Raw genomic sequence first — 94,299 nt, 5'->3', positions numbered from 1 at the left:
GAGGAATTTGAAGGTTCTGTCTATGCCTGGGCAGAAAGAGGAAAGAAAGTCTATGGTGAAAGACCAGGAAAACGGGGGAAAAGAGAAAATTTAGTAGCAGGAAGAAGAAAAGGAAAGAAGGACTTAATTGCACCAATGCTATTTATGGGTAGTTTGAATGCAGAAGGATTTGAAGGATGGTTATCTTTATATTTGTTACCAGATTTAACCAGTCCATCTATATTGATTATGGATAATGCACCCATTCATCGTAAGACGGTCATTAGACTATTGGTTGAGGAGGCCGGTCATCAGATAATATTTTTACCAAAATACTCTCCTGACTTAAATGATATTGAGCATGATTTTAGTGCATTAAAGAGAGCTAAAATGTATGCGTCTCCTAACACATCTCTTGATGAAGTTATTCGTGCTTATTGTGCATAAAGAGTGTCTCATACTTATTTGAAATGACTATAGTTTAAATTTTTTTTGAGGGCTATTTTTCCTTAACTTGCTGCTGGCAATTTCGCCCCTGGTAGCATACCGTTCAAACTTTCCCAGGAAACTAAAATATCTCAAAAAGCCCGATCGCTCGCTCTGAGTCGCCATAACACCTGCAACCCCGCAACAGCAAGGCTTTTGACTGGGATTTGAGTGGCATCTAACACGAAGGCGAACTGAGGGCTATCCGAATCCGGCCCGCGCGAGATTAAATTAACCAGCGGCGGCGAAGTCGTCAGAATTGCTTGTGAGGGCGATCGGCTAAACCCTGATATAGTAAAACCAAAGGTATGCCAGAGAGCGCTTGTTCCATAACACATTTTCCAAACGGACACCAACTATGCTGCATCGAGTTCTTGCCAGAAGTCGCTATCTAATGTTAATCGCTGTATTCGGTTCTTTTGCAACGTCTGTGACGCTTTTGATCTACGGTGCCCTGGAAACCCTCATTACCATCGGCCACACAGCTACAGTACCGGTTTCCAGCGAAAACTCCAAACAACTGATTCTGTCTAGCATCGAAGTTGTAGATTTGTTTCTCCTCGCCACAGTATTTTACATTACTGCACTCGGACTTTACGAGCTGTTTATAGACGAGCGCATCAAAGTACCACACTGGCTGGAAATTCACACCATCGATGACCTGAAAAGCAAACTCACCAGCGTGATTGTAGTAGTGTTGAGTGTATTGTTTCTCTCTGAAGTAGTTAGGTGGAACGGCGGGACGAACATCCTTCCCCTGGGAGCGGGTATCGCTTTAGTAATTGCTGCGCTGACGTATTTTCTAAGTTCGCAGGTGAAAAAGCCGAAGTCAGATTAAGGGCTGTTGGAGGAGGGAAATTAGCCAAATCCGGCTGAACCAGGAACGGCAATCAAGTTGTATTTCTTTTTACAAAAACTTTAATATTACATCTGTCTTCGGACTGATAAAAATGCAATCTTAAACTTGCTTTTAGAGAGAGGAAAGTAGTGGCTTCTAGTATATAACATTTAATTTGTGTTTAATAATTAGAGGTCATTATGCCAGAACAACAATTTGATACCATACCTTCAGAAGCACAAGAACTCCCCCAAGGAGCGAAACAAATTTTTCAGGCGGCTTTTAAGAGCGCCAGTGAAGATGGAATGAGCGCCGATGGTGCTACTAGCGTTGCTTGGAACAGTGTAAAATCTGAATATGTTCAAGGCGAAGGTGGCACGTGGCATCACAAGGGCGACGATACTAACCAAACCCGCAAATCTGTACAGTCTGGTGGCAATTAGTTATCAGCAATTAGTAATATCGTGTCCGCTAACATAACCCGTATCCGTTGTGTAGTGAGGGCTTCCTTGCTCAACTTTTGATGAGAACCAAGAGTCTTCACTACCAACCAATTGCAGTGACGTTATTCTAGCGGGCATGATATCCTCAGTTATTAGCAATCTACTCATCACTTGTGGTTAATGCTTTACGTTGATAGCTGTTGGAATAGCGGTGGTACAGAAGTTAATGTAGCCTGTTAATCGGGTGTCGCATATCCCATTGCAATTCGGCTAAAACGACCAAGCTAAATACCATTATGGTTCCCGTAAATAGGAAAGACCAACCGCCCGTGTAAGGCAAAATCAAAATCCCCAACAGGTGAAATAAACTTGCTGCTAAAAGCGCGCGCGATCGCACTGCCAGTCCAGTCCCCAAATACCCTATTCCGCTCATTCCCAACCAGAGGGCACAGAGATTCGCCAACACTTTTTCCCAACTGAGAAAAATTGCTAAATCGGTCAGCAGCAATCCTAATAACATTAGGATTACCCAACCGTAAAGCACCCAAATCAGGCGTTCTATTTTGACCCAAGAGTATGTCATACTTACCATTGCTGCTGTACCTACAAGGCTGAGCGCTGACCACAAACCTGCTTGCAGCATCCAACTCACAGAAAAAAATTGTGCTGTGCCGAAGATGGGTATTAACAGCAAGCTCCACAGCAAGCAAGTTCGATCGAGACAAGTATAAAATTGTGAATAAAATCGATCTTTGCCAAGGGGGAACTGAACCTGCCAAAGCCCTTCTAAATCCTGAACCTCGATGTTAAGCTGTTTCCGGCGCAGAGGCGGAACTGAATAATTAAAAAAGGTCATATCTGACACTATTAAAATTTACAATTAGTTGCTTAGGTAATATCTCATCAGCAATCGCTCTAATTGCAATCTGTCAATCGGATTAATCTAGTGAATTTGATAATCTGTCGGTAGTAATAGTTATTTTATCGCATCAGATAAAACAGGAAGAGAGAGATTGCACAACTTGATAAATAGCTCTTGCGACAGATGGCTGGAATATTAATTATTCGATACTTTGAAAATAGTCAACTTTGTTACAGAATTTATGCTCACTTCATCCCATCCTCTGAAACAGGTATTCCACTGCCCGGAAGAATCGGATTTTTACGCGCACTGCTTGGAAAGTTTAGTGTTAAATGCTAGTGACAATTCTCGACTTATCGTAGAGTTTGGTTCAGGAGAGGGAAGTCCAGTTATTAAGTCTTTGCTGAGAAGCGATTTTGATGGGGAAATACAGGGATTTGAGCTAAATAATGTAGCTTGGAAAATTGCTCAGTCTCAAATTAAGGAATATCAACTGAGCGAAAAATACACCGTCAACAATTGCTCTTTTTTTGATTCGCCTTTATACGAGTCGGCGGATTGTGTAATCTCAAATCCGCCTTACTTGCCTGCGGTGGATGATAAAATCTACCAGCCGCTGTTGCACGGCGGGAGTGATGGTTGTACAATTGCTAAGAAACTTTTATCTTTGGGCAGCGATGAAGTTTTGCTGATGGTTTCTAGCTATTCTAATCCTGTGGGTTTGATCGATTATGCCTTGGATAGAGGCTACTCGGTTGCAAATTTTGAAATTGCACCTTTAACTTTTGGCTATTATAGTTCGGAACCCAAGGTGAAAAGCGCGATCGCCACTCTCAGAGAACAGGGAATGGCTTTTTATTCGGAAAATATCTATCTGCTGGCTGGAGTTTTGTTTAAGAAGCACCAAAAGTCGCAAAGAGATTTGTCGATCGAGCTAATTCAGTTAATGACAGCATTTTAAAATACAGGCCTGGTAGGGTGCATCAGTCTTTGATACACCCTAGGATATAGCTGTTAATTGTGCTCTGTGGCTTGGATCGATCGCACTACAGCAGCAGCAGCCCGATCGCCGATCGACTTCTCCTGATCGTACCCCAACACCAGTTCCCACGCCTCCTGCGGGTATCTGTCAACCAGCGGGATCGCCACTTCATCCAACATCCAGCGGCCGTGACGCTCATCTTCTTTGATGTGCAGTTCCCAATAACCCATTGCAGCCTGCGAGAGGCCCAGACGCTGGGCGGCGGCTAGATAATTGCGGTAAGCGACGGGCCCCGCCACCTCAAAATAAGTTAATCCGCCGTTGTAGCGCAGAAAATGGCGCTTGCGTTCCGTCAGCAGAAAGTTGTGATTAATGCTTGCGAGCACTTGCCAAGGCACTAAATCGAAGTACGCTTCTGGTTCCGTACTCATATCGAATTCAGCCAGCATTTGAGCAAAAAAGGTCGAGTGCTTGCGGGGGAGGCGACCGCCGCCATATTCTTCGATCAGCACTCGCGTAAGGGTGCACTGAATTTCGTTGCCGGCACCGCCGAGGATGCGAGAAAGGCGGCTGGCTTCCACTAAACCATCGAAAGAGGCGATCGCCAGTAGGTGTTTGTATCCCTCCTCAGTCATCTGTTCCCGCTGGTAGCGATCGAGCTCAGTTAGCGGAGGATCGACATCGGCGGCGGCGCGATCGCGCAGGGCTTGCTTAACATCCGGCAATTTTTGCAGCGCTGCAACGTCGATTTGCGCGATTTCCCACTGCTGCCAAGGTTCCTCAATGCGATCGCGCACAGAACGCAAATAGTGCGATCGTTCATTGTTGTAGCGGCGCAAATCGTCGTACCAAAACAAGTTGAGGCGGTTGACGCGGTAAAGTATGCGCTGCAAGAAGCGGTGAGCGGCCTCATCGCCCGGTTCCTGTTGGTAAGCTGCTTGAATTGCATAGGCGATCACGCTTTCAAAATCGCTGACAAGTAACGGTTTTGCCGCCACCGTCTTGTCTAAATCCTCGACTTCTAGCAAATTGACAAATTGGCGATCGGCTGCTTCGTAATTTGGGGGTACGGGTTGCTTTTTGGGAAGACTCGGCGAGTCTATTTTGGGGAGTAAATCTGCCGTGTTTTGCATGGAATCAACTTATGTTATGACTTTGATTATTGTGCTGCCTGCCCAAACAGCCAACCGTTGCAGATTGCTGAGGATTCTGGCTAATTACTTTCAACATAGCGAATCTGTCAGCCCCATACACCCTTCCATTGATAGAGATTTGATAGAAATCAATTGCGCCACAACGGCCCCGATTCATTCCGAAAGCAGGGTGACTGACGGAGACTTTATCAAACTCCGCAAAGTAATTGGAGCTAATATCTGGGCATCTTTTGGAGCCGGCACTGCTTGTCGCCACGCTTTGATACCTCCTGAAAGGACAACAACATTCAGGCTAATATCCTTAATCTTATTAGTCTCATTTCCCGCAGATTCTTGGGAATGCCGAGCGACTTTTTCCAACTGTTTGTATGCTTTAACCGATCGCCCTCCTCTGGCACAATAAAGTACAATTACGGGCTGAGGTTGATCGGATTTAACCCTAGCTTTTACAATGGATTGAATCTGCTTGACACCGAACCCCATCTCAATATCAATTATGGGAACTAGCGGACTTTCACCGATGCGATCTTCTGCGTATTCTTCGGGCGATCGCACATCTATCAAAATCACTGGTTTCAACTTACCCTGCTGCAATTCGGCAACAGTTACTTGTTTCGTATTTAAACTGGCGATAAAAGTTAGGATATCCATGTGATGAAATAGGGCAACTGCACCCACAGAAGCAACACTCGTCAAGCCAAAACCCATAATTGCCAGGAAAAGGCGAGAATAGCGCTTAATACCTGGTTTTGCATTTTCATCTAGCATTTTTAATCATCCTTGAAAATGGATAGAACATTTGTCCGACATATCCAGCAGGTATAGAATCAGAGATTCCATATTGATCAGGCATTTTTTTGGTTGGCATATAGATAGTGCCAAATAGCAAATCTAACAATGGCAACTGAACAGCAAAGTTTTTGTTGTGGATTTGGGGAATTTTACTGTGATGCCAGTGATGAAATTGTGGGGTTGCTACGAACCATTTTAGGATGCCAAATTTTAATTTAATATTAGAATGAATTAAGAAAGCGATCGCCGCCGAATAAAGAGCATAAACCACCAAACTCTCCTTAGTAAATCCCAACCAGTAAAGAGGCATAATTTTGCAAATCTGAGTAAAGATTTGCTCGCAGGGATGCACCCGCACTGCGGCTAACCAGTCCATGTGTTCAATGGTGTGATGGATTGCATGAAATTGCCAAAGCCAGGGTACTTCATGCAGTAGTCTGTGAGCGATATAATATGCCATATCTGAAACGATAACTGCTTCTGCCAACTGCAACCACAAAGGTTGAGAAGCTACTTTGCTTTGCAATTCCGGGTTTAGTAAATTAGTCATCAGCGACAAAATTACAGTTACAACAATAGCGCCGGATCTACCAATAAAGTGACCTGTAAAAAAATAGGTGGCATCTGTTGCCCATCCGAGACGGAATACCTTTTGCTTGTGCAAGGATAAAATTCTTTCGAGGGGAATGAAGATGCAAGCTAAGATGATGAAGCCTTTGACAATTTCTGGCATAATTTTGGTCGCAATTTACTTATTCAATTCTACTGTCCCATCACCGCAAGCTAATTTACCGTTAATATTTATTGGCTCAGCAGGTGGAGTTGGAGTATCAGATTTGGCAATACATAATATAGTTAGCATCGTACTTGTATCGGCAGCTTTCTTAGCATTGGCAAGAGGTGTGGGTACTAAAAAAACAGCTCCGATAACGCTCTTGATATCCTTTTGTACTGTGCGGGATACGCCGTAACTAAATGCAGCTTTTTTACCAGCAATTACTGAATAATTGTAGTTGGTTGTTTGAGACTTAAGACCAAGATCGAGGGCATCAAGGGAAGTTGCAAAAACACCTTTTTCGGCAAAATAAGCTTGTTGAGCGCGGTTCATTGAGCTAACATATTGTTTAGCTTCTGACTGCTTCGCTTTATTGCCACAAGAGAGCAGATTCGGCAACGCGATCGCACCAAGTATTATGCTGCCCAGAGGAAAATAAATAAAAGTGATTTTCAGAAAAGTTCCTACCCATGATTTACGTTTTTTGTCAGGGAGAATCTTTTTTTCTGAAGATTCCACTTTTTTATCGAGTGCATCGAGTTGAGGATTTTTCTTAAGCTGCATGATTGTTCTTCAAATGTGTTAGCCGATTAGTTGTCCAGCGAGTAATTATTGGAGGAGAGGCGCGACAATATTCAGGTTTCAGGTAAATGCCTCATTGAGGTTAAACTGAATATATCACTGAGTGCGGCGGGGTATGCAAACCTCGCATATTGTGCCTTGCTTCTACTCTATCTCTATTAAATCACCAGGCTATTTGAGAACTCGACTGACTTTTCATCGACTTCTCATCGACTTTAGACATCACTGGCATTTGGCATTTAATAGGGCGTGTGACTATAATCGAAGAAATAATTAGAGGAAGGGTAAGTTATGGCAGTGCAGTTGCTCAAAAGACTTTTCACAGTAGAAGAATACCATCTGATGGGTAAAGCTGGGATTCTTTCAGAGGGCGATCGCGTAGAATTGATAGAAGGAGAACTTGTTGAAATGGCCGCTATTGGAACTCGTCATGCAGGTTGTGTTAACCGGATTACCCGACTCTTTTGCCGGCTTCCAGAAGAAAGGGCGATTGTGACGGTACAAAACCCCATTCAAGTCAGCCAGCGAACCGAACCGCAACCCGATTTAGTATTGCTGCAACCTCGCGCCGATTACTATTCAACTGCCCATCCTGTCCCATCCGAAGTTTTACTATTAATAGAAGTAGCTGACACTTCAATAGATTATGACAGAGACGTGAAACTTCCTATTTACGCTCGATCGCAAATTCAGGAAGTCTGGATAGTAAATTTACAGGAAAACTGCTTGGAAGTTTACCGCCAGCCAACGGTTAACGGTTACAGTTTAATGCTGAGGTTTTGGCGTGGCGATCGAGTTTCGCCGCTGGCATTTCCAGAATTTGAAGTTAGTGTGGATTTGGCGATCGGGTAAATAGGGATTATTTGCAGTCAAGCCGATCGCCAAAATACTCCTGATACAACCGACATCTCGGAATGCAATGATTTCCATCCAATTTCACCAACCCCATACTATTTAACTTAAACCCCAATTCTGACCTCAATCTAACTGGCTGAGAAACATTCACAACCTCTCTCATCGCCTCCATTAATTCCGAATATTTCTCTAAATTCCATAAATGTCGCCGCAAATGATCGCTGTAAATTCCCGCTTCAGTTGCAGATTCTTTCACTAACCGATCTAAAGTCACATCTTGACGCGAAATATGATACATCCCTAGCCGTACTAAATAAGGATTTCCGCCCACTAACCCCATCAATTCTGCAACTTCATTCCCACTCCAATTCAATCCGTGCCGCTTTGCCAAATCTTGCACTTGCTGGGAATTAAACTCTGGCAATTCAATCGGTAAACCCACATTAAAAGGCGATTTGTTCACATCCAGCGGGATATAGACTTCCGTCGAATGCACCACAATCAAACGAAACTTTTTCCAAATATCTCTCCGTTTTGCTTCTTCGTGCAAAGCGCGCAATAACCCAAAAAAATCATCAGCAATTTCCGGTGATTCAAACAGGCGATCGCTCTCATCCAAGCCTAACGTCAGAGGTCTTGAGGATTCTGACAGCAAATACTGTTCAAAATAAGCCTTGCAGCACTGATTACTGCCAATTAAATCGGCTAATTCCCAACACTTGGGCAACTGCTCCAACATTCCTAACTCTTGACCGATGCTAGCACAAAACCACTGCAAAAATGTATCTGAATTAGCGAATATTTTCCGATTGGCTAGCTGAAAACTCAGCGCTACCGTGCGAGAACCTTGCTGTTCTGCGTGATGCAAAATCCTCGCCATCAAGGAAGTTTTGCCCATCTGTCTGGGCGCTTTAATGCGGATCAGTGCTCCCGGTTGGGCGATCGTCTCGTAACAGCGGGATTCGATCGGAGGGCGATCGATATAAAAACAAGAAGTGAGTTCAACTTGTCCTCCCGGCAATTCTGGCGGCGCTGCTGGCAGGGGTTGAATTATTGACTGTTTTGTGCTAGTAATTGCGTGCCATTCTACAGCTAATTCATGGTCGGCAGTTAACGATGTGCGACCTTCTTTGATAATGGTTAAAATTTGTGATATTAACTTAAATGAGTCGCCAACACCGCGCCACAGCCAGGGCTGAATTCCTGCTAAATAGCTCAGTAAATCAAAAGAAAGCGGTGTATTTAATTCAAATAAAATCGGTAAAATTGCAGGTTTACGAGCAGTTAGATTGTGCAATTCCTTGGCTAGCTGCACTTGTTCCAATACCATTTCGCTAGCGGCCGATTCTTCCGAAATCAGCAACAGCAAATAATCGCAACGCTTTAAATATGAGCCTGAGTCGCTGCTGTTGTTAATAAAAAAGACTTCGTGGCCTCCCGCACTCAAAGCTTGGTGTAACTGCTGGGAAAGCGTATTGTGTGAGGTCGATCCTCTTCGAGGGCTTCGCCAACGGACGATCGCCACTGTGGCCCTCACCAGCACTACCTCCTCTGGCTCTGAATTCGCCTCAAAATCGGCTATATCGCGCCATTCCTGCCCCAATCCGCGACAAATTTCAATGAAATTGGCATAATCCACAGGTTTGCCATTCAGAAAATGGCTGACAGTAGATTGCGCCATCCCTAAATCCTCAGCCAGGATTTTTTGACTGGGGAAGCCATTTCTCAGGAGACAGGATTTAACTGCGCGAATGCACTCTTCGCGCACCCTTAGCGATCGTGGCATTGCTTATCACAATCAAAACACTGAAACCATCATAAATGCCAACCGCCCCTAAAGTCGATGAAAAGTCGATGAAAAGTCGATGATTTTTGAAATAACTCAGTCGCCAACTCAAATAGCCGCCTGATTAGATTAGAAATAACAAGGTTGAATCCCATCAAAACGAGGTAAAAGCATTGTGTATTCTATCCTAATTTGGTCGCTGGCGTCAGCCACTAATCAACCAGGTTTCGCCTTCACCCCGCCCCTATTCTGGTTGCTGATCGGAGTTGTGCTTAGTGCGATGGAGCTATTAATCATCAAAACTCAGCCCCAAAAATACAGATTTTACCTGCTAATGATGGGAGCTTCGGCTGTAATTGAATCATTTATTTTGTGGAGAGGGTCTATAGCATTTGAGTTTAGTTGGGCGAACATAATGTATGAAGATTTTGACTGGCAAATCTTCTACTGGATGGGGATAGCCCTCGCGCTGAGCATCTGGATTAGACCAATTTTTATTGTTCGCAAAAAGTTTGTGATTCCCGAAGCAACCGAAGCGACAACTATCTCCGAAATTTTCCCCGGAGAAACCGGAATGGTGATTTATGAAGGGGCTTCGTGGAAAGCTCGCAATGAAGATTCCCAAGGGGCGATCGCACCCAGACAAAAAGTTTACGTTTTGCGCCGCGAAGGAAACACGCTGATTGTTGTACCTGACAGATTAATTCACATCAACGGCTAAATCTGAGTTGACTCTTTTATGACTCGGCGAGTTAAATCGCTTCTTGCCAAACAAAGTCCCTCTAAGAGACTAAGAAATCACTATCAACTGTCAACTGTCAACTGTCAACTATTTACCAGGAGATTCACTATGTATCAGTATTTTTTGACGGTATTGTTTGCCATCACTGGAGTATCCTTAGCCAACAGCGTAAAAATTGTCCGTCAAGGAGATGAGGCATTAGTTGAAATTTTCGGAAAGTACGATCGAAAAAAACTAGAACCGGGTATAACATTTTTGATTCCCTTTGTCGAAACAGTCGCCTATAAACAAACTCTGCGCGAGCAAATTTTAAGGCTGTCACCGCAAGAATGCACGACGCGCGATCGGGTTGCCGTCACCGTTGATTTTATTGTGTACTGGCGAATCATTGACTTAGAAAAAGCTTCCTACAAAGTGCAGAATCTCAAGGAAGCGATGTTAAATATGCTGATTCTTTCAATTCGGACTCACCTTGCTAAATTATCTGTTGAGGAACTCTACACGGCTCGACATGAGATTAATAATGCTTTAGTGGAAGAGTTGGATACAACGACAGATCCTTGGGGTGTGAAGTTTACGAGAGTGGAATTGCGCGATTTTGCGATCGGCAGTAAAGTGATTCAGCCCACATCCATTGACCGGAAAGAAGTACAAAAGCTGCGAGCTTAGGGATTAGTATTCCATCGTTTTCCTCGTTACCAGGCAGAGCCTGGTAACGCAGATACAGAAGCTCTGCCTCGCCGATTTTAATTCGCATTGTATATACCATTTAAGGAGAAAACACCATGACTAACAATAAAGAATCAATAGTTCGCAATGCAGCTTCTCGCGGTTGCGGATGCTTATTACTTATAGCCGGTATTGGAGTAATGAATGGGATAGCTCTGCCATTTTATCTAAATAATACCAATAGAAGCAAGCAGTCGGAAGCAAAACAGTATGTGAACTCAATGAACAAAGCGCAGCAAGCTCACTTTGCTGAAAAAAGTGCTTTTGCCACTTCTGTTAATGCTTTGGAAATTGGGATTAAAACCGAGACAACAAATTTCCAGTATTCAGTTCGCGCCACTAAAAAAGCAGGATTTAATTATGGAGTATCCAAGGCAAAAAACTTAAAAAGTTATGTCGGCGGTGTCTTTCTAGTTCCTGCTAAAAACTTTGATCCAAATGCTGCTAAAGAGGAAATAACTACAACGTTCATATTGTGCCAAGCTGATTCTCCCGGTACAATTAAACCAGCGGAACCCACCTATGAAAATGGTAAAGTTGCTTGTGGTCAAGGCACAATACAAGTGACTAAATAATCTAACTAGACGCAAGATAATGACAGTCGATTACAATATCAAATCGGCATTCAATTGAGATTAACAGGACTAAAGTCTTTACTACAAACAGAGAGGATACAAAACTATGAGTCAACAAAATTATAAATCAGCTAGCATTGAATCTAATGGTGGTGGATGCTTAGTGCTTTTAATCATGATTGGAGTATTTGTTTTGCTGGTTAGACCATCATTTCTGAAGAAGGTTACGAACATAAAGCAATCGGAAGCCAGAGAGTATGTTAGCTCAATCAACCAAGGTCAGCAAGCCTATTTTGCCGAAAAAAATGTCTTTAGCACTTCTGTTAAGGCTTTAGGAATTGGCATTAAAACCGAGACAGAAAATTACCAATATTCCCTTGTGACCACAAAAAAAGCAACATTTAATTATGGAGTTTCAAAGCAAAAAGACCTTAAAAGCTATGTCGGTGGTGTCTTTGTAATTCCTGCTACACAAGTTGAATCAAAGGCTTCTAAAAATAAAATAACGACCACATCTATATTGTGCAAAGCTGATTCTGCGGGTACAATTAAACCACCAGAACCCACCAATCAAAATGGTAAGATTGCTTGTGCTACAGGCACCCTACAAGTGAGACACGGTTATCACTAGAGGCTAGATTATGACAGTCTATTACCAATATCAAATCGGCATTCAATTGAGATTTACCGGACTAAAGTCATTACAACAAATAGAGAGGATACAAAACAATGAGTCAACAAAATTATAAATCAGCTATCATTTCATCTAATGGTTGGGTACGCTTATTGGTTTTAATCGGGTTTGGAGTAATTGTTTCGATCGCTGTGCGAGCGTTCCTGATTAGGGTTAGCAGCGTAAAGGAATCGGAAGCCTACGATTCTGTTAGATCAATCAACCAAGGTCAGCAAGCCTATTTTGCCGAAAAAAGTGTTTTTAGCACTTCTGTTAAGACTTTAGGAATTGCCATTAAAAGGGAGACAGAAAATTACAAATATTCCCTTGTGACCACAAAAAAAGCAACATTTAATTTTGGAGTCTCAAAGCAAAAAGACCTTAAAAGCTATGTCGGTGGTGTCTTTGTAATTCCTGCTACAAAAGTTGAGTCAAATGCTTCTAAAAATAAAATAACGACCACATCTATATTTTGCCGATCAGATTCTCCTGGTACAATTAAACCACCAGAACCCACCAATCAAAATGGTAAAATTGCTTGTGCTACAGGCACAGTAGAACTGAGAAACTAATCTAACTAAAGCCTAGATAATGACAGTGGATTACCAATATCAAATCGGCGGCAGTCTCCCGCAAAATGCACCTACTTATGTAGTGCGACAAGCTGACTCAGAACTTTATCAAGCCCTGAAAGCTGGAGAGTTTTGTTACGTGCTCAATTCCCGACAAATGGGCAAATCTAGTTTGCTGGTGCGAACTGTACAAAAACTCTCGGCTGATGGCATTGCCTGTGCTACGATCGACCTTTCGGACATTGGCAACCAGCAAGTCTCTCTAGATAAGTGGTACGGTGGCGTCGCTTACAAGCTATTGTGCAGTTTCAACCTGTTTAACCCAGTCGAGTTTATGGCTTGGTGGCGGGAGAGAGAGTTGATGTCGCCCGTGCAGCGCTTAGGAGAGTTAATTGAAGAATTGCTGCTGGTCAAAATTTCTCAAAAATTGGTCATTTTTATTGATGAAATTGATAGCGTTCTGAGTTTCCAAGAACCGCTAGACGATTTTTTTGCATTAATTAGATGTTGCTACAATAAACGCGCTCACAATTCAGAATACCAGCGCATTACATTTGCTTTGCTGGGAGTAGCTACGCCATCGGATTTAATTAGCGATGCAACTCGCACGCCCTTTAATATCGGCTTCCCTATTGAATTGCACGGTTTTAACTTACAAGAAGCTCTGCCTTTAGCAAAGGGATTTGAGGGAAAAGTAGACAATCCTCAAGAGGTTTTAAAAGAGATTTTGGACTGGACTGGAGGACAGCCATTTCTGACTCAAAAGCTTTGCAAGCTGATTTTGCACCATTTAAAAAGCTTAGCGTCTGCTTCTATTATATCAAATTCAACGGATGAAAGCAAAACTGAAAAATTTACTACAAATCAATTATTAATTAGCGAGATAGTGCAATCTCATATTATTGATAATTGGGAATCATCCGATGAACCGGTACACATCAAAACAATTCGCGATCGCCTTCTCAGAAGTCCGCACCGCGCCAGTAGGTTATTAGGACTATATCAAAAAATATTGCCACTTTCAGAACCCCCCTTGTTAAGGGGGGCAGGGGGGATCGGGGCCGATGATACTCCAGAACAAACCGAACAGCAACTGAGTGGAAATCAGCAACCTTCAGAACCCCCCTTGTTAAGGGGGGCAGGGGGGATCTGCGCCGATGATACTCCAGAACAAACAGAATTGCGGCTGAGCGGATTAGTAGTAAAACGAGCCGGAAAATTAACCGTATCCAACCGCATTTACGCAGCTATATTCAACCATAACTGGGTAGAAAAAGCACTCGGCGACTTGCGCCCCTATGCTGAATCCCTAACAGCATGGATAGCTACAAATTGTCAAGACGAATCTCGCTTGTTGCGGGGTCAAGCACTGGAAGATGCCCGACAGTGGGCGACAAATAAAAGCTTGAACACCCAAGATTATCAATTTTTAGGTGCGAGTCAAGAAGCGGAATTTGCCAAATTGCGCGATCGCGAAAAACAAACTCAAACTGAAATGGAACAACTGCGCCGCGAAAAAAAGTTACTAGAGGAACTAAGCGAAGCACAAAAGCAGAAAAAAGCGATTGCAGTTAAACTTTGGCGCGAGCAACAACTGAGAGTCCAAACAGTTACAGGAGCCGCAGTCATATTAATATCAATCCTGATAGTAGCTTTTTGGGTAAAACCGTCAATCGAAGAAAGAAACAACAAAATTCTCACTCTCAGTTTGCTATCAGAAACGCTATTTGCCGCAGATAAAAAAGAAGAAGCTTTGCTAGAAAGCATTAGAGCAGTTACAGAAATGAAACGATCGCTCGGAGTGAGTTCAGATATTCAGATGCGAGTGGCGATCGCCCTCGAACAGGCAGTTTACAACTTTCGGGAACGCCGCCGCTTGCAGACTCAAGCCAGTACGCTTGCTTTCGCGATTTTCAGTCCCGACAGTCAAACAATTGTGACTGCTACCGATGATAATTATATCAAGCTTTGGCAAACTAATGGAACTTTGCAAGCAACATTAACAGGGCATACTGATAAAATTATTAGGGCAATTTTCACTCCGAGCGGTCAGATGATTGTCTCTGCCAGCCACGACAAAACTCTCAAAATTTGGCAAAAAGATGGCAAGTTAATTCATGATATAAAAGGAAACAGCGGTCAAATAACAAGCGTATGTTTGAGTCCAGATGGTAAAATTATTGCTTCAGCAAGTACCGATGGAACCGTGAAACTCTGGAAAATAAACGGTGAAGAATTGTTAACTTTCAAAGTGGAGCGAGGTTGGATAACCAGCGCAAATTTTAGCCCAGACGGTCAGATAATTGCTGCGGCTGGCACTGATGGCACTGTTAAAGTTTGGAGTTTGAGAAAGATTGTGGAAAAGTTGCAAAAACAGCAGTCAATCGAAGCAAGCAACGATATCAAATTGATCCGAACTTTACAGGTTAAAAGTGATAAAATAATGAGTGTAACCTTCAGTCCAGATGGAGCAATGCTGGCGACGGCAAGTGCTGGGGGAACTGCGAGAATTTGGAGCAAAGACGGCACACCGCTAAGTATTTTAAAGCATACAAGTGGATTGACAAATATCAGCTTTAGTCCCGACAGTCAGATGTTGCTATCTGCAAGCACAGACAAAATGGTGAGGCTATGGAACATTGACGGTACGTTGATCCAAACTTTAAAAGGTAACAAGGATGCTGTTTGGAGTGCGAGTTTTAGTCCTGACGGCAAAGCGATCGCTAGTGCTAGTGCTGACGGTACGGTGATGCTGTGGAATTTTAATCTTGACAATTTGTTGATGCAGGGTTGCGATGGAGTCCGTAATTATTTTCAGACAAATCCGATCGCCAATCAAAACAATCGCCACCTCTGCGACGGAGTTGAAACTCAGTCAGGCATTAGGCAAAAAAACCCCGGTTAAGACTCAAAGTCGTGAGTTTTGCAGCAAAGTATTTAGGCAGCAACCGGCTTTTTGAGCGCCCGCTGCGTCTAGGGCTGATATCGTTAAAATTGGTAGCAGCTAATAGGTAATAGGTCAGCCCGATCGGTGTATTCAACTCTAGAACAAAAGTACCAGCGCCTGCAAAAAGACTTAAGAAACGGAGTCATCGCCCTTGGGGGCATTGTATGCACGGGTACTCTCTGGTATTGGCAAGTGGAAAAATGGTCTTTCCTAGATGCCGCTTACATGACAGTATTTACCCTAGCAACTGTGGGCTACGGTGAACTTCAGCCCCTCGGTCAACGCGGGCGAATGTTTACTATATGCCTGATTTTGATGGGTGTGATTGTGATTGGTTTCATCGTCAACCGCTTTACAGAAGCGCTGATTGAAGGATATTTTCAAGAAGGAGCAAGAATTAGGCAGCAGCGACGATTGGTAGATTCTTTGATCGGGCATTACATTCTCTGCGGTTTTGGGCGCACTGGCCGCCAAATTGCCTTGGAATTTCAGGCCGAATATATCTCTTTTGTGGTGATAGATTCGGCGATACAGTCGGTTGAGGCAGCTTTGGCGCTGGGGTACACGGCTGTGCAAGGAGACGCGACTTTGGACGAAACTTTGGTGAATGTAGGCATCGATCGCGCAATTTGCATAGTAGCAGCTTTGCCTTCGGATGCCGAGAATTTATACACTGTCATGTCAGCGAAAACTCTGAATCCGAAGGTACGGGCGATCGCCCGCGCCACCACAGAAGAAGCCGTAAAGAAGTTGCAGCGAGGCGGCGCCGATGCCGTCGTATCCCCCTACATTACCGGGGGAAAGCGCATGGCGGCGGCGGCTTTGCGGCCTCAAGTTATGGATTTTTTAGACGGTGTTTTGACGGGTACCGACAGTTCTTTTTACATGGAAGAATTTTTGGTCGATCCCAATAGTTGTGTCTACGTTGGGGAAACTTTGAGAGATGCCAAGTTGCGATCGCAATCAGGGGCTTTGGTTTTAGCAGTGCGGCGCGCTGGCGGGACTTTGATTGTCGGGCCTACCGGAGAAACTGCGATCGAAGGAGGAGATATGCTAATTTGTTTGGGTACTGCTGAACAACTGCGAACTCTCAATCAAATCCTCAGTCCCCTGAGTTTTCGCATCCCCCGGCCCCCAAAGTAATACGATGTCATATCAATTCCGGTTGCACTCCTCTGGATTGTTGACTGTTGACTGTTGACTGTTGACTGTTGACTGTTGACTGTTGACTGTTGACTGTTGACTGTTGACTGTTGACTGTTAACTGTTGACTGTTGACTGTTGAAGGAGGGGTCGAAAAACTGAATTGTTGAGTGTTAAATGTTGACTCGATTTTATTATTCCAATGCAACCGGAAACGATAGGATATCAAATTCCTTGGCATCGGAATTATTCATCTCTCTCTTCCCTTTCTCTGTATCCTCTGTGTCAAGAGCGGTTTCATCATTCCGATACAACCGGAATTGATATGACAACTGACTGTTTGGACATTTGAACAATACCGATGCAACCGGAAACGATATGATTTCAAAAATTCACAATCTCCACCACACAAGGATTTAGGGCAAATAAAAATGCTCTCGGCTACTTTGCCGAGAGCATTTTTGAGCAGTTAAACTGCGTTTTGATACAAATTTGCTACATTCTCACAAATCCTAAAATCAAAAATCGCTGAAACCCAAAGCCGATGGTGGGATTTGAACCCACGACCGTTCGATTACGAATTTTTAGTATGCCATTAACAGAAAATGTTTCAACAATTTCCAACAATAGGGATTAATTGGTTGTGATGTAAGTTCCTCCAAGCATTATTCCTGCTGCTGTATCCATAGCTACATTGCTTTGCCCGCCTCCTCCTGCAGGAATAGAAGCTATATTAATGATAGCTGCATTATTAATGGTCAGTAAATTGGCCATAAGTACACTATTTGCAACCAGTGTTAAATTCCTGTGCCAAATGGTCGTACAACTGCTAACTGTGCTTATATAGGGTAGTCCAGCGATTCTAATAGTTCCCGTCCCCGTGTGATCTGTCCACTCAACGAACAAGTCGAAAAATATCCTTTTTCCTATTTTTGTGAAGCTTCCGGCCCTAGTTGTATAAGTTCCCAAACCATCAGTTGTTGTGCCTATCACCGTAGGGATAAAAGTTCCCTCCAAGTAGTCATCTAAAATATTGGGATTACTTGAAGGATTTTGCACACTTGGAAAAATAATTTGGCCAGCGGTAGTTACTGGACCTGTAAAGCTAGGGCTAGCAATCGGCGCTTTTAAGGCTAATTGTGTTGCTATGGTAGCCGCAAAATTGGCATCATTTGCTAATGCCGCCCCCAGTTCTGTTAAAGTATCTAGTGCTGTGGAGCTGTTGCCCACCAAAGTATTTATAGCTGTGGTAATTTGTGCTGGTGTTGCAAATTTAGTGGGGTTTTCCCAGCTTCGATCGCCCCTGAGCAAAAACTCACTACTACCAGCGGGCGGCGCCGGCACCAAACCGTTTGTACCAGGGAGGCTGGCAGACGGTGCACCGTAAACACTGAGCAAGGTTTCAAGTGCCGCAATGCGATCACTCAATTCCTCATTTCCATTATTTTTTTTTTCGGCGACTACGGAACCCCATACCAAAATTGTGTCTACTGAGGTCAGTGCATTCCCAAGTTTTACCTGAATCCCCAAGCTCAAATCTTCCGCCACGTCTATGGTGTTTGAATCGCTGAAAAATCGCATCAAGTTCACGTCATAATATGGCTCTTTGTTGAAAAGTCGAATCGGAGCTCGCTCAATCCAGTCTCCAGTGCCTTTTTTTTGATATAAAATAATTTCTCTAAATTGAGTATTTGTAGCTACATCATCAAGAATTTGCTGCAATACGTCCGGTGGCGTATCATCGGGAATATAAGGAAATTCGGCCGCATCAATACTTTTAATATTGACTGTCAATCTTAGTGTAGTAATAAATCCGCTAAACCCTGTGGCAGGCTTGTAAATCGTAGCGATAGGTGCGGTATAGTTGCTAGAGTTGATTTGAAATAAAATACTTTCAGCAATGGCCATATTTGAAGTAAGGAATAGAGCTTACTCTGATAATAGCATTTCAGAAGTAGCAGGAAAATTACTCCCACTGCATCCCACAGCTAGATATAATAGTTTTACGGATTTGTGGAAAAAAACCAGAAAAGTAGGTGGGTATATACCAAGACCTAAAACTTGTATAACCGCAGAAGACGATCTTTTTCCATGCTGCCTAAGTTGCGCCGCTATCACCGATCCTGAAAATGTTAAGGAATTATTGGCACGGCGATCGGCAAATGCTGGATGGATTACCGCAGATTGGTGGTGGGATTTTGGCTGGTTGTTGCCTGCGGGTTTTGTGAATTTGGGGATTGGGGTTACAGTTCCGAGTCCGCCTGTTGAGCGCGATCGGGTGTTTGTTCACAAACCAAATTTGTCGCGAGGGTACCTAGATTTGGATTTAGCCGCTCACGCTAAAGTCGGAGCCGATCAGCACGAAGCTAGGGCTAGAGTTTCTGCTTATGCTAATTTTGAGCAAGTGGCATTTGAGGGGCAGATGCTGGTTTCAGTGTACGGCGATATCAGTGTTGCAGTTCCCCGATCGTTGTGGTTTGGCGATGGAAAAGAGGTTTGGCAACGATTTATATTTCAAAATCCTGTCATGCCCTACGAATTATCAAATCTAGTTTTAGCTGGCAATAATATGAATGTAGAGGACGGAAAAGTTGTGTTTATGGGAGTTGAACTGTAATGCCTGATTATTTTCACTCAGCACTACGCGGAGAGCAGATTCACGAAGCCAAAATTAAAGTTTTACCAGAAGGCTCTATTTTCCCCGTGCCTGATTGGGAGGGGCAATTTCTTGTAGTTGGTTTAAAGTTATATGTCAGCATCAAGCAAAATAATGTTTTAACTTGGTTGCAGCCAAAAGCTTATAATGTACCACAATTACCTGCTAATGTAGTAGTTTTTGAACGCGGTTACGGAATGCCGGAGCCGCGCTCTATGTATGAATCAGGAGTTATTTACACTAACATTCAAAGCAATGATAATTATTATTTGAGTCAGGGGCAGTGGTTAAAACTAGGTCCTGAATTAAGCGCAAATAAATTATTGATAGAAAATAGCAACGATAATGAGGGGCATAACACCCCAACTGACGGCACTATAAACGCCGCACTGCTACGAACTTGGGAATTAAATAAAAAATATTATTTTAAATTTGAGGCGCCGTCTACAATTTCATTGAGTCAATATGCTACTAGCGACTATTTTGTTGAGTTGAGGTATTTCAATACTTTAGCTTCACAAGTTGTAGATGGCGCGCTGATCACTTTAGACACTTCTGGCTTGCAAAACGTAAATGATTTGTATAAAATAATGGTATATTTCAAACAAATTCAATACGGCAATTACGAACAGTGGTTATATTGCAATTACTTGTTCGATCTCGAATCGCGATTAATAAAAGTACAAAGTCTCGCAAGCGTTTATTACAGCGGTTAAAATAATATGGTTAGTTTTGTTGCACCAGCAGCAGGCGGTATTCAGCCAATTAACGGCAAAAACGGAACTACAATCGAAGGCTTGATTAACGCCGAAAGAGGAAAGCCAGGGCGCGATATTGTGCCAAATGTTATTAATCAGATTATTGCAGCGGCTCAAGTGTCAGTGCCTGCCAATGCTTGCGATCCACAGGCAGCTTTACAACGCGCACAGCAGCAAATTCAAGAAAAGGTACAGTTAATCTTGGTAAATTATATTCAGCAACAGGTGCAGCAGGAGGTCAGCAATTCGGCGTCTATTCAACAACTGCAAAAAGAATTACAGGCAATTCAGCAAACGCAAAATCAAACAGAATCCATACAACAGCAAGCGGAGATTATCGAAAAAGACATACAAAAACAGTTAAGTGGACTTATAGTGGGAGTCGTAGGACGAGCTTCGCAGCAGTTGCCACAAGTTGCAAAACTTGCAAATACAAATGCCGCCGGGCTTAAGACGATCGCAACCGTAGCTGAATCGCTATCAACTTTTGTACCTTCACAAGGAATCAATATGTCGGCGTATGCGAGCGCTACTCAAAAAACCGTACAAACTGTTAGTCAGGCTTGTTACATCTGAGGTATTTATGAGCGCTTGCACTGGAATTGGTAACGGAATAGGCGGAGCGATTGGCAGATGGGGGGCAGGATTAGGCAGTGCATTAGGGTTAGGTGCTGCCGTTGATTTGGGGGTTAGGGCATATACAGGTTATGGATTGCTTGAAACTTTATCAGTGCCATATATTGAATGTCCTGATGGCTCGTACTCAAGTGCAATTGAATGGTACGGAAGCGGGTTAAAGTGTCCTAAAAAGCCAGAAACCGCTGAATTGGGTCTTAAACCTCCTTCGCCTCAAAGCAGTCAAGCTCTTTCTTATAATGATGCAATTGAAGCGATGGGAGGGAGTACAACTACGTATTTTGGAAATCATGTTTTTGGTTTCAATCTCTACGGTACTATGTTGGGGAATTCTCCTTTATGGCAGCCTCGATCAGGGCATTACGATACAGGGGCGCAACAATTTCAAGACAAACTAGGGAATGTTTTTACAAGGGGAACTATAAGCGAAGCGTTGGGCGGTCCACTTACTGATGAACCAATTTCGCTACCTTACAGTGATATGGGTAGAGGCGGTTTTTTTTTAGATCCAACCTTTAATCAAACTTGGAATGGAATATCAGGCGGAAGTTATTTTTTTGTAAATAGTCAAGCACCTACACAAACTAGAACAAAATTTGCAGTTCCGTACATGAAAAGAAATGGATTTTTTCGTGGACAATCTCCCTATACTTTTCTAGGAATTCAAGCAAGCATTCCCTCTGATTACGCAAAAGCTCCGCCCGCCGCCAATATTTCATCAATACCACCTGGATTTACACCATCACCACCACCACCAAGAGAGGATTGCGAAGAAATGAACTGCCCTTGTCTGACTCCTGACATGATCGAAAAAGCGGTTAAAAAAGCTTTGGGTTTATCGCCATTTGCTCCTGAAAAGCTCATTCGAGAAATGGGAGCAAAAATATTTGCTGCTCCCGGTCCGTCTTTCGTGCCGATTGTCCCCCTAACTTTAGTGGATGCGATCGCCGCACTGGTAGCCGCTAATTACATGAGGGCTGGCTACGGCCGGTATCCTGTGCTAATGCCACAGTCACTGATCAACGACAATTCCGTTGCCGACGCCGTACCAGCGCAGCCAATTGAGAACTTCGCAGAATGGTTTGAATGGCATATAAAGCAACAGGACGCAGTACAGGGTGAGTGGCCCGTAGAGATTGCGATCGTGGATGGAGCCAAACGCCAACCGCTTAAATTCGAGAATATTTCTGAGGCTTTTGCGGAGCTTAGCGGCTTGATGATTCAAACCGCCACCGATGCCGATGCCGCTGTAGCTGTATCTTCTCACGCTGCCGTTGCTGCCACCAAGGCGCATACTGCTAGTGTGATTGCTCAGAAAAATGTGGAATGTTTGATCCGGTTTTTTGGAGTCCGGACGGGTTACGGCTCAATTTTTATTGATTCGGCTATCACTCCAATGGACTCAGACAATCCAACATTTAATCTGAAAAAATTCCTCACCCCATCAAAACAGCCGATTGCATTTTTAACAGACGTTGACCCGTTCGACTTTCAGGCAGTGTTAGACCGGATTCTTCGCAATAGCGAAATAGCAAAATCCGCAGTAGCTCTAGACGCTAAATCAGGACTGGTAGGGGATTACGCCAGAAATCAAAGAAAATACGACGCGGCCGAGACCAAACGCGAAACTGAAAAAGAGCTCGAAAAACTGCAAGCTAGTATTAACGCTGCCAATCCTGAATTCAGGGTTAAAATTCGAGTAGACACACCAGCCCCCACGGGCGATGTCACTGGAAATAATTTTGTGATTAAGAGGCCAAAAACTGCTGATGAATGATTTGACTTGGGCTGAATTACTGGCAGCGCTTCCACCTGATGCAGTTTTTGTAGATAGCGGTCGCGGTGTTTGTGTGAATGTTTCCCTAGTTTCTGGAGAATCTCCGAATCTAAATCTACTTACTCAAGTAGGGGTAATCGAATTTTGTTACAAACTTCTTGACGCCGCCAATCGAGCTCAAACCACTAAAAATGCAGCATTGCCAGCGGGTAGCAAACTAAATTCTTTTGGCGCTCCAATTTGGAGTACACCAACTGCCACTGGATCGGTAACCGCCCGCCATTCAGTAGCTGCTCAATTTACAGTTTCTACCGCAGTGGCTGTGGCGCCGTTAACCTAATGAACAACACGCCGATCGTACTTGGTGAACTTACAGAATTAAGAAGTCGCCGGACCCGGATTATTAACAGCCAGAATTTAGGCGGCGAACGGACGATCGACATTACTGCCAGCAGCGACGGTAGCAATCCCGGAATAACTAGCGGGCCCGGAACTGGCGGCGGTGGAATCCTTGGTGGCATTGTTTCTAGATTGCAACAGTTTGCTGGGTTTCTTTTCCAGCAAGCGCTCAACACTCTAACGGCAAGCATTAGCCAAATTGCCAGCACATTAGTAAGTAATTATTTGCAGCTTGAAAATTTTGACTGGAACAGCACCGACGACGAAATCAAAAAGCAAATTACCGCTAACAATGAATCGCTATTGCAAAATTCCGGCGATGCGGTCGGTCAGATGGCAGCGTGGGGATTGATCGGGTTTGCAAATTTGGCGATTGGCGCAACTTTGGGGGCTTTAGGCAAAGCTACTGGTAACAACAAATTGCGTGGAGCAACTATCGCCGGCATTGCCGTACCTGTGCTTTCTGGCAAGATTGCGCTGGCGCTTGCGGAGGAAGGTGGCGACGAAGTAGGCGATGAATTGCGATCGTTTCTGATGCAAGCTCGATCGGTTGCTGTTCGCAATGGAATTCTGGCAACTATTTTGTCAGCACGCAAAGCTGGATTTTTTGGCGGCAGTGTTACTAACGAGGCTTTACCTGTTGATTCGTTTATGAGTCGGCAGCAAGATTTTATTAAAAAGAATATTCCTGATAAGTGGCAGGATTGGGCAGAAGATGTTTTGGATAGCTTCAAGGATTCTATTTCCGAAGCTATCTATGTGGTGACAAATACGATTGACGATGCGCTGGCAGCGTCTAAATATGCTGCATATCAAAATGAGCGGCGACAACAAGTTACACTTTTATTAAACGAAGACGATGACGAAAATTAACTTTCAAGGCTCAATTGAGGATGTAAAAAAGCAAATTGAGCAAGCTATCGCTACCTATGAATTACTAGGTAATCAAACGTCTGTTAAATTTGAGACGTGGTTTGAGAAATGGGAAACGGGATTTTTAACAGCGACTGAAAATAGAGCGTTAGGCAACTATCAGCTAACGGGTGAAAACGCATGGAGAGCGGACGCGGGCAAGCGCCCCCGGTTCCGACAGTGGGAAAACGACGACGGCATCATAACAGGCGAATACTGGCGTGATCGGGATAATGATGCTACTTCATTAATTCTCAGCGGCACGCCTGAAATGCTAATCGATCAAATTATCCAAATTGAACACAGACCTAATAGTGGCGGTAAGGCTGCTGAGTCAGAATTTACTGGCGGTGGAGAAGTCAAGCGCAAAGGTAGACCGCAATTATATATTTATTTTGAAGAAGACGAAGAAGATATTGAGCCGGGATACGATCCGATCCGAAGCCGTATCTCAATGAGGCTTATGGATAAAACCGACACAAGTTTAAGCCGTGCCGATTTAAATCAATATACAACAAAGATTCAAAATATTTTCGGAACTGGCGGAGGCAAAATATGGAAACGCGGAAAAGATATGGCTAGTTATACAGACTGGGAAAATGGCTATCAATTGCAATTGTTGGTACGTTCTAAAACCGACGGAGAAGAATTGATTAAACAATTTTTATCCATTCAAAATGTGTCGTTTGCTAAGAAAAAATACTTTTATAAAGAAAATCAGGATGTAATTAACGCATACCCTACAAATCCTGGTAGCGAAATTGTTTTAGGAAAGGAAATCAAAAAAGCTCGTTACAGACCAATTGCAGAAATTAGGTTTCAGGCAGCATGGATTTCTCTTGCTTCTATCCGCAAGCCAGTTTATCTAGTAGATCAGTCTGGTGAAAACAAAATATTTTCTGATTGATCTTATTAAATCGCAAACGGTGACACCGTTTGCCCACACAGTCTACCTCAATTTACCGGGCTATGTTTGAAGCATGACATCACCCTTTAGAGGCAGATTGACCGATGGCTGATATTACTTACAGCGAATGGACGACCGCAATCGCAGATACAGCGATCAGCTCCATGATCACCAACGCATCGCTACCCAGCTCAACCTTACCGCCTGCCGAAACGCTTTGGAAAATGGTGCAGGGGTACAAAAAAGCCCAAGATGCTTACAACGCAGAAGACGAAAGCGGTACAGCTCCCAATTTGGCAACGATCGACACCATGATCTTGGGCCCTAGCGTTGAAATCATGGCAGGCGACGGTAGACCTTACGTGCGGGGACGCGCTCAAGTACAGTGCGTGTTATTCCTCGATTCTAACGACGTGCAGGGGGTCACAGTAATCTAATGGCTCAAAGATTTTCTAACATTCGCAAAGCTATAAAAGACGGATTAACTGGTACTGATTTAACTGCGTACAAAGCGTGGCGACGCGGCGATACAAAAATTGACGCGCCTAGCGTACCTCGCGGCCCCAGCGTAAGAAAGGCGTTAAGTCCGTTTTTTGAGGAAAGCTACACATCTTTTGTCACGGCCAAAATTTCTGGACGAGCTTTTGCAGCTCTCGGTACAACTGGCTTGACCGATACTAATCTAGGGCTTAATAATGTTCCGCTAACAGCAGGATCGACGTTAAGAAAATTAAAGCGCTTTTCACCTGCTAAGGCAATTTTGTTTATTCCCGCAGTAGGGGCAACGGCAACAACGCCGAAATCTACCATTACTACATTGGAGTACAAAAAAATTCCCGGCAGTAGTTACACTTTGCCCATAGGTAAGCGATCGGTAGCCGGAGGGAGAAATTGGCTTGAAGTTACTGCCACTTTAGAAGCTGAGGTTAGTCCAGGCGTGCGGGTATCTTTCCAAGTTGAAAATTTTTAAGGAGTAAGCAATGGCAACTAGGCAAAGATTTCGCGATTTACAAGACTCAATTAAAAAAGGGCAGCAAGGGGAAAAGCTTACAGCTTTTAAAACCTGGCGAGCTGAAGGGCCTGCCGCAACTTTTACGGCTCCAGCCATGCCCGCAAAGGGGGCAGCGATCAAAAAAGCGCTGCGACCTTTCTATACCGGCAGCACTGATATTACAACTTTTGCTGTTGTCAAGGTGTCGGGTAGAGCTTACGGTGGTATTGCAGCCGTTGGAATGAGTGATGTTAAACTTTCTCTTGAAGATGTTGCCGATACGCCTGCTGATGGAGTTTCTTATGAGTATGTAGATGGTTTTTCACCCGCCAAAGCCGTAATCTTTTTACCTGGTACGGGTTCAAACACTACACTTTCTCGAATTACTAACAAAAATTACAAAAAGCGCAACGGTGCAACCTATACCCTCCCTTTTGGTAAGCGCGATTTAGCAGGAGCTCGCGATCAAAAAGGAATGCGCGGCCGAATTCTTGGCGGTGTGATTACTGGCGCTTCTGTAAGTTTTAAAGAAGAAAGTTATGCCCCATAGCGTTAATACCGAAACTCTCGAAAATTGTTTTCGCTCTTACATTTGGAAACCGCCTGAAGGTTTTTCAGAGGCAGAATGCCTTGAGTTAGTCGGTGCACTTGATACCGCTAACAAGGCAACTACTCAGTTTTTGCAAGGCGAAATTGATGAAGAGACCTTCCTTGATATAAAGGAATGGGCGCATGGTTTAGGAGAAATGGATGATTTCATAGAAAGCGCAGAAGACAATATTGAGTTATTTTTGCCCGGTTTGCTATGAGTATCATTGCCGATGATTTGGGGGGTTGGTTCAACATTGGTTCTATTTCTCCAGATAACAACTGGAAAATGGCTCCTAATGGCGCAGGACTAAACGCACTTTTTCGATTAAGCTATACAACGAATTGGAATGAGTGGGAAACGACTACTAAGTTTAAATCTTACGGGTTAATTCGATTTCACTACCGACAAAATGAGCAATTTTCTTTAGTCAGCCGTGCAGTAAAAATTTACCCTAAGCGAGAAATTGAGTTAGTTCGTTTTCCGCCACCTCCCGAATTCTCCAATTTGACTAATATTGTGCGAGTGCCAGCAGTTAAACGCGTAACTTACGATCGAAGGGGGCAAGGAGGATTGAATTTGGCAAATATAATCGCTTGGTCAGTCAAGATTGAGTATTTGTTAATCACCTAATATGTTACTGCAACAACATCCGCCGTAATTGTATGCACACCAACTATTTAATCGGAATTGCGATCGGCTGCGTTGTTGTAGTAATTGGATATCGCCTGTTTCCACCTAAACGGGAAAATCAGCAAAAGAAAAAGATTGCAGAATTATCAACGGAAAACAAAGACTTAAAAAATGAATTCAAACTAGAAATTACTCGCAATCGTATTGCTATCAACAAACTCAAAGAAAGAATAGACACTTTAGAAGATAGGCAAAATAAAGCTGATGAATGGTTTGGTTCGGTAATTCGTCATAGCCGCGCGCAATTTGACAAACAGGCTATCGAAGATTTTCTAAAAGAACAAGGAATGAAAGAGGAATTGTGAACGAAAAACCTCCTCAAAGTAGAAATACAACAATTACTTTTATGACCTATTTAGCTGTCATCTGTCTGTTGTTTACCGCTTTATATATTTATTTGGTTGTTAGCGAAAAAGAAGTGCCTAACTTTGTAACTATCACCATTTCTTTTACACTAGGCCCCTTGGTGTACACCCTTACACCAAAAGGGATTGGGTAAATGGATAAAGAAGCGCTCAAGACGCATCTAGAAGGACGCAAGGAGCAATTGAACGCACTAATCAAGCATCTAGAAACCAGAGGCGACGAACATCCGCAATACGGTCAACTTGATAATTGCAAAATAGAATTTCAAACAGTAATTTCTCAGTTAGATAAACTGAAAAATAAAACGTGAACATTCATGAGGCTTATAACACTTTAATCGATGAAAGCGCTACTCTTGACGAACTTTTGGCAGCTCATAAAACTTTTGCATCTGAGCGAGGTTATTTACTCTCAGTGGCGATGAGAGAACCCCGAAATGATATGCAAATCGAACCTAAATTATGGAAGCTGCTAAGTGCCGAGGCGGCTGTCGAATTCAAAATCAAAAACTTATTCAATCAATTTTAAAATTATGCTTGACCTGACTACTAGCTCTATAATTCTTAAATACTGCCAATCAAAAGGATACCCGATCACAAATTTCAACATTATCTATATAGAAGGCTGTGACATCAATGGTCGCCTCAACAACGATGCACCGAACCAATTTAACGATGTGCGCGCAGTCTTTGATAAAAATAAATGCTTGGATTGCTGGCAAGCAACTTGCGAGCCCGGCGCTTGGTACACTCACACACCAATGAATCCCGATGGAGCATTTCGGATTGCCTTTGGCTTTCATAAAGAAGCATGGGAAATTGGGATTCATGGAAATTCAGAGCCACACGAAGCATTAATCCAGGTTGGGGAAGTGCGCGGATTTCGGGATTACAACCAAGATTTTATCCGTCCTGGCGATCGCGAAGTGTGCGGTTATTATGGGATAAATCAACACTGGGGATACGATATGCCGCCCGGTGACATTGGCCAAGCGTCGGCTGGATACTTGGTTGGGCGGAGTCGTTACGGTCATCAGCAATTTATGCAGTTTTGCCGAAACAGTAGGCGACGGTATTTTGATACGATCGTCATCCCCGGAAATGAAGTTTTTAAGTTTTAATGTCAAAAAATATCCCCCTCGGTAGTGAGGGGGAAGAATTGGATAGAAGCCCATCCCTAGTAGGGTTTTAAGAAATATGCACTTTTTACGGTTTCAATCCCTGAAAGGGGTGGATTGCATCGCCACACAATCCGCAACGCTCATCGGTTTGCTCAATTTTAACCAGTCTGAGGACTTAACTGGGAGGCTGACATCTTCTGGCTTGTGCAGCGCAGTTATTGTCAGCCACCATAATTATAGATCGCGAAATTCCGTAATTCCTGAATTCGCAAATTCGACAATCTTTGCACTTACCGCGCGTTCTACTTCTGGGCATTTTTTGAAGATTTTGCGTAACTGTTGTTGGTCGCGAAGCTCGAAAAAGTAGCTGGCCGCCGTTATGTAATCACACCACATTCGACAATGTTCGCCACGGCGATCATGTTTTTCGGCCCGCTCTACCCAATATTGAGCTTTTGCCAAAAGTATTTCAGTCATTTTTACCTCCCCTCACACTGCTGCAAAACTTCCCGCGCATCCAAGTTATAAACGTGGCAAAACAACTATCGGAAGCGTTTGATAGCTGTTTTTTGTTGTCTAATGCCATCCCGTTAGTGGTTTCCCTCCGTGTGGTTTCCACGCTGGAGCCCCTACATTCATCTTTGCTAATTTCACGGATTCTTCTTCTCGCAATTCCAGACCTACCAATGAACTTCCACACCGAGCACACCCTGAGCAGGGATAAGCCATTTTTTCATCCAAAAATCTAATTCCGCAGCAAGGGCAGGAGTAGTGAATTGCTAAAATCGGCTTGAGTTTTTTGGTTCGTCCCATCGTTTGTGTTTGAGTGCTAGCTTGCCTCGTCAGCACCGGGGTTACAACCACCCGGCAGACGCCCCGAAGGGCGTTTCGGCGTTTTAAAATGTATATCGATTGTGAGACAACCACTCTGTTAGCGCTGTTACAAAACCTCTTAAAATTCTGGCACTGCTAGTTTATTGATTATCCCTGCGTAGTTCCGGAAAATTATCTCTGCCGAGTTTCCAACCCACTTAGAAATTTGAAGTGGCGGAACTCCATTCTCTAGGCACCAAGAAATAAAAGTATGACGTGTGTTGTACTGTGGTCGGTACCCGTCGATCGCCTCGTCTGTAGCAAGTTGGCGCACAATGCCCAATACTACCCCTTTGCCATACCAGGCAGTACGCAAATCTTGGTGAGTAATTGGCGAACCGTCGGGGCGCAAAAACACCGCAGCGGTACTCACAGCTTTAAGGGGCCTGATTGACAACAGCAAGCTTTGCAATTGTTTATTACATGGAAAATCTCGCTGCGGTGACTGCTTAGTACCCTGTTTTCGCTGAGCGCCTCCCTTGCCCAAAATTACTACCTCTTCAAAACTAAGAGAACTACAGTTACTTTTGATGTTTTTCCAGCGCAGTCCGATCGCTTCAGACGTACGACAGCCAGTTAGGAAGAAAAATTCAATAAGCGGAAGTAGATAGTTAAATTTTTCTGATTTTTCAAAAGCGGCAAGAATTGCCTCTTTTTCATCCACAGAGAAAGGATGAATTTTGCATTTAGACTTTCTGGTTTTAATTTTACTTTTTCCAAAAAAAGGATTAGTTTTGAGTAAATCCCTTTCTACAGCCCAGTTGCAGGCTGCGTTGATTTGCATTAAAATGCGTTTGCAAGTGTCTAGAGTCTTATTGGCTATCATCCAATCTTTGAGATCCATGGCTTCGCCAGGAAGTTGATAAGGACAGCTATTTAAGTGATTTAGAGTGTTGGTATAGGTTCCCTTCCACGTTGTGGCAGATTTATCTTTTTTGGTATTGATATACCTTTGATATATTTCGACAAAGGTAATACTATTGTTTTGGTCTTCAATTTTGGGTTTTAAATGTTGGTAGGCAACAGGTTGATATTTTTTTAAAGTGGGGTCAAAATGTCCAGATAAAATATCTAGCTCGATTTGTCTGGCTATAATTTCCGCTTTTTTATAATTTTGTGGGTTATCAGTCAGTCCTAAAGGCAAATAAACTTGTTTTTTGCCATCCCAGAGGCCGCGCGGCAACCTCAATCGAAGATTACCGCGCACAGAATTAACTGTTACTGAACCTCTAGGACTTTTCATAAATCAACTTTCACCAAACTTTTTACGTAGATCTACGAGACGGGCTTTGCCCTCGGTAAATTTTCTACCTTTCATATTGAGGATATTTTCAATAATCCAGGTAGGACTTTTTCCCTCTACTTCCGCCGCGCTTACCTTCCACCAAAGAGCCAAATCACTAGCATCAGCTTCGGAAGCGGTAGTAGTAGTAGTTTCCTGTAAGTCGTTGCTGTATATAGCTTCCAGCGCTTGCCGTGAAGCTTCCACATCAGCGCCAGGGGAAGTCAGGATAAGTTCGGCTTCCTGCTGTCTTTGTTGCTGCGAAACGTAGACGCTTGTGCTGATTTCATCTTCTACATCAGCTTTAATCGCTCTCAGTTTCAACTCCTCAATTTCATCTTCCTCTGCCAAATTACGGGCGATATTGCCAGCGGCAACAGCACAAGCAATTGAAGCACACAGGCTAATACCTTGCACCGCTTTGTGAGTGTCTAGCTTTTTGTCTAGTGCTGCTAGTGGAACCAACCACAGCACGACAGAGGATGCACTCAACATAAACAGTTTTAGCTGCATGATTCCCCCTTAAATAACTTACTTGAATGATTGTTGATTTCGCTAGCAGCTTTTTCAAAATCAAGGTTTTCAGCTCGAATCGCTTCTTCCATAGCAGCGGAAATTCTGTCTTCAAATTCGTACTGTAAATCTGTAAAATCCCAGTTAAAAATTTCACAGTCGTCTTCCTTTCGTCGCTTAGCTCTTGCGTATTCTTTCAGATTTTCGGCTTTTATTTCTTCGACAAATTGCGAGAGAAGATTGATAAAATCTTCTGTAGTCAAAAAATCTAGCTGCATAGAAACACCCCCAAACCAATCAGCAGCATCGCCAAACCGCCGATTAAAAGCGCTTGTAAATCAGCCACTGAAATCTTGAGCAACTTGCTCAGGGAATAATCAAGTAACCAACTCAAACCCCAAGCAATCGCAATCGCTGCTAACAGGAATAAAACGGCTTTCGTAGCCATCGGATGCAAACTCGCTACCCATCCCAGAAGGGAGGAAGCGGCGCACCCGGCAGTAAAGTAGTTTGCCAAGCTTGCCGCTCTCATTAGTTTTTCCCTCCCCTGTCTTCGTGCCTGATGACTGCGTGAATAGCGTCGCTTTTAGAAATTGGAGTAGGAGAGCTAACCCGCAGAATTTTAATTACTTGCCCTGTAAGAGCATTAGTAACTGAGATGTCGCGCTGATAATTAGCCATTAGTTCGCACCCGCTGTCAGTTTTGCCTTGATAGCGTCAATCCGAGTCCGGGCATCATTCTCAGCTTTGTCAACTCCCATGCCTAATCGGGCATAACCGGGTGTGAGACCGTACAATTTCTTAGCGAGGGAAGCATTGCCGCGAACTTTCTTTAATTCGTTCTCCGCGACTGTGCCTTCGTATTTCCTGTGGGCTTTGTGTACCACGGCATCGGCTTCCTCGATCTTCCCTAAATCCTTGTAAACCCCTTTGGTGATTCGAGCCCCTTCGACTTTTTCCTTTTTCAAGTCCTTCACCGCGTCCGCTTGGTCGCGAGAAAAGTACATCGGATTAGGAACTACGGGAACCGATCGGATTGATCCAAAATTACCGGGGTTAGTGGGAGTGATGACGGCCGCGTCGGTTTGGGCAAGCACTTTTGATTTGTCGATCGCGTGGTTGCCATCGTTGCCGCTGCTGGCAAGTTTGCCAGCGGAATCTTGGCCGCCGCCAAAAAGTCGGAGTTGTAAGCTCATTATTTTGCTCCAATTTGAATGGTGATTTTGATTGGAAAAACTTTGCTGCGTAAAGGTTGCAGCAGAAAAATTAAAGCGAGCGCGCCAACCAAAAGGGCGATCGCCAATTTCCAATTAATTTGGGTATGGTCAGGCGTTTCGATCTGTCGCTCCGGCAGCGGCGTCAGTTCGCCGGCTGATTCGAGCAATTTCTCCCAGGTAGCCCGCTGCCTCCTGTCGCCATACAAACCGGCGTAAGGAGTCAGACCCAAATCCGTGGCTTTTTGCTTAAGCGTGGTGAGATTACTGCGATCGTTCATAATGAAGTTGGCTCCGATTTGAATGTGCCAGCCGGCGTTCCCAGGCGTCGGCTGGCAATAAATTACTGATTTCCTGAAATCTTTGCAGCTCGGAGGTGAGCCAGGGCGCTTTCCTTGGCCGCCTCCTCAGCAGCAAAAATTGCCAAGGCTTGCTCCATCCCCCGGTTTTCTGCTGCCAACAATTCAGCATCGTTTAGAGCTTCGTTTCGCTGCTGAGCGGTTTGATTGCAGCGGGTGATTTCGGCTAACTTCCCCCGAATTCGATCGCCATTTAATTGAGAGTTGGCGGCACCGGTCTGGCGCAAATTAGCAATTTTTCCTTCCAAAGCGGCGACGTGATCGATTACAGCCAAACCAGATGATTGGCTCGAATTTGCAGGCTTAGCAGCAAATTCCAGCAGTTGCTGCAACCGCACCTCGTCACCGGATTTATGAGCTTTGATCAATTCAATTGCCAATCCTGAATAGCGAGTATTCTTGGCATCGCCCCGGCGAATCGAATCGACCCGACAACCGCGAACCCCCAACAAATGGGAGATGGCGCGCTGAAAAGCAGACTTAGTAAGATCGGTCAGTCTTACCGCTGTTGCTGCACCTATCCATTCATCTCGAATCGATTCGCGAATCGATTCAGATTCGACCCGGTTCGATTCGCTGACAATTTCAACATCTAAGGCTTCTTGCATCAAAATTCATCCTTTATTTCGTAAGTGTCTATTTCACCACCAAAAACTAAACGGATCAGGCGCTGAGCAATTTCAAATTGAGCATCATCCAGCGCAATCATATGTGCGCGGTGTATCGGGCATCCACGATTACGATCGGCTCTGTATTGAGAGGAAAGCTTTTTCCAGAGAGATTTAGTGAATCGAGTAGGAGTGCCAACCCAACCCCATCTTGAGCCTGAGTATCGACAGATTCGATACTCACCGTCAGAGCAGAGTAAAATCTGAGGATCGGTGGCGACGACATCAAGTACGAGTCGAAAAGTTTCGTCAAAAGTCGATTGCTCAGAGATGTCTCTAGGGGAAAATAAGGGATACTGCTGTTCGAGCAATTCTTCCTTAGTGTCGGAACAATCAAAACCCCAAGAATCGTTCATGAATGGGAAAGCTTTGTGATAAAAGCACAGGTATTTGTACTTTTTATCCAAATCCCACCCTGTGAGCATTTCTTCAGTCTTTTCGGTGGTTGAATTATCCATTTTTGATTAACTCCAAAACGTAAGGAATCATTTCTAAGGCTTCGTTAACCCCCTGAATGGAATCAGTTAGGCTAAAATCTTCAACGATATACTCTGGATGTTCGATTAGGCTTTCGTAAGTACCCGAACGCCTAATATTCTCAAGCTTTTCGCGAATCTCTTCAAGAGATTGGAGAATTTGTTCGACTGTCATTGTCCCTCCTAATAGCTATTGAGTTTGTTAGCAACTTGTTGAACTTCATCCTCAGTGAGGGAGCCTCGATAGCTACCCGGAGGTGTGAATTCAACAAACCCACACTTAAACATCGTGTCTAAAATCAAGATGTGGCGCTTTTTATTGGGAATGAGAGCTTGCGCCTTTTTGGTAGCCTGAGAGCAATTGTAAGTTTTGATTTTGGGTGATTTAGGCATTGGTTTTGATAAAAACGTTTACAGCGACTAGCATTGACTCGACTTGATGAACGAGATATCCCATGTCATCGTCATCAACTAGAAAACGATTATCAGCGAGCATTTGGGTGAAAGTTTCAGAGTCGTCTATTTCGCCCAAATCATCCAAGATCTCTTTAAGCTTGGCGTGGATTTCTTGAGGGGTCATAAGCTATGCCACAGCAATGTTTGAGAGGTATTCAGATATAACTTGGGAGTAATTAACAGCCAGTCCGCGCCTTACCTGGTCGCGCCTATAGACCCCTCCCTTATCAACGACGAAAGGTGGTGGATCTCCGACAATACAGGCTTGAGAAACTTCTAAGCTTTCAGCCATCAACTTAACCACTAGCCCGCTATTAATCGCGATATCAGACAAGTGCTTCGAGGTAATCTCGGAGTAACCAGCATCACAGGAGCAGTGCCAGAACTTCTTAAGGAGATTACCCTTGCGATCGATCAAGAAGGGTGGCAGACGGTTGACACGCTCTTCGGAAAAACCGCCGTCAGCCACGATCGAGATTGTGTAAACAGGCTTTTCCTCTGGTTCCAGCACTTCAATTTCGGGGGGAGGGGAATCGGTCGCTTGGTCGGTAGCAGCGACGGGATTAATTTCACTAGCAACCACAGAGTCAGCGATGAACTCGAAGCGGATTACCCAGACTTCGAGCCGGGGGTTGCCATCAAAATATTGTTGGACAAATTCGCCGATCGTGCTGCACATTCCGCCTTCTGCCAGCAAATCTTTTTCTGGCATATCGGAAAGTTGCTCTTTGTAAGGAGCGCACGATAGGCGACACCAGCCGATTTGTTTTCCACCGTAGCGAATGTCTTTATCAAAGGCTTTGACGAGCTTATTTTGATTGAAAGCGTTGATAAATTTTTGGGCGTGCGCGTCTTTCCAGGTGCGTCGAGTTACTGACTTTTCGGGGAGATACTCTAAGATTTTACCGAAGCTAATAATCAGCCCCGAAGTTGAATCGGTTTCCGGTTTAGGGCCGCGGTAAGTACACATCGAGATTGTGTAAATAGGCTTTTCCTCTGGTTCCAGCACTTCAACTTCCGGCGATGAGGGAGGGAAAGCTATCAGAAGCTCGCGAGCCACTTCATCGGCAGTGAGGAAAAGCCCCTCTGGCGGCTCCAAATCATCATTATCTCGGTAATACTCTCGCCATTCTTGAAGGCGATCGAGTTCTTCCTCTGAAATTTCGATCACCTCACGAGCGCTCAACAAAACTTGCGCGATCCAACCAGCGAGGGAAACTTTAGAATTTCGCTTGGGAGCTGCGAGGTCTTCAATATTGAACGCAGTTGCGAGGAAATCAGTCATCGCCTTGAGTTCGCGGATCGAATAAGCTTTTGCCAGAAACTCGAAAACTGAAGTCTTCCAGTGATTGAATTTCTTTTCCATTGCATCCCAATCAAAAGAGAAATTGGTCTCAAACCGACTCAAGACATCAGAAACAGTATCGCCACTCGAAACAAGGGTAATTTGCATGGTATTTGCAGTGATTTGATTGATTGAAGCCTCGCGCACCTTCGGCAGATCGTTGATTGAGGCTGCCAACTCTCAAGGGTTTGGGGGTGTTTTGCTTGGCTTGTAAATTAATCTTATATCAATATTGTGTACACGTCAACGTGTAGATACTTATTTCTTAAATAATATTAGCCACCATTGGTTGGTGGCTAATTACATTTAGGCCGCCACGGCAGGTACAGCGAATTGAGAAGCTCTAGCCAACTCATTTAACGAACACCCCAAAATAGTGCAGACAGCAAGCGTCTCTTCAGGGGTAAAGCGTGGCTTATGCCTCCCTGTCTCCCAGTCGGAAATACTCTTCTTGGTTACTTTGCGATAGCTCCCCAAGGCCTTAAACTCCCTACTTAACTGCGCTGCCAGGTCTTCTTGTGTCAATCCGGTGCGTGAACGTAAGGTCATAAAAGTAACTTGATCTTGATCTTGATTTTGTTCCACGTCATCATTTATTGACGTGTACACATTAGCGTGTATAATCAAATAGTGACACAGCAATGTGTACACGTCAACCCACTAAACAACCAGCGATCGGGCCCTGATTGGACTCTCGGCCCTGTCGCCACCCCAATTATCTCAGTGATTCCCGCCTTCGGGAAAAATCCCCTTAACCCCCCTAACTCCCTCCCCACCGATCGTATGGAATCTCTCTTGCCACTATTTATTGCATTGGTTTTTGGTAGCGGATTTTACCACCCAGACGATCGACCGCCAGACAGAGGAGAGAGGCGACACTTTCACCAGGAGATTGAATATGTAGAAACCACCAGCTCGACATCATGACTGCTTCATGCACCCTGTTAAAGAATTTGTGAGCGGCCACAGTCACAGCCGCTCTTTACTCCCTACCCATTAGTGGCAACCTATGACCAATACCACCTCCCCTTTAGATTCGATACGGAAGGCGATCACTCCTCTCGACAACTACGACCGATTGGCGCTGGCAACTTGGCTCACCGGTACAGCTAACCCAAAACATGAATACCTCGTAGAGCTACCCGACTACGACAAACTCTCCTCCAAACTGACTGACATTTGCGAACTCTCGGAAACACTTCTGCCGCAGACCAAGATATTTCTTGCGATCGAGCTGCTGTCTGAGCCAGGACTCTTAGGCAAGTACGACGGCGATTGCGACATAGACTCCTTGCCAAACAGAGTGGGTCGGATATGAAAATCATTCATGCCGACGGCAGCATCGAGGACAAACCAGACAACTACCGCCACCAGTGGAGTCCAGCCGACATCTTGGCGATCGACATTCCCCCAGAGAATCGCCCCATAGTCGGCAGCAACCCCCATCACAGAATCAAGCGGCAGTCATCGGCCGAGCTCAGGGCCGGCGACCAGAAGAGAACGGCGATCGCTCGCCAAGCAAAGGCAGACAAACGCAAATCCAAATCAGAAAACTAAACCTATGACACCCCCCTATCACACCCCTGATTTCGACGCTCTCAGTGGATACAACCCCCCGAATCTCCCCAACTTCGATGACGACGACCTAGACCAACAAATCACAGTGATCGCCGAAGCCGACGGCAATATATTGCAGCAAATTGCCATGCTGACTCATGGAAGTAACTGGCACGAAAAGATGGCACTAGCTACTAACGCCATAGTGGCGATCGATGACACTCACACTCAGCTTTGTGTAGTGCAGCCCAAGCACGGCCGGTACAACGAAAACTTAGCAGCGGCGATTCAGTTACTGCGGTACCTCTCCCCCGGTGCTAAGGCGGAGCTCGCAGTGGACATCCTCAGTGACGATTGGGAGTTGGGAGCGACAGAAGATTCGCCTTCGACTTTGATCGAGTAATTTCGTTACTGGAAAACAGGCTTGGAATACCAAAATGAAACTTAATGAAGTGCTTACTGACATACTCTCTCTAGCGGAAGAAGAAGACAAGCTAGAACCAAACGACACGCTAGAAAAACAGTGGATCAAATCAATCGAGCAAATTGATAAATCGGTCTCTACTGGCTTTTCCCTGGTAGGCAATTTCGTTAGTGAATCCGAAGAATTAGAGCCAGGTCTGTATCTTGTTTACCAACAACTTGTCCGCCCCTTTGTCGTAGAAAAGACTATTGCTAAGTGGGAAGGCGAGAGATGGCACAGAAATATAGTCACAGATGAAAATGGAAACATCGTTTTTGAGAAGAAAAAAGTCGAAGAAACCAAAACGGTGAGAAGGGGGATTTTGTTTGATTTCTCCGATCGAATCACTTTAGTATACTGTCGGTTTTTGCCCGAAAGGTGGGCGAAGCGGCTATGGAAGCCGATAGAAGATTGGCTCGAACAGCAGCCCTTCATTGAGGCAAAAATTGAGTTTTGGGAGAAAGAAGTCGCGCTGCGTACTGACTCTCTACGCCAAGCGCAGCAACGTTTAGCCGCTTTAAAGCAACAGATAGCCACTGGCAATGAGGATTTAGATCCTCAAACCAAAGAGTGGCTGCAAACTGCCGCAGTGCTAGGCAACAAAAAAGGCGGCTCCACCGCTGAAACCAACCTCACAAAAACCTTTTATTAACTACCATGATTATATCATTGAAGCTGCCAAATCCGCAACAACACGCCCGCCTTTTTCTCAACGATGTAGTCGCAAGATACAAAGCCAAATTAATGAATGCGGCTGACTATATCCTGAATCTGGTAAATATTTACCGCGCCAAAGGACAAAAGCTCAACCTCCCTTCGGCTAAAGCTTTTTACGAACAATTCAGCATACCAAAATCTACCTTCTATCACGCCCTTCAACGCCTGAAAGACACACCCGATCTAGGTTTTCATTGGGAGCCAACTGGGGGCATTGCACTGTGGCTCGAAGCATCAGAAGATACTACGACACCTTCCGCCGTAGAAAAGAAAGAGCCAAAATATGCTAATTTCAAGCAACTCCGAGATAGCGATAAAGCACTGCTAAGTGAATTCGAGATTTTCGTAAGAAATCAATGGCGGAAAATCAAGGGTCAAGAAATCAGAAGCTTTTTCACCTTCCTAGAAAAAGCGTCAAATTTTCAATATTGGTGGTCGGAATTTCAGCAACACAAAGCGACAGCGACAGCGACAGCGACAACGACAGCGACAGCGACAGCGACAACGACAGCGACAGAAACCAAGCGCACCTTCTCTTCTATGCCTGAAAAATTCAAGGGATTGTTCGGCAAAAAACCTACCTAAAAATCAACTAAAAAATGAATAACGCATTATATGCTTCACTAGCAAGCATCGAAGCCGAAGAAGCAATTCTTGGGGGGATCTTGATTGACCCCATTGCAATTTCTAGGGTTGCCGACTTGCTCAAACCCGAGTATTTTTACATCACGGCACACCAGCGCATTTTCTCAGCAACAATGACATTGCTCACCCAAGGTCACTCTGCTGATTTGATGACCGTAACAAATTGGTTGACTGACCACGGACAACTCGATGGTATTGGCGGCCTCACCAAACTCGCTCAATTGGTCGATCGCACCGTTTCCGCAACCAACATCGATCAGTACGCGGGATTGGTTGAGGAGAAATACCGCCGCCGCAAACTGAGAGAAGCCGGCATCAATATTGCTGAATCGGCAGCACAAACAGCGCGCGATTTAGAAGAGATTATTGCCGAAGCTGAAACCGGCATCTTGAGCATCAACAACCGCACCAATTCTCAAGAATTTTCCACACTCGGGGACTGCCTCAATGAAGTCTGGGCAAGTTTGGAGGGCGGAGCGCCGCCCGGATACCTTACCGGCTTACACGATCTAGACGAACTTATCGGAGGATTACCGAGGAAGGAGCTGATCGTCGTAGCGGCCAGAGCCTCGATGGGGAAAACCTGGCTTGCGAATCACTTGACACTGCAAATAGCCCAAAAATACGGACTGCCTGTGGTGTTTTTCAGTGCGGAGATGTCACGAGAAGCTCTCACAAAACGACTTCTAGCCTCGGTTTCAGGCATTAGCTCCCAAAGGCTGATGTGGAATAAAATCTACGATGAGGAAGAATGGGAAACCTTATCAAAAGCCGTCGGCGAACTGTCGAAACTGTCGATAATAATTGACGATACACCGGGAACCTCCCTCACCCCAGCATCAATGAGAAGTGTCTTACGGCGTGTCGAACGCGAGCACGGCAGCCCTGGACTCGTCATCCTTGACTACCTGCAACTACTAGGCGAGCGAAACGCAGGCAACCGCGCCCAGGATGTCGGCGCCATCGCCGGCCACTGCAAGGCGATCGCCAAAGACTTCGACGTGCCGTTCGTAGCGCTGGCGCAAATCAATCGAGGCGTCGAGGCTCGCAATGACAAACGACCTTTAATGTCCGACCTCAAAGACTCCGGGGACATCGAGCAGGATGCGGACTTAGCTATTTGCCTCTACCGGGACGACTACTACAACCCCGATTCCACTGAGAAAGACAAAATCGAACTTATAGTCCGCAAGCAGCGCAACGGGTCACTCGGAACCGCGAAATGTTGGTTTAACCCGGAAAAAGGAACTTTCAGGAATATCTCGAAATAAGCCCTAAGCAAATCTTAGCCGCTCATCAGGGCGGTTTTTTTGTTGGCTAAGAATTTCAAGTGTCAAAAGTTCCATCACTTCAGAATTTAAAAAACTCTCTCACGAGATTGTTAATATTTGAAGAATAGATGAGAGAACGTAAAACCTTTATCTAGTATAACTTACAGCCTGCGGAAGTCTGGGAAGTTGGACGGGAAGTCCGGGAAGTCGGACAGATGGACTTTAATGCAAGACAATTTTCCCATCAGAAAATAGACAGCGGTGATTTGCGATCCATGACTGCTTATTCCCTTTAAAAAGGGGCGTTTGAGGCACTTTTGAGGTGCAGTTGAGGTGCAGCCCGTGCGCCTTGGGTTCCCATATCGCCTGAAACCCAAAGCCGATGGTGGGATTTGAACCCACGACCGTTCGATTACGAATCGAATACTCTACCCCTGAGCTACATCGGCACAGACAATTTTGGATTATAGCACAACTATAGCGAAAAAAGCAAGGAGTTGTAGAATTTAATTCAAAACTCCACAACTCGTAGCTCACCAACAGTTAAACGGTGACTTCCGCGTCAGTTGAGCCGCCTCTGGCCCCGGAATAAACTAAACCCCGCTGCATATCCAGCGTCAGCATCGTTCCGTCCCGAATTACCCGCGTGGCATTCTTCACGCCCACCATCACTGGCACGCCCAACCGCAAACCGATAATAGCGGCGTGAGAAGTCAAACTGTCCTCTTCCGTCACTACACCTGCGGCTTTCCGAATCATCTCGACAAAAGCAACACTTGTGCGTTCCACTACCAAAATTTCTCCAGCGTGGAAATTGCCTACATCCGCAGCAGTGCGAGCAACCCTGGCCATGCCACTCACCGATCCCAAACCGACACCGGTGCCTTTGCCTAAAACTGCTGTCACTACCTCAACTTTGATCAAATCCGTTGATCCGGCAACGCCTTGCAGAGTACCGGCGGTCATCACCACTAAATCTCCGTCGCACACTAACTCTTTTTCCTGGGCGACTGTCATGGCAGAGTGAAATGTCTGGCCGGTGGAGGGCAAATCCAGCACCAGCAAGGGTTTTACTCCCCATACTAATTGCAGTTGTCGGGCTACGTCTACGTGAGGAGTAACTGCCAAAATCGGAGTTTTGGGCCGAAACTTCGAGACATTTCGGGCTGTGGCGCCGGTTTTGGTCAGCGTCATGATGGCAGCGGCGTTCAACTGTTCGGAGATTTGGCTGACTGCTTGGCTGATGCCGTTGGGGATCGATCGACCAATATCTTCTACATTCCTAATATTCCGCTTAATTCCTTCCCTCTCCATCCGCACCGCAATTCTCGCCATCGTCGCCACCGCTTCGACGGGGAACTTGCCGACAGCAGTTTCATTCGAGAGCATCACTGCATCAGTTCCGTCCAGAATCGCGTTGGCCACGTCGGAAATCTCGGCGCGGGTGGGACGGGGATTACTTACCATGCTGTCGAGCATCTGGGTAGCGGTAATTACCGGAATACCCAGGCGGTTGGAGGTAGCAATCAGGCGCTTTTGCAAAATCGGCACGTCTTCGGCGGGTAGTTCCACTCCCAAATCGCCGCGGGCGACCATCACGCCGTTGCAAAGGGTGAGAATTTCCTCCATTTGTTCGATCGCCTCGTGCTTTTCGATCTTAGCAATCACCGGTACTTGCTTGCCCGCGCTGGCAATCAGCTCTTTAATTTCCAGCACATCTTGGGGATTCCGCACAAAGCTCAGGGCCACCCAATCGACACCTTGGTCGAGGCCGAACATTAAATCTTTGCGGTCTTTATCAGTCAGCGCTTTAATTGACAGGTAAACTCCCGGAAAATTGACGCCTTTGTTGTTAGAAAGAGGCCCGCCGACTACGACGCGACAGTACAATTCCCGCGCCGCGCGGTCTACTTTTTCGACCAGCATTTCCACTTTGCCGTCGTCAAGCAGAATTACTGCTCCCTCTGGAACTTCGTCTGCTAGGGGGTCGTAGGTGACGGAAGAAATGAGCTCGGTGCCGGGAACTTGGCGACTGGTGAGAATGAAAGGATCGCCGTTTTTGACAACTATAGAGCCTGTCTCAAAGCGCCCTAAACGAATTTTCGGGCCTTGGAGGTCTTGGAGGATGGCAACCGGCTGGTTGAGTTCAAAGGATGTTTGCCGGATTAAGCGAATGCTGCGCTGGTGGTCTTCTTCTGTTCCGTGGGAAAAGTTGAGTCGCAAAGTTGTGGCACCGGCTTCTATGAGCTGGCGCAGCACTTGTGGATCCGAAGTTGCTGGGCCAATGGTGGCGACGATTTTAGTCCGGCGTAGGGCTTTTGGCAATTGCATCAGCGGTGTTCTGGGGAGGCAGGTGGATTTAGTGTTTAAATTTCGGCTAACGTTTCATCAGAAAAATGGGCGGAGCGTAGCGGAGGGCTGAAACCCCGTCCTTCTAGGACGGCTTTACATTGGATTGGGGTGGAGGGGTATGGTTGCCCCTCCGTGGAGATGTGGTCTTCTCCAAAACTCCCTTACGGGTAAAGTTAGCTTCGCCAATGTTTTGAGAGCTTGTTAAACTTGCAGCACTGTTTCAGTGACCTTAAAACTGTTTAACTGCAAATGACAGGGCAGGGGACTAGCTTCGCATCCCAGGGTGTCGTGACTCAAAAAACGTAGACCTCGAAAGTCTTAGGCTGGTCAGGACGGCTCGCAAGAATCTCTTACAAGCCTCATGCCTGATAGCTGAGGTTCCTGACTACAAGCAATGACGCTACTCTCAAGTCTTAAAAATTTTGATAGTCGTCAAGAAAGCAGGTATTGAACAATATATAGAATATCTGACTTTTTACCCATCGGTAATTTTTTCTTGGGGAGCGCTCTTTTTTGCAAATTTTTCCGATCTCAGGCTTGACATAAATACAGACATACCCATTTATTTTATTTGGTCTGCTGAACTCTTTTGGCTAATTTAGGACTGGTATCCTTGTACAACAGCAATACTTTGCTGCTTGTACAGACGCTAGTTTCTGGCGATCGAACTCAGTTCTTTCATAAAACTTTACTATTGTCCGGCTTGTATCTTATACTACGCAAGTGTGAAATATTAAGGAGTCTTAACAAAGATGTCGGAGGCAGGACGGCCGCTGACAGTGCCGAAAGAGTTTCTGAGTCCTCCCGGTGACTTTAATCCGACACTGCTGCTGTTTTTGAGTGCAGTAGCGATTATCGTGATTTCTTACTTGGGTTTCTGGTATTGGGAATGGCCCCAATGGTGCTGTTTTTTATTGAACGTGTTGGCTTTGCACATGGCTGGAACTGTGATTCACGATGCGTCTCATAATGCAGCCCATCGCGATCGCACAGTTAATGCTATTTTGGGACACGGTAGCGCGCTGATGTTGGGTTTTGCTTTCCCGGTGTTTACGCGGGTACATATGCAGCATCACGCCCACGTTAATGACCCAGATAACGATCCAGACCATTATGTTTCGACCGGCGGGCCTTTGTGGTTGATTGCTGCGAGGTTTTTTTACCACGAGATTTTCTTTTTTAAGCGCAAACTGTGGCGGAAATACGAATTATTGGAATGGTTTCTCAGCCGTTTGTTTGTGATTGCGATCGTGTATATCTCGATTCAATACGACCATTTAGATTACGTCCTGAATTTTTGGTTTTCTCCGGCTTTGGTGGTGGGGTTGGCGTTGGGGTTATTTTTTGATTATTTACCGCACCGTCCTTTTCACGAGCGCGATCGTTGGAAAAATGCCAGAGTATATCCTAGTCCTATTCTAAATATCTTGATTTTGGGGCAGAATTATCATCTGATTCATCACTTGTGGCCTTCTATTCCTTGGTACAATTACAAGCCTGCTTATGAGGCTGTGAAGCCGCTGTTGGATGAGAAAGGTTCCCCTCAAAGTTTGGGAATATTGGAAGGGAAAAAGGACTTTTGGAGTTTTATATATGACATCTTTTTAGGGATTAGGCTGCATCACAAGAAAGCGTCTGATTGACAAAAAACCCGGTTTCTTTGAGAAGCCGGGTTTTTTTTATAACAAAAGCTTTTAACCATATATCCCCAGGGCAGGTTTTGTACTGTATCAATTCCCGTAAAAAATAAACCCACCTGTAATGGTGAGTTAACTTTTAAATCAAGCCCAAAGTGAATGTATTATTTTTCCCCAGCCACCGCCACCGCTAAATTCCTATCGGGGCGCAAATTTTGAGCTCCCCGCAAATAAGGATGATAAATTTCAGTATGTGCCTGCCAGTTAACGTGAATTAAAAACCGGATGCAGCGTTCCAAAGCACCCTCAACGTGCATTTGCTGCACGTCCAACAAAGGAACATTACACCAGTGAGGACGTTCGCGGGCGATCGCGGCCGGAAACACAGCATCTAAATCACGAGTTGCAGAAAACGTAGCACTAATAATTAAATCGGGATTTATATCATTTTTTGCTTCTAATTCATCTAATAATTCTCTCACCGCTTCTCGAATTGCTGCCACCGAATTCTCGCTAGCAGTTGTTGCCCCACGAATCCCCCGCACTTGCCACTCCACGCAAATTTCCTCCATATTTTTGTTATTAGTCATTAGTCATTAGTCATTAGTTATTAGTCATTAGTCATTAGTTATTAGTCATTAGTCATACTAAATTAGGCTTAAATACCCACTTTATTTCTGAGTCCCCGCTTGAGTGGACTTCGTTTGTGTAGTTTTACCTCGAACTCGTAGGCGAAGCCAGCGCAAAGCGCTTATGATGGGCGGAGCGCCACATTTGAGTTTGAGGTCAACAGATTTCAATCGCCCAATCATCCAGGGAATAACGAATGACTACTGACTCCTGACTAATGACTAATTTATTTAATCACGGGCGATACATCCACAGCGGCAAACCGCTAGTAGAAAGCTCGAATTCCAGCACATTATTGTAAGCTGAAAGCCCAGATATATCCAGACTACTCCCCAAGACGCGATTTAGGAAAGGTTTTTGTTTTTCTAGGGTGCAAGACTCGGTTTTTTCCGGGTCGAGGCCTGCGAGTTCGGCGGCAAGGCGGCGAGCGTCCTCTTCTGTTCCCAGTCGATCGACCAAACCCAATTCTAAGGCTTGCTGACCGGTAAAAACCCGACCATCGGCAAAACTTTTCACTTTCTCAACAGGCAATTTCCGGGCTTCCGCAACGGTTTCCACGAATTGCTGGTAGCTGGTGTCGATCAAATCTTGCAGAATTTGCTGTTCAGGATCGGTCAATTCGCGATCGAATGCCAAGATATCTTTATACGGCCCCGATTTAATCACCTGAAAAGAAACGCCTACTTTTTCTAACAGCCGTTCTAGATTGTTGCCCCGGATAATCACGCCAATACTGCCGGTAATTGTACCCGGATTGGCAACGATATGCTCGGCTCCCATGCCGATGTAAACTCCACCAGAAGCTGAAATATTGCCAAAACTGGCAACAATTTTGACTTTTTCGCGCAAACGCTTGAGCGCGCTGTAAATTTCCTGGGAATCGCCGACAGTGCCGCCGGGGCTGTCTATCCGCAGCAGCAAGGCGGGAAATTTGCGTTCTTCAACGGTTTTGAGAGCTTCTAGGACTCGTTTGCGGGTTTCTCCGGCAATGGCTCCGGTGATTTCGATACGGGCGATTTGTTTGCGGTAGCGGGGCTTGAATGGCCAAATCATGGGCAGTGTACAGGCAATGTTACGGATTTTTATAGCTAACTTCTTATAGTGTGCCTTATTCATCGGGGTAGATGTTGTGCCTGTGTTCGCAACAGAACGAAGAGCCCGTTCCAGATTGTTCGCAACAGGCTTTCGGGCCTGTTCCACCTTGATTTTGTGGAACAGGCATCTTGCCTATTCCTAATGGCCGATCGAGATTTGTGCGATCGCATTTAACTCAACACCAATATATAATTGTAAAAATTGCTTAACAAAACTACATCATCCCCACGAGAATCAATCTCATCAATTATTTGGAGTCTCCGCCATGCAGCTAAAACTTACCGATTCTAAACTGCCTTTCGCACCGCTGTTGCTAATTGCGCCGTTTTTCCTGTGGGGAACCGCGATGGTAGCCATGAAGGGGGTGATGCCGCACACAACGCCGCTGTTTGTGGCATTCGTGCGTTTAGTACCTGCGGGCGTGTTGGTGCTGCTGGCGGCGGCATTCATGGGAAAACCGCAGCCGCAGGGTTGGAAAGCTTGGTTGTGGATTTCGTTGTTTGCTTTGGTTGACGCTACTTTGTTTCAAGGCTTTTTAGCCGAAGGTTTGGCGAGAACCAGTGCCGGCTTGGGTTCGGTGATGATTGATTCTCAACCGCTAGCTGTGGCGATTTTGTGTTTGTGGCTGTTTCAAGAAAAAATTGGTTTTTGGGGCTGGTTGGGATTAGTTATTGGCGTTGCGGGCATTAGTTTGATCGGGTTGCCCGATGGCTGGATTTTGGGGCTTTTTCATCCTGAAAACAGGGAGGTTTCTGGGGGTATCGAACAGTTGTTTCAGGGTGGAGAATGGTTGATGCTGTTGGCTGCTTTGTCGATGGCTGTGGGTACGGTTTTGGTGCGCTGGGTTTGCCGTTATGTTGACCCGGTGGTGGCGACTGGTTGGCACATGATTTTGGGCGGTTTGCCGCTGTTGGCAATTTCGGCTGCAACTGAGTCTGAACAGTTTGTGAATATCGATTTTTCGGGCTGGATGGCGTTAGGTTATTCTACCGTGTTCGGAAGTGCGATCGCCTACGGTTTATTCTTTTATTTTGCTTCGAGTGGCAGTCTCACCAGTTTAAGTTCTCTTACCTTTCTTACGCCTGTATTTGCTTTGCTGTTCGGCAATTTGTTCTTGGGCGAAGTGCTCAATCCGCTACAATCGATGGGAGTTGGGCTGACTTTGGTGAGTATTTATTTGATTAACCAGCGGGATTCATTGGGTGAGAAATTGCGAAAAGTGCGGCACGGTGAAGCGAGTGCAGAAGTTGAAGCAACAGGATTATTAGAATCGTCAGAGTTGAATTCTGTAGAATTACCCGTGCAGTTGCGGGTTAGCGAATTGGAATCAGAAGTTTAGCGCTTTGACAAATTTAGGGAGAATTGGTTAATTCAAGAATTAACTGATTGGGAGTTACAATCCTAGGAGTAGTAACCGGAAAATCTCGCGGGTTGCGGGTGACAATGGCATCAATTCGATTAATTACAGCAGTGCTGTACTGAATCGCATCTTCAAAATCCTTGAAGTTGCAAGTTAATGCCATTGAAATAACAGAGTTATCTACTGTTGCTACTTGACAAAATGTGGCTAACTGCCGCAAAAAATCCAGCGTCCAATCGCGGCCTCTGTCTCTGCGGATAATATAGTAAAGGTCGCTAAAAGTTGAGGCTGAAATATAGCCTTGAATTTGTGCTTCTTCAACAAAAGTTAAAATGCGATCGCTCTCAGCAAAGAAAGGTTCTCGATCAATCGCAACATCTACTATTATATTGGTGTCTATCAGGATTTTCACAAGTTATGTTTCTCTTTTAAATATTCCCATTTTGCTTGTTTGTCTGGATCGTCAAAATCCAGCGGTTCCGGTACAGCATCTCGATCGAATAAACCTTGAAATGCCTTCACGTTAGTTTTAAACTTTTTTTTAGGTGCTTCAGGTTGGATCGCATTTTCTGACGTGCTGGCTTGTTTAACCGTTTCAGGTAGCTGCAAAACGATGATTTCTACATCTCCCGGCGGCATATTCACGGGTTCCACAACTACCAAGTTGCCAGTTGCATCGATTTTACCTCTAAGTTTGTATGCTTGCATGGTAATCTCCGATAACTATGTTTCTATTATATGACATAATAACTTGCTGCATTACCAATCCTCTTCAACACCAATCTTAATGTCTCTGCTTTGAATCTGTTCTATAAAGTTTTTAAACTGGGATTATCTGCATAATGCTTCATCAAAACTCTATGCTTGCGATATGGTTTTGAAATTTCTCGATAATATTCAGGATTTTTAGCATTAGCGTCGATCGTAAACTTGTGTTTTTTCGTAAGTTCCTGATTTAAAGTATCGAGACAGCTCTTAAATTTATATTTTTTATTTTTGGCGGTATAATACAGTGGAAGCAACCAACATTCAATAAAATGCACGGAGATTGCAAATATAATTTTTTCTTGATTATTGCTGTAAAAATCATCGCCGATCGCACCCCTAAACTTTTCAATAACTTTTTCAATTAACTGCTGAGGAGTAAATTCACCGTTTTCATCTTGCTTGGGGATATTATAATCGTCTGACACATCCGTATCTATTTGGATAATGATATAGTCAATAAATTGGAAGGCTTGTTTAAAATCGCTTGACTTACAATAATCAAAAACTAGAGTCCAGCCGCCGTATGTGGATTTATTCTCATTGTCTTTATCTCTTTCTGGTTGAAGTTGTCTGATATCTAAATCTGGACTATTGAAATATCCAGCTAAAATATTTTCAATCACAATCTGGTCAGTCAATCCCTCAGTAATTAATCCAAAACTAATCATATTAAAAATTCTTAGGAAGTCCTCCGATATAGCCCCTCAAAAAAGCCTCGGATAATTTTACAGGTTCTTGTCCCTCCAAAGGTTTAGGTTTGAGAATGCGTCTAGCTTTAGTATGCCCTAATTGGTTGCGGTAGATCACAAACAGCCGCTGTTCGTCATCCTCTAAATCCAAACCGTCCAAAATTGCCGGGTTGTGAGTTGTAAAAATGACTTGTTTGTCATGTTTTTTTGCGAGTTGTTCTAATTCTTGGATTAACCTGCGACATAATCGAGGATTTAGGGAAGCATCAATGTTATCTATTGCAAAAAAATTAGGTGTGATATCGCTAATAAATAAAGCGAAGTAAAAAAGCAAAAATAAAAAGCCTTCATTAGAACTTCTTTGATCGAAGTAATTTAAATCTGGGTCTAAGTATCTATCTTTAATTTGGAGAGAGTTCTGAATATTTGATAAATCTGGAGGAGCTTCAAAATCTTGAAACCAATCTATCAATTGCAGTTTTTTCTTTATTTCATTAAGCCGAGCCTGGTTATCTGAATTCAAAAATTTTAACAGTTTAAACAAACCTTCTCCATTAATCCCTAATGGTTGGATTTGTCCTTCTTTTTCAAAAGTTCGTAATGCTTGGTTTTCAGGAGAATAAATGGTGAATCTTAGAAGGTAAAATTTTAAAGAAAATATATTTTCTTGAGCTGCTATTTTTCTTCTTTCATCTAGATGGCGGAATGAATTATGCAGATATTTTAGCATTGACAATACTGTTTCATCTGGCGGTAATTTTTTTTTCAATTCATCTGATATTTCAACTTGATTTCCTAATGATGCTATTATGTTATTATTTTCTAAATATGCCATCATAGAATATACGGATTCTTTATCTATCCACTGAGAATATGGAGAGTTATCATTATCTAAAAGACAACTAAATTTTTCTTGATTATTTCCTATGATATCAATCTTGATATCTTTATCTAACTTTTCCTTTTCAAAAGCCGATCGCATTAATTGAGGTTCTGTCACTCTAATGCCGCGAGAAGCTAAAAACTCGTTATCCAGCTTGTCATCTGCGGCCGCAGAAGCAAGGGCGATCGCCTCTAGGATATTACTCTTGCCGCAGCCATTTTCACCGATCAATACAGTTACTCGTCCTAATTCTAGCTTCAGCTTTTGAATGGACTTATAATTTTCGATTCTGACTTCTCCAATCATAATTCAATCCCATATAATCTTAGTGTACTCATTGTATCTCCGATCGCATGGATCTCAAGGAACGCTTGCACAGCCATCTGATTCAAATTGTACGCGATCGCAATCCATACCTCGCATCCGAAGGGCATTTTTATGCCCAGCAATACATCCGGGAACAGTTGGCACAGTGGGGAACTGTAGAAATTGACGATTTTTCCGTGCGCGGTCGAATTCATCACAATTTTATCTTGGATTTACCCCCCTTCGATCGGGCGAGTAAGAAGCGGTTGCCGCCGATCATAATTGGTGCTCATTACGATACTGTACCCGGATCGCCTGGGGCCGATGATAATGCTACTGGTGTTGCTGTTTTGCTGGAACTCGCAAGGGATATCGCATCTGGGCCGCTCAAATATCCAGTGCAATTAGTCGCATTCGATATGGAAGAATACGGTTATTTGGGAAGCAGTCATCATGCAGCTAAATACAAGCAACAGCAAGAGTCAATCCGGTTAATGATTTCTTTGGAAATGTTGGGTTATTGCAACCATAATCCTAATTCTCAAAGCTATCCCGCTGGGTTGAAATATTTTTATCCAAATAGTGGCAATTTTATTGCTTTAATTGGCACTTTGCGGACGGTTCCCGATTTGATTAATTTGAGTGGCAAAATTCGCAAATCTGGTCAGCCCTGCGAGTGGCTGCCGGTGCCGAATCGAGGTTTAATTGTGCCGGATACTCGCCGCAGCGATCATGTTCCTTTTTGGGATAATGGTTATCGGGCTATTATGGTGACTGATACTGCTAATATGCGAAATCCGCATTATCATCGAGAAAGCGATAAGATTGAGACTTTGGATTTGGATTTTCTGGCTGGTGTTTGTCAGGGGTTAGTCAAGGGCATTCGACATCTATAATTAACACGATCGAGCGCCTGCTAGTTTGAGCAGCCAGAAATTATGACTTTTATGACCAGAAGTTATGAATTTTATGAATTGACTCGAACAGAAGTTTGTTGAATACTTATAAATTAATCAAGCAAAAATTTCAAAAAAAAGAGATATGAATCCTACTTCTCCCGATCGCACTCGCTGGCAATTTTGGATCGATCGCGGCGGTACTTTTACCGATATTGTCGCCAACAGCCCCGACGGTAAATTAGTCATTCACAAGCTGCTGTCGGAAAACCCAGAACGCTACACCGACGCCGCTGTTCAAGGAATTCGCGATATTTTGAGAATTCCCGCCGGCGCAGCTATACCTGCCGCCGAAATTGAAGCGATTAAAATGGGGACGACGGTGGCGACAAATGCTTTGCTGGAACGAAAGGGCGATCGCACAATTCTGTTAATTACTAAAGGTTTCGGCGATGCGCTGAGAATTGGCTATCAAAACCGCCCGAATATTTTCGCGCGTCACATTGTTTTGCCCCAGATGCTGTACGATCGAGTTATTGAAGTTGCGGAACGCTACAGCGCTCAAGGTGAGGAGTTAACTGCTGTCAATCCCGAGTTTATCCCGTCTTTGCAGCAAGCATACGATGAGGGAATTCGCAGTTGTGCGATCGTATTCATGCACGGCTACCGCTACTCGGAACACGAAAAACAAGTTGCTAAAATAGCGAAAGAAATTGGCTTTACTCAAATTTCAGTATCTCACGAAGTTAGCCCGCTGATGAAACTGGTTTCGCGGGGAGATACTGCGGTTGTCGATGCTTATTTATCTCCGATTTTACGGCGTTATGTCGAACAAGTAATCAGTCAGTTAATCGAGGCAGATTCCGGGAACGAGGGATTATTAATGCCCAATGCCCAATGCCCAATGCCCAATGCCCAATTCCCCAAATTAATGTTCATGCAATCAAATGGCGGCTTAGTGGACGCCGCACAATTTCAAGGAAAAAACAGTATTTTATCCGGGCCTGCTGGGGGAATTGTCGGTGCTGTTCAAACGAGCAAAAAGGCAGGTTTTGATAAAATTATTACCTTTGATATGGGCGGAACTTCGACAGATGTTGCCCATTTTAACGGCGAATACGAACGCGAATTTGAGACGGAAATTGCAGGGGTGAGATTGCGATCGCCCGTGATGGCAATTCACACTGTAGCAGCCGGCGGCGGTTCAATTGTCTTTTTTGACGGATCTCGCTACCGCGTCGGGCCGGAGTCTGCAGGGGCCAATCCTGGGCCTGCTTGCTATCGAAAAGGCGGCCCCTTGACGGTGACTGATTGCAATGTGATGTTGGGGAAAATTCAACCGGATTTTTTCCCGAAAGTATTTGGATTGAATGGAGATTTGCCGATCGCCCCTGACGTAGTAAAGCAAAAATTTGGGCAATTAGCGGGGGAAATTGGGGGCGAGAGGACGGCCGAAGAGGTGGCGGAGGGTTTTTTGGCGATCGCTGTGGAAAAGATGGCAAATGCTGTCAAAAAAATCTCGCTTCAGCGCGGTTACGATGTTTCGGAGTATACATTGTGCTGTTTCGGCGGTGCGGGCGGCCAACACGCTTGTGCGATCGCGGATGCTTTGGGGATGAAACGGGTATTTATTCACCCTTATGCGGGTGTGTTGTCGGCTTACGGTATGGGTTTGGCTGATGTGCGGGCTATTCGCGAAAGGGCGATCGAGCAACAATTAAATGCAGAATTATTACCTGATTTGCATCATATTTTAATCGAATTGGAGGCTGAAGGAAAGAGGGAATTGAACCGCAGAGGCGCAGAGAACACAGAGAATGAGTCAGAGGTTTTAGTTGTTAGCAAGCTGCGCTTAAAATATCAGGGAAGTGACTCGGTTTTGGCGGTTGATTTTGCTGACAATATTGAGGCGATGCAGGCTGAATTTGAAGCAGCCCACCGACAGCGTTACAGTTTTATTATGCCAGAAAAACCGCTGATTGTGGAAGCGGTTTCGGTGGAAGTTGTAGAAAGAATGGATGTGCCGGAAGCATCCACAATTTCCCCCTCTGGTGGGAGGCGCATCTTGCCTGTGCAACCAATTTCAACCGTGCAAACCTATGTTGCTGGCGGGTGGCGGGCAACGCCTGTTTATCAGAGAGACGATTTGCGATCGGGCGACTGCATAGAAGGCCCTGCTATGATTGTTGAAGCTACGGGAACTAATATCATAGAACCGGGCTGGGAAGGGGAAATCACCGAAAATAATGATTTAATTTTGAACCGCAGATGCACGCAGATGGATGCAGAGAATATCGGCGTTCATTCGCGTTTATCTGCGGCTAAATCAGATCCGGTTTTGCTGGAAATTTTTAATAATTTGTTTCGGGCGATCGCGGAACAAATGGGCGTCACATTGCAAAACACAAGTTCCTCGGTCAACATCAAGGAACGCCTCGACTTTTCCTGTGCAATTTTCGACAAAAACGGGCAATTAGTTGCCAACGCGCCGCACATTCCCGTACATCTGGGCTCGATGAGCGAAAGCGTTGAAGCTTTAATTTTAGCACAAGGCAATGCGATTCAATCCGGCGATGTTTATGTTTCTAACAATCCCTACAACGGCGGCACGCATTTACCAGATATCACCGTTATTACTCCAGTATTCGATCGTGATTCCTCCCTTCCTTTGTTTTATGTTGCCTCGCGGGGACACCACGCCGACATCGGCGGCCTCACTCCCGGTTCCATGCCTCCTAACAGTACAACAGTAACTGAAGAAGGTGTATTGCTTGACAATTTGCTGTTAGTAAGCAAGGGCCTTTTTAGAGAAAAAGAATTACTAGAAATTTTGACAGCGGGTAATTTTCCTGTTCGCAATTCTGCTCACAATATAGCCGATTTGCAAGCACAAATTGCTGCTAATAAGCGCGGTGTTGAAGAACTTCTCAAGATAGTAGAACATTACAGTTTAGAAATTGTGCAAGCTTATATGGGCTTCGTACAAGACAATGCGGAAGAGTCGGTACGCAGGGTAATTGATGTTTTGCAAGATGGCGAGTTTACTTATCCGATGGATAGTGGCGGACAAATTAAGGTAGCGATTACAATTGACAAATCTGCGCGCAGTGCAAAAATAGATTTTACTGGCACTTCTGCTCAACAATCCAACAATTTTAATGCTCCCGCTGCGGTGTGCAAAGCCGCTGTTTTGTATGTTTTCCGCACCTTGGTAGATGACGATATCCCTCTAAATGCGGGCTGTTTGAAACCTCTCGAAATCATCAATCCCGAAGGCTGTATGCTGAATCCTCGCTATCCGGCGGCGGTAGTTGCCGGAAATGTGGAAACATCGCAGAATATTACCGATGCTTTGTATTGTGCGTTGGGAGTGATGGCGGCTTCTCAGGGAACTATGAATAATTTTACCTTTGGAAATCAGCGCTATCAATATTATGAAACTATTTGCGGCGGTTCGGGTGCGGGTGCAAGTTTTGATGGTACGGATGCGGTACAAACTCACATGACTAATTCGCGTTTAACTGACCCAGAAGTATTAGAATGGCGCTTCCCGGTGTTGTTAGAAAGTTTTGCAATTCGGGCTAATAGTGGGGGGAATGGATCACATAGTGGCGGTAATGGAGTTGTGCGGCGAGTGCGGTTTCGGGAGGCGATGACGGCGGGAATTTTATCGGGGCGGCGGGTGATTTCTCCTTGCGGTTTGAATGGGGGGGAAGCGGGGAAAGTTGGGCAGAATTATGTTGAAAGAGTTGATGGAAAAGTTGAGGATTTGGGGAGTACGGCGACTGTGGAAATGCAGCCGGGGGATGTGTTTGTAATTGAAACTCCGGGGGGCGGAGGTTATGGTACTATTATGCAGTATCCGTAAAAGGAACTAGAGTGTAGAGGTAACAGTGATGGCTGACAGTTCTTTCTTTGATGAGTCCAGAGATAATTCTTTAGTGAAATCAGAAATAGTTGCTAAATACTTTTGGGCTTGGGCAAAGGTAATTATACCAAGAGCCAAGAAATGGAATAGTAACATTGCCTATATTGATTTGTTCTCTGGGCCCGGTCGCTATCAAGACGGTTCTAAGTCTACTCCACTACTTATATTGGAACGTGCTATTGCCGATCCAGATATGTCAGAAATGCTAGTAACACTGTTTAATGATAAAGACTCCAATAATACTCACTCTCTCCAACAGGCTATAGCAGCCATCCCCAACATAGGTAGATTACAACATGAACCAAAAGTTTTAAATAAGGAGGTTGGAGAAGAAATCGTCCAAGAAGTTCGGCAAATTAATAATGTTCCTACACTCTTTTTTATTGATCCTTGGGGTTACAAAGGCTTGTCACTTAGACTAATTGGTTCACTAATCATTAGTTGGGGATGCGATTGCATATTTTTCTTCAACTACAACCGGATTAATATGGGGTTGAATAATGCAGCAGTAGAGTCCCATATGAACGCCCTTTTTGGTAAAGAACGAGCAGATCATCTGAGAGAACACCTTGAGTCGAAGCAACCAGACGAGCGAGAGTTAATAATTGTGGAAGCTATCTGTCAGGCATTGAAAGAAATAGGTGGTTCATATGTACTACCCTTTGGGTTCAAAAATGAGAGCGGCAATAGGACTAGCCATCACCTGATTTTTGTATCAAAGAATGTATTGGGTTATTCAATTATGAAAGGTGTCATGGCTGGAGAAAGCTCTAGTTTTAAACAAGGTGTTCCGTCTTTAGAGTACAATCCAGCGCCACCCAAGTATCCTTTGTTATATGAACTTTACCGACCTCTTGATGAGCTTGAAAATATGCTTATGGATGAATTTGCAGCTCAGACATTAACTAGAGTAGACATTTATAATCGCCATCACGTTGGCAAGCGCTACATTGAGAAAAACTACAGGGAGGTTTTGCTTAAACTGGAGGCGGAGGGAAAAATTATCACCGATCCACCTGTTAATAAAAGAAGAAAAAATACACTGGCAGAGACGGTAAAAATCACATTTCCAGCAAAGCAGTAACACCTACGTTGTTGCTTTTTCGATTGGGTTCCAGTGCGTGCTGTTTGCACTTTGTTAAATGCCGCTCCAACACATCGGGCATCTCATCCCAAATTTTCCCATCCAACAGTCTCCCAGCAGCTTTAGGTGTTCTACCTCCCCATTGCTTAAAGAAAAACGCGACTCCAGCATCCTGACATTGATCCCGAATACTTTGTGCCCATTCGGCTTGCATCGGACGGTGTTTTTGCCCCGACTCTCCCCCAACTATTACCCAGTGAATTCCTGTTAAATCAAGCTGTAACGGCCCTAAAAGTGGTTCGCAGGATAAAAAGCGTACCTTTGCATTGACTTGTCGCAAATGATCCACCCGATGAACATAGTTTTGATTTTCAACAGACACCCCCATCCAAATATTATCCGACCACTCAAGTTGAGGAGCTAACTCTACTAAACGCTCATGTCGCTTCGTAAGAATTTGATAAATGTGGTGAGGAGTTTCACGCATTACATCAAAGACTTGTTTCAGAAATTCAAGAGAAACATCTTCATGGAACAAATCGCTCATTGAGTTAACAAAAATGCGACTCGGCTTTCGCCAACTCTTAGGTTCGTTCAAGCGCTTTGGGTATTCGGTTAAAGTAAATCCGTTAGGAAAATTAGTATGAAACCGTTTTGTTAATGCTTCGGCGTAACAATGTGTGCAGCCCGGACTAACTTTATCGCAGCCTGTTGTAGGATTCCATGTTCGATCGCACCATTCGATACCAGTATTAATGCTAGACATACAATAACCTTACCATTGAAACAACTAATTATCTTTTTAGGTGCGCTGGATACATAGAGTTTATATGTATTAATTTAAATTAATGCAGCATCACCAACAACTCTATTATATAATTAATTGACTTAAATATCAACAGTTTTTAAGTAGTTGCCTCAAATGTAGATCGTAGTGTAGAATCGGGCTGCACCAGCATTTATTCTCCAAGCTATTCCAGAACAATTGTGCAAACACCTAATTTTTCAGAACTCAACCATCCTGTAGTCAAATCCCTGTTCCATCACAGCGACCAGGAATTATTGACCCTGTTTCAAAACCATCCCGATCAGGGTCGCTTCTTCACGGCGATTTTTTGCCGCTATGCTCAAATTGTACACTCCCTAATTCGCCATTCCGTGCGATCGCCCGTACAAGGCGATTACCTGTTTGCCCACACTTGGCTGCACATCTATCACGAACTCCGAGGCCTCGATTTGCGTCGCGAAATCCAAGAGTCTGATGGCGAAAATCTTAGTCTCCAAAACTGGCTGATTAATGTCACAGCCGTCTGCATCAATCAAGCTGAATTGCCCCCTGTTGAGTCTATTCACTATTCTTTGCAATCGGCTCCGCCTCCCCTGTGGTGTTACGTCAAACAAGCCTTGGAGTTGTTAGCGCCCCTGCCGCGTTTAGTGGTGTTGATGGCTCAGACTTTCCGCTGGAGCGAAACTCGAATTGCAGCTTATTTGCAAGCAGAAGGCGAAGCTATTTCGCCGGCTCAGGTAAAGGCTTTGCTGCAAAAAGGATATCAAAGTTTAGAATCCAACTTGCCGGAGGATATTCGGGCTATTTATCTAGATGAAAATCTAGATTATCAAGAAGCACTTGTCTAGTATAGCGATCGAGGTTGTGGTTTCTCAAAAACCCGGTGTTTTGAAAATACTGGGTTTTTTAGCTATCATGTATAGCGGAATGTGCTTCGCCCGCACCCTACAATTTAATTTTTTCTGTAAGTTGTAATCATCTATTTTGCTTGAATACAAGCAATCCAAATATAAGAGGTGGAAATGGCAGTTTATCAAGTTCGGTTGGTGAATGAGGCTCTCGCGCTCGATCGCACGATCGCAGTACCAGACGACCAGTATATCTTAGATATGGCAGAAGATGCCGGCATTCGCTTGCCGAATGGATGCAAGCAAGGAGAGTGTTCTGCTTGCGTTGTCAAACTGCTGAGCGGTGAAATCGACCAAAGCGAACAAAAGTTTTTGAAGCCGTCTGAATTGCAAGCGGGCTATGCTGTTACTTGTGTGGCTTACCCGCTTTCTGACTGCACTTTGTTAACCCATCAAGAACAAGTTTTGTATCAAGCAGCTCTTTATTTTAAGTAATACGAAATCAGTTTTTTACCATCTTTTCTTCTAGCCTCGCTTGGCGCGGTATTTGTTTGTAGAAGAGCGAATTATATTCGCCGATCGAATCGTTATCCAAGCAGATTTGGTGTCATGTAAGGTGCGTGATTTTCCAGCATCTCGCTGTTAATTGAGGAACTAAAAAGTCACGCACCCTAACGAGTATAGATAAACCCGCCCTTATTAATTCAGCAATTGTAGAATCCGCTGAAGCGGAATTTCCGCCCAATCCAAGCGGTAATTCAGTTCGTAGGCTAGCTCGGCAACCGCTTTTTCCAAAATGTAAGCATCCAGCAAAACTTGTAGTTCCGGTATAGATTTGGGCAAGAAACTTGCATCGGCTGCTGTTACCAAATAGCTGTTAAGAAAAGTGAGGCTAACCCAGCGGTGCCAAACGTTCGCCCACTGCTGCATCTCCGGGAGATTTTCAGGGCGAATCATGCCGCTTTCTACTTCATTGCGGAGTGCCAAAGTAACAGCGTAACTCAAAGATTGCAGCATTCCCGCAACATCTCGCAGGGGCGACCTCTTCATCCGCCGCTCGCTTAAGGGTCGATCGCGTTCTCCTCCGAAATCAATAATTACGAAGTCTTTGCCTGTATAAAGAACTTGCCCAAAATGAAAGTCCCCGTGACAGCGGATTCTATCGGCGGTGATTCTCAAGTTCAAAATAGACTTGAAACGTTCCATGAGCAAATCTTCGCGGTTGAGGAGCGTTTGCGCCGATTTTTGTATTTCTGGCGGCAGTTTGGACAGCCGTTTTTTTAGCTCCAGCAAAGTTCTTCCGGCCAGATTTCTCATGTGTTGATAAATGGAACGCTGGTAAAAGGAGGTGAAGCTTTCAGGGGCAAAAGCGGGATTTTCTGTGTCAGAAGCTAAAGCGAGGTGAAGTTCGGCTGTCCGCTTACCTAAAAGTTCGGCTGATGCTAAGTAAGAGCCGATGAGTTCGCGAGCTAATGGCGGAATTTCTAGGGATAAATCCGCTACTAGCGAGTTTGGCTGCCGCTGCGTTTGTCCGGTCAAAGCGCTCGGTAAATAATTTTCGGGGGAAATAGATAAATTTTCGCCGGAATGCTTTGCTTCTACTGTCATTACTTGCTCGAAATAGTCACGCAGTGTGTCTAATGTATAAGACCAAGCATCTACGCTGTCGGGGATTAATTTTTGTAGGATTCCGACTGTAAGGACTTGTTTTGCTGGTGTGTGATATTCCAATGCTCCGGTAATTGGAGCGTAGTGTTGGATCGAGTTGTTCTCGGTTAAAAAGCGTCCGATTTCTAATTCGGGGTTGATTCCTTCCTCGACTTTTCGCAATATTTTCAGGACGAAGCGGTCGCCGTAACCTGCAGATGTATTGCTTTGTTCTTTTTTGAACAGGTGAGGTTCGAGCTGCGCTAACTCTTCTTCTGATTTGAATGCACTGTCGGCAATTCCTAGCAGTTGACCTGTTACACCTGTGTAACTGCGAGAATTGGCGATCGCCCCCAGCAGCGAGCTCAGAAAACCTTTCTCCCCAGCAGCATCAAATAGTATGCCGACTTCCTTGTTGGTTTCTGGGAAGTGCAGGCGCGCGATCGCCCGATCGTCCACATCACCTTTCATCTCTTCCCAACCTAAAGGCAAAACGTAAGTTTCCGGCATACCTTCAGTATAATTCAACAGCAAGAACAGAATGTAAACTTGAGATTGCTCCCCCGCACTATCTTTACATTCAACTGGTACAACCTCACTTATTTCTAATGATTGAATAGTCCTGTCTGTACCGCTATACCAGCGATTGCGTCGCAAGTATCCCGGCAAAAGATTGAGCAGCATATCGCTTAACTGACTTGTAGCAAAAGCAGTTTTCCAATTGCCTATCACCGCCAAACTAGGCAAGTCTTTATGATGACCGTGCGACGAAAAATCTTCGTGTTTAACAGTAAGAGTAAACCAGTAAAACGTGTGAGGACTCAAGCACAAAAAGTAAGGCAACTCACCAACGGGAGGAAACTCCGTGCGGCCGAAAATCTCCACGGGAACAGCACCTTTAAAGGGCGCCAGGTCTAATTCTGCCGTCTGGACGAAGCGCGACAAATTAGCCACTACGAGGATGTGTTCGTCTTGATAAGTGCGTACAAAAGCTAAAACTTTGCGGTTTTCCGGGTACAGAAACTCGCAAGTCCCGCGACCGAATGCTTGGAAGCGCTGCCTAATTGCAATTAGGCGTTTCATCCACCACCAAAGAGAACTCGGATTCGCCCGCAGCGCTTCCACGTTAATAGATTCGTAGTGATATTCAGGGTCAACAATTGGCGGTGCGTACAGCCGCTGCGGGTTAGCACGGCTGAAACCGGCATTGCGATCGCCACTCCACTGCATCGGAGTTCTAACCCCGTTGCGATCGCCCAAATAGATATTGTCTCCCATGCCAATTTCATCGCCGTAGTAAAGCACCGGCGTACCCGGAAGAGACAGCAGCAAAGCATTCATCAACTCAATGCGGCGGCGGTTATTTCCCATCAAAGGAGCCAAGCGGCGGCGGATGCCCAAATTAATTCTCGCCTGAGTGTCTTGAGCGTAAACCCGATACATATAATCTCGGTCTTCATCACTCACCATTTCCAGCGTCAATTCATCATGATTCCGCAAAAATAATGCCCACTGACAATTATTAGGAATATGTGGAGTTTGCTGGAGAATGTCGCTAATGGGGAAGCTATCTTCCATATGCAAAGCCATAAATAAACGCGGCATCAGCGGAAAATGAAAGTTCATGTGACATTCATCGCCAGCAGCGTAATATTCAACCGCATCCTCCGGCCACTGATTCGCCTCAGCCAGCAGCATCCGGTTCGGGAATTTCTCATCTACGTGCTGCCGCAATTGCTTCAGGAATAGGTGAGTTTCTGGCAGGTTTTCACAGTTAGTACCTTCCCGCTCGTACAGGTAAGGCACCGCATCCATTCGCAGTCCATCTACTCCCAGTGCCAACCAAAAATCTACTACATCTAAGATGGCTTGGCGGACGGCGGGATTGTCGTAATTTAAATCGGGTTGGTGGGAATAAAAACGGTGCCAGTAATAAGCTTTTGCTACCGCATCCCAAGCCCAATTAGAGGTTTCAAAATCTTTGAAAATAATCCGAGCATCTTGATATTTTTCCGGCGTGTCGCTCCACACATAAAAATCTCTTTCGTTACTGCCTTTCGGGGCGCGGCGCGCTCGCTGAAACCAAGCGTGCTGATCGGAAGTGTGGTTGACAATCAACTCAATAATGACTCGAATTCCCCGCTCGTGCGCTGCTTCTAAAAGGTCTTTAAAATCCTCTAATGTGCCGTAAATCGGGTTGACGGTAGTATAGTGAGATGTATCGTAGCCGTCGTCTCGCAGCGGCGAGGGAAAAAATGGAAGTACCCAAATTGCTGTTACTCCCAAGTTTTGCAGGTAATCCAGTTTTTCAGTCAGCCCTCTAAAGTCGCCGATGCCGTCTGCATTGCTGTCGGCAAAAGCCCGAACAGGCACTTCGTAAATAATCGCATCTTTGAACCACAACGGGTCGTTATTTAAGATTGAGTTTGCCATGATTTTTAGCGATGATTGGTAATTGGGAATTTGTACTTAAAATGTGGTAATTGGGATTTCTTAGTTCAAACCCAAACTGATAAATCATAACTTATAATTTGACCGCGATCCTCATGCCAGCGGCAGACTTTTAATCGTAATTTATTAACGCAAAACTTATAAGTTCTTAACTATAAAATCTCAACAATCTATTTTGCTATTTTGGATACAGTTCGCAATCCGGGTACTGTGCTAGCTACCGATGCGCGGTGCACACCCTACCAAGGCGTGTCAACTTAAGCCTGAAACCCCTCTGTATCTCTCGCTAGTAGCCCAGTCTAGATCCCTTGTTGACACTAAGCATACCCTACAGACTCAGGATTAGGTGCGGTATTTACTACCTGCCGGACGGTTGCCACGACATTACAGTACCTTGACGTTGATTACTAATTTTCGTTACATTAGTTTACATAAAGCAACAAAAGTTAAGGAAAAAGCAAATATGGCTATTGTAATCGCTCTTTTAATCGTCGGTTGGGTCGCAGCCTCAGTAATTGGCACTCAAGCATATTTCCTTGGGGAACAGTCAAAGCCCATCCACGAGCGGAATTGGAACGATGATTCTTTTGAAAAATTGGCTGTAGCAATCACAGCAACAGAGATGGATTACAGCGTTCGCGTTCCCGCCTACAGCATGGATGCTTACGGCAGCAGCACCATCTCGAATTATTGATATCAAGTAACAGGTTTCACCATTTTCAATAACAGGCAGGATGCCTATTCCTAATTTTCAATAACAGGCAAGATGCCTGTTCCACAAGAAGACTTATTATTTGTGGAACAGGCATCTTGCCTGTTCCAAACTATTCGGCAACTACAAACTGTTACCTGTCAGCGCTGGGCGAGAATCTTTTTTGCGAAATTGCAAAGAGTTATTTTCACAGTCGATCGCAATTGTATCTCCCTCGACAAACGCATTTTCCAGAATCTTGTTAGCCAGCGGGTTTTCCAACTCCCGCTGGATAGCGCGTTTCAAGGGACGAGCGCCGTAAACCGGGTCGTAACCGACATCTGTGATATGGTTTTTCGCCGCATCCGACAGTTCCAAAGTGATTTTTTGCTCGGCCAACAAACGCTCGATCCGCTTGACTTGAATGCTGACAATTTGCCGCAGTTCGACCTTGCTCAAAGTGTGGAACAAAATTATCTCGTCCACCCGATTGAGAAATTCAGGCCTGAAGTGCGATCGCAGCGCTGTCATCACCCGTTTTAACATCTGTTCGTACTCTTGGTCTGTCTCCCGGTCTTGAGTCAATAAATTTTCATTTTCGCTCTTGTTTTCAGTCTTGTGTTCAGTCTTGTTTTCACTCTTAGTTACAGTATCAACATCGACTCGCTCGGCCGACACCTCAACGGTACCATCGGCAGCCACTTTATAATCTGTCTTTTGACTTGACAAATCTTTCGTTTCCTGCTTCCGACTCGCAGGTTTTTTGACGGTTTTTTCCTTCTTAGTAAACACGTCTAAAATGTGGTCGCTGCCGATATTGCTAGTCATCACAATTACGGTATTTCTAAAGTCAACCACTCGACCTTGAGAATCGGTAATTCTGCCGTCATCCAACACTTGCAGCAAAATGTTAAATACGTCCGGGTGCGCTTTTTCCACTTCGTCAAACAGCACTACCGAATAAGGATGTCTCCGCACAGCTTCGGAAAGTTGTCCCCCTTCATCGTAACCGACATATCCGGGAGGAGCTCCTACCAACCGAGAAACGCTGTGCTTCTCCATGTATTCCGACATATCGATACGGACGATCGCATCATCGCTGTCAAACAAAAACTCCGCCAACGCCCGCGCTAACTCAGTTTTTCCGACGCCTGTGGGGCCCATAAACAAGAAAGAGCCGATCGGCCTCCCCGGATCTTTCATACCCGCCCTAGCGCGCCGAATTGCCGCCGCCACGGCTGTTACAGCTTCCTCTTGACCGATGACTTTTTGGTGCAAATGTTTTTCCAATTGCAGCAATTTTTGGCGTTCGGATTCTAACAACCGGTTAACCGGAATGCCCGTCCATTTGGCGACAATTTCCGCAATATCGCCCTCAGTAACTTTTTCGCGCAGCAGGGAAGAACCTTGAGCTTGCTGTTTCAAAAGTTCCGCTTCTTTCGCTTCGCGATCGCGCACCGCCGTTTCCAACTTGCCGTACTTTAACTGTGCGGCTTTATTCAAATCGTAAGCCCTTTCTGCTTGTTCGATTTGCACTCGCAATTGGTCTTCTTCTGCTTTCAATTTATTGATTGCATCCAACAACTGCTTTTCACCCAACCACTGAGAGGACAATTTTTCCTGCTTGACTTTTAAGATGTCAATCTCAGATGTGATGCGTTCGACGCGGAAGCCGAGCCCAGGGGCTAGAGCACCTTTTCCTTCCCCTTCGATCGACAATTTTTCCATTTCCAACTGCATCACCCGGCGGTCAATGCCTTCCAATTCCACAGGTTTAGAGGTAATCTCCATTTTCAAGTGGGCGGCCGCTTCATCTACAAGGTCGATCGCCTTGTCCGGCAAAAAGCGATCGGAAATATAGCGAAAAGACAGAGTTGCAGCAGCTACCAGGGCCGAATCAGTAATTTTTACCCCGTGGTGGCGTTCGTAACGGTCTTTCAATCCGCGCAAAATCGAAACAGTATCTTCAACGCTGGGTTCGCCGACAAATACTTGTTGAAAGCGACGTTCCAGTGCAGGATCTTTTTCAATATTCTTGCGGAATTCGTCGAGAGTTGTAGCGCCGATACAGCGCAATTCACCTCTCGCCAACATTGGTTTTAACAAATTTCCCGCATCCATTCCCGAACCGGAACTGCCACCGCCACCAGTCCCGACAACCGTGTGCAATTCGTCAATAAATAGGACAATTTGCCCGTCGGAATCGATGACTTCCCGCAGGACAGACCGCAATCGTTCTTCAAATTCGCCCCGGAATTTTGCCCCAGCAATTAAACTGCCCATGTCGAGGCTAAATAGCTGGCGATTTTTCAAAGATTCCGGTACGTCGCCGTTGACAATTCGCTGGGCTAAACCTTCGGCGATCGCAGTTTTTCCGACTCCGGGATCGCCAATTAACACCGGATTGTTTTTTTGACGACGGGAAAGAACTTGTACCACGCGGCGGATTTCCTCGTCGCGGCCGATTACTGGGTCGAGTTTGCCGGCTTTGGCGGCTTCTGTCAAATCGCGGCCGTACTTGCTGAGGGCGTCGGAGTTAGCTTCGCCATCTTGATCTTGGGCTTTAGCGCTGCTGCGGCTGCCTTTCCCCGTTTCGGAATTTTTTTCTTGGGTTTTAGCAGTGGCGCGGACTAATTTGATTGCTTCTTCGAGTTTTGGTCGATCGAGTGTACCGGCTGGGGGTTTGCGATCGTAACCTGGGCGGCCCGGCGGCCCGTCGCCTTTTGTCAGCAACCTGCGACCGACTCGTTCGTCTTCTACTAAACCAATTAATAAATGTTCAACGGCGATAAAATTATCTTGCCAAGTCGCCCTGGTGGCCTCGGCAACATCTAACATCACTTCTAAGCCGCGGCCGAGGTATAGTTGGTCAGCGTTGGCAACTCTGGGCTGTCGTTTGGCAAAAGCATCTAACTGCTGGGCAAAGCGGGCGACATCGACTCCAGCTTTGCTGAGAATGCTGTTGGCCTGGCCTTGCTGTTCGAGAAGGGCGATGGCTAAATGTTCAACCTCTAGCTGCTGATTGGCAAAGCGGCGGGCTACATCCTGGGATTTGACAATCGCTTCCCAGGCTTGATCTGTAAATTTGCTAGGGTCTGTTGGCTGCACGTTGGTTCCTCGCAATCAAGGGGATTCCTGTTGTTATCCGTTAATACATCGTCTCACAACCATCATAATCTTTAAACAGGATTATGAATTTATGAGTGCGGTTAACTAAGGCGGAACTTGTGACCTAATTGACCTGTTGCAAAAGCTTACACTCCGCAATCCACCCCGAAATTTGGTGCGTTCAGACCCACTCTGGCAATTCCCTTGGGGATAGGTTCGCTGGCTGTACTTATAAAAATATTGCCAGAAACAAGATTTTTTAGCGATTGAGATTTATGCTATTTCCCACTTACCAATTTTTAGTATTTTTCCTAATTATTTTTAGCCTGATCGTCTCGGTGAAACCCCAAGTCGATTTGTATAAAATTGTCTTGTTAGTTTCGAGTTTATTATTTTATTCCTTTTGGAGCTTTGACTTTCTATTGCTCCTTATTTTCTCTACAGTCTACAATTATATCATTCTCCGGGTTCTCTGCAAGAGTAAGTATAAAAAATTTGCTTTAATCTCCGGTCTAATTTTCAACATTGGCTATCTCGGCATCTTTAAATATTGCAACTTCTTTGTAACTTCCTTATTTGAGGTACTGAATCAGCTACAAATTCCAGCCAACTTTCCAGTTTTGCAAATAATCGCCCCCGTCGGCGTGTCTTTCTACACTTTTAGAATGATTTCTCATTTAATCGACTGCTACCAGCAAAAAATCCCTTGTCCGAAATTTGTAGACTATGCCGCCTACATTACCTATTTTCCGCAAATTGCCTCCGGGCCAATCTCGCGAGCTCGCGAATTTTACTTGCAGCTAAATTCACAGGAAAAATACGACTATAAAATTGAAGAAGTTATAGTTTTGATTTTGTCTGGACTCTTCAAAAAATATACTTTAGCCAGCTTTTTGTTTAACTTCACTGACTTGCCATTCAAAGTCCCCCAGCAGTACAGCAGCATCGATTTAATCCTCGCGGCAATTTCCTATTCCTGTTTAATTTACGTAGATTTCAGTGGCTACTCGGATTTAGCCAACGGCATCTCCTGTTTGCTGGGTTTCAAACCCATTGCCAACTTTAATATGCCATACCGATCGCTCAGCCTGCAAGAATTTTGGAAAAGGTGGCACATCAGTCTTTCCGAGTGGCTGAGGGATTACGTTTACTTTCCCTTTGGCGGCAACAAATACGGCAAGTTGAGGAAGTACCTCAATCTCTTTTTAACAATGGCGATCGGTGGATTGTGGCACGGCGCAGGTTTAAACTTTATTTTCTGGGGAGCAATTCACGGTTTAGGATTGGTTGTCAACCATTTATGTAAAGATATCCCCCAAGCTATCCACTTTAAATTAGACTATGCGTTTCCCAGATTTGCTAAATTTTGCAGTTGGCTGCTAACATTTAGTTTTGTTACTTGTAGCTGGGTATTTTTGGGCACTCCCAACTGGGAAACTGCGGTGAGTTTTTTTGAAGGAATTTTCCATCCTGCCGTCGCAACTTTTCAATTTAACTTTTGGCAATTGTATTTAGTAATTGCAGTCATTGGCACGATCAACTTGTGGGGCGATCGCATCTCCGAACTATTGCAAACCGTATTGTCATTAAAAAACATTTTTTTTCGGGTTGTCTTAGTTTCGCTGCTCGTGTATACTATCTTGATGTTGGGGCCAAGTACCATGCCGCCTTTTATTTACTTTAATTTCTAAGAAATATGAAAGACCGGGAAATTTTGCTGATTGTTACTTCTGTAATTCTCACTTTAATATTTTCAAACTTATCATTATTTCTAAAAAGCTTTGCTTCAACTCCTTTCGCCAGTCCAGAAATCAAAGAAGCAGCGCGCCAGATCGAAATAGACGGTTTCAGAAAATCAGAACAAGATTTTTGGAGCAAAATTAAAGATATTAACTTCGATAGCCTCCCCAAAGAAGCAGAAATTCCTCCTGTCAAAACCGAAACAAAAGCTGCCGTTGAACCCCCAAAGCCTGCTAATCCTCAAAAACCAACTCCAGTTAAAAAACCAACCCCAGTTAAAAAAACAACTCCAGCTAAACCCAAACTGACCATACCTTATCGCAAATTTTTATTTATTGGAGATTCCGTAATGTTCGACTTAGGAATTCAACTCCAGTACACTCTTAAGAAAAAATACAATATCGCCGATACCAAAATAGACTATAAGGTCTCGACTGGATTAAATCGGATAGATTATTATGATTGGTATGCCAGAACTCGCCAAATTCTTAATAATTACCAGCCGGATGTAGTGATAGTTTTGTTCGGAGCAAATGATCGTCAAAATATCATTGATTCTCAAGGAAAAGGCCGCGCTGTCCTGACCAAGGACTGGCAAAAAGCTTATCAAGAAAGAGTTGAAAGATATGCCAAGTTACTGGATTCGTCATCCGTCAGAAAAGTGTATTGGGTCGGTCAATCGATCCCTAACAAATCTCCGTATCTCAAAGCTTTTCCCATCATGAACGATATTTATAAAAATGCCAGCAAATCTTCATCCAAAATCGAATTTATTTCTACTTGGGACACTTTTGGAAAAGCCGGAAAATTTGTTCCTGTAATGGCTAATAAATCTGGTAAGCGAGGCTATGTAAAAAATAATGACGGCTTGCACTTTACATCCCACGGAGCTCAAATTATCAGCGACTTAATCGTTGACAAAATGGTGAGCGACAAAATCTTAAAAGATCCGACAAAAAAATGACTTTAGTAGGTTGAGTTTCGTGGCAAAATCTAAAAGTGTGACATTTTACCAATTATTGCTAAATAATATATTGAGTTCGGGACGCACATTGGCCTTGATCAACTAGGTTTATAGGAAAAATCTAGGCTTGAGTTATAATAAACTTACTCGTGAAACCGGGTTGATAACTCCCTATGCGTCCAAGACTAATATTGACAAAAAGCCATAGTAAATGTAATGCTGAATTCAGCATCCAACAACGGCCTCCATATCTAGCAATTGTCATGGCGACAAATTATGACGAGCAATGTGTGGAAACTCGATCGCACTAACATCCCTGAGTCAAGGGGGTGCAGCGGCACAGCACTCATCTTCCTTCTCACTAAATATACTCAACCTTGGCAAAGAATAAACCTAGTTGAAAAATTCCTGCAACAGTGCGGCATCGAGCCTTTTGCTGAAGTTTTGGGCGTACCCAACAGCGGAATATTCAGAGAAAATATACCGCAAGCCGTCAGAAAACCGCATCCGAATTTGCTGTTTCGGGCTTTGGCAATTCAGGCATTGGGGAATGTGCAAGAGGGGCTGATATCAAGTGAGAGAGAAGCTAGAGCAAGTGATTTTAGCAAAAATCTGCTGGCGGCGTTAGAACAGGAAGCGCGAGGGGGAGCGACTCCTTTAATTCGGTGGTCTGCGGCTGTTAGTATTAAGTCAATTTGGTTGGATGAAGCAGGGCAATGGCAAGGCAAGGAAGGTGCTGTCAATGCCACAATCAATGCAGAGGAAATTGAGCGACGGGTTGTAGAAGAGCAAATTCAACTATTAGCAAGCAACAAAATTGCTTTAGGTGACAGCAGCAGACATGACAGCCACAAGGAATATGAGAATTGTCTCGATTTTTGGGTGTACGGCCCTAGCTGGCTGCTGCCCAGTCTGCCAATGGATTGCGAAGAATATCTGTTTTGGATCGATCGAGTATTTGCTGCGATCGCACTTACGGGCCCGTACAAATTGAATGCTGAAAACGATGCAGCGGTAACAAACTTTTTGGAAGTTGCAGAAAATAATTTTAATGACTGGGAATTCTCTAAAATACTTGCCAAAATTTTTGAGTTCCTGCACCACCCGGAAGCGAAAGTAAAAAATCTAGCTACAATTATTTTAGAACCTTACAAAGATAAGCTAGACCGAAAATCGGCGCAGATTATGACAGCGCTGGTATATAAATTTAAGGTAAAATATCAGCCCTTAGAATGTCTGACTCTTCCCGAAATAGAAGAGTACAAAGCGTCACTGTATTTCGGTCAAATGGAAATTGACGACTTGTATGGTGAGGCTTTGTCGCTGTGTGGCGATCGGGATGTCGAACTCGCAAGTTTATTGTCAGCTACACAAAGGGAATCCCAAAATACTCTAGAGGAGCATATCAACAATCTCAGCAAGTTAGTTAAGTCAATCATAAATTGCCAGAGGTTGTTAGATGCTAATAGGGAACTTTTGTATTTGACTGTAGATCGGCTAGAAAAATGGGATTACACTCTAGACAATAAACTGGCGGCGCACCGCAAACAAATCCAAAACCTGAGCTTGGATAAAAGTACATCCGAGCAGTGCATAAACCTGGACAATGAACTCAATTATATCAGAGATGCTTTGCAGCATACTTTGTATGAAATCACCTCAAATATTAACAGCCAAATTAGAGAGTTAGAACTTTCTGCGTCCAAAAATAGCAAGACTGCAACAGATATGTTTAAGTGGACGTGGCTATTATTCAGGGTGGGGTTTTCAGTAGGGCTGTTTTTGTATTTATCGGATTTAGTGATTAAGTGGATATTCGCGGTCAGCTACACAAGCGAATTTTTAGTTTATTGGACTATTTTATTTAGTGTGATAGTAGTATTTTTGCTAGTATTATCTGTATTTTTTTCTGGGATCGCTGCTTTAAACCAGCGCCGAGAATCTAAATTACTTCCAAAATTTGATAGCTTAAGCCAAATAGGGAGCAGTTTTTCTATATTGTGGCAAAAAATTTATTTGCAACAGTTTGTACCGTCGGTGCGATCGCATTAAAAGTTTCAGTTGACAGTTGACAGTTGACAGTTGTGGGTACGACTGTTGTCAAAAGGAAAACGGAAGAGGGAAGATAGTTTTTCCTTCCCCTTCCCCCTCTTAAGAAATTTAGGATGCGGTTGTTGCTGCTACTTTCTGGGTGTTGCTACCTTGATTTGCCAGTTGAATTAATTCAACTTTATATCCATCTGGATCTTGCACAAAAGCGATGACTGTTGAACCATGCTTCATCGGGCCGGGTTCGCGACTAACTTTACCGCTGCGGGCTTTAATTTCTTCGCAAGTACCGTAAATGTCGTCAACGCCGATCGCAATATGACCGTAAGCATCACCCAAATTGTACTCTGTGACGCCCCAGTTGTATGTTAACTCCAAAACTGTAGTGTCTGATTCATCGCCGTAGCCCACAAAAGCCAGAGTAAACTTACCGTCTGGATAGTCCTTTTTCCGCAGCAATTTCATGCCCAGAACCTCGGTGTAAAATTTGAGGGACTCTTCCAGGTTGGCGACTCGGAGCATCGTGTGTAGTAGTTGCATTTAGCTCACTCCAAATTTTTAAAGCTTTAATCTATTTTAGCGATTTCTTGCTGAAAAAACTCGCGCCTCAACCGTCGCCATTGCCACAGGTTGATAACTGTCTATTTGATTTAGCTTTGTACTTCCACCACACCCCTAAACATATTCATGCCGCAAGTAAATAGGTATCGTCCAGGTTTTTGAGGGGTGAATTCAACAGCCGTCACCTGATTTAGAGGTAATTCGCGCACAATGTGAAAATCTGGTAACAACACTTTTTCCAGACAACTGTTGGGGTCGCGCCTCAAGAAATTGAGCCGGACTAATTTACCTGCTTTCACAACTACAGTGGCAGGCTCATAACCCCCGTCTACAGTAATAGTCAACTCTTGTATCCCCTGAATATATTCAGCTTTCTGCCCTTTAGCTTTACTGAACAAAAACCACCACAATTCCAAACCTATTAATGTCAAACCACCTATTGTTACGCCAACTTTTAAACCTAGTGGCTGTTCAATGCTGCGGAATTGAGTCGTTGAAGTAGAATGCGGGACGGACATTTCGGCAGCTTGAACTCCCGATGCAATTCCCATCACAAGTCCTAAACTCGCAAGACTTCCCCAAATTTGACGATGGTGTAACATTTTTCTCATTCCTCCAAATTTATGCACTAGATTTGGCTTGAAAGTTCCGTAATCGCAAAGCATTAGTAACTACAGAGACTGAACTGAAAGCCATTGCTGCACCGGCGATAATTGGATTTAGCAGCCAGCCAAAAATGGGGTACAAAATTCCCGCCGCGATCGGTATTCCAGCGATGTTATAAATAAACGCAAAAAACAGATTTTCGCGGATGTTCCGCATGGTGGCGCGGGAAAGTTTAATTGCTGTAACTATGCCTTGCAAATCTCCTGAAATTAAGGTAATGTCGCTGGCGGCGATCGCCACATCTGTGCCGGTGCCGATCGCAATTCCTACGTCTGCTAAGGCCAAAGCCGGTGCATCGTTAATCCCGTCTCCCACCATCGCCACAATTTTTCCTCCCCGTTGCAGGGCTTGAATTTGAGCTGCTTTTTGGTCGGGTCTAACTTCGGCAAAAACGCGAGTAATGCCCACGGATTGGGCGATCGACTCCGCAGTCGCGCGGTTGTCCCCCGTCAGCATCGCCACCTCCAAACCGAGTTTTTGAAGTGCTTTCACGGCCTGCGCTGACGACGGTTTGAGGGCATCAGCAATGCCCAGAATTGCCTCTATTTTGCCTTCTACAGCCATCCAAACAACCGTTTTGCTCGCAGCTTCCAAAGCTCTCGCGCGCAGTTCCAGATATTCAGTATCGCAGCCGATTTCGTGCATCCACCTCAGCGTTCCCAAGGCGATCGACTTTCCACCTACAACCCCGCGCACGCCACTCCCCGCGATCGCCTCAAAATTCTTAACATCCGTCAAATTTACCTCTTGGGATTGAGCATATCTAACAACAGCTTCCCCCAAAGGATGCTCCGAATTTCGCTCTACTGACGCCGCCAATTGCAGCAACTTTAACTCATGGCTGTTCGCCGTTCCTTTAATTGTCACAAAATCAGTTACAGTCGGCTTGCCTTCTGTGAGAGTTCCAGTTTTATCTAACACGATAATTTGGATTTGGTGAGCCAATTCTAAACTCTCGGCTCCTTTAATTAAAATCCCGTTTTCTGCACCTTTCCCAGTTCCCACCATCACAGCAGTCGGAGTCGCCAAACCCAAAGCGCAGGGACAGGCAATAATCAGCACTTCCACCATCGTCACGGTGGCGAGAGTGAAGTTTCCCGTCGCGTTAAACCAGATAATGAAAGTAGCTAAAGCGACGGCAATTACTATGGGAACAAACCAACCAGTTACTTGGTCTGCTAACTTTTGAATCGGTGCTTTTGAACCCTGTGCATCTTGCACCATCTTGACAATTTGCGCTAAAAATGTATCTTTGCCAACTCTTGTCGCCCGAAACTTGAAGCTGCCAGTTTTATTAATTGTGGCTCCGATAACTTCGTCGCCAAGCTGCTTTTTGACAGGCAAACTTTCTCCCGTAACCATTGCTTCGTCTACCGTCGAAGCACCCTCAATTACATCTCCGTCTACGGGGATTTGCTCTCCCGGTCGCACCTGCACGATGTCGCCAATCTCCACTTGGGCGATCGGCACTTCCAACTCTTCCCCGTTGCGAATTATCCGAGCAGTTTTTGCTTGCAAACCCATGAGTTTGCGAATGGCTTCGGAAGTCTCTCCCTTCGCCCGATTTTCTAGGGTTTTCCCCAACAAAATTAAGGCAATAACGCTGGCGGCAACTTCGTAGTAAACGCCAGAATTTAAACCTTGGGCTGTGAATAAGCCTGGGAAAAATGTCACAAATACAGAATAAAAGTAAGCAGCACTTGTACCCAAGGCAATCAGAGTATCCATTGTCGCCACCCGCCGTTTTAGGGATTTCCAAGCTCCCACATAAAACGATTTCCCGCACCAAAATTGTACGGGGGATGTCAGGACTAATTGCAGCCAATAATTGTGCAGCCACGCGGGAATAAATGGCAGGTGCAAGCCGGTCATCGCTGGAATAGCGCCCACAACTAGCAGGATGCTGATGATACCTGCTGTCCAGAGTTTTCGCTGCAAGGTTTGAGATTCAGATTTGCGATCGGCTTGTTCGGAATCATCCTCTGGCGCCGCCATTTCTTGAAGCGGCAAAGCTTCGTATCCCGCATCATCAACCGCCGATTGAATAGTTTCTAAGTTGGTTTGCTGGGAGTCGTATTGGATGGTTGCTTGTTCCATCCCAAAATTGACATGACACTCAAGTACGCCGGGAACAGATTGAATGGCTTGTTCGATAGATGAAGCACAAGAAGCACAACTCATGCCCCGCAATTTAAGTGTGAGATTGTCCATAGATCCCCTCCTAAATTAGACAATTACCTTCTGTATTTAAATAGCTGGATAGCCAGCAGATGCGATCGCTTTCCTAACTTCACTTTCTGACTTAGCTGTTTGAATCGTGACCAATTTTGTCTTGAGATCGGCCTCAACTTTTGAGGCTGAGTCAATGGCTTGGACTGCTTTTGTGATTGTAGTCGCACAAGCAGAACAAGCCATCTTAGGAACTTTTAGCTGTAAAGTCATAATTTCAACCTCAGCAGAAACTACTCTGCTCAATCAATGAATTAACTCCATTGTAAAGTCTCCAGTCCACAGGAGAGTCAAGGGGGATTGTAAAATAAATCAGGAATTATGAAAAAAGTGGTTTGACACGCTACCCATAGGCGTAAGGCGCGCACTGCGTACCCTACATAATCAGGTTCAAGTGAGTTCTGTAAATCTTAACTTTGAGTGCGATCGAGTGCAGAGCAATAATTCTTTACAAGTTCGCCGCAAAAATTTCATCCTAATTTCATTTATATGTGAAAAGCTGAAGATAAATGGCCGTTTTAAGGATATAAGCTCTATGAAACCAATTTCATTGAAAACAGGCTTTGCAGCACTGATGTTGACCGCCACAGCCGCTTTAACCAGTGGAGTGCTTGCAGCTTGTTCAAAAGCCCCTTCCAGTGAAACTCAAGCCCCAAACGTTACGGCTGCAACCGAAGCAAACAACAAGCAAAACGTGGCACAAGGCGGCGGCATGGGTGGTATGAATCATGGCATGAATCACGATATGTCAATGGATTTAGGCCCGGCTGATGCCGACTACGATTTGCGATTTATTGATGGCATGACAGTACACCATCAAGGTGCTGTAAACATGGCTCAAGATGTGCTTAAACAATCCAAACGCCCGGAAATGAAAAAACTTGCCACTGATATAATTGCTGCTCAAAACCGCGAAATAAATCAAATGAAAGAGTGGCGAAAAGCTTGGTATCCCAAAGCCAGCAGTACGCCGATGGCTTATCACGCTCCAATGGGTCACATGATGGCAATGACTCCCGAACAAATGCAAAGCATGATGATGAGCATGGATTTAGGGGCCGCTGACGACCAATTTGACTTGCGATTTATCAATGCGATGATTCCCCACCACGAAGGAGCTTTAGTGATGGCTGAAGATGCTTTGAAGAAGTCAAAACGCCCGGAAATGAAGAAATTGTCTCAAGAAATTCTGACTTCGCAAAAGCAAGAAATTGAGCAAATGAAACAGTGGCGGCAAGCTTGGTACAAACAGTAATTTAGCTCACCTCAACAAAACGTGACCCACATCCCGAAAATGAGTGACATTAATCACAGTAGCTCAATAGTTAAGAAAATACTTGGTTCACAAAAACAAGAAATTGAGCAAATGAAAAAGTGGCGACAACCTTGGTAGACAAAGTAATGTAGCTCGACTGTGGCTGTCAGCATTTGTCTGACTCCACCTCAGTTTCTTGAGAGTACCTACACATACTGTAGATCATTGAACAGCCCTACCTCTAAAGTAGTAGAAGTTACGTAAGAATACTGTAGACAATGGATAACCCCTACCTCTAAAGTAGTAGATAGGTCAGCAAAAAGCTATATAGATAGAGAGGGTAGTTTATGATATTGAATACATTGGAATTAACCACAACGTATAAATCAAATGCAGCCGTAGATGAGCTAGTGAGCGGATTGACAAACGAAATTGAAGCGCCAGCAGAGATAAAAAAACCGGAAAAAAATCTACAGCACAATGGCTTGGGATTAGGCACAACTTATATTGGTATTTTAGCAGCCGGTGGGCATCTGGGCTGCTGATGCGAAATTTCATCCTAATTTCATTTGACCGTGAAATACTAGGTTGAGTAGAGCATTTCTAGCTCTTGGTCATTGCTTAGCGGTCGCTTCTTGGAAAATGCTAATAAGTAACTTTACTTAATGGGTATCACTTACTTACCTTGGCAAAATACCAACTGCTAAACCTGTGGCACTCAACCTGATTTCAAGGACAATGCCAACGATGATATTTCACAAATATGCTCAATCTCCGGCAATTATTAGCAGCTTTTCTGGAACTTTGTTCAGCCTAATTTTGCTAAGTTCTCCGGCTGTCGTTTTGGCACACGCGGGACACGGAGATGAATTTCACCAAAGCGGCGAAACAACTCAAATTCCAGCCACTATTTCTGTTGATGCGGAAACATCGAAGCGGATCGGAATTAAAGTTGAGTCAGTGAAAGCTCAGCGATTGGCTGTGGGCATTAAAACTACCGGACAAATTGAGACTTTACCCAACCAAAAAGTTGAAGTTCGGGCTCCCGTCAGCGGCACAGTGGTTGAGTTGCTAGTTAAACCGGGTGACAAAGTATCAAAAGGTCAACCTGTTGCTGTTTTATCCAGTGCGGAATTAGGGCAATTGCGCGTGGAATCGATCGCGAAACGAGCCGAAGCTGAAGGGGATTTGCAGCAGGCGCAGGCTGACTTTAAGTTAGCTCAAGAAAATTACGATCGCCAACTTCAAATATCCGCAGCAGAAATCGCCCAAGCCCAAACCCAATTGGCAGCGGTAACTAAGCAGTACCAGCAAGAACAAGAATTAGTAAACAAGCGTTCTGTTGTGCAAGCCGCTAAAGAAAACTATCAGCGTCAAGTTGAAATAGCGCAAGCCGAAATAGCGCGGGCAGAAACGGAATTAACTATTGCGAAAGAACAGTTCGATCGCGACAAAGAATTAGTGGCATCAGGGGCGATCGCGCGGCGCACAATGCTGGAATCGCAAGCCCACTTCGCCGAAGCCAAAGCCAATGTTGCTAAGGCAAAAAGCCGTCCTGAAGTTATCAAAGCCGAAACCGAAATTAAACAAGCCGAAGTAGACCTGCCGATGCGGGAATTGCGGGAATCTCAAGGCAGAGTAGCAGAAGCAAAAGCTCAACTTACCAGAGCTCAGAGCCGCCGGGAAGTCCTAGAAGCCGAGAACCAAGTCAAACGCGGCAAAACTGCCGTCGAAGTCGCTCAGTCGCGCATTCGCTTGGCTGACGCAGCCTATCAAGCGCGGCTGCAACAATTAGGAAGTGCTGCCAACAATCAAGGACTCGTTACCGTAGTTGCTCCGATTTCCGGGACGGTAGCCGATCGCGAAATCACTCCAGGAGAGTCAGTAAACTCGGCGGAAAAACCGCTGATGAGTATCTTAAATGACAGCAGCGTTTTTGCCACAGCAAATATTTACGAAAAAGACCTGAATCAAATCCAGTCAGGTCAAAAAGTAAGGGTAAAAATTGCTAGTTTCCCTAACCGCACTTTCACCGGAATAATTAACTTAATTGGCTCTGTGGTAGAAGGTGAAAGCCGGGCTATTCCTGTCAAAGCGGAAATTGATAATAGTGATGGTGTCCTCAAACCGAATATGTTTGCCGAATTAGAAATATTAACCAGTCGAACTACAACACCAGTTCTTGCAATTCCTACCTCAGCAATTGTAGAAGCTAATGGGAAGCAGTTGGTTTACCTGCAAAATGGCAATGCTTTTCAAGCAGTTGAAGTTACTTTAGGTAATACTTCCGGGGATTTAATTGAGGTGAAAAGTGGTTTGTTTGAGGCAGATTTAATAGTTACTCAACGCGCTCCTCAACTTTATGCTCAATCTTTGCGAGGTGATAGTAAACATTCAGAATCTGAGGAAAAGACGGCCTTAACTCCAAATGGAATAGAGGCTAGTTTTAAGAGTTTTCCAATGCCTCTATGGTTGGCGGGAGTAGCAGGAGGAACAATCTTATGTACTGTAGGTTTCTTAGTTGGGGTTATGGCTGGTCGCCGCAAGAGCGATCGGAAAGTTGCCGGAACTAATAAAGTGTGACAATTCGCCTTAATTTTAATAAACATAGTTTCTGCGAACAATCCGCTTTTTATCCTGATTTTATATTCTTATGTCCAAATAGCTCAAATAATAATTACCACTATTTCACTTCATGCTCAACTCAATCCTCAAATGGTCGATCGCTCAACGTTGGCTAGTTGTAATCGCTGCAATAATAGTCACTTTTTTGGGTAGTTATAATTTAACTATAATGCCCCTTGATGTTTTTCCTAATTTTGCCCCGCCTCAAGTAGAAATTCAAACAGAAGCTTCTGGATTGGCCCCTGAAGAAGTAGAGTCTTTAATCACTTTACCAATTGAGAGCGCAGTCAATGGAACTCCGGGGGTAGAAACCGTGCGATCCTCTTCGGCGGTAGGTATTTCAGTTGTGCGAGTAATTTTCAAAGCCGATACAGATATTTATCAAGCGAGACAATTAGTTGCTGAACGTTTACAGCAAACCCGATCAAAGTTGCCTCAAGGTGTTGAAGAACCGCAAATATCTCCTGTATCTTCTCCGATTGCCACAATTTTAATGTATGCCTTCACCCTAAAAGCAGAAGGAAAGGAGCCAAATACTGATTTAATGGAAGTGCGACGGTTAGTCGATCGAGATGTCACTAACAGATTACTTGCTGTGCAGGGAATATCACAAGTAATTGCCTATGGAGGTGATGTTAGAGAGTATCAAGTTTTGGTCGATCCCGTCAAATTAACTGCATTTAATATCTCTTTAGAAGATGTGACAAAAGCGGCACAGCAATCAAATACCAATGCGTCTGGGGGATTTTTGATTACACCCGATCGCGAAGAAATTATTCGTGGCGTAGGTCGGATTGAAACCATTGAAGAATTGGCAGAATCAGTAGTCATATCTAGGGATGGAAAACCCATCAAATTACGCGATGTGGCAGAGGTAAAATTGGGAGCAGCACTAGCTAGAGGAGATGGTAGTGTTAATGGTGAGAGAGGAGTGGTTTTACTGGTAAACAAGCAGCCTCAAATTGATACTCCAACTGTGACCAGAGCTGTTGAAAAAGCAATGGAGGAAGTGCAAGCCGGATTACCCCAGGATGTGAAAGTACAAGTAACTTTTCGCCAAGAAAGTTTTATTGATTCTGCTATTGAAAATGTCCGAGATTCCCTACGAGATGGCATCATTATTGTTTCAATAATCATGCTAATGTTTTTGATGAATTGGCGCACAACTCTCATCACTCTCAGCGCCATTCCCTTGTCTTTGCTGATAGGAATGTTGATTTTATCATGGTTTGGGGAAGGGATAAATACTATGACTCTTGGGGGATTGGCAGTAGCAATTGGTTCTGTTGTGGATGACTCAATTGTGGATATGGAAAACTGCTATCGGGGATTGCAAAAAAATCAAGTAGATGGCAAGCCTAAAGACGATTTTGAAATTGTTTATAGCACTTCGGTAGAGGTTCGCACCAGTGTAATTTTCTCTACAGTAATCATTGTTATTGTATTTGCGCCGATTTTTTATTTAACGGGAGTAGAAGGGCGAATCTTTACCCCAATGGGAGTGGCTTATTTAGTTTCTATTATGGCCTCTACTTTTGTAGCAATGACTCTTTCCCCTGCTCTTTGCGCTATCTTATTAGCAAATCGTCAATTGCCATCGGATGATACTTGGGTGTCGGCATTTAGCCAACGGCTTTATCGTCCTGCTTTGAATATGGCAATTAATCGTCCGAAATTCATCTTATTGCCAGCCATCGCTGCTTTTATTGCTTCCTTAATTGTGCTTCCCTCACTAGGAAGAGTATTTTTACCCGAATTTCAAGAGCGATCTTTAGTTAATACAATGTTACTTTATCCTGGGAGTTCCCTGTCTGCTACTAATGATATGGGACTTTCAATGCAGAATGCTCTCAAAGATGACCCTCGATTTACAGCAGTACAATTGCGATCGGGACGTGCGCCCGGTGATGCTGATGCCGGAGGGGTAAATTTAGGACATTTGGATGTAGAACTGAGCGATATTGGCATTAAAAAGCGAGAAGAAAGTATTGCCAAAATTCGAGAGGAATTTAATAAATTACCGGGTGTGGCTACCAGCGTGGGAGGCTTTATTTCGCATCGGATGGATGAAGTGCTTTCAGGAGTGAGAAGTGCGATCGCGGTGAAAGTTTTTGGGCCTGATTTGATAGAATTAAGAGCGATTGGGAAGGAAGTGGAAACAGCTATGGGCGAGGTAAAAGGTATTGTTGATTTGCAGTTAGAACAACAAATTCCCATTCGTCAGTTACAGATTAAATTTGAGCGAGCTTCGGCTGCACGTTACGGACTTACTATTGGAAGTCTTACAGAAACTATAGAAACTGCCTTGAATGGGAAAGTAGTATCTCAAGTCCTTAAAGAACAGCAGTTATTTGATTTATTGGTGTGGTTGAAACCGGAAAGTCGCAGTAATCTTGATACTATTCGTAACTTATTAGTTGATACTCCTTCTGGGCAGAAGATCCCACTCGCACAAGTCGCAAAAATTGAATACGGTACTGGCCCTAATACGATCAACCGCGAAAATGTTTCCCGTTTATTGGTTGTGGCTGCGAATGTGTCAGGACGAGATTTACGCTCAGTTGTTAATGAAATTAAGACCAAAGTACAACAGCAGGTAATCTTGCCTTCAGGTTATTTTATTCAGTATGGTGGACAATTTGAATCAGAAGAACGAGCTAGCCAAACTCTAATCCTATTTGGTAGCTTAGGAACAGTAATTATTGCGGTTCTGATGTACTTTGCTGTCCATTCTTTTGCAGGTGCGCTGATGATTATGATTAACTTACCCCTTGCATTAGTAGGAGGAATTTTCTCGATTGCGATCGGTGGTGGCATTATTTCTGTAGCTTCACTTGTGGGTTTTATCACCTTATTTGGAGTAGCGGTTCGTAACGGTTTGCTTTTGGTGGATAATTTCAATCAAAAACTAAGCAAGGGAATGCCTTTTAAGCAAGTAATTAAAGAAGGTGCGATGGAAAGATTGGTGGCGATTTTGATGACAGCTTTTACCTCTGCTTTAGGCATGGTTCCGCTGGTAGTTGGTACAGGCGCAGGCAAAGAAATTTTGCAACCTCTGGCGGTTGTGGTGTTGGGTGGATTGTTTACTTCTACAGCCTTAACTCTGTTAGTTTTACCAGCTTTGTATGCTCAATTTGGGCATTTTTTATTACCTCAACAACCTCAGCCAGTTATTGAAGACGGGAAGGTATCTAAAGCTGAAATAGCGAACTGATAAAGCCTACTCAACTTCCTCAATTAAACTGCAAAGTTCTTCGCTATCGGGATTATCAGAAGCTCGATTTGTCCAAAGTTTTTTATAAGCTTCCAACTCAGCTTTGAACGCACTCAGGCGCTGAATTTCCTCCTCAAGGAAATCAATTTTGCGACTTAATAAGTCTTGCACTAGCGGACAAGCTGTTATTCCTTGACGGCGAGATGCCAAAATTTGCTGAATTTCTTGAAGAGAAAAGTTGAGTCTTTGGGCTTTCTTGATAAATTGCACTTGTCTGGCAGCATCGGCTGTGTAGTAACGGTACCCACTACTGCTGCGTAAGGCAGGTTCTAGTAATCCTAAGCTTTCATAGTATCGCAGGGTGCCTACAGCAACACCAGTTTGCTTGGCTAGTTCTCCAATTTTTAGTAGCTGCTTTTCTAGGGATTCTGTTTCAAATTTTGTCACAGCCGTTCTAGGTAAGTTTGAACCATCTAATTATAGCGGTAGCCACTTTCACTTTTTTGTGCTGGTTATACTCAGCCAGGTTCTTATTATAAAATATTCTATCTTGTCCATAATTCTAGTGGCTGAAAAAGCAGCAGTAACTCTGTTTTGAGTTACTGCTGCTGTCGGATATTCTCTTGCTTATCCCTGCTAAAAATCCGTGAGGTAATCTACACACACCGGGGAAAATAAGGATTATTTATCGCAATTAGCTAGCGGGCAGTCAGGAGTAGGAGTAGTGCAGGGGCCGGCAGCAAAGACAACAGCGGCTGTACCTGCTGTCAGGAGAACTGCCGTCAAAGCTGCGAGAGTGAATCGTTTAGTCTGAGTTGCTTTAGTCATTAATTTTTACCGGGGAATCTAGGATCGAAAAGTTTCTTTGGGAAACTATAAATAGCATAAACTCTCAAGTCGGCTATAGAGTCAAGGGGGGAAACATTAAGAATTATAAAAATATTTAATTTCCGAGGTCGCCAGCCGAATACCTGTATGAAAGTCTGAAGATTTCATCCTGATTTCAGGTTTGTGTGTCATACTTTTTAATCATTGTACGCAAAGACTCAAACAAATGAAATCGCTCCAATCAAATTTAATTATTTTAGGCAGCGTCGGATTGTTATTTTTGGGAGCTTGCAGTAAAGGCGACCAAGCAAGCGATCCAAATACCACTTCAGAATCCCCTCCTGTCGCCTCTCAACCTGCGTCTTCTGCTCCGGCCACTGCTCCTGCAACAGCAACTAAAGGGGGGCAAGTTGTAAAGTCTGGAGCTTACTATTTAGAGTTTGTACCTGAAAAAGAAGCTACCGGAACTCATTTAGATCTTTATTTGCAAAAAGGGGATAAGAATGAACCAGTTCCTAACGCCAAAGTGACGGCTCAAGTGCAGTTACCGAATGGGAAGCAGCAAACCCTAGCTCTCAAGTATGATGCTGAGGGCAAACATTACGCTGTGGTGTTTCCCGGCAAAGAACCCGGTCAGTATCCAGTAAAAATGACTGCGGATATTAACGGCGAAAAAGTTGACGGTCGTTTTACCTTCAGTCAATAGATAGCTGATTTCCTAATGCGCTCTAACTTAGGGGCGCATTAGTTATTAGCAACAAACAACTGCCTCCTCCATTTCCACTAAAAAGCCGATCGCGTTTCGATCGCACTTAATTTCTTATTTGGTTACCTGAGTTTTTTTTGAACGGGAAAAACACTCGACCTGCCAAACTTTGGAAGTAGATGCCACCCACAGTACCTAAAAACATTAAATAGGCGATCGCCTGCACGACATAGAGCTTATCCGTGTATCCAAACAGCGCACTCAACAACAAACCGGGAAACTTTTCTTCGGGAAGCAGTGGGGAGATATTCCAGACCATCGGCCCGAGAATGCAAGAGTGGATTTTAGTAAATCTTTCGTAATAGAAACACAGTGCTGCTGATTCGCGATTTGTTTGCGATAAAATAGTCATCGCGCTGTCAAAAATACCCAAAGTAGATACCACTAAACCCGCTACAATAAAGAGCAATAAAATGCCCATATATTTAAAAAACAGGCGGATATTAATTTTGACTCCCCATTTAAAAAGCAGGACACCAAGTCCGGCGGCTGAAAGTATTCCTCCCAAAGCGCCGATCGCCGGAATAATGCCTTGTTGAAACTTGGCGACGACAAACAAAACAGTTTCAAACCCTTCGCGCAAAACGGCTATAAAAACTAAACTAAATACGCCCCAACCAGCATGAGAGTTTTGCGTTAAGGCGGCACTCACAGCGCCTTCAACTTCGGCTTTCATAAATCGCGCTTGCTTGGTCATCCAAATCAGCATCCAGCTCAGCATTGCGATCGCTATCACCCCAAAAGTGGCCTCTAGCAGCGACTCCATAATCGGTGCAAAAGGCTGATTGGATGCGGACAGAATTTGAATAGTCCAGCCGAACAGTACACCTATTAAAGCGCTGGCAATCAGTCCAACGCCAACACCGCCGAAAACCCAAGGACTTAAATAACTTTGTCCTGATTTTTTGAGACAAGCGAGAACGATTCCGACAACTAAGGCGGCTTCGACTCCTTCGCGGAGGGTAATTACAAATGTGGGCAATGCTTCGCCAAAATTCATTTTTTTATGCTGGGAATGAGAGTGGTTAATGAGCGAGGTAATTGGCAGATTATTTACCAATTACCGCTCTTGATGAGAGGGATATTTTTACTTACGATGCTGGTTTGAGAACTTTTTGGCTGTCGCTTTCGATCGTTTTAACGAGCTGGCTGACTTGTTCGGTGGTTTTTACGGGGGCAGGGGGTGCGATCGCCGTTGGCCAATTTGTCTTAAGTTCAGTCATGTTGGCAACAATTGCTTTATCGATTTCCGGGCTGGTTTTAGCCACTTGATCGGCAATATCTTTGTACAGGCTTTCCGCGTACATGACAAAACCCCGCGAATCTTGGTATTCAATAATTGCGGAAATTTTGCCGTTAGCAACCGCCGCTCCGTATTCGGAATTAGCTGTATCTAGCAAGCCGTTAATCACTTGCAGCACGAATTTCGGATCTTTTCGCTGCGCTTCGGGAAGGGCGGCAATTGCTCCATCAACTGCTTGCATTGATGTGTCGAATTCCGCATTCACTTGAGCCGGATCTTTTGCACCCGCTTTAACTAAATCCTGCAATTTAATTAAAGTAGCCTTAAATTCAGGAATTTTACGCTCGTTTAGCTGATCTTCCACATCGGCATAAATTTCTTCGACTGGATGCCCGATGTGCGGTTCTGCTTGGTCGGGTTTGCCTTGATCCAAGAGTTCTTTTGCTACGAAAAGATGCCCTTTCATCAAGCCAAGTTTAGTCATGTAGTCTACATCTTTGGCTTCACCTGTGAGGACGACATCTTCAATAGTCACCATGTCTTTAATTTCGTCGAATTGGGGTTGAGTAATGACATTTTTTGATACCAATTCTTCGACTTTCCCGTAAGGACGGCTGGCTTGAATCTTGTTAGAAAGTGCCGGTACTCCTAACTTGGCTTCGAGTTTATCTAACTCTGAAAGAATGGCAGTATTGATGTTGATGCCACCTTTGCCGCCGTGGTTCATGCTGTGGCCGCTTGTGGATGCGGGACTGGCTGTGGCAACGGGTGAGACTGTGCTGCCGGTGTTGCTGGCGGTGGGGGTGGAAACGCAACCGGCCAGAGCAACGAGGATGGCTGTAGCCGTGGCGGTCGGTAATAAGCGAAAGGATGGTAACATGGCTGTTGCTAATTTTTACATTATGTGCATTTGGACTTACAAGTTATTAAGAATAATTCTCAATTTGCAAGCTATTCATTCTACCTATTTGCGATCGATCTTGTCAAATAATTTCATACTTTCTTTGAAGCGGCGCACCGTGGTAGCAGGATGTGGGTTAAGCGATGACTTCAAATACCCCCATGCAGCCTGCTTCGGCGATCTCATCTTGATGGGGATGAAACATATATTTTCCAGCGTAGCCGTAGGTAAATTCTAAAATATGCCGTTCAGCTACTCCCATTGTAATTACATCGGTTCTTTCACTGGGAGTTAAAGTCATTCCCGTGCGGTACACATCAAAAAAATTGGCGTGCAGGTGAAAAGTCACTGCGGCTTCGTACTCAATCAGGTTGAGAACGTACAGCCGGATTAGCTGATTTCGGTAAATAGGGAGCGGGTTTTTCATGTAATAATTGGGCAACCCGTTAAAAGCGTAGAGTTCGTTTTTTTCGTCGTCGTTTACGTCGTATCCTCCCATGATTAACATGATTTCATCGGCGGGAGGACGGGGTTTTGGCGGATCGATAATGAACATTCCATATAGTCCTTTACCGATGTGGCGCGTTACGGGAGCAATATGGCAGTGATATAGATGCACTCCGTAGGGCGCGGCATCGAATTCATAAATAAATACCGAACCGTTTTTCACTGGTTTAACGCCATCCATTTCGCTGGTATGAACGCCGTGAAAGTGCAGCGAATGAGAATGTCCGGCTTTGTTATAAAAAATGACCCGGATACGATCGCCCTCAGTTGCCCTTAATGTCGGCCCCGGCACGCGATTGTTCACGTTCCAGGTGTTGAAAGTGACGGCGCTATTAAGTTGGACGATCGAAGTATTAGCTTCCAGGCGAAATTCGCGTACCGTGCGCCCGTTTTCGCGCGTCACCGTGCCGTAATCAAAATCCCGCGCAATTTGCATCGGGTTGATATTGCTGACGGTGATTGCATCTGCAGGCATGGGCGGTACTCTCGCGACTGATGTCGGTTTGCGAGTCAAGTGTTGAAGTGCGATCGCGCCGCCCGCTACCCCAGCCCCAGCTATTCCTAGCTGTAGCAGTTGGCGGCGACTCCAGCGCCCCGGCTTTTTCATGGCGGGACGATCGGATAAATCTGTCATACTTATTGAAAATCTTTATCAAATATTCACTCGTGCTTGATTATAAGACATTACCAGCTTGTTGTCAATAATTGTCAACTATCATCTTTTTCTGGGAAGTCAATCGATTTTATATTTTATATTTTAGATTTATTCCCGTCAGTCAGCCTGCGCGTTGGAATGAATCCGGGGGCTTGCGATCCAATTAGTTTCGGTCATAAAATTTCATGCTGATTTCATCTCAGTATGTGATGTTAGATGTTGGGGTAGATGCTGTCGATCGCTAACAATGTATAAGGATTTACCGCTATAAATTAGAGTTATGAGAGTTTTGCTAGTTGAAGATGAGCCAGATTTAGGGAAAGCGATCGAGCGAACCTTAAAGCAGGAAAAATATATAGTTGATTGGGCCCTAGATGGCAATCAAGCTTGGGAATATTTAGAGAGTCACTGGATGCAATACACCCTCGCTATTTTTGACTGGTTGCTACCAGGATTGTCAGGAGTGGAACTGCTGCGGAGATTGCGTGCTAAAAATAGCGCTCTCCCCGTCTTGATGCTGACAGCAAAAGACCGAATGGAAGATAAAGTGGCGGGACTAGATGCCGGGGCTGACGATTATTTAGTTAAACCGTTTGGCATGGCGGAACTGTTAGCAAGATTGCGGGCTTTGCAAAGGCGATCGCCCCAAATTCAACCGCAACAACTACAGGTAGGGAATCTGGTTTTGGACTGCGGAGCTCGAACTGTGTGCCATCTCGATCGCAACGGCAAAAACCAGATAATTTCGCTGACAAACAAAGAATTTCAACTGTTAGAATATTTTATGAAACATCCGAACCAAATTATCACCACTGACCAAATTCGGAATCAGCTATGGGAGGCGAGCGCAGATACCTTTAGCAATGTGGTAGCAGCTCAAGTGCGCTTGCTGCGGCGCAAACTTGAGTCGGTTGGCGGCGCGAATTTAATTGAAACCGTTCACGGCGTCGGATACCGCATGAGAAATTAAAGCTGTAGGGGCAACGGCGGGGGGATTATATCTCGTTTCCAGTATCTGGCTATCATATAGAAAACTCGTGGAACAGGCATCTTGCCTGTTCTTAAGAAGGGTGCAAAGTGTATGTAACTTTAATATGTAACTTTCAACTTACATACATTTTGCACCATTGTCAATTACCTGTTGAGGAACGGGATATCCCGCCAGTTCCACAATAAAATTTAATTTTGTGGAACAGGCATCTGGCCTGTTATTAACAATTATATAAAATCTAACTTTAAATGAATCAAAATAAACTATTTAACCGAACTCGCTGGCAATTAGCCATTTCCTATGCAGCAGTAATGGGTTTGATTTTAAGCTTACTGGGATTTGGCGTATATAAGGCGATCGCCCACGCTCACTGGGTAGCCATAGACCGGGAATTAGAATCGGTAGCGGGGACGCTACACGACAGCCTAGAACTCAAATTACAGCAGCCCGGACGCTTGGAGCCTATAGTCAACGAACTTTTGCCCAACCTCCGCCTCATTGGAGTTCAAGGCATTAAAGAACAGTTGCCAAGCCGCCATATTTTAAGCGCTATCAACCAAGGCTATTACTATATTCGTTTATTTGATTATTCCGGTAAACTAATTGCTACGGCTGGCGATTATCCAGAAGAATTACCAGCCGGATTTAACTCCCAATACTGGCAAACAATAACTGACACCAAAGGTAATGTTTATCACCAAATTTCTGTAGCGCTACACACCCAAACACAGCAAGATTGGGGATATTTTCAAGTTGGGCGGAGCCTGCAAGACTTTAATGATTATCTCAGTACAGTGAAATGGGTTTTGAAATTAGGATTGCCTACAGCATTGATTTTGATCGGCTTTTCGAGTTGGTTATTGGCAGGATTAGCCATGAAACCGATTTATTCTTCCTACCGACAAATTCAACAGTTTACAGCGGATGCAGCCCACGAATTGCGGACGCCTTTAGCGGCTTCGCAGGCGACTGTAGAATCAGCACTGTTGACGCCTCAATTAGATGAAAAAGAGGCGCGGGAAATTTTGCGGACGATCGATCGCCAAAACCGACGATTAACTCAGTTAGTGGCTGATTTGCTGCTGCTGGCTCGCATGGATAATCAAGTGATACGCGATCGCCCTCAATTGTGTTGTTTGAATGACCTAGTTAGCGATTTAGTAGAGGAATTGGCAGCTTTGGCGATCGCTTCTAAGGTAGCCCTAACATCCGAAATGCGCGTACAGCAGCAATTAAATGTTGTCGGCAATTCCGACCAACTTTATCGCTTAGTTTCTAATTTAATTGTTAATGCCATTCAATACACTCCGGCGGGCGGGAAAGTAACAGTTATTTTAGATTGCAATCACATCGAGGCGATCGTTCAGGTTCAAGATACGGGTATTGGGATCGCGGCGGCAGATTTAGAGCGAATATTCGATCGATTCTACCGAGTCAACAGCGATCGATCGCGCAATACCGGCGGTTCGGGACTGGGATTGGCGATCGCCCAAACCATCGCCCGGGCACACGGCGGCAGCCTCAGCGCCCGCAGCGAATTGGGGCAGGGCGCTACTTTCCTGCTGCGGTTGCCTTTGTGAGCTACTATGTGAGGGAAACCGAATCATCTTTTTGGGGTAATCCCTTTTGCAAAAGAGAGCGCGATCGCCGAAAATCATTAAATAGTCATTAGTCCTCAGTCATTAGTCAGTAGTGAGTAGTTAGTAGTCAGTAGTTAGTAGTCAGTAGCGAGTAGTTAGCAGCTAACAACATATAACAGGAAAATTAAGCTCGGCTAACAATTAATGACCAATGACCAATGACCAATGACCAATGACCAATGACTAATCACGGTTCATTCCCGACAAATACCTAGCGAAAAATTATGACAGTTTTAGAACAGGGAACAATCTCAATCCATACCGAAAATATTTTCCCGATTATCAAGAAGTCGCTATACACTGACCACGAAGTCTTCTTGCGGGAACTAATTTCTAACGGCGTCGATGCCATTGCCAAACTCAAAATGGTTTCTCGTTCCGGCGAATACGGCGGCGACATGGGCGAACCGCAAATTAACATTGCCATTGACAAAGAAAACAAAACCCTCTCAATTTCCGATAACGGGATCGGCATGACACCCGACGAGGTAAAAAAATACATCAACCAAGTCGCTTTCTCCAGCGCAGAAGAATTTATTCAAAAATACCAAGGCAGCGGCGACGACGCCATTATTGGTCACTTCGGCCTCGGTTTCTACTCTTCTTTCATGGTGGCGAAGAAAGTAGAGATTGATACCCTTTCTTACCAAGAAGGCTCCCAAGCAGTACACTGGTCTTGCGACGGTTCCCCCGCTTTTGAACTATCAGAATCCTCCCGCACCGAACGCGGAACTACTATTACTCTTACACTCCAAGATGAAGAAGAAGAATATCTAGAACCCAGCCGCATCGAGCATTTAATCAAAACTTACTGCGATTTCATGCCAGTTCCCATCAAATTTGAGGGTAAGGAACTCAACAAGCACAAAGCAATTTGGCGGGAATCAGCCAGCAATTTGCAAAAAGAAGATTACTTAGAACTGTACCGCCACCTTTACCCGTCCCAAGACGAGCCTCTGCTGTGGGTACACCTGAATACAGATTATCCTTTTATTGTCAACGGGATTCTTTACTTTCCCAAACTGCGCCCGGAGGTCGATGTTACCCAAGGGAATATCAAGCTATTCTGCAACCAGGTTTTTGTCAGCGACCACTGCGAAGAAATTATCCCGAAATTCTTGATGCCGCTGCGGGGAGTGATTGACAGTACCGACATTCCCCTGAACGTTTCTCGCAGTTCTTTGCAAAGCAATCGCACTGTGCGGAGAATCGCTGATTATATTGCGAAAAAAGTGGGCGATCGCCTGAAAGAACTCTACCGCGACGACCGTAACGAATACATCCGCTGCTGGCAAGATATCGGCACTTTTGTCAAGTTCGGAACTCTCAACGATGACAAGTTCAAAAAGCAAGTCGAAGATATTTTAATCTACCGCAGCACCTACGAACCAACAGCCGAGAAGCCAGAAACTGTAACGCCCGAAGTTCAGGTGCAAAGTGAGGAAGGAGATTTGTGGCAGGATGTGACTCCGAAGTCGGAAACTTCTACTTCGACGCAACCTTACACGACGCTGAAAGAGTATTTGGAACGCAATCAAAAACGCCATGAAAATCGCGTGTTTTATTGTACCGATCCTGCCTCTCAAGCAACTTACGTGGCAATGCACAAAAGCCAAGGTTTAGAAGTGCTGTTCATGGATTCTTTCATCGACACGCACTTTATTAGTTTCTTGGAACGAGAACACTCAGATGTCAAATTCTCGCGGGTTGATTCCGACATCGACGAAACGCTAATTGACAAAGAGAAAGAAGCGGAGATTGTCGATCCGGCGACGAATAAAACTCGCAGCGAACAAGTTAAGGAAATGTTCCAAAAAGCTCTCAATAAGCCGAAAGTGAACATTCGCACAGAAGCTTTGAAGTCTGACTCTGCGGAGGCGACGCCACCTGCGATCGTACTTTTGCCGGAAGCTTTGCGCCGGATGCGGGACATGACGGCGCTGTTGCTGCAGCAAGCGGCCGAATTCCCAGAAGACCACGTTTTGCTGGTGAATACGTCTCACCCGCTGATTCAAAATCTGGCGAGTTTGAGTCAGGGTGCGATTATTCAAGGTGGCGGCGAGTCTCCGTCGGCTGAGTTGGCGAGTATGATTTGTCACCACGTTTACGACTTGGCTTTGATGGCCCAGAAGGGTTTCGATGCTGAAGGGATGAAGGATTTTGTCGAGCGATCGAATCAAGTCTTGACAAAGTTGACTGAACGTGCAATGTAATTCCCCCCCCAACCCCCCTTGCTAAGGGGGGGAGCAAGAGTTTATTTCTCTTGCTAAAGGGATAACTAAAGCCTTCTTCCTTCTTCCTTCTTCCTTCTTCCTTCGGGTATAATGAAATGCTGCACGCAAAAAACGGTAATCTGGAGGGAAGTATGTCACGGAAATGTCAGCTAACGGGGAAGAAGGCGAATAACGGTTTTGCAGTTTCTCACTCGCACCACCGCACTCACAAATTGCAAGAGGCAAATTTGCAGTGGAAGCGGGTTTGGTGGCCGCAGGAGAAGCGCTGGGTAAAATTGCACCTTTCTACAAAGGCGATTAAAACCTTGGAACACAAGGGTTTGGAAATAATGGCGAAGGAAGCTGGAATTAACCTGTACAAGCTTTAAAAAACTTGGCTAAATTAAAATGAGGGCGATCGCACACTTGAGAGCGCGATCGCTCTTATTTTAGAGAAAAACCTTTACTAAAGCTATTTTCGGCATTGCAGTAAATAAGTAGTCATCAGGCCTTTGCCTTTAACTTCGATCGCGCCGCGGTTTTCAAAGAAATACTTTTCTCGCAATTGCTGATAAGTTGTTTCTGTTACCTGAATACTCCCTGGCTTGCCGTGAGATTCCATGCGGGAAGCAGTGTTAACGGTGTCTCCCCATAAATCGTAAATAAATTTTTTAATTCCAATAACTCCGGCAACAACCGGGCCGCTATTGATGCCGATTCTGATGCTTAAATCTTGATTGTGGGTATGGCTGAAGTCAGTAATTGCCTCCTGCATATCGAGGGCCATTTGTGCGATCGCTTCTGCGTGATCCGGGCGAGGAATTGGCAGCCCTCCTACTACCATGTAAGCGTCGCCAATCGTCTTAATTTTTTCCAAACCGTGCTTTTCTGCTAGGTTGTCAAATGTCGAAAAGATGTCATTCAGCAAGGCTACTAATTGCGTTGGAGAAACTCGCGAACTCAATTGAGTAAAGCCTACTATGTCCGCAAACAAGACAGTAACGTCAGCAAAAGTATCTGCGATCGTACTGTCTCCCCGCTTCAACCGATTTGCTATTTCTTCCGGCAAAATATTCAACAACAAGCGTTCTGATTGTTCCTGTTGAACTCGCAGTGCACTTAAAGTATCATTCAGAGCATTAGTTCGTTCTTTTACTCTAAATTCTAACTCTTCATTCAGCTTGTAAAGCGCCATTTCAGCCCGCCTGCGGTCTGTGATATCCGTACCGATTGCCAGCATTCCCGCGAACTTTCCTGCTGCGTCAAACAGCGGTTTATTTGCCCAGGATACCCAAACGCGATCGCCGTTACGCCGGATACTTTCATTTTCATTTCGCGTGTATTGTTCTGGGTTTTGCAAAATATCTCTCAACTTTGCTGCCAAGTCATTTCCTGTTGTATCTGTCTGGGGAATAATTGTTCCCACGGCGTTTTTGCCAATTATCTCTTTTTCCTCGTAACCAAAAAACTTCTGTGCAAATTCGTTAAAAAAGGTAATATTTCCTTCCGTATCTAGTTTTAAAATAATGCTGTTAGCATTTTCCACTAATTCCCGATACTTAATTTCGCTTTGGCGCAGCGAATCCTCTGCTGAGGTGCGTTCCGCTACTGTGGCGGCCAATAACAGCGAAGTAATTACAATTACGCTCATAAAAGCCTGCAAAAATAATATTGCCTGATTGATATTTTCCGCTTTGGCAATGAAGGGGCCGCCTCCCTGAGAACCTCCCCAAATGGCGATACTGGATACAATGAAAGATGCTAAAACCGCCCCGCCCCGGCCGAATTGAATGGTTGCCCAAATTACTAAGGGAAATGGCAAGTATTCGAGGGGATAACCGGAGAGATTACTTTCACTTTTTGAGTTGTATACTAGCCAACTGACGCTTACTAATAACACCAGGCCTATTGCAGCACCGATTCGATTTACAATTGTTTGATAACCTGTATTTTGTGAAGGGCTGGGCGCTGGTTTGTGATTGTATATAATCAACAGCAGGGGAGTAAAAATTAAAACTCCTAATGTATCTCCGAGATACCAATTCCATCGAATGTGCCAATATTCGCTCCAGTCAACTAAACCAGTTACACAGAGGCGCAGCGTGCCGAGAGTGCAGTTGATTTGAGTGGCAACTACAGCACCGCAAAAAATTAAATTGACTACATCGATCAGCCGAGCAAGTGAGGGGCGAAACTTTAGCTGTTGCAGCAAAGTAAAGGCGCATAAAGCTTGTAAACAAGCGCAAAAGGCACTAAGTGCTGCAAGTGTTAAAGATACCTTAAGGTTAATAGTCTCGTAAAAAACCACGCCTAAAGCTATTCCCGGCCAAATGCGGCGACCAAATAATAAAATTGCAGCTTGTGCAATTCCTGCGGGCGGCCAGACACAGGTAGCTAATTTATTTACGCCTGGGATTGAAATTGCTATTGTTGCTCCCAAAGCGTAAACAAAAGCAAGAGCAGCTACTTTTGCTAAGTATTGCCAATTTCTAGATTGAAGAAATCGCAGAAACTGATTTTTTGGGGAAATCATACTGAGTGTTATATTTTTAACTAACTATAGCAACCGCGCCCGAAGATTAGGAAATTATTGATTCTGAAATATGACTTCTTATATTGCTTCTTCCTTCTTCATTATTTCTGATGCTATAACTTGATTCCTATCAGAAAATAAGTGTTCATCTGGCCTTTGCCTTTAACTTCGATCGCGCCGCGACTTTCAAATACATACTTGTCCTGCAATATATCATAAATTGCAGACGTGACTTGAATGCACCCCGGCTTGCCGTGGGATTCCATGCGGGAAGCGGTATTAACGGTGTCTCCCCATAAATCGTAAATAAATTTTTTAATACCGATTACTCCGGCGACAACCGGGCCGGTGTTAATGCCAATTCTGATGCTAAAATCTTGATTGTGGGTATGGCTAAAGTTAGTAATTGCCTGCTGCATATCGATCGCCATTTGGGCGATCGCCTCTGCATGATCGCTGCGGGGCATCGGCAGCCCTCCAACTACCATGTAAGCGTCGCCAATCGTCTTAATTTTTTCTAATCCGTGCTTTTCTGCTAAGCGATCGAATGTCGAAAAAATGTCGTTAAGCAAGGAAACTAATTGGGGCGGAGAAATTTGGGAACTAATTTGGGTAAAACCGACGATATCTGCAAATAATACTGTGACTTCGGCAAAAGTATCGGCGATGATGCTTTGGTCTTGTTTTAATCTGTCGGCGATGGGTTGCGGTAAAACGTTGAGTAGGAGACGATCAGATTTTTCTTGTTCTAAGCGCAAAGCTGCCTCAGCTTGTTTACGAGTTGTGATGTCTTGAACAGTACCTTCGTAATAAAGCAAATTTCCGTAGGAATCGCGCACTGTATAAGTATTTTCCGAAATCCAAATTATGCTGCCATCTCGGCGGTAAATTTGAGATTCAAAATCCGATACTTTGCCTTGTTCTTCTATTAAGCGGACAATTTCTGCCCGGCGTTCGGAGTCAACATAAAGCTGTTGGCTAATATCAGTTAATGTGCCGAC

Annotated in this window: 100 protein-coding genes, 1 tRNA gene and 1 other RNA gene (1 of these 102 only partly in view); 56 read left to right on the top strand and 46 right to left on the bottom strand. The window is 44.5% G+C overall.

Annotated features, from left to right (window positions below):
- Positions 1-426 (top strand): transposase (locus QUB37_RS03985; protein ID WP_333159312.1); only part of this gene is annotated, 426 nt, incomplete at its 5' end.
- Positions 427-557: 131 nt separating this feature from the next.
- Here QUB37_RS03985 and QUB37_RS03980 read toward each other — a convergent pair.
- Complete coding sequence (locus QUB37_RS03980) at positions 558-803, bottom strand: hypothetical protein (RefSeq protein ID WP_333159310.1); 246 nt, start codon at positions 801-803, stop codon at positions 558-560.
- A 20-nt stretch (positions 804-823) separates the two neighbouring features.
- Here QUB37_RS03980 and QUB37_RS03975 point away from each other — a divergent pair, with 20 nt between their 5' ends.
- Positions 824-1,303 carry a YqhA family protein gene (locus tag QUB37_RS03975; RefSeq protein WP_333159308.1) on the top strand — a complete coding sequence of 160 codons (480 nt, stop codon included), beginning with the start codon at positions 824-826 and terminating at the stop codon, positions 1,301-1,303.
- A gap of 200 nt (positions 1,304-1,503) precedes the next feature.
- The gene (locus tag QUB37_RS03970; RefSeq protein WP_333159306.1) at positions 1,504-1,746 is read left to right on the top strand and encodes a ChaB family protein; all 243 of its coding nucleotides are present in this window, start codon (positions 1,504-1,506) and stop codon (positions 1,744-1,746) included.
- A gap of 223 nt (positions 1,747-1,969) precedes the next feature.
- Here QUB37_RS03970 and QUB37_RS03965 read toward each other — a convergent pair whose 3' ends face one another.
- A complete protein-coding gene (locus QUB37_RS03965) occupies positions 1,970-2,602 on the bottom strand; it encodes a hypothetical protein (protein ID WP_333159304.1) in 633 nt (210 codons plus the stop codon).
- A 247-nt stretch (positions 2,603-2,849) separates the two neighbouring features.
- On the opposite strand from QUB37_RS03965, the gene QUB37_RS03960 reads away from it, so the two are divergent.
- Positions 2,850-3,569, top strand: coding sequence for an SAM-dependent methyltransferase (locus tag QUB37_RS03960; protein WP_333159302.1), 720 nt, complete (start codon positions 2,850-2,852; stop codon positions 3,567-3,569).
- Positions 3,570-3,622: 53 nt separating this feature from the next.
- Here the strand turns inward: QUB37_RS03960 and QUB37_RS03955 are convergent, their stop codons facing one another.
- The 4 genes from QUB37_RS03955 to QUB37_RS03940 all read right to left on the bottom strand — a co-directional run bounded on the left by QUB37_RS03955 (position 3,623) and on the right by QUB37_RS03940 (position 6,875).
- A complete protein-coding gene (locus QUB37_RS03955; protein ID WP_333159300.1) occupies positions 3,623-4,723 on the bottom strand; it encodes an iron-containing redox enzyme family protein in 1,101 nt (366 codons plus the stop codon).
- 174 nt (positions 4,724-4,897) lie between these two features.
- The gene (locus QUB37_RS03950; protein WP_333159298.1) at positions 4,898-5,512 is read right to left on the bottom strand and encodes a rhodanese-like domain-containing protein; all 615 of its coding nucleotides are present in this window, start codon (positions 5,510-5,512) and stop codon (positions 4,898-4,900) included.
- Positions 5,502-6,269 carry a sterol desaturase family protein gene (locus QUB37_RS03945; protein ID WP_333159296.1) on the bottom strand — a complete coding sequence of 256 codons (768 nt, stop codon included), beginning with the start codon at positions 6,267-6,269 and terminating at the stop codon, positions 5,502-5,504. The genes QUB37_RS03950 and QUB37_RS03945 overlap by 11 nt, the downstream gene beginning before the upstream one ends.
- A gap of 15 nt (positions 6,270-6,284) precedes the next feature.
- Positions 6,285-6,875 carry a type IV pilin-like G/H family protein gene (locus tag QUB37_RS03940; RefSeq protein ID WP_333159294.1) on the bottom strand — a complete coding sequence of 197 codons (591 nt, stop codon included), beginning with the start codon at positions 6,873-6,875 and terminating at the stop codon, positions 6,285-6,287.
- Between the two features lie 309 nt (positions 6,876-7,184).
- Between QUB37_RS03940 and QUB37_RS03935 the strand changes: the two genes are divergently transcribed.
- Positions 7,185-7,745, top strand: coding sequence for a Uma2 family endonuclease (locus tag QUB37_RS03935; RefSeq protein WP_333159292.1), 561 nt, complete (start codon positions 7,185-7,187; stop codon positions 7,743-7,745).
- Between the two features lie 7 nt (positions 7,746-7,752).
- Here QUB37_RS03935 and QUB37_RS03930 read toward each other — a convergent pair whose 3' ends face one another.
- Positions 7,753-9,534 carry an AAA-like domain-containing protein gene (locus tag QUB37_RS03930; protein ID WP_333159290.1) on the bottom strand — a complete coding sequence of 594 codons (1,782 nt, stop codon included), beginning with the start codon at positions 9,532-9,534 and terminating at the stop codon, positions 7,753-7,755.
- 175 nt (positions 9,535-9,709) lie between these two features.
- On the opposite strand from QUB37_RS03930, the gene QUB37_RS03925 reads away from it, so the two are divergent.
- The 7 genes from QUB37_RS03925 (at position 9,710) to QUB37_RS03895 (ending at position 16,915) form a co-directional block, all read left to right on the top strand.
- Positions 9,710-10,255, top strand: a complete 546-nt coding sequence (locus QUB37_RS03925; RefSeq protein ID WP_333159288.1) for an NfeD family protein — start codon at positions 9,710-9,712, stop codon at positions 10,253-10,255.
- A 129-nt stretch (positions 10,256-10,384) separates the two neighbouring features.
- Positions 10,385-10,945 carry a paraslipin gene (locus tag QUB37_RS03920; RefSeq protein ID WP_333090579.1) on the top strand — a complete coding sequence of 187 codons (561 nt, stop codon included), beginning with the start codon at positions 10,385-10,387 and terminating at the stop codon, positions 10,943-10,945.
- 116 nt (positions 10,946-11,061) lie between these two features.
- Positions 11,062-11,580 carry a type IV pilin-like G/H family protein gene (locus QUB37_RS03915; RefSeq protein ID WP_333159286.1) on the top strand — a complete coding sequence of 173 codons (519 nt, stop codon included), beginning with the start codon at positions 11,062-11,064 and terminating at the stop codon, positions 11,578-11,580.
- A gap of 106 nt (positions 11,581-11,686) precedes the next feature.
- The gene (locus tag QUB37_RS03910) at positions 11,687-12,211 is read left to right on the top strand and encodes a type IV pilin-like G/H family protein (protein WP_333159284.1); all 525 of its coding nucleotides are present in this window, start codon (positions 11,687-11,689) and stop codon (positions 12,209-12,211) included.
- Between the two features lie 98 nt (positions 12,212-12,309).
- Positions 12,310-12,825, top strand: a complete 516-nt coding sequence (locus tag QUB37_RS03905) for a type IV pilin-like G/H family protein (protein ID WP_333159282.1) — start codon at positions 12,310-12,312, stop codon at positions 12,823-12,825.
- 19 nt (positions 12,826-12,844) lie between these two features.
- Positions 12,845-15,730: an AAA-like domain-containing protein gene (locus QUB37_RS03900; RefSeq protein ID WP_333159280.1), complete on the top strand. Its 2,886-nt coding sequence runs from the start codon at positions 12,845-12,847 to the stop codon at positions 15,728-15,730.
- A 126-nt stretch (positions 15,731-15,856) separates the two neighbouring features.
- A complete protein-coding gene (locus QUB37_RS03895; protein ID WP_333159278.1) occupies positions 15,857-16,915 on the top strand; it encodes a potassium channel protein in 1,059 nt (352 codons plus the stop codon).
- 633 nt (positions 16,916-17,548) lie between these two features.
- On the opposite strand, the gene QUB37_RS03890 is transcribed toward QUB37_RS03895, so the two are convergent.
- Entirely contained in the window at positions 17,549-18,823 is a 1,275-nt protein-coding gene (locus tag QUB37_RS03890; protein ID WP_333159276.1) for a hypothetical protein, read from the bottom strand.
- Between QUB37_RS03890 and QUB37_RS03885 the strand changes: the two genes are divergently transcribed.
- From QUB37_RS03885 to QUB37_RS03805, 17 genes are all read left to right on the top strand, one after another.
- Positions 18,816-19,532, top strand: a complete 717-nt coding sequence (locus QUB37_RS03885) for a hypothetical protein (RefSeq protein ID WP_333159274.1) — start codon at positions 18,816-18,818, stop codon at positions 19,530-19,532. The genes QUB37_RS03890 and QUB37_RS03885 overlap by 8 nt on opposite strands.
- Entirely contained in the window at positions 19,532-20,287 is a 756-nt protein-coding gene (locus tag QUB37_RS03880) for a hypothetical protein (protein ID WP_333159272.1), read from the top strand. Before QUB37_RS03885 ends, QUB37_RS03880 begins: the two co-directional genes overlap by 1 nt.
- Before the next feature lie 6 nt (positions 20,288-20,293).
- Entirely contained in the window at positions 20,294-20,905 is a 612-nt protein-coding gene (locus tag QUB37_RS03875; RefSeq protein ID WP_333159270.1) for a hypothetical protein, read from the top strand.
- A 7-nt stretch (positions 20,906-20,912) separates the two neighbouring features.
- The gene (locus tag QUB37_RS03870; protein ID WP_333159268.1) at positions 20,913-22,742 is read left to right on the top strand and encodes a hypothetical protein; all 1,830 of its coding nucleotides are present in this window, start codon (positions 20,913-20,915) and stop codon (positions 22,740-22,742) included.
- Positions 22,735-23,082, top strand: coding sequence for a hypothetical protein (locus tag QUB37_RS03865; RefSeq protein WP_333159266.1), 348 nt, complete (start codon positions 22,735-22,737; stop codon positions 23,080-23,082). Before QUB37_RS03870 ends, QUB37_RS03865 begins: the two co-directional genes overlap by 8 nt.
- Positions 23,082-24,014, top strand: a complete 933-nt coding sequence (locus QUB37_RS03860; RefSeq protein WP_333159264.1) for a hypothetical protein — start codon at positions 23,082-23,084, stop codon at positions 24,012-24,014. Before QUB37_RS03865 ends, QUB37_RS03860 begins: the two co-directional genes overlap by 1 nt.
- Positions 24,001-24,960, top strand: a complete 960-nt coding sequence (locus tag QUB37_RS03855; protein WP_333159262.1) for a hypothetical protein — start codon at positions 24,001-24,003, stop codon at positions 24,958-24,960. Before QUB37_RS03860 ends, QUB37_RS03855 begins: the two co-directional genes overlap by 14 nt.
- Before the next feature lie 104 nt (positions 24,961-25,064).
- Positions 25,065-25,397 carry a hypothetical protein gene (locus tag QUB37_RS03850; RefSeq protein ID WP_333159260.1) on the top strand — a complete coding sequence of 111 codons (333 nt, stop codon included), beginning with the start codon at positions 25,065-25,067 and terminating at the stop codon, positions 25,395-25,397.
- Positions 25,397-25,930, top strand: coding sequence for a hypothetical protein (locus QUB37_RS03845; RefSeq protein WP_333159258.1), 534 nt, complete (start codon positions 25,397-25,399; stop codon positions 25,928-25,930). The genes QUB37_RS03850 and QUB37_RS03845 overlap by 1 nt, the downstream gene beginning before the upstream one ends.
- 10 nt (positions 25,931-25,940) lie before the next feature.
- Positions 25,941-26,501: a hypothetical protein gene (locus QUB37_RS03840; RefSeq protein ID WP_333159256.1), complete on the top strand. Its 561-nt coding sequence runs from the start codon at positions 25,941-25,943 to the stop codon at positions 26,499-26,501.
- Positions 26,491-26,760: a hypothetical protein gene (locus QUB37_RS03835; RefSeq protein ID WP_333159254.1), complete on the top strand. Its 270-nt coding sequence runs from the start codon at positions 26,491-26,493 to the stop codon at positions 26,758-26,760. Before QUB37_RS03840 ends, QUB37_RS03835 begins: the two co-directional genes overlap by 11 nt.
- Positions 26,757-27,173, top strand: coding sequence for a hypothetical protein (locus QUB37_RS03830; protein WP_333159252.1), 417 nt, complete (start codon positions 26,757-26,759; stop codon positions 27,171-27,173). The genes QUB37_RS03835 and QUB37_RS03830 overlap by 4 nt, the downstream gene beginning before the upstream one ends.
- Positions 27,174-27,205: 32 nt before the next feature.
- Entirely contained in the window at positions 27,206-27,538 is a 333-nt protein-coding gene (locus tag QUB37_RS03825) for a hypothetical protein (protein WP_333159250.1), read from the top strand.
- Positions 27,535-27,732, top strand: a complete 198-nt coding sequence (locus QUB37_RS03820) for a hypothetical protein (protein WP_333159248.1) — start codon at positions 27,535-27,537, stop codon at positions 27,730-27,732. The genes QUB37_RS03825 and QUB37_RS03820 overlap by 4 nt, the downstream gene beginning before the upstream one ends.
- Entirely contained in the window at positions 27,733-27,909 is a 177-nt protein-coding gene (locus QUB37_RS03815) for a hypothetical protein (RefSeq protein WP_333159247.1), read from the top strand.
- Positions 27,906-28,127 (top strand): hypothetical protein, encoded by a 222-nt coding sequence (locus QUB37_RS03810; RefSeq protein ID WP_333159245.1) that lies wholly within the window; start codon positions 27,906-27,908, stop codon positions 28,125-28,127. The genes QUB37_RS03815 and QUB37_RS03810 overlap by 4 nt, the downstream gene beginning before the upstream one ends.
- 4 nt (positions 28,128-28,131) lie before the next feature.
- Entirely contained in the window at positions 28,132-28,719 is a 588-nt protein-coding gene (locus QUB37_RS03805) for a hypothetical protein (protein ID WP_333159243.1), read from the top strand.
- A 234-nt stretch (positions 28,720-28,953) separates the two neighbouring features.
- Here the strand turns inward: QUB37_RS03805 and QUB37_RS03800 are convergent, their stop codons facing one another.
- The 16 genes from QUB37_RS03800 to QUB37_RS03725 form a co-directional block, all read right to left on the bottom strand.
- On the bottom strand, positions 28,954-29,196 hold the full coding sequence (locus tag QUB37_RS03800) for a hypothetical protein (RefSeq protein ID WP_333159241.1): 243 nt from the start codon (positions 29,194-29,196) through the stop codon (positions 28,954-28,956).
- A 351-nt stretch (positions 29,197-29,547) separates the two neighbouring features.
- Positions 29,548-29,613, bottom strand: an RNA gene (locus QUB37_RS03795) — hammerhead ribozyme type II.
- A 58-nt stretch (positions 29,614-29,671) separates the two neighbouring features.
- Positions 29,672-30,835 (bottom strand): tyrosine-type recombinase/integrase, encoded by a 1,164-nt coding sequence (locus QUB37_RS03790; protein ID WP_333159239.1) that lies wholly within the window; start codon positions 30,833-30,835, stop codon positions 29,672-29,674.
- A 3-nt stretch (positions 30,836-30,838) separates the two neighbouring features.
- Positions 30,839-31,387: a hypothetical protein gene (locus QUB37_RS03785; protein ID WP_333159236.1), complete on the bottom strand. Its 549-nt coding sequence runs from the start codon at positions 31,385-31,387 to the stop codon at positions 30,839-30,841.
- On the bottom strand, positions 31,378-31,665 hold the full coding sequence (locus QUB37_RS03780) for a hypothetical protein (protein ID WP_333159233.1): 288 nt from the start codon (positions 31,663-31,665) through the stop codon (positions 31,378-31,380). The genes QUB37_RS03785 and QUB37_RS03780 overlap by 10 nt, the downstream gene beginning before the upstream one ends.
- Entirely contained in the window at positions 31,656-31,919 is a 264-nt protein-coding gene (locus QUB37_RS03775; RefSeq protein ID WP_333159231.1) for a hypothetical protein, read from the bottom strand. The genes QUB37_RS03780 and QUB37_RS03775 overlap by 10 nt, the downstream gene beginning before the upstream one ends.
- Positions 31,919-32,068 carry a hypothetical protein gene (locus QUB37_RS03770; RefSeq protein ID WP_333159229.1) on the bottom strand — a complete coding sequence of 50 codons (150 nt, stop codon included), beginning with the start codon at positions 32,066-32,068 and terminating at the stop codon, positions 31,919-31,921. The genes QUB37_RS03775 and QUB37_RS03770 overlap by 1 nt, the downstream gene beginning before the upstream one ends.
- The gene (locus tag QUB37_RS03765; RefSeq protein ID WP_333159227.1) at positions 32,068-32,583 is read right to left on the bottom strand and encodes a hypothetical protein; all 516 of its coding nucleotides are present in this window, start codon (positions 32,581-32,583) and stop codon (positions 32,068-32,070) included. The genes QUB37_RS03770 and QUB37_RS03765 overlap by 1 nt, the downstream gene beginning before the upstream one ends.
- Positions 32,583-32,882, bottom strand: a complete 300-nt coding sequence (locus tag QUB37_RS03760) for a hypothetical protein (protein WP_333159225.1) — start codon at positions 32,880-32,882, stop codon at positions 32,583-32,585. The genes QUB37_RS03765 and QUB37_RS03760 overlap by 1 nt, the downstream gene beginning before the upstream one ends.
- A gap of 62 nt (positions 32,883-32,944) precedes the next feature.
- On the bottom strand, positions 32,945-33,568 hold the full coding sequence (locus QUB37_RS03755) for a hypothetical protein (RefSeq protein ID WP_333159223.1): 624 nt from the start codon (positions 33,566-33,568) through the stop codon (positions 32,945-32,947).
- A complete protein-coding gene (locus tag QUB37_RS03750) occupies positions 33,568-34,086 on the bottom strand; it encodes a hypothetical protein (protein WP_333159221.1) in 519 nt (172 codons plus the stop codon). The genes QUB37_RS03755 and QUB37_RS03750 overlap by 1 nt, the downstream gene beginning before the upstream one ends.
- Positions 34,079-34,279 carry a hypothetical protein gene (locus QUB37_RS03745; protein WP_333159219.1) on the bottom strand — a complete coding sequence of 67 codons (201 nt, stop codon included), beginning with the start codon at positions 34,277-34,279 and terminating at the stop codon, positions 34,079-34,081. The genes QUB37_RS03750 and QUB37_RS03745 overlap by 8 nt, the downstream gene beginning before the upstream one ends.
- An 8-nt stretch (positions 34,280-34,287) precedes the next feature.
- Entirely contained in the window at positions 34,288-34,497 is a 210-nt protein-coding gene (locus QUB37_RS03740) for a hypothetical protein (protein ID WP_333159217.1), read from the bottom strand.
- The gene (locus QUB37_RS03735; RefSeq protein WP_333159215.1) at positions 34,490-34,684 is read right to left on the bottom strand and encodes a hypothetical protein; all 195 of its coding nucleotides are present in this window, start codon (positions 34,682-34,684) and stop codon (positions 34,490-34,492) included. The genes QUB37_RS03740 and QUB37_RS03735 overlap by 8 nt, the downstream gene beginning before the upstream one ends.
- A gap of 3 nt (positions 34,685-34,687) precedes the next feature.
- Entirely contained in the window at positions 34,688-36,013 is a 1,326-nt protein-coding gene (locus QUB37_RS03730; RefSeq protein WP_333159213.1) for a hypothetical protein, read from the bottom strand.
- 198 nt (positions 36,014-36,211) lie between these two features.
- Positions 36,212-36,490, bottom strand: a complete 279-nt coding sequence (locus tag QUB37_RS03725) for a helix-turn-helix transcriptional regulator (RefSeq protein WP_333159211.1) — start codon at positions 36,488-36,490, stop codon at positions 36,212-36,214.
- Between the two features lie 45 nt (positions 36,491-36,535).
- On the opposite strand from QUB37_RS03725, the gene QUB37_RS03720 reads away from it, so the two are divergent.
- From QUB37_RS03720 to dnaB, 7 genes are all read left to right on the top strand, one after another.
- Positions 36,536-36,832 (top strand): hypothetical protein, encoded by a 297-nt coding sequence (locus QUB37_RS03720; protein ID WP_333159209.1) that lies wholly within the window; start codon positions 36,536-36,538, stop codon positions 36,830-36,832.
- A gap of 82 nt (positions 36,833-36,914) precedes the next feature.
- Entirely contained in the window at positions 36,915-37,223 is a 309-nt protein-coding gene (locus QUB37_RS03715; RefSeq protein WP_333159207.1) for a hypothetical protein, read from the top strand.
- Positions 37,220-37,462: a hypothetical protein gene (locus QUB37_RS03710; protein WP_333159205.1), complete on the top strand. Its 243-nt coding sequence runs from the start codon at positions 37,220-37,222 to the stop codon at positions 37,460-37,462. The genes QUB37_RS03715 and QUB37_RS03710 overlap by 4 nt, the downstream gene beginning before the upstream one ends.
- Positions 37,463-37,466: 4 nt before the next feature.
- Complete coding sequence (locus QUB37_RS03705) at positions 37,467-37,865, top strand: hypothetical protein (RefSeq protein WP_333159203.1); 399 nt, start codon at positions 37,467-37,469, stop codon at positions 37,863-37,865.
- Between the two features lie 34 nt (positions 37,866-37,899).
- Entirely contained in the window at positions 37,900-38,577 is a 678-nt protein-coding gene (locus tag QUB37_RS03700) for a hypothetical protein (RefSeq protein ID WP_333159201.1), read from the top strand.
- A gap of 17 nt (positions 38,578-38,594) precedes the next feature.
- Complete coding sequence (locus QUB37_RS03695) at positions 38,595-39,227, top strand: hypothetical protein (protein WP_333159200.1); 633 nt, start codon at positions 38,595-38,597, stop codon at positions 39,225-39,227.
- A 14-nt stretch (positions 39,228-39,241) separates the two neighbouring features.
- Positions 39,242-40,558, top strand: a complete 1,317-nt coding sequence (gene dnaB / locus QUB37_RS03690; RefSeq protein ID WP_333159197.1) for a replicative DNA helicase — start codon at positions 39,242-39,244, stop codon at positions 40,556-40,558.
- A 377-nt stretch (positions 40,559-40,935) separates the two neighbouring features.
- Here the strand turns inward: dnaB and QUB37_RS03685 are convergent.
- Together QUB37_RS03685 and pyk are read right to left on the bottom strand one after the other, a co-directional pair.
- Positions 40,936-41,007: transfer RNA gene (locus QUB37_RS03685), tRNA-Thr, on the bottom strand.
- A 94-nt stretch (positions 41,008-41,101) separates the two neighbouring features.
- A complete protein-coding gene (gene pyk / locus QUB37_RS03680; RefSeq protein ID WP_333159195.1) occupies positions 41,102-42,889 on the bottom strand; it encodes a pyruvate kinase in 1,788 nt (595 codons plus the stop codon).
- 773 nt (positions 42,890-43,662) lie between these two features.
- Here pyk and crtR point away from each other — a divergent pair.
- On the top strand, positions 43,663-44,553 hold the full coding sequence (crtR, locus tag QUB37_RS03675) for a beta-carotene hydroxylase (RefSeq protein WP_333159193.1): 891 nt from the start codon (positions 43,663-43,665) through the stop codon (positions 44,551-44,553).
- Positions 44,554-44,711: 158 nt separating this feature from the next.
- On the opposite strand, the gene aroH is transcribed toward crtR, so the two are convergent.
- Both aroH and sppA read right to left on the bottom strand, forming a co-directional pair.
- Entirely contained in the window at positions 44,712-45,137 is a 426-nt protein-coding gene (gene aroH, locus QUB37_RS03670) for a chorismate mutase (RefSeq protein WP_333159192.1), read from the bottom strand.
- A gap of 274 nt (positions 45,138-45,411) precedes the next feature.
- Positions 45,412-46,230 (bottom strand): signal peptide peptidase SppA, encoded by an 819-nt coding sequence (gene sppA, locus QUB37_RS03665; RefSeq protein WP_333159159.1) that lies wholly within the window; start codon positions 46,228-46,230, stop codon positions 45,412-45,414.
- A gap of 307 nt (positions 46,231-46,537) precedes the next feature.
- On the opposite strand from sppA, the gene QUB37_RS03660 reads away from it, so the two are divergent.
- Positions 46,538-47,611: a DMT family transporter gene (locus QUB37_RS03660; protein ID WP_333159190.1), complete on the top strand. Its 1,074-nt coding sequence runs from the start codon at positions 46,538-46,540 to the stop codon at positions 47,609-47,611.
- A 13-nt stretch (positions 47,612-47,624) separates the two neighbouring features.
- Here QUB37_RS03660 and QUB37_RS03655 read toward each other — a convergent pair whose 3' ends face one another.
- From QUB37_RS03655 to QUB37_RS03640, 4 genes are all read right to left on the bottom strand, one after another.
- Positions 47,625-48,044, bottom strand: coding sequence for a PIN domain-containing protein (locus tag QUB37_RS03655; RefSeq protein WP_333159188.1), 420 nt, complete (start codon positions 48,042-48,044; stop codon positions 47,625-47,627).
- Positions 48,041-48,340, bottom strand: coding sequence for a hypothetical protein (locus QUB37_RS03650; protein WP_333159186.1), 300 nt, complete (start codon positions 48,338-48,340; stop codon positions 48,041-48,043). The genes QUB37_RS03655 and QUB37_RS03650 overlap by 4 nt, the downstream gene beginning before the upstream one ends.
- A gap of 101 nt (positions 48,341-48,441) precedes the next feature.
- A complete protein-coding gene (locus QUB37_RS03645) occupies positions 48,442-49,068 on the bottom strand; it encodes a phage tail protein (protein ID WP_333159184.1) in 627 nt (208 codons plus the stop codon).
- Between the two features lies 1 nt (position 49,069).
- Positions 49,070-50,278, bottom strand: coding sequence for an AAA family ATPase (locus QUB37_RS03640; protein ID WP_333159182.1), 1,209 nt, complete (start codon positions 50,276-50,278; stop codon positions 49,070-49,072).
- 47 nt (positions 50,279-50,325) lie between these two features.
- Between QUB37_RS03640 and QUB37_RS03635 the strand changes: the two genes are divergently transcribed.
- From QUB37_RS03635 to QUB37_RS03625, 3 genes are all read left to right on the top strand, one after another.
- A complete protein-coding gene (locus QUB37_RS03635) occupies positions 50,326-51,174 on the top strand; it encodes a M28 family peptidase (protein WP_333159180.1) in 849 nt (282 codons plus the stop codon).
- Between the two features lie 145 nt (positions 51,175-51,319).
- On the top strand, positions 51,320-55,042 hold the full coding sequence (locus QUB37_RS03630) for a hydantoinase B/oxoprolinase family protein (RefSeq protein ID WP_333159178.1): 3,723 nt from the start codon (positions 51,320-51,322) through the stop codon (positions 55,040-55,042).
- A gap of 28 nt (positions 55,043-55,070) precedes the next feature.
- Positions 55,071-56,186, top strand: a complete 1,116-nt coding sequence (locus QUB37_RS03625) for a three-Cys-motif partner protein TcmP (RefSeq protein ID WP_333159176.1) — start codon at positions 55,071-55,073, stop codon at positions 56,184-56,186.
- Here QUB37_RS03625 and QUB37_RS03620 read toward each other — a convergent pair.
- Positions 56,164-56,952, bottom strand: coding sequence for a phage Gp37/Gp68 family protein (locus tag QUB37_RS03620; protein WP_333159175.1), 789 nt, complete (start codon positions 56,950-56,952; stop codon positions 56,164-56,166). The genes QUB37_RS03625 and QUB37_RS03620 overlap by 23 nt on opposite strands.
- A 221-nt stretch (positions 56,953-57,173) precedes the next feature.
- Here QUB37_RS03620 and QUB37_RS03615 point away from each other — a divergent pair, with 221 nt between their 5' ends.
- Positions 57,174-57,821 (top strand): sigma-70 family RNA polymerase sigma factor, encoded by a 648-nt coding sequence (locus QUB37_RS03615; RefSeq protein ID WP_333155212.1) that lies wholly within the window; start codon positions 57,174-57,176, stop codon positions 57,819-57,821.
- A 174-nt stretch (positions 57,822-57,995) separates the two neighbouring features.
- A complete protein-coding gene (locus QUB37_RS03610) occupies positions 57,996-58,316 on the top strand; it encodes a 2Fe-2S iron-sulfur cluster-binding protein (RefSeq protein WP_333046751.1) in 321 nt (106 codons plus the stop codon).
- Positions 58,317-58,520: 204 nt separating this feature from the next.
- Here the strand turns inward: QUB37_RS03610 and treS are convergent, their stop codons facing one another.
- Positions 58,521-61,901, bottom strand: coding sequence for a maltose alpha-D-glucosyltransferase (gene treS / locus QUB37_RS03605; protein ID WP_333159173.1), 3,381 nt, complete (start codon positions 61,899-61,901; stop codon positions 58,521-58,523).
- A 481-nt stretch (positions 61,902-62,382) separates the two neighbouring features.
- On the opposite strand from treS, the gene QUB37_RS03600 reads away from it, so the two are divergent.
- The gene (locus QUB37_RS03600) at positions 62,383-62,613 is read left to right on the top strand and encodes a photosystem II protein, Psb35-related (RefSeq protein ID WP_333159172.1); all 231 of its coding nucleotides are present in this window, start codon (positions 62,383-62,385) and stop codon (positions 62,611-62,613) included.
- 141 nt (positions 62,614-62,754) lie between these two features.
- Here the strand turns inward: QUB37_RS03600 and QUB37_RS03595 are convergent, their stop codons facing one another.
- Positions 62,755-65,718 carry an AAA family ATPase gene (locus QUB37_RS03595; RefSeq protein ID WP_333159322.1) on the bottom strand — a complete coding sequence of 988 codons (2,964 nt, stop codon included), beginning with the start codon at positions 65,716-65,718 and terminating at the stop codon, positions 62,755-62,757.
- 275 nt (positions 65,719-65,993) lie between these two features.
- On the opposite strand from QUB37_RS03595, the gene QUB37_RS03590 reads away from it, so the two are divergent.
- From QUB37_RS03590 to QUB37_RS03580, 3 genes are all read left to right on the top strand, one after another.
- The gene (locus QUB37_RS03590; protein WP_333159170.1) at positions 65,994-67,409 is read left to right on the top strand and encodes an MBOAT family O-acyltransferase; all 1,416 of its coding nucleotides are present in this window, start codon (positions 65,994-65,996) and stop codon (positions 67,407-67,409) included.
- Between the two features lie 5 nt (positions 67,410-67,414).
- Positions 67,415-68,422, top strand: coding sequence for a DUF459 domain-containing protein (locus QUB37_RS03585; RefSeq protein ID WP_333159168.1), 1,008 nt, complete (start codon positions 67,415-67,417; stop codon positions 68,420-68,422).
- A 276-nt stretch (positions 68,423-68,698) separates the two neighbouring features.
- Complete coding sequence (locus QUB37_RS03580; RefSeq protein WP_333159166.1) at positions 68,699-70,474, top strand: hypothetical protein; 1,776 nt, start codon at positions 68,699-68,701, stop codon at positions 70,472-70,474.
- A gap of 108 nt (positions 70,475-70,582) precedes the next feature.
- Here the strand turns inward: QUB37_RS03580 and gloA are convergent, their stop codons facing one another.
- From gloA to QUB37_RS03560, 4 genes are all read right to left on the bottom strand, one after another.
- Positions 70,583-71,011: a lactoylglutathione lyase gene (gloA, locus tag QUB37_RS03575; protein WP_333159164.1), complete on the bottom strand. Its 429-nt coding sequence runs from the start codon at positions 71,009-71,011 to the stop codon at positions 70,583-70,585.
- Between the two features lie 110 nt (positions 71,012-71,121).
- Positions 71,122-71,634, bottom strand: a complete 513-nt coding sequence (locus QUB37_RS03570; RefSeq protein WP_333159162.1) for a cupredoxin domain-containing protein — start codon at positions 71,632-71,634, stop codon at positions 71,122-71,124.
- Between the two features lie 19 nt (positions 71,635-71,653).
- The gene (locus QUB37_RS03565) at positions 71,654-73,909 is read right to left on the bottom strand and encodes a heavy metal translocating P-type ATPase (RefSeq protein ID WP_333159160.1); all 2,256 of its coding nucleotides are present in this window, start codon (positions 73,907-73,909) and stop codon (positions 71,654-71,656) included.
- A 36-nt stretch (positions 73,910-73,945) separates the two neighbouring features.
- Positions 73,946-74,140, bottom strand: coding sequence for a heavy-metal-associated domain-containing protein (locus tag QUB37_RS03560; RefSeq protein ID WP_333159158.1), 195 nt, complete (start codon positions 74,138-74,140; stop codon positions 73,946-73,948).
- 322 nt (positions 74,141-74,462) lie between these two features.
- On the opposite strand from QUB37_RS03560, the gene QUB37_RS03555 reads away from it, so the two are divergent.
- The 4 genes from QUB37_RS03555 (at position 74,463) to QUB37_RS03540 (ending at position 81,021) form a co-directional block, all read left to right on the top strand.
- A complete protein-coding gene (locus QUB37_RS03555) occupies positions 74,463-75,182 on the top strand; it encodes a DUF305 domain-containing protein (protein ID WP_333159156.1) in 720 nt (239 codons plus the stop codon).
- Positions 75,183-75,529: 347 nt separating this feature from the next.
- A complete protein-coding gene (locus QUB37_RS03550; protein ID WP_333159154.1) occupies positions 75,530-75,727 on the top strand; it encodes a hypothetical protein in 198 nt (65 codons plus the stop codon).
- 193 nt (positions 75,728-75,920) lie between these two features.
- A complete protein-coding gene (locus QUB37_RS03545; protein WP_445300000.1) occupies positions 75,921-77,765 on the top strand; it encodes an efflux RND transporter periplasmic adaptor subunit in 1,845 nt (614 codons plus the stop codon).
- A 112-nt stretch (positions 77,766-77,877) separates the two neighbouring features.
- Positions 77,878-81,021 carry an efflux RND transporter permease subunit gene (locus QUB37_RS03540; protein WP_333159152.1) on the top strand — a complete coding sequence of 1,048 codons (3,144 nt, stop codon included), beginning with the start codon at positions 77,878-77,880 and terminating at the stop codon, positions 81,019-81,021.
- Between the two features lie 6 nt (positions 81,022-81,027).
- Here QUB37_RS03540 and QUB37_RS03535 read toward each other — a convergent pair whose 3' ends face one another.
- Both QUB37_RS03535 and QUB37_RS03530 read right to left on the bottom strand, forming a co-directional pair.
- Positions 81,028-81,468 (bottom strand): heavy metal-responsive transcriptional regulator, encoded by a 441-nt coding sequence (locus tag QUB37_RS03535; protein WP_333159150.1) that lies wholly within the window; start codon positions 81,466-81,468, stop codon positions 81,028-81,030.
- 234 nt (positions 81,469-81,702) lie between these two features.
- Positions 81,703-81,849, bottom strand: a complete 147-nt coding sequence (locus tag QUB37_RS03530) for a porin (RefSeq protein WP_333159148.1) — start codon at positions 81,847-81,849, stop codon at positions 81,703-81,705.
- Between the two features lie 226 nt (positions 81,850-82,075).
- Between QUB37_RS03530 and QUB37_RS03525 the strand changes: the two genes are divergently transcribed.
- Positions 82,076-82,555 carry a hypothetical protein gene (locus tag QUB37_RS03525; RefSeq protein ID WP_333159146.1) on the top strand — a complete coding sequence of 160 codons (480 nt, stop codon included), beginning with the start codon at positions 82,076-82,078 and terminating at the stop codon, positions 82,553-82,555.
- A 106-nt stretch (positions 82,556-82,661) separates the two neighbouring features.
- Here the strand turns inward: QUB37_RS03525 and QUB37_RS03520 are convergent, their stop codons facing one another.
- The 3 genes from QUB37_RS03520 to QUB37_RS03510 form a co-directional block, all read right to left on the bottom strand.
- Positions 82,662-83,615 (bottom strand): FTR1 family protein, encoded by a 954-nt coding sequence (locus tag QUB37_RS03520; protein ID WP_333159144.1) that lies wholly within the window; start codon positions 83,613-83,615, stop codon positions 82,662-82,664.
- Positions 83,616-83,706: 91 nt separating this feature from the next.
- Entirely contained in the window at positions 83,707-84,738 is a 1,032-nt protein-coding gene (locus QUB37_RS03515; RefSeq protein WP_333159142.1) for a helix-hairpin-helix domain-containing protein, read from the bottom strand.
- Positions 84,739-84,895: 157 nt separating this feature from the next.
- Positions 84,896-85,900, bottom strand: coding sequence for a multicopper oxidase domain-containing protein (locus tag QUB37_RS03510; RefSeq protein WP_333159140.1), 1,005 nt, complete (start codon positions 85,898-85,900; stop codon positions 84,896-84,898).
- Positions 85,901-86,201: 301 nt separating this feature from the next.
- Here QUB37_RS03510 and rppA point away from each other — a divergent pair, with 301 nt between their 5' ends.
- The 4 genes from rppA to rpmB all read left to right on the top strand — a co-directional run bounded on the left by rppA (position 86,202) and on the right by rpmB (position 91,154).
- Positions 86,202-86,891, top strand: a complete 690-nt coding sequence (rppA, locus tag QUB37_RS03505) for a two-component system response regulator RppA (protein ID WP_333159138.1) — start codon at positions 86,202-86,204, stop codon at positions 86,889-86,891.
- A gap of 269 nt (positions 86,892-87,160) precedes the next feature.
- Entirely contained in the window at positions 87,161-88,492 is a 1,332-nt protein-coding gene (gene rppB / locus QUB37_RS03500) for a two-component system sensor histidine kinase RppB (RefSeq protein WP_333159136.1), read from the top strand.
- Between the two features lie 284 nt (positions 88,493-88,776).
- Positions 88,777-90,765 (top strand): molecular chaperone HtpG, encoded by a 1,989-nt coding sequence (gene htpG / locus QUB37_RS03495; protein ID WP_333159134.1) that lies wholly within the window; start codon positions 88,777-88,779, stop codon positions 90,763-90,765.
- Positions 90,766-90,917: 152 nt separating this feature from the next.
- Positions 90,918-91,154 carry a 50S ribosomal protein L28 gene (gene rpmB / locus QUB37_RS03490; protein ID WP_242724808.1) on the top strand — a complete coding sequence of 79 codons (237 nt, stop codon included), beginning with the start codon at positions 90,918-90,920 and terminating at the stop codon, positions 91,152-91,154.
- A gap of 83 nt (positions 91,155-91,237) precedes the next feature.
- Here the strand turns inward: rpmB and QUB37_RS03485 are convergent, their stop codons facing one another.
- Entirely contained in the window at positions 91,238-93,298 is a 2,061-nt protein-coding gene (locus QUB37_RS03485; protein WP_333159132.1) for an adenylate/guanylate cyclase domain-containing protein, read from the bottom strand.
- A gap of 113 nt (positions 93,299-93,411) precedes the next feature.
- Positions 93,412-94,299, bottom strand: partial view of an adenylate/guanylate cyclase domain-containing protein gene (locus QUB37_RS03480; RefSeq protein WP_333159129.1) — the 3' portion only. Its footprint extends 2,085 nt past the window's final position; the window shows 888 of its 2,973 coding nt (coding positions 2,086-2,973); its start codon lies off the right edge, out of view; the stop codon is at positions 93,412-93,414.

Origin of the sequence: Microcoleus sp. AT3-A2, assembly GCF_036705685.1 — a bacterium.
Taxonomy (GTDB): domain Bacteria; phylum Cyanobacteriota; class Cyanobacteriia; order Cyanobacteriales; family Microcoleaceae; genus Microcoleus.
Note: the sequence above shows the minus strand (reverse complement) of the source record. Positions and strands in the feature narration are given on the sequence as shown.

Bases quoted from the DNA above. Each gene is read 5' to 3' on its own strand.
- QUB37_RS03875 (WP_333159270.1), top strand. From the start codon at position 20,294: ATGGTTAGTTTTGTTGCACCAGCAGCAGGCGGTATTCAGCCAATTAAC.
- QUB37_RS03650 (WP_333159186.1), bottom strand. From the start codon at position 48,340: ATGCAAGCATACAAACTTAGAGGTAAAATCGATGCAACTGGCAACTTG.
- QUB37_RS03965 (WP_333159304.1), bottom strand. From the start codon at position 2,602: ATGACCTTTTTTAATTATTCAGTTCCGCCTCTGCGCCGGAAACAGCTT.
- QUB37_RS03775 (WP_333159231.1), bottom strand. From the start codon at position 31,919: ATGAGAGCGGCAAGCTTGGCAAACTACTTTACTGCCGGGTGCGCCGCT.
- rppB (WP_333159136.1), top strand. From the start codon at position 87,161: ATGAATCAAAATAAACTATTTAACCGAACTCGCTGGCAATTAGCCATT.
- QUB37_RS03860 (WP_333159264.1), top strand. From the start codon at position 23,082: ATGAACAACACGCCGATCGTACTTGGTGAACTTACAGAATTAAGAAGT.
- QUB37_RS03830 (WP_333159252.1), top strand. From the start codon at position 26,757: ATGAGTATCATTGCCGATGATTTGGGGGGTTGGTTCAACATTGGTTCT.
- QUB37_RS03645 (WP_333159184.1), bottom strand. From the start codon at position 49,068: ATGATTAGTTTTGGATTAATTACTGAGGGATTGACTGACCAGATTGTG.
- gloA (WP_333159164.1), bottom strand. From the start codon at position 71,011: ATGCAACTACTACACACGATGCTCCGAGTCGCCAACCTGGAAGAGTCC.
- QUB37_RS03540 (WP_333159152.1), top strand. From the start codon at position 77,878: ATGCTCAACTCAATCCTCAAATGGTCGATCGCTCAACGTTGGCTAGTT.
- QUB37_RS03660 (WP_333159190.1), top strand. From the start codon at position 46,538: ATGCAGCTAAAACTTACCGATTCTAAACTGCCTTTCGCACCGCTGTTG.
- htpG (WP_333159134.1), top strand. From the start codon at position 88,777: ATGACAGTTTTAGAACAGGGAACAATCTCAATCCATACCGAAAATATT.
- QUB37_RS03840 (WP_333159256.1), top strand. From the start codon at position 25,941: ATGGCAACTAGGCAAAGATTTCGCGATTTACAAGACTCAATTAAAAAA.
- QUB37_RS03510 (WP_333159140.1), bottom strand. From the start codon at position 85,900: ATGACAGATTTATCCGATCGTCCCGCCATGAAAAAGCCGGGGCGCTGG.
- QUB37_RS03550 (WP_333159154.1), top strand. From the start codon at position 75,530: ATGATATTGAATACATTGGAATTAACCACAACGTATAAATCAAATGCA.
- QUB37_RS03585 (WP_333159168.1), top strand. From the start codon at position 67,415: ATGAAAGACCGGGAAATTTTGCTGATTGTTACTTCTGTAATTCTCACT.
- QUB37_RS03815 (WP_333159247.1), top strand. From the start codon at position 27,733: ATGGATAAAGAAGCGCTCAAGACGCATCTAGAAGGACGCAAGGAGCAA.
- QUB37_RS03945 (WP_333159296.1), bottom strand. From the start codon at position 6,269: ATGCCAGAAATTGTCAAAGGCTTCATCATCTTAGCTTGCATCTTCATT.
- sppA (WP_333159159.1), bottom strand. From the start codon at position 46,230: ATGATTTGGCCATTCAAGCCCCGCTACCGCAAACAAATCGCCCGTATC.
- QUB37_RS03590 (WP_333159170.1), top strand. From the start codon at position 65,994: ATGCTATTTCCCACTTACCAATTTTTAGTATTTTTCCTAATTATTTTT.
- QUB37_RS03870 (WP_333159268.1), top strand. From the start codon at position 20,913: ATGAGCGCTTGCACTGGAATTGGTAACGGAATAGGCGGAGCGATTGGC.
- QUB37_RS03835 (WP_333159254.1), top strand. From the start codon at position 26,491: ATGCCCCATAGCGTTAATACCGAAACTCTCGAAAATTGTTTTCGCTCT.
- QUB37_RS03850 (WP_333159260.1), top strand. From the start codon at position 25,065: ATGGCTGATATTACTTACAGCGAATGGACGACCGCAATCGCAGATACA.
- QUB37_RS03885 (WP_333159274.1), top strand. From the start codon at position 18,816: ATGGCCATATTTGAAGTAAGGAATAGAGCTTACTCTGATAATAGCATT.
- QUB37_RS03760 (WP_333159225.1), bottom strand. From the start codon at position 32,882: ATGAACGATCGCAGTAATCTCACCACGCTTAAGCAAAAAGCCACGGAT.
- QUB37_RS03785 (WP_333159236.1), bottom strand. From the start codon at position 31,387: ATGCAGCTAAAACTGTTTATGTTGAGTGCATCCTCTGTCGTGCTGTGG.
- QUB37_RS03515 (WP_333159142.1), bottom strand. From the start codon at position 84,738: ATGTTACCATCCTTTCGCTTATTACCGACCGCCACGGCTACAGCCATC.
- QUB37_RS03570 (WP_333159162.1), bottom strand. From the start codon at position 71,634: ATGTTACACCATCGTCAAATTTGGGGAAGTCTTGCGAGTTTAGGACTT.
- QUB37_RS03640 (WP_333159182.1), bottom strand. From the start codon at position 50,278: ATGATTGGAGAAGTCAGAATCGAAAATTATAAGTCCATTCAAAAGCTG.
- QUB37_RS03545 (WP_445300000.1), top strand. From the start codon at position 75,921: ATGCCAACGATGATATTTCACAAATATGCTCAATCTCCGGCAATTATT.
- QUB37_RS03880 (WP_333159272.1), top strand. From the start codon at position 19,532: ATGCCTGATTATTTTCACTCAGCACTACGCGGAGAGCAGATTCACGAA.
- QUB37_RS03905 (WP_333159282.1), top strand. From the start codon at position 12,310: ATGAGTCAACAAAATTATAAATCAGCTATCATTTCATCTAATGGTTGG.
- QUB37_RS03620 (WP_333159175.1), bottom strand. From the start codon at position 56,952: ATGTCTAGCATTAATACTGGTATCGAATGGTGCGATCGAACATGGAAT.
- QUB37_RS03765 (WP_333159227.1), bottom strand. From the start codon at position 32,583: ATGAGCTTACAACTCCGACTTTTTGGCGGCGGCCAAGATTCCGCTGGC.
- crtR (WP_333159193.1), top strand. From the start codon at position 43,663: ATGTCGGAGGCAGGACGGCCGCTGACAGTGCCGAAAGAGTTTCTGAGT.
- QUB37_RS03705 (WP_333159203.1), top strand. From the start codon at position 37,467: ATGACACCCCCCTATCACACCCCTGATTTCGACGCTCTCAGTGGATAC.
- QUB37_RS03630 (WP_333159178.1), top strand. From the start codon at position 51,320: ATGAATCCTACTTCTCCCGATCGCACTCGCTGGCAATTTTGGATCGAT.
- QUB37_RS03560 (WP_333159158.1), bottom strand. From the start codon at position 74,140: ATGACTTTACAGCTAAAAGTTCCTAAGATGGCTTGTTCTGCTTGTGCG.
- QUB37_RS03610 (WP_333046751.1), top strand. From the start codon at position 57,996: ATGGCAGTTTATCAAGTTCGGTTGGTGAATGAGGCTCTCGCGCTCGAT.
- QUB37_RS03855 (WP_333159262.1), top strand. From the start codon at position 24,001: ATGACGAAAATTAACTTTCAAGGCTCAATTGAGGATGTAAAAAAGCAA.
- QUB37_RS03915 (WP_333159286.1), top strand. From the start codon at position 11,062: ATGACTAACAATAAAGAATCAATAGTTCGCAATGCAGCTTCTCGCGGT.
- QUB37_RS03555 (WP_333159156.1), top strand. From the start codon at position 74,463: ATGAAACCAATTTCATTGAAAACAGGCTTTGCAGCACTGATGTTGACC.
- dnaB (WP_333159197.1), top strand. From the start codon at position 39,242: ATGAATAACGCATTATATGCTTCACTAGCAAGCATCGAAGCCGAAGAA.
- rppA (WP_333159138.1), top strand. From the start codon at position 86,202: ATGAGAGTTTTGCTAGTTGAAGATGAGCCAGATTTAGGGAAAGCGATC.
- QUB37_RS03730 (WP_333159213.1), bottom strand. From the start codon at position 36,013: ATGCAAATTACCCTTGTTTCGAGTGGCGATACTGTTTCTGATGTCTTG.
- QUB37_RS03865 (WP_333159266.1), top strand. From the start codon at position 22,735: ATGAATGATTTGACTTGGGCTGAATTACTGGCAGCGCTTCCACCTGAT.
- QUB37_RS03900 (WP_333159280.1), top strand. From the start codon at position 12,845: ATGACAGTGGATTACCAATATCAAATCGGCGGCAGTCTCCCGCAAAAT.
- QUB37_RS03845 (WP_333159258.1), top strand. From the start codon at position 25,397: ATGGCTCAAAGATTTTCTAACATTCGCAAAGCTATAAAAGACGGATTA.
- QUB37_RS03940 (WP_333159294.1), bottom strand. From the start codon at position 6,875: ATGCAGCTTAAGAAAAATCCTCAACTCGATGCACTCGATAAAAAAGTG.
- QUB37_RS03955 (WP_333159300.1), bottom strand. From the start codon at position 4,723: ATGCAAAACACGGCAGATTTACTCCCCAAAATAGACTCGCCGAGTCTT.
- QUB37_RS03890 (WP_333159276.1), bottom strand. From the start codon at position 18,823: ATGGCCATTGCTGAAAGTATTTTATTTCAAATCAACTCTAGCAACTAT.
- QUB37_RS03755 (WP_333159223.1), bottom strand. From the start codon at position 33,568: ATGCAAGAAGCCTTAGATGTTGAAATTGTCAGCGAATCGAACCGGGTC.
- QUB37_RS03750 (WP_333159221.1), bottom strand. From the start codon at position 34,086: ATGGATAATTCAACCACCGAAAAGACTGAAGAAATGCTCACAGGGTGG.
- QUB37_RS03910 (WP_333159284.1), top strand. From the start codon at position 11,687: ATGAGTCAACAAAATTATAAATCAGCTAGCATTGAATCTAATGGTGGT.
- QUB37_RS03935 (WP_333159292.1), top strand. From the start codon at position 7,185: ATGGCAGTGCAGTTGCTCAAAAGACTTTTCACAGTAGAAGAATACCAT.
- QUB37_RS03635 (WP_333159180.1), top strand. From the start codon at position 50,326: ATGGATCTCAAGGAACGCTTGCACAGCCATCTGATTCAAATTGTACGC.
- treS (WP_333159173.1), bottom strand. From the start codon at position 61,901: ATGGCAAACTCAATCTTAAATAACGACCCGTTGTGGTTCAAAGATGCG.
- QUB37_RS03790 (WP_333159239.1), bottom strand. From the start codon at position 30,835: ATGAAAAGTCCTAGAGGTTCAGTAACAGTTAATTCTGTGCGCGGTAAT.
- aroH (WP_333159192.1), bottom strand. From the start codon at position 45,137: ATGACTAATAACAAAAATATGGAGGAAATTTGCGTGGAGTGGCAAGTG.
- QUB37_RS03770 (WP_333159229.1), bottom strand. From the start codon at position 32,068: ATGGCTAATTATCAGCGCGACATCTCAGTTACTAATGCTCTTACAGGG.
- QUB37_RS03520 (WP_333159144.1), bottom strand. From the start codon at position 83,615: ATGAATTTTGGCGAAGCATTGCCCACATTTGTAATTACCCTCCGCGAA.
- QUB37_RS03780 (WP_333159233.1), bottom strand. From the start codon at position 31,665: ATGCAGCTAGATTTTTTGACTACAGAAGATTTTATCAATCTTCTCTCG.
- QUB37_RS03745 (WP_333159219.1), bottom strand. From the start codon at position 34,279: ATGACAGTCGAACAAATTCTCCAATCTCTTGAAGAGATTCGCGAAAAG.
- QUB37_RS03565 (WP_333159160.1), bottom strand. From the start codon at position 73,909: ATGGACAATCTCACACTTAAATTGCGGGGCATGAGTTGTGCTTCTTGT.
- QUB37_RS03740 (WP_333159217.1), bottom strand. From the start codon at position 34,497: ATGCCTAAATCACCCAAAATCAAAACTTACAATTGCTCTCAGGCTACC.
- QUB37_RS03580 (WP_333159166.1), top strand. From the start codon at position 68,699: ATGACGAGCAATGTGTGGAAACTCGATCGCACTAACATCCCTGAGTCA.
- QUB37_RS03960 (WP_333159302.1), top strand. From the start codon at position 2,850: ATGCTCACTTCATCCCATCCTCTGAAACAGGTATTCCACTGCCCGGAA.
- rpmB (WP_242724808.1), top strand. From the start codon at position 90,918: ATGTCACGGAAATGTCAGCTAACGGGGAAGAAGGCGAATAACGGTTTT.
- QUB37_RS03800 (WP_333159241.1), bottom strand. From the start codon at position 29,196: ATGACTGAAATACTTTTGGCAAAAGCTCAATATTGGGTAGAGCGGGCC.
- QUB37_RS03805 (WP_333159243.1), top strand. From the start codon at position 28,132: ATGCTTGACCTGACTACTAGCTCTATAATTCTTAAATACTGCCAATCA.
- QUB37_RS03485 (WP_333159132.1), bottom strand. From the start codon at position 93,298: ATGATTTCCCCAAAAAATCAGTTTCTGCGATTTCTTCAATCTAGAAAT.
- QUB37_RS03715 (WP_333159207.1), top strand. From the start codon at position 36,915: ATGACCAATACCACCTCCCCTTTAGATTCGATACGGAAGGCGATCACT.
- QUB37_RS03600 (WP_333159172.1), top strand. From the start codon at position 62,383: ATGGCTATTGTAATCGCTCTTTTAATCGTCGGTTGGGTCGCAGCCTCA.
- pyk (WP_333159195.1), bottom strand. From the start codon at position 42,889: ATGCAATTGCCAAAAGCCCTACGCCGGACTAAAATCGTCGCCACCATT.
- QUB37_RS03735 (WP_333159215.1), bottom strand. From the start codon at position 34,684: ATGACCCCTCAAGAAATCCACGCCAAGCTTAAAGAGATCTTGGATGAT.
- QUB37_RS03975 (WP_333159308.1), top strand. From the start codon at position 824: ATGCTGCATCGAGTTCTTGCCAGAAGTCGCTATCTAATGTTAATCGCT.
- QUB37_RS03710 (WP_333159205.1), top strand. From the start codon at position 37,220: ATGAAAATCATTCATGCCGACGGCAGCATCGAGGACAAACCAGACAAC.
- QUB37_RS03825 (WP_333159250.1), top strand. From the start codon at position 27,206: ATGCACACCAACTATTTAATCGGAATTGCGATCGGCTGCGTTGTTGTA.
- QUB37_RS03530 (WP_333159148.1), bottom strand. From the start codon at position 81,849: ATGACTAAAGCAACTCAGACTAAACGATTCACTCTCGCAGCTTTGACG.
- QUB37_RS03950 (WP_333159298.1), bottom strand. From the start codon at position 5,512: ATGCTAGATGAAAATGCAAAACCAGGTATTAAGCGCTATTCTCGCCTT.
- QUB37_RS03970 (WP_333159306.1), top strand. From the start codon at position 1,504: ATGCCAGAACAACAATTTGATACCATACCTTCAGAAGCACAAGAACTC.
- QUB37_RS03930 (WP_333159290.1), bottom strand. From the start codon at position 9,534: ATGCCACGATCGCTAAGGGTGCGCGAAGAGTGCATTCGCGCAGTTAAA.
- QUB37_RS03525 (WP_333159146.1), top strand. From the start codon at position 82,076: ATGAAATCGCTCCAATCAAATTTAATTATTTTAGGCAGCGTCGGATTG.
- QUB37_RS03625 (WP_333159176.1), top strand. From the start codon at position 55,071: ATGGCTGACAGTTCTTTCTTTGATGAGTCCAGAGATAATTCTTTAGTG.
- QUB37_RS03700 (WP_333159201.1), top strand. From the start codon at position 37,900: ATGAAACTTAATGAAGTGCTTACTGACATACTCTCTCTAGCGGAAGAA.
- QUB37_RS03920 (WP_333090579.1), top strand. From the start codon at position 10,385: ATGTATCAGTATTTTTTGACGGTATTGTTTGCCATCACTGGAGTATCC.
- QUB37_RS03980 (WP_333159310.1), bottom strand. From the start codon at position 803: ATGTGTTATGGAACAAGCGCTCTCTGGCATACCTTTGGTTTTACTATA.